Origin of the sequence: Pectobacterium carotovorum, from assembly GCF_033898505.1 — a bacterium.
Lineage (GTDB): Bacteria > Pseudomonadota > Gammaproteobacteria > Enterobacterales > Enterobacteriaceae > Pectobacterium > Pectobacterium carotovorum_J.
Window position 1 is genome coordinate 2075436 of record NZ_JAXAFK010000001.1, and the last position, 115343, is coordinate 2190778.

General features: G+C 50.8%; 110 protein-coding genes and 2 tRNA genes (1 of these 112 only partly in view). 41 read left to right on the plus strand and 71 right to left on the minus strand.

Going from position 1 to position 115343, the window contains the following annotated elements; translation table 11 throughout:
• Positions 1–209 precede the first annotated feature (209 nt).
• Genes R9X49_RS09180 through R9X49_RS09195 form a run of 4 tightly spaced genes read left to right on the plus strand, consistent with a single transcriptional unit; the run spans position 210 to position 3868 of the window.
• Positions 210–1262: a hemin-degrading factor gene (locus R9X49_RS09180; RefSeq protein ID WP_319848082.1), complete on the plus strand. Its 1053-nt coding sequence runs from the start codon at positions 210–212 to the stop codon at positions 1260–1262.
• The gene (locus R9X49_RS09185; RefSeq protein WP_319848083.1) at positions 1259–2077 is read left to right on the plus strand and encodes a hemin ABC transporter substrate-binding protein; all 819 of its coding nucleotides are present in this window, start codon (positions 1259–1261) and stop codon (positions 2075–2077) included. The genes R9X49_RS09180 and R9X49_RS09185 overlap by 4 nt, the downstream gene beginning before the upstream one ends.
• The gene (locus R9X49_RS09190; RefSeq protein ID WP_225084984.1) at positions 2074–3078 is read left to right on the plus strand and encodes a FecCD family ABC transporter permease; all 1005 of its coding nucleotides are present in this window, start codon (positions 2074–2076) and stop codon (positions 3076–3078) included. The genes R9X49_RS09185 and R9X49_RS09190 overlap by 4 nt, the downstream gene beginning before the upstream one ends.
• Positions 3071–3868: a heme ABC transporter ATP-binding protein gene (locus R9X49_RS09195; RefSeq protein WP_319848084.1), complete on the plus strand. Its 798-nt coding sequence runs from the start codon at positions 3071–3073 to the stop codon at positions 3866–3868. Before R9X49_RS09190 ends, R9X49_RS09195 begins: the two co-directional genes overlap by 8 nt.
• Before the next feature lie 19 nt (positions 3869–3887).
• Here R9X49_RS09195 and R9X49_RS09200 read toward each other — a convergent pair whose 3' ends face one another.
• From R9X49_RS09200 to R9X49_RS09240, 9 genes are all read right to left on the minus strand, one after another.
• Positions 3888–5339 carry a protein adenylyltransferase SelO gene (locus R9X49_RS09200; protein ID WP_319848085.1) on the minus strand — a complete coding sequence of 484 codons (1452 nt, stop codon included), beginning with the start codon at positions 5337–5339 and terminating at the stop codon, positions 3888–3890.
• A gap of 186 nt (positions 5340–5525) precedes the next feature.
• The gene (locus R9X49_RS09205) at positions 5526–6251 is read right to left on the minus strand and encodes an EAL domain-containing protein (protein WP_319848625.1); all 726 of its coding nucleotides are present in this window, start codon (positions 6249–6251) and stop codon (positions 5526–5528) included.
• A gap of 137 nt (positions 6252–6388) precedes the next feature.
• Entirely contained in the window at positions 6389–7405 is a 1017-nt protein-coding gene (locus tag R9X49_RS09210) for a lipoate--protein ligase A (RefSeq protein ID WP_319848086.1), read from the minus strand.
• Positions 7406–7446: 41 nt separating this feature from the next.
• On the minus strand, positions 7447–7923 hold the full coding sequence (locus tag R9X49_RS09215) for an NlpC/P60 family protein (RefSeq protein ID WP_220467019.1): 477 nt from the start codon (positions 7921–7923) through the stop codon (positions 7447–7449).
• A gap of 354 nt (positions 7924–8277) precedes the next feature.
• On the minus strand, positions 8278–9054 hold the full coding sequence (gene btuD, locus R9X49_RS09220) for a vitamin B12 ABC transporter ATP-binding protein BtuD (protein WP_319848087.1): 777 nt from the start codon (positions 9052–9054) through the stop codon (positions 8278–8280).
• A complete protein-coding gene (locus tag R9X49_RS09225; protein WP_319848088.1) occupies positions 9055–9606 on the minus strand; it encodes a glutathione peroxidase in 552 nt (183 codons plus the stop codon). It lies immediately after the preceding gene.
• 51 nt (positions 9607–9657) lie between these two features.
• Complete coding sequence (gene btuC, locus R9X49_RS09230; RefSeq protein ID WP_319848090.1) at positions 9658–10695, minus strand: vitamin B12 ABC transporter permease BtuC; 1038 nt, start codon at positions 10693–10695, stop codon at positions 9658–9660.
• A 135-nt stretch (positions 10696–10830) separates the two neighbouring features.
• Positions 10831–11595 carry a class I SAM-dependent methyltransferase gene (locus R9X49_RS09235; protein ID WP_319848091.1) on the minus strand — a complete coding sequence of 255 codons (765 nt, stop codon included), beginning with the start codon at positions 11593–11595 and terminating at the stop codon, positions 10831–10833.
• 11 nt (positions 11596–11606) lie between these two features.
• Positions 11607–11951, minus strand: coding sequence for a cupin domain-containing protein (locus R9X49_RS09240; protein WP_319848093.1), 345 nt, complete (start codon positions 11949–11951; stop codon positions 11607–11609).
• A gap of 116 nt (positions 11952–12067) precedes the next feature.
• Between R9X49_RS09240 and R9X49_RS09245 the strand changes: the two genes are divergently transcribed.
• Complete coding sequence (locus R9X49_RS09245; protein WP_319848094.1) at positions 12068–12784, plus strand: Crp/Fnr family transcriptional regulator; 717 nt, start codon at positions 12068–12070, stop codon at positions 12782–12784.
• Between the two features lie 445 nt (positions 12785–13229).
• Here the strand turns inward: R9X49_RS09245 and cobB are convergent, their stop codons facing one another.
• From cobB to lolC, 5 genes are all read right to left on the minus strand, one after another.
• Positions 13230–14060 (minus strand): Sir2 family NAD+-dependent deacetylase, encoded by an 831-nt coding sequence (gene cobB, locus R9X49_RS09250; RefSeq protein ID WP_319848096.1) that lies wholly within the window; start codon positions 14058–14060, stop codon positions 13230–13232.
• Between the two features lie 11 nt (positions 14061–14071).
• Complete coding sequence (gene nagK / locus R9X49_RS09255) at positions 14072–14986, minus strand: N-acetylglucosamine kinase (RefSeq protein WP_319848098.1); 915 nt, start codon at positions 14984–14986, stop codon at positions 14072–14074.
• Positions 14987–15070: 84 nt separating this feature from the next.
• Positions 15071–16318 (minus strand): lipoprotein-releasing ABC transporter permease subunit LolE, encoded by a 1248-nt coding sequence (gene lolE / locus R9X49_RS09260; protein WP_319848099.1) that lies wholly within the window; start codon positions 16316–16318, stop codon positions 15071–15073.
• Positions 16315–17022 carry a lipoprotein-releasing ABC transporter ATP-binding protein LolD gene (gene lolD, locus R9X49_RS09265; RefSeq protein ID WP_039504846.1) on the minus strand — a complete coding sequence of 236 codons (708 nt, stop codon included), beginning with the start codon at positions 17020–17022 and terminating at the stop codon, positions 16315–16317. The genes lolE and lolD overlap by 4 nt, the downstream gene beginning before the upstream one ends.
• Positions 17015–18217 (minus strand): lipoprotein-releasing ABC transporter permease subunit LolC, encoded by a 1203-nt coding sequence (lolC, locus tag R9X49_RS09270; protein WP_319848101.1) that lies wholly within the window; start codon positions 18215–18217, stop codon positions 17015–17017. Before lolC ends, lolD begins: the two co-directional genes overlap by 8 nt.
• 142 nt (positions 18218–18359) lie before the next feature.
• On the opposite strand from lolC, the gene mfd reads away from it, so the two are divergent.
• The 4 genes from mfd (at position 18360) to yegD (ending at position 25565) form a co-directional block, all read left to right on the plus strand.
• The gene (gene mfd, locus R9X49_RS09275) at positions 18360–21812 is read left to right on the plus strand and encodes a transcription-repair coupling factor (protein ID WP_319848103.1); all 3453 of its coding nucleotides are present in this window, start codon (positions 18360–18362) and stop codon (positions 21810–21812) included.
• 133 nt (positions 21813–21945) lie between these two features.
• A complete protein-coding gene (locus R9X49_RS09280; RefSeq protein ID WP_319848104.1) occupies positions 21946–23394 on the plus strand; it encodes an alkaline phosphatase in 1449 nt (482 codons plus the stop codon).
• A 203-nt stretch (positions 23395–23597) separates the two neighbouring features.
• The gene (locus tag R9X49_RS09285) at positions 23598–23978 is read left to right on the plus strand and encodes a hypothetical protein (protein WP_319848105.1); all 381 of its coding nucleotides are present in this window, start codon (positions 23598–23600) and stop codon (positions 23976–23978) included.
• Between the two features lie 234 nt (positions 23979–24212).
• Entirely contained in the window at positions 24213–25565 is a 1353-nt protein-coding gene (yegD, locus tag R9X49_RS09290) for a molecular chaperone (protein WP_319848626.1), read from the plus strand.
• Between the two features lie 57 nt (positions 25566–25622).
• Here the strand turns inward: yegD and R9X49_RS09295 are convergent, their stop codons facing one another.
• A complete protein-coding gene (locus R9X49_RS09295) occupies positions 25623–26219 on the minus strand; it encodes a TetR/AcrR family transcriptional regulator (RefSeq protein ID WP_319848106.1) in 597 nt (198 codons plus the stop codon).
• Between the two features lie 135 nt (positions 26220–26354).
• Between R9X49_RS09295 and R9X49_RS09300 the strand changes: the two genes are divergently transcribed.
• Together R9X49_RS09300 and R9X49_RS09305 are read left to right on the plus strand one after the other, a co-directional pair.
• Positions 26355–27563, plus strand: coding sequence for an MFS transporter (locus R9X49_RS09300; RefSeq protein ID WP_319848107.1), 1209 nt, complete (start codon positions 26355–26357; stop codon positions 27561–27563).
• A gap of 38 nt (positions 27564–27601) precedes the next feature.
• Positions 27602–28795, plus strand: a complete 1194-nt coding sequence (locus R9X49_RS09305) for an MFS transporter (RefSeq protein ID WP_319848108.1) — start codon at positions 27602–27604, stop codon at positions 28793–28795.
• 82 nt (positions 28796–28877) lie between these two features.
• On the opposite strand, the gene R9X49_RS09310 is transcribed toward R9X49_RS09305, so the two are convergent.
• From R9X49_RS09310 to yceD, 22 genes are all read right to left on the minus strand, one after another.
• Positions 28878–29417, minus strand: a complete 540-nt coding sequence (locus R9X49_RS09310; RefSeq protein WP_319848109.1) for a glycine zipper 2TM domain-containing protein — start codon at positions 29415–29417, stop codon at positions 28878–28880.
• A 481-nt stretch (positions 29418–29898) separates the two neighbouring features.
• Positions 29899–31203 (minus strand): NAD(P)/FAD-dependent oxidoreductase, encoded by a 1305-nt coding sequence (locus tag R9X49_RS09315; protein WP_319848110.1) that lies wholly within the window; start codon positions 31201–31203, stop codon positions 29899–29901.
• A 367-nt stretch (positions 31204–31570) separates the two neighbouring features.
• Positions 31571–32113: an alpha/beta hydrolase YcfP gene (ycfP, locus tag R9X49_RS09320; RefSeq protein ID WP_319848111.1), complete on the minus strand. Its 543-nt coding sequence runs from the start codon at positions 32111–32113 to the stop codon at positions 31571–31573.
• Positions 32114–32275: 162 nt separating this feature from the next.
• A complete protein-coding gene (gene nagZ / locus R9X49_RS09325) occupies positions 32276–33295 on the minus strand; it encodes a beta-N-acetylhexosaminidase (protein WP_319848112.1) in 1020 nt (339 codons plus the stop codon).
• 63 nt (positions 33296–33358) lie between these two features.
• Positions 33359–34252, minus strand: a complete 894-nt coding sequence (gene thiK / locus R9X49_RS09330) for a thiamine kinase (RefSeq protein WP_319848113.1) — start codon at positions 34250–34252, stop codon at positions 33359–33361.
• A complete protein-coding gene (lpoB, locus tag R9X49_RS09335; protein ID WP_205542789.1) occupies positions 34233–34814 on the minus strand; it encodes a penicillin-binding protein activator LpoB in 582 nt (193 codons plus the stop codon). Before lpoB ends, thiK begins: the two co-directional genes overlap by 20 nt.
• A gap of 21 nt (positions 34815–34835) precedes the next feature.
• Positions 34836–35216, minus strand: a complete 381-nt coding sequence (locus tag R9X49_RS09340) for a YcfL family protein (RefSeq protein ID WP_319848115.1) — start codon at positions 35214–35216, stop codon at positions 34836–34838.
• An 84-nt stretch (positions 35217–35300) separates the two neighbouring features.
• Positions 35301–35651 carry a purine nucleoside phosphoramidase gene (gene hinT / locus R9X49_RS09345; RefSeq protein ID WP_319848116.1) on the minus strand — a complete coding sequence of 117 codons (351 nt, stop codon included), beginning with the start codon at positions 35649–35651 and terminating at the stop codon, positions 35301–35303.
• Between the two features lie 223 nt (positions 35652–35874).
• Entirely contained in the window at positions 35875–37308 is a 1434-nt protein-coding gene (gene ptsG, locus R9X49_RS09350) for a PTS glucose transporter subunit IIBC (RefSeq protein WP_015840705.1), read from the minus strand.
• Between the two features lie 313 nt (positions 37309–37621).
• Positions 37622–38419 (minus strand): metal-dependent hydrolase, encoded by a 798-nt coding sequence (locus tag R9X49_RS09355; protein ID WP_319848117.1) that lies wholly within the window; start codon positions 38417–38419, stop codon positions 37622–37624.
• Positions 38420–38438: 19 nt separating this feature from the next.
• A complete protein-coding gene (holB, locus tag R9X49_RS09360; protein WP_319848119.1) occupies positions 38439–39449 on the minus strand; it encodes a DNA polymerase III subunit delta' in 1011 nt (336 codons plus the stop codon).
• Complete coding sequence (gene tmk, locus R9X49_RS09365; protein ID WP_319848121.1) at positions 39449–40108, minus strand: dTMP kinase; 660 nt, start codon at positions 40106–40108, stop codon at positions 39449–39451. The genes holB and tmk overlap by 1 nt, the downstream gene beginning before the upstream one ends.
• Positions 40098–41117, minus strand: a complete 1020-nt coding sequence (gene mltG, locus R9X49_RS09370) for an endolytic transglycosylase MltG (protein ID WP_319848123.1) — start codon at positions 41115–41117, stop codon at positions 40098–40100. Before mltG ends, tmk begins: the two co-directional genes overlap by 11 nt.
• A 14-nt stretch (positions 41118–41131) precedes the next feature.
• Positions 41132–41929, minus strand: a complete 798-nt coding sequence (gene pabC, locus R9X49_RS09375; RefSeq protein ID WP_319848125.1) for an aminodeoxychorismate lyase — start codon at positions 41927–41929, stop codon at positions 41132–41134.
• A gap of 128 nt (positions 41930–42057) precedes the next feature.
• The gene (fabF, locus tag R9X49_RS09380) at positions 42058–43299 is read right to left on the minus strand and encodes a beta-ketoacyl-ACP synthase II (protein ID WP_319848126.1); all 1242 of its coding nucleotides are present in this window, start codon (positions 43297–43299) and stop codon (positions 42058–42060) included.
• 81 nt (positions 43300–43380) lie between these two features.
• The gene (gene acpP / locus R9X49_RS09385; protein ID WP_005970506.1) at positions 43381–43617 is read right to left on the minus strand and encodes an acyl carrier protein; all 237 of its coding nucleotides are present in this window, start codon (positions 43615–43617) and stop codon (positions 43381–43383) included.
• 154 nt (positions 43618–43771) lie between these two features.
• Positions 43772–44506, minus strand: a complete 735-nt coding sequence (gene fabG / locus R9X49_RS09390) for a 3-oxoacyl-ACP reductase FabG (protein WP_319848128.1) — start codon at positions 44504–44506, stop codon at positions 43772–43774.
• Positions 44507–44520: 14 nt separating this feature from the next.
• Positions 44521–45450, minus strand: a complete 930-nt coding sequence (fabD, locus tag R9X49_RS09395; RefSeq protein ID WP_319848129.1) for an ACP S-malonyltransferase — start codon at positions 45448–45450, stop codon at positions 44521–44523.
• A gap of 17 nt (positions 45451–45467) precedes the next feature.
• The gene (locus tag R9X49_RS09400; protein WP_319848130.1) at positions 45468–46421 is read right to left on the minus strand and encodes a beta-ketoacyl-ACP synthase III; all 954 of its coding nucleotides are present in this window, start codon (positions 46419–46421) and stop codon (positions 45468–45470) included.
• Positions 46422–46427: 6 nt separating this feature from the next.
• Positions 46428–47474 (minus strand): phosphate acyltransferase PlsX, encoded by a 1047-nt coding sequence (gene plsX, locus R9X49_RS09405; RefSeq protein WP_319848131.1) that lies wholly within the window; start codon positions 47472–47474, stop codon positions 46428–46430.
• A gap of 29 nt (positions 47475–47503) precedes the next feature.
• Positions 47504–47674, minus strand: coding sequence for a 50S ribosomal protein L32 (gene rpmF, locus R9X49_RS09410; RefSeq protein WP_011093369.1), 171 nt, complete (start codon positions 47672–47674; stop codon positions 47504–47506).
• Between the two features lie 16 nt (positions 47675–47690).
• The gene (yceD, locus tag R9X49_RS09415) at positions 47691–48212 is read right to left on the minus strand and encodes a 23S rRNA accumulation protein YceD (protein ID WP_319848134.1); all 522 of its coding nucleotides are present in this window, start codon (positions 48210–48212) and stop codon (positions 47691–47693) included.
• Between the two features lie 140 nt (positions 48213–48352).
• Here yceD and R9X49_RS09420 point away from each other — a divergent pair, with 140 nt between their 5' ends.
• Positions 48353–48937 carry a nucleoside triphosphate pyrophosphatase gene (locus R9X49_RS09420; protein ID WP_319848135.1) on the plus strand — a complete coding sequence of 195 codons (585 nt, stop codon included), beginning with the start codon at positions 48353–48355 and terminating at the stop codon, positions 48935–48937.
• A 66-nt stretch (positions 48938–49003) separates the two neighbouring features.
• Here R9X49_RS09420 and rluC read toward each other — a convergent pair whose 3' ends face one another.
• Positions 49004–49960: a 23S rRNA pseudouridine(955/2504/2580) synthase RluC gene (gene rluC, locus R9X49_RS09425; protein ID WP_319848137.1), complete on the minus strand. Its 957-nt coding sequence runs from the start codon at positions 49958–49960 to the stop codon at positions 49004–49006.
• A gap of 593 nt (positions 49961–50553) precedes the next feature.
• Between rluC and rne the strand changes: the two genes are divergently transcribed.
• Positions 50554–53919: a ribonuclease E gene (gene rne, locus R9X49_RS09430; protein WP_319848138.1), complete on the plus strand. Its 3366-nt coding sequence runs from the start codon at positions 50554–50556 to the stop codon at positions 53917–53919.
• Between the two features lie 62 nt (positions 53920–53981).
• Here the strand turns inward: rne and R9X49_RS09435 are convergent, their stop codons facing one another.
• A complete protein-coding gene (locus R9X49_RS09435; protein ID WP_319848139.1) occupies positions 53982–54269 on the minus strand; it encodes a putative quinol monooxygenase in 288 nt (95 codons plus the stop codon).
• A gap of 184 nt (positions 54270–54453) precedes the next feature.
• Here R9X49_RS09435 and pyrC point away from each other — a divergent pair, with 184 nt between their 5' ends.
• The 6 genes from pyrC (at position 54454) to R9X49_RS09465 (ending at position 58282) form a co-directional block, all read left to right on the plus strand.
• Positions 54454–55497 carry a dihydroorotase gene (gene pyrC / locus R9X49_RS09440; protein WP_319848140.1) on the plus strand — a complete coding sequence of 348 codons (1044 nt, stop codon included), beginning with the start codon at positions 54454–54456 and terminating at the stop codon, positions 55495–55497.
• A gap of 106 nt (positions 55498–55603) precedes the next feature.
• The gene (gene dinI, locus R9X49_RS09445; protein ID WP_263057608.1) at positions 55604–55843 is read left to right on the plus strand and encodes a DNA damage-inducible protein I; all 240 of its coding nucleotides are present in this window, start codon (positions 55604–55606) and stop codon (positions 55841–55843) included.
• 88 nt (positions 55844–55931) lie between these two features.
• Entirely contained in the window at positions 55932–56189 is a 258-nt protein-coding gene (locus tag R9X49_RS09450; protein ID WP_319848142.1) for a hypothetical protein, read from the plus strand.
• Positions 56190–56427: 238 nt separating this feature from the next.
• The gene (bssS, locus tag R9X49_RS09455; RefSeq protein ID WP_005970542.1) at positions 56428–56682 is read left to right on the plus strand and encodes a biofilm formation regulator BssS; all 255 of its coding nucleotides are present in this window, start codon (positions 56428–56430) and stop codon (positions 56680–56682) included.
• A 440-nt stretch (positions 56683–57122) separates the two neighbouring features.
• Positions 57123–57677, plus strand: a complete 555-nt coding sequence (locus tag R9X49_RS09460; protein ID WP_010276123.1) for a cytochrome b — start codon at positions 57123–57125, stop codon at positions 57675–57677.
• A gap of 29 nt (positions 57678–57706) precedes the next feature.
• On the plus strand, positions 57707–58282 hold the full coding sequence (locus tag R9X49_RS09465; protein WP_161503050.1) for a YceI family protein: 576 nt from the start codon (positions 57707–57709) through the stop codon (positions 58280–58282).
• A gap of 76 nt (positions 58283–58358) precedes the next feature.
• On the opposite strand, the gene R9X49_RS09470 is transcribed toward R9X49_RS09465, so the two are convergent.
• Positions 58359–59426 (minus strand): rhodanese-related sulfurtransferase, encoded by a 1068-nt coding sequence (locus R9X49_RS09470; RefSeq protein ID WP_319848143.1) that lies wholly within the window; start codon positions 59424–59426, stop codon positions 58359–58361.
• 235 nt (positions 59427–59661) lie between these two features.
• Here R9X49_RS09470 and R9X49_RS09475 point away from each other — a divergent pair, with 235 nt between their 5' ends.
• A complete protein-coding gene (locus R9X49_RS09475) occupies positions 59662–60756 on the plus strand; it encodes an NADH:flavin oxidoreductase/NADH oxidase (RefSeq protein WP_319848145.1) in 1095 nt (364 codons plus the stop codon).
• A 258-nt stretch (positions 60757–61014) separates the two neighbouring features.
• Positions 61015–61935, plus strand: coding sequence for a Kdo(2)-lipid IV(A) acyltransferase (locus tag R9X49_RS09480; protein ID WP_319848146.1), 921 nt, complete (start codon positions 61015–61017; stop codon positions 61933–61935).
• Between the two features lie 114 nt (positions 61936–62049).
• Here the strand turns inward: R9X49_RS09480 and mdoH are convergent, their stop codons facing one another.
• Together mdoH and R9X49_RS09490 are read right to left on the minus strand one after the other, a co-directional pair.
• Positions 62050–64614 carry a glucans biosynthesis glucosyltransferase MdoH gene (gene mdoH / locus R9X49_RS09485; RefSeq protein ID WP_319848148.1) on the minus strand — a complete coding sequence of 855 codons (2565 nt, stop codon included), beginning with the start codon at positions 64612–64614 and terminating at the stop codon, positions 62050–62052.
• A complete protein-coding gene (locus tag R9X49_RS09490; RefSeq protein ID WP_319848628.1) occupies positions 64607–66109 on the minus strand; it encodes a glucan biosynthesis protein G in 1503 nt (500 codons plus the stop codon). The genes mdoH and R9X49_RS09490 overlap by 8 nt, the downstream gene beginning before the upstream one ends.
• A 442-nt stretch (positions 66110–66551) precedes the next feature.
• On the opposite strand from R9X49_RS09490, the gene R9X49_RS09495 reads away from it, so the two are divergent.
• Complete coding sequence (locus R9X49_RS09495; RefSeq protein ID WP_319848149.1) at positions 66552–67019, plus strand: DUF2946 domain-containing protein; 468 nt, start codon at positions 66552–66554, stop codon at positions 67017–67019.
• Positions 67020–67120: 101 nt separating this feature from the next.
• Entirely contained in the window at positions 67121–68644 is a 1524-nt protein-coding gene (locus R9X49_RS09500) for a PepSY-associated TM helix domain-containing protein (protein ID WP_319848151.1), read from the plus strand.
• Between the two features lie 131 nt (positions 68645–68775).
• Here R9X49_RS09500 and R9X49_RS09505 read toward each other — a convergent pair whose 3' ends face one another.
• The 3 genes from R9X49_RS09505 to R9X49_RS09515 all read right to left on the minus strand — a co-directional run bounded on the left by R9X49_RS09505 (position 68776) and on the right by R9X49_RS09515 (position 72035).
• Positions 68776–70440, minus strand: coding sequence for a methyl-accepting chemotaxis protein (locus R9X49_RS09505; RefSeq protein ID WP_319848152.1), 1665 nt, complete (start codon positions 70438–70440; stop codon positions 68776–68778).
• An 855-nt stretch (positions 70441–71295) separates the two neighbouring features.
• Complete coding sequence (locus R9X49_RS09510; protein WP_319848153.1) at positions 71296–71577, minus strand: hypothetical protein; 282 nt, start codon at positions 71575–71577, stop codon at positions 71296–71298.
• 158 nt (positions 71578–71735) lie between these two features.
• Positions 71736–72035 (minus strand): hypothetical protein, encoded by a 300-nt coding sequence (locus tag R9X49_RS09515; protein WP_413775880.1) that lies wholly within the window; start codon positions 72033–72035, stop codon positions 71736–71738.
• Positions 72036–72190: 155 nt separating this feature from the next.
• On the opposite strand from R9X49_RS09515, the gene R9X49_RS09520 reads away from it, so the two are divergent.
• Positions 72191–72376, plus strand: coding sequence for a GhoT/OrtT family toxin (locus tag R9X49_RS09520; protein ID WP_319848154.1), 186 nt, complete (start codon positions 72191–72193; stop codon positions 72374–72376).
• 82 nt (positions 72377–72458) lie between these two features.
• Entirely contained in the window at positions 72459–72965 is a 507-nt protein-coding gene (locus tag R9X49_RS09525) for a DUF523 domain-containing protein (protein WP_319848155.1), read from the plus strand.
• Positions 72966–73020: 55 nt separating this feature from the next.
• Here R9X49_RS09525 and R9X49_RS09530 read toward each other — a convergent pair whose 3' ends face one another.
• The 4 genes from R9X49_RS09530 to R9X49_RS09545 all read right to left on the minus strand — a co-directional run bounded on the left by R9X49_RS09530 (position 73021) and on the right by R9X49_RS09545 (position 75122).
• Positions 73021–73449, minus strand: coding sequence for a universal stress protein (locus R9X49_RS09530; RefSeq protein ID WP_319848156.1), 429 nt, complete (start codon positions 73447–73449; stop codon positions 73021–73023).
• 177 nt (positions 73450–73626) lie between these two features.
• Positions 73627–74082: a GNAT family N-acetyltransferase gene (locus tag R9X49_RS09535; protein ID WP_319848157.1), complete on the minus strand. Its 456-nt coding sequence runs from the start codon at positions 74080–74082 to the stop codon at positions 73627–73629.
• 4 nt (positions 74083–74086) lie between these two features.
• Positions 74087–74611 carry an isochorismatase family protein gene (locus R9X49_RS09540; protein ID WP_319848158.1) on the minus strand — a complete coding sequence of 175 codons (525 nt, stop codon included), beginning with the start codon at positions 74609–74611 and terminating at the stop codon, positions 74087–74089.
• Positions 74612–74699: 88 nt separating this feature from the next.
• Positions 74700–75122 (minus strand): NUDIX hydrolase, encoded by a 423-nt coding sequence (locus R9X49_RS09545; protein WP_319848159.1) that lies wholly within the window; start codon positions 75120–75122, stop codon positions 74700–74702.
• Between the two features lie 525 nt (positions 75123–75647).
• Between R9X49_RS09545 and R9X49_RS09550 the strand changes: the two genes are divergently transcribed.
• Complete coding sequence (locus R9X49_RS09550) at positions 75648–75902, plus strand: biofilm/acid-resistance regulator YmgB/AriR (protein WP_319848160.1); 255 nt, start codon at positions 75648–75650, stop codon at positions 75900–75902.
• A 383-nt stretch (positions 75903–76285) separates the two neighbouring features.
• Here R9X49_RS09550 and R9X49_RS09555 read toward each other — a convergent pair.
• Positions 76286–76373: transfer RNA gene (locus tag R9X49_RS09555), tRNA-Ser, on the minus strand.
• 287 nt (positions 76374–76660) lie between these two features.
• On the opposite strand from R9X49_RS09555, the gene yccA reads away from it, so the two are divergent.
• Together yccA and tusE are read left to right on the plus strand one after the other, a co-directional pair.
• A complete protein-coding gene (gene yccA, locus R9X49_RS09560; protein WP_319848161.1) occupies positions 76661–77320 on the plus strand; it encodes an FtsH protease modulator YccA in 660 nt (219 codons plus the stop codon).
• 109 nt (positions 77321–77429) lie between these two features.
• Positions 77430–77759 carry a sulfurtransferase TusE gene (gene tusE / locus R9X49_RS09565; RefSeq protein WP_319848162.1) on the plus strand — a complete coding sequence of 110 codons (330 nt, stop codon included), beginning with the start codon at positions 77430–77432 and terminating at the stop codon, positions 77757–77759.
• 12 nt (positions 77760–77771) lie between these two features.
• Here the strand turns inward: tusE and yccX are convergent, their stop codons facing one another.
• Complete coding sequence (gene yccX / locus R9X49_RS09570) at positions 77772–78050, minus strand: acylphosphatase (protein WP_319848163.1); 279 nt, start codon at positions 78048–78050, stop codon at positions 77772–77774.
• A 225-nt stretch (positions 78051–78275) separates the two neighbouring features.
• Between yccX and hspQ the strand changes: the two genes are divergently transcribed.
• A complete protein-coding gene (gene hspQ, locus R9X49_RS09575) occupies positions 78276–78584 on the plus strand; it encodes a heat shock protein HspQ (protein WP_015840746.1) in 309 nt (102 codons plus the stop codon).
• 77 nt (positions 78585–78661) lie between these two features.
• On the opposite strand, the gene R9X49_RS09580 is transcribed toward hspQ, so the two are convergent.
• On the minus strand, positions 78662–79075 hold the full coding sequence (locus R9X49_RS09580) for a CoA-binding protein (protein ID WP_319848164.1): 414 nt from the start codon (positions 79073–79075) through the stop codon (positions 78662–78664).
• Positions 79076–79268: 193 nt separating this feature from the next.
• Between R9X49_RS09580 and R9X49_RS09585 the strand changes: the two genes are divergently transcribed.
• Together R9X49_RS09585 and R9X49_RS09590 are read left to right on the plus strand one after the other, a co-directional pair.
• On the plus strand, positions 79269–79793 hold the full coding sequence (locus tag R9X49_RS09585) for a DUF2057 family protein (RefSeq protein ID WP_319848165.1): 525 nt from the start codon (positions 79269–79271) through the stop codon (positions 79791–79793).
• 137 nt (positions 79794–79930) lie between these two features.
• The gene (locus R9X49_RS09590) at positions 79931–80389 is read left to right on the plus strand and encodes a methylglyoxal synthase (protein WP_319848166.1); all 459 of its coding nucleotides are present in this window, start codon (positions 79931–79933) and stop codon (positions 80387–80389) included.
• A gap of 82 nt (positions 80390–80471) precedes the next feature.
• On the opposite strand, the gene helD is transcribed toward R9X49_RS09590, so the two are convergent.
• Positions 80472–82529: a DNA helicase IV gene (gene helD, locus R9X49_RS09595; RefSeq protein WP_319848167.1), complete on the minus strand. Its 2058-nt coding sequence runs from the start codon at positions 82527–82529 to the stop codon at positions 80472–80474.
• Between the two features lie 198 nt (positions 82530–82727).
• On the opposite strand from helD, the gene R9X49_RS09600 reads away from it, so the two are divergent.
• Both R9X49_RS09600 and yccS read left to right on the plus strand, forming a co-directional pair.
• A complete protein-coding gene (locus R9X49_RS09600; RefSeq protein ID WP_225085049.1) occupies positions 82728–83174 on the plus strand; it encodes a YccF domain-containing protein in 447 nt (148 codons plus the stop codon).
• 20 nt (positions 83175–83194) lie between these two features.
• Complete coding sequence (gene yccS / locus R9X49_RS09605; RefSeq protein ID WP_319848168.1) at positions 83195–85330, plus strand: YccS family putative transporter; 2136 nt, start codon at positions 83195–83197, stop codon at positions 85328–85330.
• Between the two features lie 16 nt (positions 85331–85346).
• On the opposite strand, the gene R9X49_RS09610 is transcribed toward yccS, so the two are convergent.
• Complete coding sequence (locus R9X49_RS09610) at positions 85347–85967, minus strand: TfoX/Sxy family DNA transformation protein (protein WP_319848169.1); 621 nt, start codon at positions 85965–85967, stop codon at positions 85347–85349.
• Between the two features lie 223 nt (positions 85968–86190).
• Here R9X49_RS09610 and sulA point away from each other — a divergent pair, with 223 nt between their 5' ends.
• Both sulA and ompA read left to right on the plus strand, forming a co-directional pair.
• The gene (gene sulA / locus R9X49_RS09615) at positions 86191–86697 is read left to right on the plus strand and encodes an SOS-induced cell division inhibitor SulA (protein ID WP_319848170.1); all 507 of its coding nucleotides are present in this window, start codon (positions 86191–86193) and stop codon (positions 86695–86697) included.
• Positions 86698–87059: 362 nt separating this feature from the next.
• The gene (gene ompA, locus R9X49_RS09620; protein ID WP_319848171.1) at positions 87060–88160 is read left to right on the plus strand and encodes a porin OmpA; all 1101 of its coding nucleotides are present in this window, start codon (positions 87060–87062) and stop codon (positions 88158–88160) included.
• Positions 88161–88305: 145 nt separating this feature from the next.
• Here the strand turns inward: ompA and matP are convergent, their stop codons facing one another.
• Positions 88306–88764 (minus strand): macrodomain Ter protein MatP, encoded by a 459-nt coding sequence (gene matP / locus R9X49_RS09625; protein WP_319848172.1) that lies wholly within the window; start codon positions 88762–88764, stop codon positions 88306–88308.
• Positions 88765–88941: 177 nt separating this feature from the next.
• Here matP and R9X49_RS09630 point away from each other — a divergent pair, with 177 nt between their 5' ends.
• Both R9X49_RS09630 and fabA read left to right on the plus strand, forming a co-directional pair.
• Positions 88942–90711 (plus strand): Lon protease family protein, encoded by a 1770-nt coding sequence (locus tag R9X49_RS09630; RefSeq protein WP_319848173.1) that lies wholly within the window; start codon positions 88942–88944, stop codon positions 90709–90711.
• 91 nt (positions 90712–90802) lie between these two features.
• Entirely contained in the window at positions 90803–91321 is a 519-nt protein-coding gene (fabA, locus tag R9X49_RS09635; protein ID WP_005970620.1) for a bifunctional 3-hydroxydecanoyl-ACP dehydratase/trans-2-decenoyl-ACP isomerase, read from the plus strand.
• A 94-nt stretch (positions 91322–91415) separates the two neighbouring features.
• Here fabA and R9X49_RS09640 read toward each other — a convergent pair whose 3' ends face one another.
• The 4 genes from R9X49_RS09640 to betI form a co-directional block, all read right to left on the minus strand.
• Entirely contained in the window at positions 91416–92069 is a 654-nt protein-coding gene (locus tag R9X49_RS09640; RefSeq protein WP_319848174.1) for a tellurite resistance TerB family protein, read from the minus strand.
• A gap of 146 nt (positions 92070–92215) precedes the next feature.
• On the minus strand, positions 92216–93895 hold the full coding sequence (betA, locus tag R9X49_RS09645) for a choline dehydrogenase (protein WP_319848175.1): 1680 nt from the start codon (positions 93893–93895) through the stop codon (positions 92216–92218).
• A gap of 19 nt (positions 93896–93914) precedes the next feature.
• Complete coding sequence (gene betB / locus R9X49_RS09650; protein WP_319848176.1) at positions 93915–95387, minus strand: betaine-aldehyde dehydrogenase; 1473 nt, start codon at positions 95385–95387, stop codon at positions 93915–93917.
• Positions 95388–95455: 68 nt separating this feature from the next.
• The gene (gene betI, locus R9X49_RS09655; RefSeq protein ID WP_319848177.1) at positions 95456–96043 is read right to left on the minus strand and encodes a transcriptional regulator BetI; all 588 of its coding nucleotides are present in this window, start codon (positions 96041–96043) and stop codon (positions 95456–95458) included.
• A gap of 351 nt (positions 96044–96394) precedes the next feature.
• On the opposite strand from betI, the gene R9X49_RS09660 reads away from it, so the two are divergent.
• The 3 genes from R9X49_RS09660 to R9X49_RS09670 all read left to right on the plus strand — a co-directional run bounded on the left by R9X49_RS09660 (position 96395) and on the right by R9X49_RS09670 (position 99593).
• Positions 96395–98428, plus strand: a complete 2034-nt coding sequence (locus tag R9X49_RS09660) for a choline transporter (RefSeq protein ID WP_319848178.1) — start codon at positions 96395–96397, stop codon at positions 98426–98428.
• Between the two features lie 215 nt (positions 98429–98643).
• On the plus strand, positions 98644–99282 hold the full coding sequence (locus R9X49_RS09665) for an RpiB/LacA/LacB family sugar-phosphate isomerase (RefSeq protein WP_271877441.1): 639 nt from the start codon (positions 98644–98646) through the stop codon (positions 99280–99282).
• Between the two features lie 221 nt (positions 99283–99503).
• A tRNA-Ser gene (locus R9X49_RS09670) sits at positions 99504–99593 on the plus strand.
• A gap of 86 nt (positions 99594–99679) precedes the next feature.
• Here the strand turns inward: R9X49_RS09670 and phoH are convergent.
• The 12 genes from phoH to R9X49_RS09730 form a co-directional block, all read right to left on the minus strand.
• Positions 99680–100468, minus strand: a complete 789-nt coding sequence (gene phoH, locus R9X49_RS09675; RefSeq protein WP_015840764.1) for a phosphate starvation-inducible protein PhoH — start codon at positions 100466–100468, stop codon at positions 99680–99682.
• 531 nt (positions 100469–100999) lie between these two features.
• Positions 101000–101515, minus strand: a complete 516-nt coding sequence (gene fliZ / locus R9X49_RS09680) for a flagella biosynthesis regulatory protein FliZ (protein ID WP_319848179.1) — start codon at positions 101513–101515, stop codon at positions 101000–101002.
• 201 nt (positions 101516–101716) lie between these two features.
• Positions 101717–102439: an RNA polymerase sigma factor FliA gene (locus R9X49_RS09685; RefSeq protein ID WP_015840766.1), complete on the minus strand. Its 723-nt coding sequence runs from the start codon at positions 102437–102439 to the stop codon at positions 101717–101719.
• Positions 102440–102946: 507 nt separating this feature from the next.
• Positions 102947–104368 carry a hypothetical protein gene (locus R9X49_RS09690; RefSeq protein WP_319848180.1) on the minus strand — a complete coding sequence of 474 codons (1422 nt, stop codon included), beginning with the start codon at positions 104366–104368 and terminating at the stop codon, positions 102947–102949.
• Positions 104369–104412: 44 nt separating this feature from the next.
• The gene (locus R9X49_RS09695; protein ID WP_319848181.1) at positions 104413–105153 is read right to left on the minus strand and encodes a class I SAM-dependent methyltransferase; all 741 of its coding nucleotides are present in this window, start codon (positions 105151–105153) and stop codon (positions 104413–104415) included.
• On the minus strand, positions 105150–105602 hold the full coding sequence (locus R9X49_RS09700) for a GNAT family N-acetyltransferase (protein WP_319848182.1): 453 nt from the start codon (positions 105600–105602) through the stop codon (positions 105150–105152). The genes R9X49_RS09695 and R9X49_RS09700 overlap by 4 nt, the downstream gene beginning before the upstream one ends.
• On the minus strand, positions 105590–106558 hold the full coding sequence (locus R9X49_RS09705; RefSeq protein ID WP_319848183.1) for a hypothetical protein: 969 nt from the start codon (positions 106556–106558) through the stop codon (positions 105590–105592). The genes R9X49_RS09700 and R9X49_RS09705 overlap by 13 nt, the downstream gene beginning before the upstream one ends.
• The gene (locus R9X49_RS09710; protein WP_319848184.1) at positions 106558–107517 is read right to left on the minus strand and encodes a glycosylase; all 960 of its coding nucleotides are present in this window, start codon (positions 107515–107517) and stop codon (positions 106558–106560) included. Before R9X49_RS09710 ends, R9X49_RS09705 begins: the two co-directional genes overlap by 1 nt.
• Positions 107518–107519: 2 nt before the next feature.
• Positions 107520–108221, minus strand: coding sequence for a WbqC family protein (locus R9X49_RS09715; protein ID WP_319848185.1), 702 nt, complete (start codon positions 108219–108221; stop codon positions 107520–107522).
• A gap of 124 nt (positions 108222–108345) precedes the next feature.
• Complete coding sequence (locus R9X49_RS09720; RefSeq protein ID WP_319848186.1) at positions 108346–109455, minus strand: DegT/DnrJ/EryC1/StrS family aminotransferase; 1110 nt, start codon at positions 109453–109455, stop codon at positions 108346–108348.
• A gap of 305 nt (positions 109456–109760) precedes the next feature.
• The gene (locus tag R9X49_RS09725) at positions 109761–113192 is read right to left on the minus strand and encodes a methyltransferase regulatory domain-containing protein (RefSeq protein ID WP_319848187.1); all 3432 of its coding nucleotides are present in this window, start codon (positions 113190–113192) and stop codon (positions 109761–109763) included.
• Positions 113193–113417: 225 nt separating this feature from the next.
• Positions 113418–114290 carry a flagellin gene (locus R9X49_RS09730; protein WP_319848188.1) on the minus strand — a complete coding sequence of 291 codons (873 nt, stop codon included), beginning with the start codon at positions 114288–114290 and terminating at the stop codon, positions 113418–113420.
• 270 nt (positions 114291–114560) lie between these two features.
• On the opposite strand from R9X49_RS09730, the gene fliD reads away from it, so the two are divergent.
• Positions 114561–115343: the 5' portion of a flagellar filament capping protein FliD gene (gene fliD, locus R9X49_RS09735; protein ID WP_319848189.1), read on the plus strand. The gene runs 642 nt beyond the window's last position; only the first 783 of its 1425 coding nucleotides appear in the window; it begins with the start codon at positions 114561–114563; its stop codon lies beyond the right edge, outside the window.

Genomic DNA, 115343 nt, shown 5'->3' on the forward strand with positions numbered 1-115343 from the left:
CGCTGGCACACTCACCTTCTCCGGTCGTGTGCCAGCCGTTTCCTCTTTCCTGACGCCTCTTCCACGCTCTCGCAGCACATAAATTCATCTACGATTCTTCTTATTCCACTTATTAAGAAAACTTCACTTGAGGTTGCGTTTTTGTTACATGAAAATGATTCTCATTCATTGCTATAATCAATACGACAACGATTAAGGGAACGAACGAGATGCAGACGTCTATTTACCAACAATACCTCCAGGCTAAAGTTGAACATCCGCGTAAATACGCTCGCGATCTGGCTGCGCTACTCGGCATCAGCGAAGCGGAACTAACTCACGCCCGTGTCGGACACGATGCGCTGCGCCTGCAGGGGGATGCTAAAGTCTGGTTAAGTGCGCTGGAGCAAGTTGGTAATACCAAGTCGATCACACGCAACGAGTACGCCGTGCATGAGCATACTGGCTATTATCAAAACCAGACGCTGGATGGGCATGCTGGTCTTATCCTCAATCCGCGCGGACTGGATCTGCGTTTGTTCCTCTCTCAGTGGGCCTCGGCTTTTGCGCTGCGTGAAAACACCGCACGCGGAGAGCGTCAGAGCATTCAATTCTTCGATCATCAGGGTGATGCCATTCTGAAGGTCTACACGACCGACACCACGGACATGGCCGCCTGGCAGCTATTTGTTGAGAAATTCACCAGCAGCGAAAACCCTGCGTTGGTGCTTCGTCCGGCAGGTAACGGCGCAGCGGCCGAACAGGCGATTACCCATAATCCTCAGTTTGAAGCGGAATGGCGTGCGATGACGGATGTGCATGATTTCTTCATCCTGCTCAAACGCTATAACCTGACGCGCCAGCAGGCGTTTAACTCGGTCGCTGACGATTTGGCTTACCGTGTAGACAACGATGCGCTGTCACAGATCCTGTTTGCTGCACGTGAAGATCAGAACGAAATCATGGTGTTTGTCGGTAACCGCGGCTGTGTGCAAATCTTCACCGGTACGCTCGAGCGCGTAGAACGCATGGAGCAGCACGCGGAATGGATTAACATCTTTAATAAAGACTTTACCCTGCATCTGATCGAAGGCGCGATCGCTGAAAGCTGGGTGACACGTAAGCCGACGGCTGACGGTATCGTGACCAGCCTCGAACTCTATGCCGCAGACGGCTCTCAAATTGCACAACTCTTCGGGCAACGTACCGAAGGGACTCCGGAACAACAGCAGTGGCGCGACCAAATCGATGCCCTGAAACCGCATAAGGATCTCGCCGCATGAAAAATTGGCTATTCCCTCTGCTATTGACACTCCCGCTGGGGGTGTCTGCTGCCGAACGTATCGTTTCTATCGGCGGCGACGTCACGGAAATCATCTATGCGCTAGGCGCAGAGAAAGACCTGGTTGCGCGTGATAGCACCAGCTTGCACCCGGAATCCGTGAAGAAACTGCCTGATGTCGGTTACATGCGTCACCTCAATGCCGAAGGTATTCTGGCGATGAAACCGTCTCTGGTCCTTGCCAGCGATTTGTCTCAACCTTCTCTCGTCTTACAGCAGGTTGCGGACAGCGGCACCAAAGTGGTTCACGTTTCCGCTCAGCCAGCGCTGGATGCGGTGCCGCAGAAAATTAGCGCCATCGCACAGGCGTTGGGTAAAGACACAGAAGGTAAAAAGCTGACGGAAACCTATCAGCAGCAGTTGGCGGCGGTCAAAACCGCACCATTGCCTGTCAAGGCGCTGTTTATTCTCAACCATGGTGGTATGAGTGCGATGGGCGCAGGCAAAAATACGCCGCCAGACACGATCATTCGCCACGCTGGGTTACAGAATGCCATGCAGAACGTTGAACGTTATCAGCAACTGTCTCAGGAAGGCGTCATTGCCAGCGCGCCAGATCTGATTCTGATATCCAGCCAGGGGCTGAAGACATTGGGCGGCGAAGCGCAAGTCTGGAAATTACCCGGTCTGGAACTGACGCCTGCGGGTAAACACAAGCGTCTGCTGGTCGTCGATGATATGGCAATGCTGGGCTTTACGCTCGAAACGCCAGCGTTGATGGCAACGCTGCGTCAGACAGCCGAAGCGATCAAATGACGTCACGGTTTCATCCGCGCACCTGGTTGATCGCGCTGTTGTTGCTCATGGCGGTACTGATGGTGGGTGCCGCCAACATGGGTGCGTTGACGTTGTCACTCAAGACGCTATGGCAGACGCCTTTTGACGATCCGCTCTGGCATATCTGGCTGAACATCCGCGTCCCCCGCGTGCTGCTGGCGATACTCGTCGGCGGCGCGCTGGCCTGTTCAGGCACGATTATGCAAGGACTGTTTCGCAATCCACTGGCCGATCCCAGCCTGCTTGGCATCAGCAGCGGCGCAGCGCTCTGCGTGGCACTCACTATCGTGCTGCCGCTCGGTCTTCCCCCTCTGCTGGCGCTTTACAGCCCGATGTTTGCCGCTTTCGCGGGTAGTCTGGCGATTACCGCGATCATTTTTATCCTCAGCCGCTCCGAACAGGGTGGATTAACGCGATTACTGCTGGCAGGTATCGCGCTCAATGCACTGTGCCTTGCGCTGATCGGCGTCTTAACCTACATCAGCACCGACCAACAATTGCGCCAGTTCTCGCTTTGGGGCATGGGCAGTCTCGGACAGGCTCAGTGGCCAATGCTGTTGGTTACCAGCACACTGGCGATTCCCGGCATGCTTGCCACGCTGTACTACGCGCGCCGTCTGAATGTATTGCAGTTGGGAGATGAAGAGGCGCATTACCTTGGCATCAACGTAAAGCGTACCAAATACGCGCTGCTGCTACTGAGTTCACTGCTGGTGGGTGTCGCGGTGGCGGTCAGCGGCGTGATCGGGTTTATCGGGCTCATTATCCCCCACCTGATGCGTTTGCATGTGGGTGCCGATCATCGTTGGCTCATTCCCGGTTCTATCCTCGGCGGTGCCTGTCTGCTGCTGTTTGCCGATACGCTGGCGCGCACGCTGCTTGCTCCAGCGGAAATGCCCGTCGGGCTGTTAAGTAGCCTGATTGGCGGGCCGTATTTCTTATGGCTGATCGTTCAGCATAAAGGACGTAGTAATGACTGACTCAGCGCTCGACCGGACGTTAGTCGCACGTCATCTACGCTTTCAGACCAATGGTCGCACTCTGACGGATGATGTTTCTCTGGAACTGCACTGTGGGGAAATCGTCGCGATTATCGGCCCTAACGGCGCGGGGAAGTCTACCCTGCTCCGTCTATTGACCGGTTATTTGACGCCCGATAACGGCGAATGCCTGTTAGCCGGACAGCCATTTTCGCACTGGCAGCCCGGCGCACTGGCAAAAACGCGTGCGGTGATGCGTCAACATAGCGGCATGGCGTTTGCGTTTAGCGTGCAGGATGTCGTCGCGATGGGGCGTTCACCGCACGGGCGCTACCCGAAAAATGATGATGTTATTCAGCAAGTCATGGCACAAACGGGCTGCCTGGAACTGGCGGCGCGCGACTATCGCCACCTTTCAGGCGGAGAGCAGCAACGCGTACAGCTCGCTCGCGTGCTGGCACAGCTGTGGCATCCAGAACCGACGCCAGGCTGGCTATTTCTCGATGAACCCACGTCGGCGCTGGATCTGTACCATCAACAACACCTCTTGCGGCTGCTCAAACAGCTTACCCGTGAGCAACCGTTAGCCGTGTGTTGTGTTCTGCACGACCTGAATCTGGCGGCGCTGTATGCCGATCGCATCCTGCTGTTACACGAAGGGAAGCTGGTCGCACAGGGTACGCCTGCGCAGGTGCTACAGGCAGAGACGTTGACCCGCTGGTATCGCGCCGACCTCAGCGTCGGTTCACACCCCGACTACACCATTCCGCAGGTTTATCTGCGGCAATAGCCATCATTCCTGCTCTGGCTTAGCTGGAGCAGGAAATCTCCAGATGTTTGCCCCACTCTGGCGGTAACGCCGCCAGATCGTTCTTATCCGGCTGTTCGTCAAACGGTCGGCACAGCGCCTGATGCAGACGTGTCAGCACGCTAATGTCATCATGTTCCGCCCGTTCAATCGCCATTTGCGCCAGATAATTACGCAAAATGTATTTTGGGTTCGTCGCGTTCATCAGTTGACGACGTTCCTCATCACTCTGTTCTTCCTGCATCAGCCTCTTGCGATAAGTCGCAAACCAGCTATCGAACGCGGCCCTGTCGATAAACTCATCACGGAGCGGCGCGCGTGATGCCTGTTTCTCACAGTCTGCCAGCAGACGAAATGTGCGGGTATAATCGCTGCCCTCTTGCTGCATCAGACGCAACAGCCCGACCAGCACGTCATTATCCTCCGCACTCGCGGTAAACAAGCCCAGCTTGGCGCGCATCAGCGTGCCATAATGCTGCATCAGCGCCGGTTCATAGCGGGCAAGCGCGCGCTCCAGCGTTTCCGTGTCCATCAGCCCCGACAGCGCCTGCGCCAGACGATGCAGATTCCACAGCCCTACGGCAGGCTGATTGTCAAACGCATAGCGCCCACGATGGTCGGAATGATTACAGATGAAATCAGGCTGATAGGCATCTAAAAAACCATAAGGGCCGTAGTCGATAGTAAGCCCCAGAATCGACATGTTATCCGTATTCATTACGCCGTGTGAAAATCCGACCGCCTGCCAATGCGTAATCAGCCGGGCGGTACGTTCGACCACATCGCCGAACCACAATTCATAGCGATGCTCATCGTTCTCCCACTGCGGCCAATGGCGAGCAATGACATACTCCACCAGTTGGCGTACCTTTCCCGGTTCACGGCGATAGTAGAAGTGTTCAAAGTGACCGAAGCGCACATGGCTTTCCGCCACGCGCAGCAGCATCGCGCCCTTTTCTTCCTGCTCACGCTGTACCGGATGCGTGCTGGTGACAATCGTCAACGCCCGCGTAGTGGGGATCCCCAGATGGTGCATCGCTTCCGAGGCCAGAAATTCGCGAATGACCGAACGCAGCACGGCACGACCGTCACCCATACGCGAATACGGCGTCAGCCCTGCGCCTTTCAGGTGCCAATCCATGCTGCGGCCATCCGGCAGCTGTTGTTCTCCCAGCAGGATGCCGCGCCCGTCACCCAGTTGGCCGGCCCACATGCCAAACTGATGGCCGCTATACACCTGCGCCAGCGGTGCCATCCCCGGCAGCAAACGCTCGCCGCTCCAGACGGCATCCTGTTCTGGCGCAAACCAGTCGGAAGACAGCCCGAGCTCCGCAGCCAATCCCTCGCTGTGATAAAGCAGGCGAGCGCCATGTAGCGGCGTAGGCTGTAGCGCGGTATAGAACTCCGGCAGTTGGTGAAAATAGTGATTTTTGAATAACGGTGTCTGCTGCATCCTGTCTCCCTAGTACCACCCTGTTCAGGTGAAGAGAGCCATACGCTCACCACACATCGACTAACGGGTATGCAGAAAGTGTAGAGGGATGGTAATGAAATTAACACGGAGGAAACGCAGGGGTATTATTTCCACGAGCGGTATTTAGAAGGTTCCGCCCCCCGAAAAGCGGTTGGACCGATTGAATTAGCCAATAAGTGCCGTGCGTTGCTCAAGCCCATCAAAATGTACGGCGGGCCACATTTGGCCCTGAACAGCATCAATGTTCAGCAGTCTCATTTTGTTCAGGATCGCCACGGTGTCGATCTCCTTAGCGACAATGCTGATGCCTGAATAGCTGTTTTTAATCGTCCTCAGCAACGGCTCCATCATCAGCGTATTTGCCGGACGCGATAACAGTTGCCCAATAAACTGGCGATCCAGCTTCACACCTTGCACCAGGCCATCATGCAAAGGTTTAAGCGTTGTCTTTCCAGAACCAAAATTATCCAGCCATAAAGGAAAGGCTTGGCTCAGATTCAGCAACGCGGCATTTTCTTTTCCCTGCGAGAGCTGTGGGAAAAACTCATTAATTTCCAGCAGGACAAAATCAAGGCGTTTGATTTCAGCGCGCAGCACGTCGGAGTTGATTAAAATGTCTGCTATTTCACGCCCCACTTTCAACACCAGTTGAATGTGGTTATCGAGAAACCATGCGGATTTTTCTTTGATAAAAAGCAGCTGTTCATGGACCAAATCCTGCTTCTGGCGTGGACTTAATTGCATGAGGAGAATATCGGCAGGCATGCTCAACTTGCCCGAAAGACCATTAAAATGGCTTATCATTTCGACAGCCAGCAGCGTTCCATCCAACCTGAATATCGGCCAAAAAACGTAGTCACTGGTGTAATCAACAGCAAGATGGATGCGCATGATCCTGTACTGCATAGCGATTCATAATAATCACATTACGTTATTATTATATGTGAATCTACAGCGCTTATCCGCATAACGCACGAAAGCGCCTTTCTGCTATGCAACAGGACGCATTTAGCAGCGAAATTCACGTTTTAGCGTAAACTCTGCTCCAGCCAGTCGGCCAGTTCCTGCAATTCGTTTTGCTGTTCGGGGAACCCGCTAATCAGCGCCTGACACGCAGCCGCCATATTTTCCGGGCGATACGCTGTTCCCTGTAATGCGGAAGCGAGTGCTTCTAACGGCGCGGGGTTCAGGCTATCGGTATAAATCTGTGCGCGGACAATCACGCCGCGTTCCACATCGAAATGTAATTCAACGCCGCCCCAAGTAAATCGGTTATCAAGTAAGTGCGAGAAATCCGGTGCCTGACCGAAATTCCATTCCCAGCTACTTTGGCGTGCAAACTGTTCGCTAAATCCCGGTAGGTCCGGATAAGCTGAAGGCGAGATGATTTCCGGTTCGCACTGTTCGCCGAAATAATCAAAGAAGGCCTGCGTCACCGCCTGGCAAATCACCTGATGATCGACAGAGGGCAGCAACTCCACCAGATTGGCAACGCGGGAACGCACCGACGTAATTCCTTTTGCCTGTAGCTTCTTAACATCCGGGTTCAAATAGTCCGCTAAACGACTGAGATCCGCATTTAGCAGCAGCGTGCCGTGATGAAAGCCGCGATCTTTGGTTTCGCGATAGGCAGAACCGGACACCTTGCGCACGCCGTCTGCGGTTTCCACCACCAGATCGTTACGACCCGAGGCGCTGGCCTTTAGCCCAAGAGCACTGAGTGCATCCAGCACGATCTGCGTTGAAACGCTTTTATCGTACTCCGGTTTGCCCGCCATGAAGGTAAAGCAGGTATTCCCGAGATCGTGAAAGACCGCCCCACCGCCGCTGCTGCGCCGTGCCAGCTTGATACCATCCTCTTCCATCCGCCGCGTATTGCACTCTTTCCACGGGTTCTGAGCGCGACCGATGACCACGGTTTCCGCATTGCGCCACAAAAATAGTACCCGCTGCGTGGTGGGCATCTGGCGAAAGATGCACTCCTCAACGGCCAGATTAAACCAGGGATCGTAAGAGCCAGAGATCAATAAACGCAGAGAGGACATAAGTGGATAGCTCCGTGCCGTCAACAAAAAAGGAAGGAGAATTAGATGCGGCGGGCCTGCCAGTACGCCCGTTTCCAGTACACGTTATCCAGTGACGAGCGGATTACGCCCTGACTGGTAGAGGCATGAATAAACTGGTCGTCTTTGTCATAAATGCCGACGTGCAACCCACTGCTGCCGCTGCCCGTTTTGAAAAAGACCAAATCGCCCGGTAACAGATTATCGCGGTCAACACGCTCGCCCAGTTCGGTTTGTTCTTCCGTCGTGCGCGGCAGCTGCATGCCAAACTTATCGCGAAATGTCAGGTAAACAAAGCCGGAGCAATCGACGCCGTTACGATCCAGCCCGCCATAGCGATAAGGCGTTCTATACCATTGCCCCAATTGATCGTTTAACTGCACCATCACCATGATCGAATCGCTCAGGCGCGCATTCGGCGGCGGATTATTATGCCGACTACTGCTACAGCCGACCAAAATCAGGCTGGCAAGGATCAAAGCATGTCGTAAACGTATCATCGCGATTACCATAAAACCGCCGAGGCCATAGGCTGACAGTGGCAGAGAAGAATGCCAAGTATATACTCTACATAATTCGAGTTTCAGGAAGGCGGCAAGCGAAGGAATCCCGATGAGCTTACATAAGTAAGTGATTCGGGTGAGTGAACGCAGCCAACGCACATGCAACTTGAAGTATGATGAGTATTGATTAATTTAGCGTTTAATCGGGGTCACTGGCAAGTAAAGGCGATTTTTCCTATTTTCTGACGACGTCATCCCCTCGCAACAGGAGTCAGGGGCCTGAATAATACTGGCCGTTTAAGCATGGATTGAGGGGACTATCCCGGTATCTCGATAGTTAAACGAGCGGCGCTAGGCGCTGCGAGTGATGATCCAGTTTCTGCCATCGACTACGTGCCGCTGAAACGCGACACCGAACACGGGGGACAGCACCTCCGGCAGCATGACCTCCGCCGTCTCGCCTTGTGCCACCAGTGCGCCTTCTGACAACAGCCACACGCGATCCGCATGGTGGGCGCTGTGGTTCAGATCGTGTGCGCAAACCACGACCGTGATGCCAAAACGGCAGAGTTCACTCAATAACGCATCCAGTGCCGCCTGCTGAGCCACATCGAGGCTATTGGTCGGTTCATCCAGCAGCAACAGACGCGCATGCGGATTGAGGGTCGGCCAAATCTGCAATAGCGCCGCCACCAGCCGAACGCGCTGCCACTCGCCTCCCGACAGCTGCGTAAGCGGGCGAGCCAGCTTGTCGGTTAACATCAGACGTTCCGCCAGAAAATGTACCACCTTTTCGACCGCGGACTCCTGAGCTAGCGGCGGCTGATGCAGTTGCCAGTACTGGAATACCGGCATCAGCGTCAGCGGAGGCTGTTGCTGTGCCAGATAGGCGCGTCGTACGGCTAAATCCGCTGCCGTATACTGCGACAGCGGCGTGTCAGCCAGATAGACTTCGCCTTCTCCTGCCAGCAAACCCGCCGCTCTTGCCAGCAACGTGCTCTTTCCGGCTCCGTTTGGGCCAATGATATGCAGCAACTCACCGCGACGACACTCCGCATTCGTCGGTGACAAACGCGGCACGACGCTCGCCTGCCGCAGCTGTAATACGGGGGAAGTCTGCTGCGTCAATTATTTTGCCAGCGCCTCTTCGATCGCTTTCACGATGGTGTCATGGTCAGGTGCCATATCTGGCGCAAAACGATCAATCACACGCCCTTCGCGATCCACCAGGAATTTTTCGAAATTCCACAGAATATCTTCCGGGTTTTTAGGCTTACGGCCTTTATTGACCAAACGCGCAAAAAAGTCACTTTTCCAGGTCCCGTTAGCTTCCGGCTGTTTGCGAATCAACAGCTGATACAGCGGATGACGGTTCTCGCCATTGACTTCAATCTTGCTGAACATCGGGAACTGAACGCCAAACGTCCCACGGCAGAATTCCTGAATCTCTTCTTCCGAGCCCGGTTCCTGTCCTGCAAATTCATTGGAGGGGAATCCCAGCACGACCAGACCTTTGTCGCGATAGGTCTCGTAGAGTTTTTCCAAAGCTTCATATTGCTTAGTCAGGCCGCATTGAGAGGCGACGTTAACGACTAAAGCCACCTGCCCTTTAAACGCCTCAAACGTTGTCGCTTTCCCGTCGATAGTGGTCAGCGGAATAGCATAGATTTCAGTGCTCATCGTTTTGCTCCCTTTAATGATCAATAAGAATGGATAAAACAAGACATATCGCTACAGCCGATTACGTAATAACAGCCAGATAAACCATGGCGATCCCAGCGTAGCGGTAACCACGCCTATCGGCAACTCGGCTGAACTCAGCGCAACGCGCGCGACCGTATCTGCCAGCAACAGAACACCGCCGCCAGCCAACGCACAGCCGCTCAATAAATAGCGCTGATCGGTCAACCCGCACAGCCGCAACATGTGTGGGATCACTAAGCCAATAAACGCGATGATGCCAGCCAGCGCCACGCTCAGCCCGACCTGTACGCCCATAACCAGCACGAGAATCGTACGCCAGCGATAGACCGGAATGCCCAACTGACGCGCCTGAATCTCACCCAGCGTCAATCCGTTCAGTACCGCGCCCTGACGACTCAGCCATAGCAACAGCGGCAAGAGCGCCAACATCAGCCAGCCGTGCCGCCAGTCAATGCCACTGAAACCGCCCATCATCCAGTACATCAGTTGGCGTAAGTCGAGGCTGGTACTGAAATAGACGGCCCAGGTCATCACCGCGCTACAAATAATCCCGAGCGCAATGCCGATGAGCAATAAACGGGTATTAGAAATATGACGACGGGCAAAATGGAGTAACAGAAAGGTAATCAGCAGCGCGCCAGCAATGGCGCTCAGGCTTAGCATCCAGACGGGCAGCAATCCCTGCCCCAGCAGTACCGTCAGCACTAAGGCCACGCCTGCGCCGTTGGCGACGCCCAGCAGCCCCGGTTCCGCCAGTGGGTTATCAAAGACAGCCTGCATCACGGTGCCTGACATCGCCAGACTCGCTCCCACCAGCATCACAGCCAGCGTTCTGGGCAAACGCAGTTGCCAGACAAAGAGCTGCTGAGCGTCATCCAGCCAGGCCGTCGGCCAAATCCAGCGCTCTCCGGCGCACAGACTGACGACCAGCGTAAGCGCGAGAAACGCCAACAGCAGTACCAGACTCCGACGATCGCGTCTGTACTGCTGTTGTTTTAGCTGGCTGTAGTGAGGCAACGGCGTCGCGTGCTTCAGCGGGATATCACCCGGCGATAATGGCTGCATTGTTCACCGTAACAAGGAATCCAGCGCGATAAAAAGCGCAGTTAAGATAACGTCCTGTCACGTATGTTAAACGATTTCGCCTGCCTTACACGCTTTTTCCTTGTTACCGCTACGCAGTCAAAAGGAATACAACCACTACTTCGTGCTACATACCGCAATATAGTTAAGCTGATTCCGATTGCGGCGGAAGGTATGGAACATGTTGAAGAACATGCCGCGGTTTTCTTTCTTCAGCGCATTTTTTACGATGCGTGCCGCGCCAGCCAGCCCTTCATCATAAATCAGCCCCTGTGGCGTCAGCAGCGTCATGGCACCGTTATCGTAGCTGACCTTGCTAAAACCACATTCCTGAAACAGCGTCACCCAGCGTTCACGCAGCATCGGCTGCGCATGCACGTTGATCGCTTTATGCATCTGTTCCACCGCCTGCAATGCGCCAGTATCCTTCTCGGAGAGCAGCATAATATCGTGGGTAATCAGGCGGCCACCCGGTTTCAGCACGCGATAATATTCGGCAATAATGCGGCTCTTGGCCTTGTCGGCATACATCGTCAGCATGGCTTCGTTAATCACTACGTCAAAGTGATTATCGGGAAACGGCAGCTCCAGCGCATTCGCCTGCATAATCGTGACCTGCGATGCCAGACCGTTTGCCGCGACATTTTCCTGCGCCTTCTGTAACGCGGCTTTATCCATATCCGCGCCAATAACCTGACAGCCAAACCGACGCGCAATTTCCATCGCCGTGGTGCCCATATTGCAGGCGACTTCTAATACTACGCTGTCCTGTCGGAACCCGGCCTGACTAAGCAGCCACTCGGTTGCCTTTCTGCCGCCGGGGCGCAAACGCTTTTTCCCCAGTCGGGCTAAAAATTTATGTCCAGCTTCATGATCGCTCATACTGTCACTCCTTAATTCGGTGTTTTCAGCGTCTTCAACATCGTCAGCAACATACGCGACGACTGCTGCGCATCAACGGCATGTGGGATATTCGCGGGCATACGCACCAGCGTGCCGGGCTGCGCGACGACAGGCTCGCCGCCGATCGTCAGCAATAATTCACCTTCAAGTACCATAACCAGTGCATCATAAGGCGCGCTGTGTTCGCTCAACCCCTGCCCCTGATCGAAGGCAAACAGCGTGACATTGCCGCCGTCGGTACGGGCCAATACGCGGCTGGCGATCCCCTGTTCAGTTGGGGTAATCAATTCATGGAGAACCAGCGCCTGTGCCGCTGGAAGGGTATTTTCTTTCATGGAAACTCTCCGCTATTCTCGATTCAGCGCGCCGTGATTTTGCTTGCCGAATCTATGCAAGTGATTATTATTTTCATTTACTAGCTTGATGGTAATACCAGCCTCTGGGAGGGCAAATGACATTTGTCAAAAAGGCGCTATCGCCCGATGAATACGGTGATGTGCTGTTTCAGCATGACTGGATGCGCGATGAACCCAGCGATGTGGTGTGCGAACTATTGGCAAAAAGCGAGCGTCTATTTTTCCAGCAGGATGACGTCCTGTTTCGCGAAGGCGACAAAATGCAGCACTGTTTGCTGGTTGAAACGGGAAAGTTGCAGGCTTTTCGTCATACCTATGGCGGCGATGAAAAGATTTTCGGTCAGTTTGAACGCGGAGAATTTGTCGCCATCGCGGCGGTGTTTATGGACCATGGCCGCTTCCCGATGAATATCCGCGCGCTGAGCGACGGCCACACGCTGATGATTCCACGGCAGGATATTCACCAGTTTTGTTTGCAACGCCCGGAACTGGCGCTGCGTTTGCTGAATTATCTAGGCAAGAAGCTCTACTCGACGATCAACCAAATCGACTGGCTGACGTCCAGCTCCGCGCCACAGCGTCTGGCTGATTACCTGCTGCGGCAACACCACATTCAGCAAACTCAGCAGTTGATATTACCGGTGAGCAGGGGGCAGCTTGCGACCTCATTAGGAATGCGCGGTGAAACATTGAGCCGATTGATGTCCGACTGGAAGCGGCAAGGCTACATTACCTATCGGGGCCATCAGGTGGAATTGTGCGATCTGGATTATCTGAAAGAGCTGGCAGCCGAGGCCAGACGGACATTCTGAGCGATCTAATCCTTTGTCGATTCAGGCATGGCAAGCGGATAGAACAACGGTAGTTATACTTTTTGACAATTGTCATTCCCTCACCATCGGATTATCAACTACGCTTAGCTTACATTGATGAGAATAACTCTCATTAACATAATTATCTCATTCATAGTTGTGATGAGATACCGTGAGGGTAACGCTATGCTGGGCTTTTTCCGACGAACCTTATCTCTTCATGGAACATCGTCACGCCATGACAGCCAACAGCCGCCACATCCGCAGGCGGATTCGCCAACAGAAACCGCTGCGCATACGCACTGTAGCGAGAGTGAATATTGTTTCTTTAACCACACCGCCATGTTGCCATTCGATCAGCTTGACGAGTGTTGCTGCGGTAACGATAGGAAAGAGAAAACGCCGTCCTCATACGATTCATGACGTTTTCACTTTTTGCTGATGTTTAAAACTTGATGCTTTGACCACGCGTCAGCCAGGCCGCGACGAACTCGGGCACGACGGTGCTGGCGGGACCATAAATTTTTTCATCAAACTGACTTTCTACCTGACTGGGTTCCAGATTCAGTTCCAGCGTGTAGGCACCGTGCGAATGGGCCTCATGGACAAAGCCAGCAGCGGGATACACATGTCCCGATGTGCCAATCGCAATAAAGTAATCTGCCTGCGACAGCGCATGGTAAATCTTGTCCATGTGCAGCGGCATTTCACCAAACCACACCACATGCGGGCGTAAAGGCGCGGGGAACTGACAGCAGTGGCAACGTTCGCCAACGGCAAGATCGTCCGTCCACTCAAAAATCTGCCCGCTTTGGCTACAGCGTATTTTCAGCAGTTCACCATGCATATGAATGACGCGCTGGCTACCAGCGCGTTCATGCAGGTTATCGATGTTTTGCGTAATCAGCAGGAAATTATCTTCCAGCATCGCTTCCAGATTCGCCAATGCCAGATGCGCGGCATTCGGCACAATTTCCGGCTGCTGTAGCTGACGGCGACGCGCGTTATAAAATGCCTGTACCAGCTCAGGATTACGCTGAAAACCTTCAGGCGTCGCGACATCTTCAACGCGATGTTCTTCCCACAGGCCATCGGCCGCACGAAAGGTACGAATGCCCGACTCTGCTGAAATGCCAGCGCCCGTCAGTACCACCACGCGCGGTTTTTTCACTTCGCTTGCTGCCAGATAATCACGATGGAAAATACGCGCACGAAGACGCTGTTGCCGCTGTCGCTTTCCCTTATGAAACCGCCCTAATCGTTGACGCGTATACATACGTTCTCCAGCTAGTTATCCATTAAGTGTAGCAACGCCGCGCCACGTACACCGCCCGCATCACCGTGACGCGCTTTCTCTATGCGTGGCAACTTCGCAATCGGTAAAAGCCGTGGAGGAAGACGCGTCGGCAGAATTTGATAAATTTCATCAAAATTCGACAGACCGCCGCCCAACACCAGCAGATGCGGATCGAACAGCGTCAGCAGGTTGCCCAGACAGGCAGCCAGCAAATCCATAAAACGATCGACAAACTCCAGCGCTTTTTCTTCGCCGCCACGATAGTGCCGGATAATCGTCACGGCAGGCAGGGCTTCGCCATACAAATGCTCGTACAGCCATTCAAAACCGCGACCGGAAATATAATTCTCGATACAGCCCAACTGACCACAGCCGCACTTCACGCGGGGAATATCCACGCCAATAATATCCAGCGCATCTGACGGCAGGCGGAGATGGCCGAACTCACCAGCAATGCCGTTACGTCCGTCCACTGGACGCCCGTTAATCACCAGTCCACCGCCCAGCCCCGTCCCAAGAATTAGGCCCAGAACGACAGGATAGGAACGAAATTCCGCATCCCAGGCTTCCGACAGTACAAAGCAGTTGGCATCGTTGTTGATACGAACATCTCGCTGCAAGCGCTGCGACAGATCCGTACGCAGTGGTTTTCCCATCGCCGCAGGCAAGTTGGCGGTAAACAGCGCGCCGTTATCACCTGTTTGTATTCCCGGTATACCAATACCGACCTTCCCCTGTACGCCGACCTGTGCGTCAGCCTCATGCACCAGATCAACCAGCGTGGCGAGCAGCTCATCGTAATGCATGCGCGGTGTCGGCACCCGCTTTTGCCACACCTTGTTCAACGCCGCGTCGAACACGCCCAGCTCAATTTTCGTGCCGCCCATGTCAAAACCGTAGTACATGACTGCTCCTTAGGGTGTGATCGCTTTCCCACACGATAGGGACTATCCCCGTCATATCTCAAGCCGCATGTGCGTTGGCTTGGCTTACTGTCCGCTCAGCACGCGGGCAGGGTCAATCCGGCTGGCGCGCCGTGCCGGATACCAGCTGGCAATCAGGCTCAACACCAGCGAGGTTCCCAGTACGATGACAACATCCATCAGATGCAGTTCCGACGGCAGGAAATCGATAAAATAGATGTCGCCGGACAGCAGTTTATGGCCGATGAGTGCCTCAATGCCGTGAATAATCGGCGTCAATTGCAAGGTCGCGATCACACCAATCACAGCGCCTATCACGCTACCCAGCAGCCCGGCCAATAACCCGTACCACACAAAGATAGCCCGGATGAGCCCGTCTGACGCACCCAGCGTACGCAGGACCGCGATATCGCTGCTTTTGTCTTTCACCGCCATCACCAACGTTGAAACAATATTAAAACAGGCCACGCCAATCACCAGGATCATCGCCAGATACATGATGGTTCTCACCATCTGGATGTCCCGATACATATAACCATAGGTACCAATCCAACTGCGAATAGTGACATAAGATTTCGTGGCTTCGCCCGCATCGCGCACCAGTTTATTGGCGGAGAACACATCGTTAGCCTTGATGGCGATCCCCGTTACGCTCTGCCCCATGTCCAGATACTGCTGAGCATCCGCCAACGGAATCAGCGCTAAGCCGTGATCGAGCTGGCCGCTAAGTTGTAAAATACCGCTAACGTGCAGCCGGATACGCTTCGGCTGCATCAGCTTCATTTCCGGATCACTATTCGGGATCATCACCGTAACCCAGTCGCCTTCCGCCACATTCAGCGCTTTTGCCACGCCTTGCCCAATGATGACCTGCTGTTCACCCGCGCGGAACCGCTGCCAGGCATTATTAAGCACATAGTTAGGCAGTGCGCTGAGGCGTGTTTCCTGCTGTGGATCGACGCCTTTTACCTGAATCGCCTGAAGTTTGGCACCGTTTTCCAGCAAACCAGTGAAATTGATGTAAGGTGCCGCGGCAGCAACACCGGGCACCTGTTCGATTTTAGGTAGGATGTCCTGCCAGTCATAAAAAGGCTGATTAACCGGGGCGATCTCGCCGTGCGGCACAACCGCGAGAATGCGGTTGTTCAGTTCGCGTTCAAAGCCATTCATCGCGCTCAGGCCAAGAATCAACACCGCCACGCCGAGGGCGATCCCCAACGTCGAAATGACCGAAATCAGCGAAACCATGCCGCCACGCCGACGGCCACGGCTAAATCGCAGGCCAATCAGCAACGAGAGCGGAGGAAATGTCATTGCCGCGCTCCCATCAGGGTCAGCTCCTGCTGCAACTGACCGTCGCGCATTTCCAGCTGGCGGTTCAGTCGGCTAGCCAGTTGCAGGTCGTGCGTCACGACCAGAAACGCGGTGCCCTGCCGGACATTAAGCTCTCCCAGCAGTTCGAAAATGGTATCCGCCGTGCGCTGATCGAGGTTACCGGTCGGTTCGTCCGCCAGCACCAGTGACGGGCTGTTAACCAGCGCTCTGGCAATGGCAACACGCTGCCGCTCGCCGCCGGACAGCTCCGACGAACGGTGGTGGCTGCGCGCCTCCAGCCCAACAGCCGCCAGCATTTCACGTGCTTTGTCCTGCGCCTGCGACGTTGGCACTTTGCCAATCAGCAGCGGCATCGCCACGTTTTCCAGCGCGGTGAAATCCGGTAGCAGATGGTGAAATTGATAAATAAAGCCCAGCTCGCGATTGCGTAAATCCGCTTTTGCCGCCGCTGAAAGCGTACTCAGCGGCTGGCCTTTAAAGATGACTTCGCCTGATGTCGGCGTATCCAACCCGCCCAGCACATGCAGCAGTGTACTTTTGCCAGAACCAGAGCTCCCGACGATCGCCATCATCTCCCCGCTGCTCATCTCAAAAGAGACATCGCGCAATACGTCGGTCGACAGCTTGCCGTCCTGATAGCGTTTGGACAGGTTATTACACTGCAATAACGGTAAATCACTCATAACGTAAAGCCTCAGCGGGTTGAACGGCGGCAGCGCGCCATGACGGGTAAAGTGTCGATAAGAGGGCAATCACCATCGCGGAAATGGCGATAGTCACCACCTGCGCGGGGTCAATATCCACCGGTAACGCAGCGCCATCCAGCAATACGCCCAGAATTGGCATCAGCGTATTCAGTTGGCTGGCCAATAGCGTCCCCAGCAGTGCCCCTAACAACGCGCCAATGACGCCAGCGCTGCCCCCCTGCACCATAAACACCGCCATAATCTGGCGTTGAGTCAACCCCTGCGTTTGCAGAATGGCGACTTCACCCTGTTTTTCCATCACCAGTAAACCCAGCGAGGTAATAATGTTGAAAGCGGCCACGGCCACGATCAGGCTGAGCAGCAGCCCCATCATGTTTTTCTCCATGCGTACGGCTTGAAACAGCTCGCCTTTACGTTCGCGCCAGTCTTTCCAGACCGTGCCTTCCGGCAGCGTTTGCGTGCTCAGCGTATCAACCGACAGCGGCTTTTCCAGCCATAAACGCCAGCCGGTAATGTGGTTCGCCGGGTAGCGCATCAAGCGAGAGGCATCCTGCTGGTTCACCAACAGCTGGTAGCTATCCACCTCGCTGTTCGCGGCAAAGGTGCCGGCAACGGTGAAGATACGCTGGCTGGGAATACGCCCCATCGGCGTCAGTTGGCTGGCGCTCGTCACCATCATGCGAATCTGATCGCCGGCTTTAACGCCCAGCTGTGCGGCCAGTGTATCGCCCAAAATGGCCTGATATTGACCAGATTTCAGCTGCTGCTGTTTGACATTAACCAGATAGCGCGACAGCGGCTCCTGCTCATCAGGATCGATCCCTAACATCACGCCGACGGCGACGCTACGGGCGCTTTGCAGCACCACATCGCCCGTCGTCAACGGCGCAATGCGCGTCACGCCTTCCAGCGAGTCTAAGGAGGAAGCAGGAATCAACGCCGGGTTCAGCGAACCTTGCGGCGTAGAGATGATCGCCTGGGGCATCACGCCCAGAATATTGCCTTCCAGTTCGCGTTCGAAGCCATTCATCACGGAAAGCACGGTGACCAGCGCCATCACGCCCAGCGTGATACCAATGGCGGATAACCAAGAGACAAACCGGCCGAAGCGGTCTGATGCGCGCCCACGCATGTAGCGCAGGCCAATAAATAAAGCGACAGGTTGATACATGAAATCCGTCTGGATAAGGTTGCCAAAGCAAAGTGATCAAGGATAATAAAGGGTAGTACTGCTTTATGGAACCCTAACACCCTCACTCTACGGCTTTTTCTTATTCCTGGCCGGATGCAGGGAGGCGAGACCCGATAATCAGATGATGCCTGAAAATTACCGTTATTCGCTGCCATCCAAAGCCGGTGAGCAGCGCCTGCTGGGCCAGTTAACCGGCGCTGCCTGCGCCGTTGAATGTGCAGAAATTATTGAACGCCACGCCGGGCTGGTGGTACTTATCGCCCCTGATATGCAAAATGCCCTGCGCTTACGCGATGAGATTCAGCAATTTACCGACCAGCACGTCACCACGTTGCCTGACTGGGAAACGCTGCCCTACGATAGTTTTTCTCCGCATCAGGAAATTATTTCGACCCGCCTTTCCACCCTTTACCAGCTTCCCAACATGACACGCGGCGTTCTAATTCTGCCGGTCAACACGCTGATGCAGCGCGTTTGTCCGCACAGTTTCCTGCACGGCCATGCGCTGGTGTTGAAAAAAGGCCAGCGCCTTTCGCGCGATAAGCTGCGTTCGCAGTTAGAGCAGGCGGGCTACCGCAGTGTCGATCAGGTCATGGAACATGGTGAATATGCCACGCGCGGCGCGCTGCTGGATCTGTTCCCGATGGGGAGCGAAGAGCCCTATCGTATCGATTTCTTTGACGACGAGATCGACAGCCTGCGTCTGTTCGATGTGGATACGCAGCGCACGCTGAATGAAGTGCCGCATATTAATCTGCTGCCAGCGCACGAGTTCCCGACGGATAAAACCGCCATCGAACTTTTTCGCAGCCAGTGGCGCGAACAGTTCGAGGTACGACGCGATGCCGAGCACATTTACCAGCAGGTCAGCAAAGGCGTCTGGCCCGCGGGAATCGAATACTGGCAGCCGTTATTCTTCAGTGAACCGCTGCCATCGCTGTTCAGCTACTTCCCGACCAACACGCTGATCGTCAACACCGGCAATATCGAACAGAGCGCCGAGCGCTTCTGGCAGGATATTCAGCAGCGTTTTGAAAGCCGCTGCGTCGATCCCATGCGCCCGCTGCTGCCGTCAGACTCACTCTGGTTACGGGTAGACGGTCTGTTCACGGAGCTGAAAGCGTGGCCGCGCGTGCAGTTGAGAACCGATACGCTGCCGGAAAAAGCCGCTAACGTGAATCTGGCCTATTTGCCGCTGCCGGAGCTGGCGATTCAGCATCAGCAAAAATCCCCGCTGGATGCGCTGCGCCGCTTTATCGAACAGTCCGACGGCCAGGTCATTTTCTCCGTTGAGAGCGAAGGCCGTCGCGAAACGCTGCAAGAGTTGCTGGCACGCATCAAACTGAACCCTACGCTCATCAGCACGCTGGAGCAGGCTCAGGAGCGTGGCACTTACCTGATCATCGGCGCCAGTGAGCACGGTTTTATCGATACGCTGCGCCAGCGCGCCTTAATCTGCGAAAGCGACCTGCTGGGTGAACGCGTTAGCCGTCGTCGTCAGGATAATCGCCGCACGATCAATACCGATACGCTGATCCGCAACCTGGCAGAGCTGCGACCGGGGCAGCCCGTTGTTCATCTCGAACATGGCGTTGGCCGCTATGCCGGGCTGACCACGCTGGAAGCGGGCGGCATCAAAGCCGAATACCTGATTTTGACCTATGCGGGTGAAGACAAACTGTACGTTCCCGTTTCCTCGCTGCATTTGATCAGCCGCTACGCGGGCGGTGCCGATGAGAATGCACCGCTGCATAAACTGGGTGGCGATGCGTGGTCGCGCGCGCGGCAAAAAGCGGCGGAAAGGGTGCGCGATGTCGCCGCCGAACTGCTGGATATTTATGCTCAGCGCGCGGCGAAAAGCGGTTTTGCCTTTAAGCATGACAAAACGCAGTATCAGCTTTTCTGCGAAAGTTTCCCCTTCGAGACCACGCCCGATCAGGCGCAGGCCATCAATGCCGTGCTGAGCGACATGTGCCAGCCGCTGGCGATGGATCGTCTGGTGTGTGGCGATGTCGGCTTTGGTAAAACTGAAGTGGCGATGCGCGCCGCGTTTTTGGCGGTCGAAAACCATAAGCAGGTTGCCGTACTGGTGCCGACGACGCTGTTGGCGCAGCAGCATTTTGACAACTTCCGCGATCGCTTTGCCAACTGGCCGGTGAAGATTGAAATGATCTCGCGCTTCCGTAGCGCCCGTGAGCAAACTCAGGTGCTGGAGGAAACACGGGAAGGCAAAGTCGATATACTGATTGGCACCCATAAGCTGTTGCAGAGCGACGTGCGCTGGCGCGACTTAGGGCTGCTGATTGTGGACGAAGAACACCGCTTCGGCGTGCGTCACAAAGAGCGCATCAAAGCGATGCGGGCGAATGTCGATATCCTGACGCTTACCGCCACGCCGATTCCACGCACGCTCAACATGGCGATGAGCGGGATGCGCGATCTGTCGATCATTGCTACGCCGCCAGCCCGTCGTTTGGCAGTGAAAACGTTCGTCCGCGAGTATGACAATCTGGTGGTGCGCGAAGCGATTCTGCGTGAAATTCTGCGCGGCGGACAGGTGTATTACCTCTATAACGACGTCGAAAATATCGAGAAAGCCACCCAGCGACTGGCAGAACTGGTGCCGGAAGCCCGCATCGCTATCGGCCACGGTCAGATGCGTGAACGCGAGCTGGAACGGGTCATGAACGACTTCCACCACCAGCGTTTTAACGTGCTGGTGTGTACCACGATCATCGAAACCGGGATCGACATCCCGAGCGCTAACACCATCATCATTGAGCGTGCCGACCATTTCGGCCTGGCACAGTTGCATCAGTTACGTGGTCGCGTGGGGCGTTCCCACCATCAGGCTTACGCCTATCTGCTGACGCCGAATCCTAAAGCAATGAGCACTGATGCGCAGAAGCGTCTGGAAGCGATCGCCTCACTGGAAGACCTCGGTGCCGGTTTTGCGCTGGCCACGCACGATCTGGAAATCCGTGGCGCAGGTGAACTGCTCGGGGACGATCAGAGCGGACAGATGACCAGCGTCGGTTTCTCGTTATATATGGAACTACTGGAAAGCGCCGTCGATGCCTTGAAAGCGGGCCGGGAGCCGTCGCTGGAAGATCTGATCAACAGCCAGACCGACGTCGAACTGCGTTTGCCTGCCCTGCTGCCCGATGATTTCATTCCCGACGTCAATACGCGTCTGTCGTTATATAAACGTATCGCCAGTGCGAAAAACACCGACGAGCTGGATGAACTGAAGGTCGAACTGATCGATCGTTTCGGTCTCCTTCCCGATGCAAGCCGCTATCTGTTGCAGATTGCCGCCCTGCGCCAGCAGGCACAAGCGCTGGGTATCCGCCGTATAGAAGGCAATGAGAAAGGAGGATTTATCGAATTCAGCGAGCAAAATCGCGTCGATCCGTCCCATCTTATCGGCCTGTTACAGCGCGATCCGGGCACCTATCGTCTTGACGGCCCAACCCGTCTGAAATTCATGAAGGATTTGAGCGATCGCCCGCAACGTATTGAGTTCATCGGTTCGCTGCTGGGGAACATGGCTCAACATACGCTGGCGGCCTGAGAATGGAGAAAGGGAATGGAATTGTTATGATATAACATAACTTTTTTATTGCTGTAACAAAACCGCCATGTGCACAACGTAGTGTGTCGGGGATCTTTCTGATTGTAATATTTCACTACAAAGGATTATCCCCATGCGTATGTCTCCCTCTGCCCTGCTGGTTTTTTCACTCAGTGTTCCACTGATGACTCAGGCTGTAGCGCAAAATGTCGCCCCGAATAAGGCAAAAAACGTCATCTTACTGATCTCTGACGGTGCTGGCATGAACACCTGGCATGCAGCCAGTTATTATCGCCACGGCGCTCTGGGCCACGAAGTCTACGATGACTTTGACATTAAGCTGTTTGCCTCCACTCACCCTCTCAACACGTCGAATGTACCGACCCACTCGCAAGACGGGGCGGTCACTTTCGACGCGGATAAGATCTGGGGTAAAGATAAAACGGACAGCGTTTTCAAAGGTAGTCTGGGAAATTACCCCGGCTATTTTTCTGGCTATGATTATCTGCGCGCCGACTACACCGATAGCGCTGCCGCTGCGACCGCACTGGCGTCAGGCCATAAAACCTATAACAACGCGATTAACTGGTCTAACGACAATCAAAAACTGAAACATATCGGCGAATACGTCGTGGAAAATGGCAAAGCACTGGGCGTAATCACGTCGGTACAGTGGAGCCATGCCACGCCAGCCGGTTTTCTCGCTCATAACGTCAGCCGCAACGACTATGCCGCGATTGGTAAAGAGATCGTCGAATCTGGTCTCGCAACAGTGGTAATGGGGTCAGGGCATCCGCTCTATGATGCCAACGGCAAACCAACGACGCCCCAAAATGACAAGGCCTATCGCTATGTTGGCGGTAAAGCCGAATGGGATCGTCTGGTTTCAGGCAAAACAGCTTACAAACATATTGAAACCAAAGCTGATTTCGTCACATTAGCCAACAACAAGCTGGATATGGGTAAAAAGACCAAGCTGCTGGGCACCGTACAAAACAACGCGACACTGCAATTCAACCGTGATGGCGTCGCAGCAGGCAATTTACTGACCAACCAGCCCGATCTCGCCACCATGACCAAAGGTGCGCTGAATCTGGTAGCGAAAAATCCTAACGGCTTCATGTTAATGGTCGAAGGCGGTGCGGTTGACTGGGCTGCCCATGCCAATAACCTGCCTCGTCTGGTTGAAGAACAAATCGACTTTAACCAGGCAGTAGAAGCCGTTACTGCCTGGGTCAACGAACACAGTTCATGGGATGAAACGCTGGTAATTGTCACCACCGATCACGGTAATGGGTTGCTACAAGGGCCAGACTCAAACACAGAGGCGTTCTCTGACATCGTGAACCAAGGAGCGGGTGCTCTTCCGCTGGTGCGCTGGCACACCGATACCCACACTCGCGAGCTGGTGCCGGTGTACGCCAAAGGCGCTGGTGCAGACTTCCTGACAACGGTTGCCAAGCCTAATCCAGGTCTGGCCACTTACCATGTGCCGGAAGAGAGCCAACAATTCGTCGATAACACCGATATCTTCCGCACGGTTGCGAGCGCATTCGGTATTGCCACGCCACAGGCCCAGTAACCCATCACACTACGCTGTGCAGGAATCATCCTCCTGCACAGCCGATGTTAACCCCAGCGAAGAGACCGTATTTATTCATGCCAATCTTATTTATGCTAGCCCAATGCCTCACACTATCTCGGCAGAGATGGAGGTTCTTCCTCCTGCTATGCTCAGCGCTGCTGTTCCCTACACTTACGGCTCAAGCCGCCGAAAAACCGACCGTGATGACAGCCAGCAATCAAGCCGAAGCACAGGTGATCCGCGCGGTTCGCCAAGAAGGCCAATTGAAAGTCGATGTGCGCTTTGAAACGATAGCGGAGACGTTCGGCGGCGAAATTATCTATGACAATTTGCCACCAGACGGCATAGATAACGCATTTTATCTCGAAGCCGAGGGGCAACGCTGGGCGCTTAGCCCTGCTGGGAAAGCGGCCATTCCTAACACACTGCGCCTCAATTTCAGCTATGATCGCAAGAAAAATCCCCGCGTCGGCAGTTGGCAAGGGCTCTTCGTTGCTCCCCCGGCGACAGTGAAGCATGTCACTCTCACGCTGCCGGGCTTGCCGCCTATTCCTGATATTCTCATTGTCGATCGCCAGTAGGCTCACTTTACGAAGGAAGCGTAATCCTACATGACGCGCCTCTGCGAAAGACAATCGGGCAGCCAACTGCCCAATTTTACTCACACATCGCCTCTCCCTTTACAAGCACCGTCGTAACGCAGTAAAGTCGCCAACCTTTTTATGGCCCGCCATCTCTGGCGGCGCCTTTCCGGGCCGTCGCCGGTGCGACGTTAAACGTTTTTCCTGGAAATTCTCATGGCATGGGGCACGACGATGTTTATCGGTTTTGACTACGGCACGGCGAACTGTTCCGTGGCAGTGATGGATTCAGGTACACCACGGCTCCTGTCGCTGGAAAATGGCTCGCCTTATCTTTCTTCCCTGCTGTGCGCGCCCGTGCGCGAAGCGGTTAGCGAGTGGTTATGGCGACACCATCAGGTCAACGCAGAGGGCGAGAGCGCGCTGCTGCTCAAGCGCGCCATCAGCTACAACCGCGAGGAAGACATTCGCGTGCAGCCCGATAGCGTGAAATTCGGGCGCGAGGCGTTACGCCACTATATGGATGACCCAGAAGAGACGTGGTTCGTTAAATCGCCGAAGTCCTTCCTCGGGGCTGTCGGCCTGAAAGCACAGCAGATTGCGCTGTTTGAAGATCTGGTTTGCGCCATGATGCTGCATATCCGCACGCAGGCAGAAAGCCAGCTTGACCAGCCTATTCGTCAGGCCGTGATCGGTCGCCCGATTAACTTCCAGAGTATCGGCGGCGAAGAAGCCAACCAGCAGGCGCAAGGAATCTTAGATCGTGCGGCACACCGCGCCGGATTTGAAGACGTCGTCTTTCAGTTTGAGCCCGTAGCCGCCGGGCTGGATTTCGAATCGACATTGACGAAAGAAACACGTGTGCTGGTCGTGGATATCGGCGGCGGAACCACCGACTGTTCCATGCTGCTGATGGGGCCAGAGTGGCATAAGCAGCACGAACGCACGCAAAGTCTGTTAGGACACAGCGGCTGCCGCGTTGGCGGTAACGATCTGGACATCATGCTGGCGTTCAAACAGCTGATGCCACTGCTTGGCATGAATAGCGAGACGGAAAAAGGCATCGCTCTGCCGATCATGACCTGGTGGAATGCCGTCGCGATTAACGATATTCCGGCGCAAAAAGAGTTTCATAGCACCGCCAGCCGCACGTTAATCAACGAAATGATCCGCGATGCGCGTCAGCCCGAGTTGGTAAAAAGACTGCTGACCGTGTGGCAACAGCGCCTGAGCTACCGTCTGATCCAACTGGCGGAAGAGAGCAAAATTGCGCTGTCCAACCAGTCGGAAACAGCAGCCGATTTACACTTTATCGAATCGGGTCTGGCAACGTGCATTCATGCGGATGAACTTAACGCCGCAATCGATAATCCGCTAAGTCGCATTCAGCAGCAGGTGACGCTGGCGTTAGAAACCAGTCAGACCCGTCCGGAAGTCATCTACCTGACCGGCGGTAGCGCACGTTCTCCCCTGCTGCGTCAGGCTATTCAGCAACTGCTTCCTGATATTCCTATTGCCAGCGGTAACGATTTTGGTTCCGTTACCGCCGGACTGGCGCGCTGGGCAGAGATTGTCTTTCGCCGCTAAGCGAAAGACGACGCGTAAGCCCGCGTCTCATCAGGCCGCCGTTTTGTTAGCGGCTGATCAATGACCGTGGGGCTTGACTAACAGCCCACGCAGCAGCAATTCCAGCGCGGCAACGCCTTGTGCCAGCCGCGCATTACCATCCTCTCCGTCCGCAATCCAGAACGCCGCTTCGGCCAGGCTGCCATAGATTAAGAATGCCAGCGCCTGCGGATCGGCTTCAGCCACTACGCCCTGCCGGATAAGGCTATCGATCAGCCGCTGCATCGACTCAACGCAATGGCGCTGTGAATCTGGCGAGGCACCGCCCAGTACAGCTCGAGCATCGCGCAGTACAATACGCTGAATCTCCGGCTCCAGCGCCATTTCCAGATAGGCGCGGCAGCGACGACGAAAACCGTCCCAGGCATCCTCGGCGGTGTCGGAAATGACTTGCAGTCGTTCATCCATCTCGGCATCGATCTGTTCCACCACTGCCGCCAACAATCCCTTTTTATCACCAAAGTGGTGATAAAGCGCCCCGCGGGTCAGGCTTGCCTGCGCGGTGAGATCGTCCATTGAGGTGTCAGCATAGCCGCGTTCGCTGAAGACCTTACGGGCGGTCGCCAGCAGCGTAGCGCGGGTTTCTTCCATTTCAGCACGGGTACGACGAACCATCGACACTCCTTTACATACAGTTCGTATGATTATTTACATTCACTCCGTATGAATATATGCTTTTATTCATACGCTTTGTATGTATTGTCGCTGTGCCGCGATGGCATGGCAAGCGGATTCACTTTGGAGAACGAGATGGTTAACCCGTATCGAGAACTTTTTGCGGCACCCGGCACTAAAGGCTTTGCGCTGGCTGGCCTATTGGCGCGAATGCCGTTGCCCATGACAGGCATCGGCATTATCACCCTGTTGTCGCAACTGCACGGCAGCTATGCGCTGGCGGGGGCAGTATCAGCCACCTTCGTACTGACCTACGCGCTGCTGTCACCGCAGATCTCCCGTCTGGTCGATCGCCACGGGCAAAGCCGCGTGCTGCCCATCGCCACCGCCGTCAGCGCAATCGGGATGCTGTTTCTGCTCGCCAGCACCTGGTGGCAAGCGCCTGACTGGCTCTTATTCATTGGCGCTTTGCTGGCCGGTTTCATGCCCAGCCTATCGGCGATGGTGCGAGCACGCTGGACGGCGATCTATCGGGGAGACCCCCATTTGCAGACGGCTTACTCGCTGGAAACCGTACTTGATGAAGTCACCTTTATCGCCGGGCCGCCGCTGGCTGTCGGGCTGTCCGTCGCGGTGTTTCCTCAGGCTGGCCTGCTGGCAGTCGCGCTCTTGCTAGTGATTGGCGTGTTTGCGCTGGTGACACAACGCAGCACCGAGCCATCGGTAGAAGCGCAGCACACCAATACCGATCGTTCCGGCTCAGTGTTTAAACAGGCAAACATACGCCTGCTGACACTGTTGATGATCGCGATGGGCATCATCGTGGGCACCGTGGATATCGTCAGCGTCGCCTTCGCCGCACAGCATGGTCAGCCAGCGGCGGCCAGCCTGGTCTTGTCGGCTTATGCCGTGGGTTCCTGTCTGGCCGGGCTGCTGTTCGGCGCTCTAAAGCTACGAACTGCCCTGCACCGCCTGCTGTTGCTGGGTGGGCTGGCAACGGCAATCACCACGCTGCCTCTGCTGATAGTTAGCAGCATTCCCACGCTGGCGTTGGCCGTACTGATCGCCGGGCTGTTCTTCGCCCCCACCATGATCGTGGCGATGTCACTAGTCGAACGTCTGGTGCCCGATCACCGTCTGACCGAAGGCATGACCTGGCTGCTGGCAGGACTGAATATCGGTGTGGCGCTAGGTGCGGCGGTATCGGGTCAGGTTGTCGATGGTGAGGGCGCACAAGCCGGATTCGCCGTTGCACTGTGCGCTGGCGCATTGGTTCTACTGGTCGCGCTGTGGGGCTATCTACGCCTGCGGGCAAATACCGCCTCTCTTCCCCATACCGCCTGACGATGGCATCACTTGCTTTCCCAGTTAAGGACTGAACTATGAGTACCTCTCCATCTATCCCGATAGTCACCGCTGCACAGCATCCCTGGCTGGCTGTCGCCGCCGTCGGCCTGGCGACCTTCTCTGTGGTCACAACAGAAATGCTGCCGGTCGGCCTGTTGAACCCGATTGCCGATATGTTGAATACTTCTACCGGAACCGCGGGTCTGATGATCTCACTGCCCGCCCTGCTGGCGGCATTGTTCGCCCCACTGGTGGTGATCGCATCCGGCCGCGTGGATAGACGCAGGATCCTATGCGGACTGCTAACGCTGCTGGCTATCGCCAACATCGCCTCGGCACTGGCACCGGATATAGGCTGGATGCTGGCTGCGCGTGTACTGGTTGGCTTTTGCATGGGCGGCATCTGGGCGATTGCCGGCGGTCTGGCTGCCCGACTGGTTCCCGAGCGCGCCATCGGACTGGCGACATCGATTATCTTTGGCGGCGTCGCGGCAGCATCCGTGCTCGGAGTGCCATTCGGTGCACTGATTGGCGAACTTATCGGTTGGCGCTGGGCTTTCGGCTGCATGGCTGTCTTGAGCGGGCTGGTGCTGATGCTCCACCTCGCCGTCATTCCTGCACTGCCCGTTACCCATTCAGTCACCGTGCACCAGTTCGCTGAGCAGCTAGCCAACCGTAAGCTGCAAATCGGGCTGATTATGACACTGTTACTGGTAGCCGGACACTTCATGGCCTTTACCTTCGTCCGGCCGCTGCTGCTATCAGTATCAGGATTCGATGCACGATGGATTGGCGCACTGCTGTTCGCCTATGGCATGGCAGGCATCGTTGGCAATTTTCTGGCGGGCCTCATCGCAGCACGGCGCACGGTGCTGGCCTTGGTGGCTATCGCGCTGGGGCTGCTGTTGACTCCGATTCTGTTCCTGACCATCGGTGGCTCACACATCGGCGGCGGCGTGGCCCTGCTGGCCTGGGGGCTGGCCTACGGCGGCGTGTCTGTCGGGCTGATGACATGGATGATGAAGGCTGCACCGCGCGCCGTGGAGATCGCCACCGCGCTGTATGTTGGCATTTTCAATGTTGGCATTGCGCTCGGGTCATGGATTGGTGGTCAGGTTGTGGATAGCGCTGGGCTACTCACGACGCTTTGGCTGGCGGGTGGATGTGCCGCAACCACCTTGCTGTTATCTCTGAGCATGGCGCAGGTCGGGAGCCGCACAATAGAGTAATGAAAAAACCGCGAGCACCTTCTTCAGGTAGCTCGCGGTTTTTAGAGATGGTGTCAGCGCAAAAACGTAGACGTAGGGTAAATCAACTCTGCTGATTTAGAATCAACTGACCGTTCCTGTCCACTGGAATTTGTGTGCCCGGATCGCGATCCATGCGGATTTTACCCTGCTGGTCGCCGATTTTATAGGTGACATCATAGCCCAGAACTTTTTGTGATTTGTCGTACACCGTCTGGCAACGCTGTTGCTGTGACGTATACGTATCATTTTCCTGCATGCCGCTTTGTACACGGTTACCCGCATAGCCACCGGCCAACGCGCCCGCTACCGTCGCGATATCTTTACCACGTCCACCACCAATTTGGTGACCCAAAACGCCACCGGCCACCGCCCCCAGAACCGAACCGGCGATCTGGTGTTCATCCTGTACCGGACGACGATGCGTCACGCTCACGTTACGGCACTCCTGACGAGGCGTTTTGACCGTTTCTTTAATTGGTGTTGCTGTTAGCACCTGTGCAAACTGAGGTTTAGAGGAAAATACATCCATACTCGCCACCGCCGCCACACCCAATGCAGCAGCCACACCAATACCTACACCCGCTAACATTGACTTGTTCACAGGATACCTCCCGAATCTATTCTCACGCATTCCCCATCTGCAATCCCGCCGTAAGATTTGCTTTACGCCAGCTCGCGTTTAACGCGATGAATCCGATGGTTCCTTCTGAATACCTGCATTCAGAATTTTCGACGTGCGTGCTACGCCATCTGTAAACAGTGGAAAGTCTGCACAATGTTTCACACTCTCGCAATAAGACTAATTAACCAAAAGTGTCAGATTCGTAACATAAAAGCGTCATTTGGGAATTATCTTAACTGGAATTGGTAATAGGACGATATTTTATACTGCTATATCAGTGGGGCAGTAAATAGTCAGTAGAGGAATAAATAGCGCCTCGGCTCAGAAATAAGGCGGCTTGTTGAATGTATGGATTGCTGGAAAAAAGAGACTGGATAAGAGTATAGGCAGTCAATGACAAAAAAATACGGACATGAAATCGCGTTCACGCCCGTATCAGAAAGGTGTCAGCCGCGGTGGATTAGTGCAGTTTCAGACGCGGGCGAATCACCCGGTTGATCCCACCGACCAGCATCATCAGGCCCGTTTTCACATAGCCATGCAGGGCAACCTGATGCATGCGATACAAGGAGATGTAAACGAAACGTGCAATCCGCCCTTCTACCATCACGGAGCCCCGCATCAGGTTCCCCATCAGGCTGCCAACCGTACTGAATTTAGACAGCGAAACCAGCGAACCGTGATCTTTATAGACGTAAGGTTTCAGCGTCTGTCCGTTCAGCAACGCGATGATATTGCTGTGGCAGCGTGATGCCATCTGGTGAGCCGCTTGCGCACGTGGTGGTACGAAGCCGCCGCCTTCCTGCGGACAGGAGGCACAGTCGCCGATGGCGAAAATGTTGGGATCGCGCGTCGTCTGTAACGTCGGTTCAACCACCAGTTGGTTAATCCGGTTCGTTTCCAGACCGGCAATCTCTTTCATCGCATCTGGTGCTTTGATGCCCGCGGCCCAAACCATCAGGTCGGCTTCGATAAATTCGCCGTCCTTCGTATTCAGACCGCCGCTTTCGGCGCTGGTCACCATGGTTTTCGTCAACACACGAACGCCAATATTGTTCAGTTCCTGATGTGCAGCCGCGGAAATACGCGGTGGCAGCGCAGGTAAAATACGTTCACCCGCTTCCACAAGCGTGACATTCAGCGTTTGGTTATCCAACCCGTCAAAACCGTAGCTGTGCAGTTGTTTCACCGCATTGTGCAGTTCCGCAGACAGTTCAACACCCGTCGCACCGCCGCCCACAATCGCGATATTCACCCGCTCTTTCTCGTCCTGATTCGCTGTGAATTTCAGGAACAAATTCAGCATTTCGTTATGGAAACGGCGGGCTTGTTTCGGGTTATCCAGGAAAATACAGTGATCTTTCACGCCCGGCGTACCGAAGTCATTTGAGGTACTGCCTAACGCCACCACCAGAATGTCATACGGGATACGACGCGCCGCAACCAGCACCTCGCCTTGCTCATCACACACTTCAGCCAGTTGAATCTGCTGCTGCTCACGATCGATATCCGTCAGCATGCCCAGTTGGAACTGGAAATAGTGATTACGGGCATGTGCCAGATAGCTCAGCGCATCCATATCGTCGTCCAGCGAGCCCGTCGCCACTTCATGCAGCAGCGGTTTCCACAGGTGGCTGTGGTTGCGATCCACCAGCGTGATCTCCGCTTTTTTCTTGCGTCCTAACTTGTGGCCCAAACTCGTGGCGAGTTCAAGTCCGCCAGCTCCCCCGCCGACAATGACAATTTTTTTGGTTGGTGATGTCAAAATGACCCCCTAAAATGTGAACCAATGGTTAATAAAGAGTAAAAAATAATATCCTTATATAACATAGGGTTCGCGTAAGTTAAGCCTGATATCTGCAGCAAGAATAGCACGCTAGGTTATTTGGTCATACCAAAATTGATATATATCAATTTATTTTGTCACCCAGGTTTTTACCAGGAAAATTCCATCTTTATTTCAGTGAATTAGCGGAGGTCTGTGTGAAGAGAAAATGCTGAATCGTGCGCAAATGCATCGCTATCCGCACTAAGGAAAGTAAATAAATCGCGTTATTCCTCCTGATCGCCCCCAAACGAAGGCATCAGAAGGAACGACTCGCGGCGATTAACACATCATCACGCAGACAGGCTTAACCCAGCGTTTTGAAGGCTTTGATCCGCTGTAAATGGGGGGAGATGCTTTTGAATTTATGCGTCTGAATATCGTCCCAGACGATCTCGTAATACGCTCCCAACATCTGCGCGCTGCGCTGGCTGTCGAGCATTTCATCATGACGGGAGAGCATCACCATGCAGCGATCGCGGTTCTTTTCACGAAAATTCGCCACGCACTTGGTAGCGATATCCACATACTCTTCCGGGCGATCGATTTTCCCGCCCATGTTTTCCTGTGGGAACAGGTTAGGATTGACGATGACTTGTCGTATGTCACACAGGAAACCGACCCGTTCTGCCCAGAAACCGCCCAACCCCACGCCGCAGATCAGCGGACGATCGTCATCAGACTGTTGAATCGTCTTATCCACCAGCTTTAACAGATGTTGCATATCATGACGCGGATGCAGCGTGCTGTAGCTAATCAGCCTTACATCTTCATCAATAAACTGAAGTTGCAGGACCTTTTCATGGTTACCGGGGCTAGTCGAGTCAAAACCGTGCAAATAGATAATCATCTTTCATCCTCACCACAGACTGGGTTGCCTATTTCTCGCCATTTTTATACCCGTCATACTTCAAGCTGCTTGTGCGTTGGCTTCCCTTACTCACCCCAGTCACTTACTGGTGTAAGCTCCTGGGGATTCGCGCAGTTGCCGCCTTCACGCAACTCGAATTATTTAGTGTATATGCGCCTGCCAGCGCTCGCTGAGCAATGTGAGCGCCTGATTAGCCTGCTTCCAACGTGGCGAATCCAGCAGTTCCCGACGAGAAAACGAACCCTGATGATATAAGCGCGTCAGTTGCTCCGCTTTGACCGGGGACAGGTTATCCAGCACGCTGATGGCTCCTTCACGATGATTGCAGACCAAAATCATGTCACATCCCGCCTGCAACGCCGCCTGCGCCCGTTCGGGGTAACTGCCCATCACCGCGGCACCTTCCATCGAAAGATCGTCAGAGAAAATAATGCCATCAAAGCCCAGCTCTTCACGCAGAATCGTTTTAAGCCAATAAGATGAGCCGCTAGCGGGGTGCGGATCGGCCTCCGTATAAATCACATGAGCAGGCATGATCGCATCCAGTTGCTGACGCTGGATCAGCGCTTTAAAAATTGACATGTCGTGGGCACGGATCTCCTCAATCGGACGCGGATCGCGCGGCGTTTCTTTATGTGAATCGGCGCTGACCGCACCGTGGCCGGGGAAGTGCTTACCCGTGACCTTCATACCCGCACTGTGCATGCCGCGAATAAAGCTCTGCGCTACCGCCAACGCCGTCTCTAGATTGGCATGAAACGAACGCTCGCCGATTGCCGCACTCTGGTGGCCGATATCCAGCACCGGCGCAAAGCTAATGTCGATATCCATCGCGATCATTTCTGCCGCCATCAACCAGCCGCCCTCTTCCGCCAGACGCAAGGCTTCTGGTTCGCTATTTAATGCTGCGAAGGCCTGCGCGGCAGGCAGGCGGGTAAATCCGTCGCGAAAACGCTGAACGCGCCCGCCTTCCTGATCCACAGACACCACAAGACGTTCGCGCGACGCCACGCGGATTTGACGCACCAGTTCACGTAACTGCGCCGCATCATGAAAATTACGGGTAAACAGAATAACGCCGCCAACCAGCGGGTGTTCCAACACTTCACGATCTTCCGCATCCAGCTCATAGCTGGCGACATCTAACATTACCGGGCCCACAAAAACCTCATTCTTTAGAGTGTACTGCTTAGTAAAATAACCACGACGACCAAAACCACACCGTCAGCCTGTCTGTAGCCGATAGCCTGATTGTAGCCGATGATAGAGTGCGGGAATGTCCGCTAAAAATTCAGGGTTCTTCGTTTGCTGCCAGCGAATCTCGAACCACATCAATACCAGATAATCGACCCAGGGGAACCACTGCACCATCTGTTGCTGAAGGCGGCTCACGGAAAGCCCTCGCCGATGCCGCTGGTAGCTCTGCAGAAAATGCGTTTGCGCCAGGCTTTCCATTTGGCTGGCCCGCACAATGAATGCCAGTTCAAAGGCAATATCGCCATCTGAGGCATATTCCCAGTCAATCAGCATCGTTCCTTGTGGCGTGATCAGCAGGTTTTCAGCATGCACATCCAGATGGAGAGGTGCCAGCGCTAAAGGCGTGGGCAATGCGGCACGCTGAAAATAATGGTGGGCGCGCAGCAGCGCGGGCGAACGACGGTGCGGATCCATCAGTTGCCAGTGTTGAGCGAATAGCATTTTGAGATCGAGGGGGTGGCCGCTACGCGGCAGGCGATGAAGCTGAGACAATACACGCGCTACTTCACCATTAGCCAGCATCATCAGGAACTCATCAGACGTGGCAATGCGTCCCGGCACCCATTCGACAATGAGCCAGCCGTCACGCCACAGCAGCGGCCGTGGCGCAAGCCCTATCGTAGACATTTGCCGCAGCAGAGCGAACTCTCGCTGGCGATCGACGCCCATCTTCCGCTCGGTTGGCGACTGTCGGCGCGCAAGCCATTCGATGCCCGGCCCGCGGATACGCCAGCTTTTACTACTCAACCCGCCAACCAGCTCAAAGCGAATATCCGCTATCTCCACGGCGGGGAAATGCTTCTGGATCACCGCCGTCAGCTGTTGCTGGATACCTGCCTGCTTAATGCTGAACGGCGCCATTACCGGACCACACAATTTCGCCGGTCTGCACCAGCATCAGTTGCATGTCGATCTGCGGCGATTTCACATCACCGCTGACGTCGCTGTACAGCACATACTGCGCGCTGACATAACGCGCCAGACCAATCGCCTTGCTGCGCGATCCTAGGCTGTCGTCAACCGACAGACCCAGCGTTTGTTTCGCGGCGGCCAACTGCTCACGCGGTACCAGCGTAAACGCCTTGCCTGAAGATAACGCGCTGTACAGCGCGCCTGTCGCTTTCGCGATCGGCAGGGAGCCGTTGGTGTTGTTTTTCACACTATCCACCAGCAGTATGCTGCCCGGCGTGACGCCATCGGCTTTCAGCATCTGCGCCACCAGCGGATTAATACTGGCTTCCCAGTTCAGCGTCTGGATTTTCGGCGGTTGCGGTACTGATTCCCCCGGCGGCGGCGTTGGCGTGGTCGGCACTTGCGGCTCAACGGGCTCAATAGTCGCAGGCGGTTCAGTCGGTTCCGGTGGACGGCTAGGGCACCCTGTTAGTACCAATGCCGCCAGTATCACCCCTAGGTACTTTTTCATATTCTCTCTCTCAGCACACCATTACAAAAACAGATGAAGACGGACCTGACGCGCAGTAGGACTGCTGCGCGTTGAAAAAACGGTCATTTCCGTCTGTGGCGGGATTTCAATGGACTGCACTTCTTCGAACGGCAGAACGTCCAGCCCGTTTTCATCATACCAATAGAAACGGTAATGCACGGTCACCGCGTGTGAAGCGTCGTTGCTGACGACGGAAGAAGCACGCAGCCGGCCATTTTCTGAATCCAGTGAAGGATTCCCCGCCGTAATGCCCGCAGACAGCACGGGAGCATCCAATACCAGCGTTTGCCGTTCATTAATGGTCAGTACCTTTGGTGCGCTACAGCCCGCTACCAGCCCGACCATCAAACACGCGGACAGAAAAAGCATCGGATTACGCATGATGTTCTCGCATAATGGTTTTCTCGCACGATAGTCTAACCATGACCAACGAACCTCGCTCTATAGAATCTGGTTCTATAAGATCTAGTTCGCCAGCAAAGGCCCTAATGCGCGGCCACCCAACAGATGCATGTGGATGTGATAAACCTCCTGCCCACCGTGTCGGTTGCAGTTAATGATCAAACGATAGCCGTCATCTGCAATACCTTCCTGCTGTGCAATCTTCGCCGCAACCGTCACCATACGTCCCAGTGCCGCCTCGTGCTCAGGCACCGTATCGTTAACGGTCGGGATCAAGACATTCGGGATAATCAGAATATGGGTTGGCGTGCGGGGAGCAATGTCACGGAAGGCGGTGACCAGTTCATCCTGATAGACGATATCGGCAGGGATTTCCCGACGGATGATTTTACTAAAAATGGTTTCTTCAGCCATGATTGATTTCCTTGTTAAAGCTGGCATTGAACGACGTCATGTAGGCAGTATGAGTGACATATTCCATTTCTTTCAACCTTCTTCGTCTATTTCTGGTGCGGTTGGTCAAAATACGACACCCAGAAAAATGATTGGCACGCTAGCCTTATAATGGAAAATGCGCGTTTGTTGCGACCATAAAAAAAGGGGCTTTCGCCCCTTTTTACCACTCCCCAACAACACATCAGTGGTTACGGATGTAGTCGTCCATATCGGTTTTCAGGTTGTCGGATTTAGTACCGAAAATGGCCTGAACGCCGGAACCTGCTACAACCACGCCCGCTGCGCCCAGTTTTTTCAGGCCAGCCTGATCAACTTTAGCCACATCACCTACGCTAACACGCAGACGGGTGATGCACGCATCCAGGTTAGTGATGTTTTCTTTACCACCAAACGCGCTAACCAGTGCAGCAGCCATTTCAGTGCTGTCCTGTGACGCTTGCTCGGAGGAGCTATCTTCACGGCCTGGCGTTTTCAAGTTCAGTTTCGCAATCAGAACACGGAAGATGGTGTAGTAAATCAGCGCATAGCACAGACCCACAATCGGGAACAGCCACAGGTTGCTACCGTTACCGCTCAGTACCACGAAGTCGATCAGACCGTGAGAGAAGCTCGTACCATCGCGCATACCCAGCAGGATACAGATTGGGAACGCCAGACCCGCCAGAATCGCATGGATCACATACAGGATCGGCGCAACAAACATGAATGAGAATTCAATCGGCTCAGTGATACCCGTCAGGAACGAGGTCAGCGCCGCAGAGATCATGATGCCGCCCACTTTCGCACGGTTTTCTGGCTTAGCTGAGTGCCAGATAGCAATCGCAGCAGCCGGCAGACCGTACATTTTAAACAGGAAGCCGCCGGACAGTTTACCCGCAGTCGGGTCACCAGCAATGTAACGAGGGATATCACCGTGGAAAACCTGACCCGCCGCATTGGTGAACTCACCAACCTGCATTTGGAAAGGTACGTTCCAGATATGGTGCAAACCAAACGGTACCAGAGAACGTTCAACGACCCCATAGATACCGAATGCCAACATCGGGTTCTCATTTGCTGCCCAATGTGAAAACGTTTGGATAGCGCTACCGACCGGTGGCCATATGAAAGACAACACCGCACCGGTAACAATCGCCGTCAGACCGGAAATAATCGGCACAAAACGTTTACCGGCAAAGAAGCCCAGATACTCAGGCAGTTGAATGCGGTAGAAGCGATTAAACATATACGCGGCAATCGCACCGGCAATGATCCCGCCCAGAACACCGGTATCCGCCAGGTGCTTCGCAGTAATCTCGGCAGCCGGTAGATTAAGAACCAGCGGCGCAATCGCAGCCATGGTTTTCACCATGATGCCATAAGCGACCACTGCCGCCAGTGCGGAAACACCGTCGTTATTGGTGAAGCCCAGAGCAACACCGATAGCAAAAATCAGCGGCATGTTGGCAAACACCGAGTCACCGGCCTGTGCCATGACGCTGGAGACAATTTCAGGCAACCAGCTAAAATTGGCCGAACCGACACCCAGCAGAATACCTGCAATAGGGAGTACGGATACGGGCAGCATTAGCGACTTACCTACTTTTTGCAGGTTTGCGAATGCATTCTTGAACATAATTGAGTGTGCTCCTGAGTAATAGTGCTTTTACTTCTGATACTTCATATATGCAAAGACGGGGAGGATGGCCTTTGCGAGTTGGGGTGTCTTAGCCCCCTTTAATTTTTACGCAGAGTAAAATAAATAGCGCCCACAATGTTTGATTGCTATCACGTTTCCACAAGCCAACAGGCTGAGATCGAACAGATATTGCACTTTTCTGTGATGTATCGCTGAAAAACACGTCCCCCTGAAGAGGAAAAACCTAATCAAGGGGATGATGAAGCGCTATTAATTACACGGATAAAAAAAACTCGGCTATTTTCAGCCACTATTGCGCAGCGGTCAACCGAGTCGGATCGATGTGAAACAGGCGGGAGAAGTTTTCTGTCGTGGCGGCCGCGAGGGTTTCCAGCGATGTGCCTTTCAGCACGGCAAGGTATTCCGCGACATCACGCACATACGCAGGCTGGTTTTCCTGACCTCGGAACGGGACAGGCGCGAGCCAAGGGGAATCCGTTTCAATCAGCATCCGATCCAGCGGCACATAACGTGCGACGTCACGCAGTTCCTCTGCATTACGGAACGTCACGATGCCAGAAAACGAGATGTAGAACCCCATATCCAGCAGCGCTTTTGCCGTCGCCAAATTTTCCGTAAAGCAGTGCAGAACACCGCTGCATTTCTCCGCCTGTTCCTCGCGCAGAATCGCCAACGTATCTTCACGGGCGGCACGGGTATGCACGATGACCGGTTTATTCAGGTCATTGCCAATACGAATATGTTCACGAAACGATTCTTGCTGCTGGGCTTTCGTCTCTTGCTGATAGAAATAATCCAGACCCGTTTCCCCCATCGCCACCACGCGGCTGGCGCTGGCTAACTCACGCAGCTCCGCATAGTCATAGGGGGCTTCCTGATTAAGCGGATGAACGCCGCAGGAAAACGCCACGTTATCGCGCTCGCCGATTAACTCTACCATGGCACGATAGCCAGGCAACGTAGTCGCCACCGCCAGCAGGAAGCCGACATCGCGACGTTTCGCTTTCTCCAGTACGTCGGAGACATCTTTATGCAATGACTGATAATCCAGACCGTCAAGATGACAGTGGGAATCCACTAACAACATGATATTTACTCGATAGTAATTAAATAGAAAAAGGGTGGCTGTCGCGCTTAACCGATGAAGCAAACGTGCGTTCCCCATCAAGCAGGCGTTCCGTCAGCAATAGCTCACGATTGACACCCGTGACGGTCAGCAATTTTTGTCGGCAGGCCAGCCACTGTTGCAGCTCATACTGCAAATGTGCGGCAGGCTCGCGCGCCAGACGCTCAACCAGTTCTATCTGATCCTGATTCACCCAATGCTCGCTCGCCCCCCGCTGCCATTTCATGGCATCCAACAGTAGCGCGGCCAGCCAGTGAATGCGGACATCTGCATCGTCATGATTCAGCGGCGAAATCATCGAAAGCTGATCCCGTGAAGTCAACGCGGCAGAAAATGCCTGACATAACCCAATACGCTGCTTCCACTGATCTGGCTGTAATAGCGCCTCGGCGGCTAGCGGCGCACCCGATTGCAATCTCAATGCCGTGCGCAATGCCTTGCTGTCATGACGATGGCGGGCATTCAGCCACAGCACGCTCTGCGTCTCACTCGGGACATCCAGATAGTGATACAGGCAGCGGCTGCGCAATGTTGCCAACAGCCGGGCCGGTTCACGGCAGCCAAATAAAAAGAAGGTATTCTGTGGCGGTTCTTCCAGCGTTTTCAGCAGTGCATTCGCAGCTGCTTCTGTCAGTTGCTCAGCGGCAGCCAGCCAGATCACTTTTGCGCCGCCTTGTCGAGAGTGTTGATACACTTTTTCCACGACATCACGCACCGGATCGACGCCCAGACTCTGCTTGCCTTTCTCCGGGCTTAACACATGCCAGTCTGGGTGTGTTCCCGCCGTCATCAGGTTGCAGGAATGGCACTGGCCGCAGCTTTTCATCCCATCAGGCCGCTGGCAAATCAGCCAACGGCTCAGCGCATAAATCAGCGATTCATCGCCCATGCCCGGCAACGCATGCAGTAACACCGCATGATGGCCCCTGCCCGCCTGATACTGACCGACGAGCTGCCGATAGGATGCATTCAGCCACGGATACCATTCCATCAGCACTGCTCCTGCGCGACAGGCGGTAAGCCTTGTTGCCGCAGCCACTGCTGTAGCGTTGCCTGAATATCCGCACTGACAGCGTCAATAGCTTGTGAAGCATCGATCGTCAGGATACTGTCGTCCTCCGCAGCCAGCTCCTGATAGCGGGCACGGGTACGTTCAAAGAAAGCCAGCGATTCCTGCTCAATTCGATCTAATTCGCCCCGCTGGCGCGCGCGCTGCAAACCAATAGCGGGCGGCAAATCAAGATAGAGCGTCAAGTCAGGACGAAAATCTCCCAGCACGGTATCGCGCAGTGAACGCAGCAGTTGCTGATCGATCCCACGTCCACCGCCCTGATAAGCCTGTGAAGAAAGATCGTGACGATCGCCAATAACCCATTGTCCGTTAGCCAACGCGGGCTTGATGACGTTATCCACCAGTTGAACTCTGGCAGCGTACAACATCAGGACTTCCGCTTTGTCGGTGACCTTCTCATCGGTCATACCTTGCTTGATAAGCTCACGTAGCTTCTCCGCCAGCGGCGTACCGCCAGGCTCTCGCGTGAACACTACCTCTTTCACGCCATGTGACCGCAGTGTTTCTACCACGATATTACGCGCGGTGGTCTTCCCCGCACCTTCCAACCCTTCAATGACGATAAATTTACTGTTCATCCCGTTCCTTTAACGCTGAGCGGTATACCCTCACAGCACGATTATGGTCTGCAAGGTTAGTGGTAAAACTGTGTCCGCCTTTTCCATCCGCCACAAAATACAAGTATGACGTTTTGGCTGGGTGTGCCGCCGCATCTAATGAGGCTTTTCCCGGCATCGCGATTGGCGTTGGCGGCAAGCCAGAAATAATATAGGTATTGTAAGGCGTCGGCGTGTCTAATGCTTTACGGGTTATCACGCCTTTATAGTCATCCCCCATGCCATAAATCACTGTGGGGTCGGTTTGCAAGCGCATGCCAAGCCGTAAGCGATTGATAAAAACGGAAGCAACCTGAGTACGTTCTTCATTGATGGCCGTTTCTTTTTCAATGATTGACGCCATCGTTAGCAATTCGTCTGGCGTCTTATACGGTAATCCGTCTTCGCGCCCTTTCCAGACCTCATCCACCGTTTTTTTCATGCGCTGATGCGCACGCTGCAACAGGGCGACATCACTCGTACCTGCCGTGTATGAATACGTATCAGGATAAAACCAGCCTTCCGGATTCGTCTTATCGTTGATTTCCAACTGAGTGGCAACGTCCTGTTCGGTTTTATCGGCCAGTGCATGCTTGATATAAGGTGCCTGTTGCAGCGTGACCAGCCACTCTTTCAAACGTGAGCCTTCAACAAAACGGATGGAAAATTGCGCTTCTTTGCCGCTGGACAATAATGCCAGCATCTCGCGGACGGTCATGCCCGAAGTAAAACGATACGTACCCGCTTTAAATTTTGCCAACTCAGGTTCGAGACGCAGCAACCAGGGAAAAAAGGCGCCATCAGTAATAATTTTCTGATCGAGCAGCAGTGTTTCCAGCCCTTCTCTTCCCGTGCCGGCCGGAAGCGTAAAAATCGTTTCCTTTTCGATAGCCAATGGAGAACCAGCAAAACGCTGCATTTTCTGCCACGCGACCAACAACATCAGAACAACGGCGGCGATAATCAGTAAACCAACTTTCTTTTTCTTCATAAATCAACCATCTACTAGCAGTCAAAACTCAGGAATTGATAAAGCTCTCGGGAGTGGTAACGCCAGACATGCGCCTGATTCACTGGGACTATCGGCATTAATGCATTACAGACCAGCACCTCATCCGCATCGGACAGTGTGGTCACAGGTTCACTGACGATCTGTAGCGCGAAATCAGTCTCTGCCAGCGAGGCGATGATATGCTGCCGAGCTACGCCATCCACACCAGACTGCGATACGTCCGGCGTATAGACGTGATTCCCTTTGCGCCAGAATAAATTAGCGGCACAGCATTCCACTAGCGCACCAGAAGTGTCAAGCACGAGGGTCTCATCGGCTGAAGTCTGGTCAAGATGCGCACGAATCAGCACTTGCTCAAGCCGATTCAGATGTTTTATGCCCGCCAACAGCGGGTTTTTAGCGAGCGCCACCGGGCTAAGATTCAGACTAATGCCCTGCTCACGCCAGTCGGCATAGTGCGCTGGATAGCCTACCTGCATGACGATTCGGGTTGGCTGCATACAGCCCTGAGGACTATAACCCCGCCCGCCAGCACCGCGCGTTAGCATCACTTTCACTACGCCGTCCGTCCGCCCCACTGCAGCCAGCTTCATTTCCGCAATCAGACTTTCCCAGTCAACCGTCGGAAATAACAAGCGTGTAGCAGCCTCTTGCAGGCGCGTGATATGTCGATCAAGCCAGACAACCTCGCCAGCGCTGATTCTGGCTGTCGTAAAACAGCCGTCGCCGTACTGCGTAGCCCGATCGAGCACCGAAAGCTGTTCCTGTAACTGGCCATTAATCCACAGCATAATAAGCTCCGCATCATTCATCATCGTCAGCTTGCCAGTAAAGCTGCGTTGCAGACAAGCAGGTGTATCTGATTTTATGCAGGCAAAAAAAAACCCGGAAACCGGGTTTTTTTAAGACGCTATCGCAATCAAACTTTACGGAAGATCAGAGAACCGTTGGTTCCGCCGAAGCCGAAAGAGTTGCACAATACATATTCCATATTGCTGACCTGACGCGCCTCATGCGGCACGAAATCCAGATCGCAGCCTTCATCTGGGTTATCCAGATTCAGCGTTGGCGGAACGGCTTGATCGCGCAGAGCAAGAATACTGAAGATAGACTCCACCGCGCCTGCCGCACCGAGCAAGTGACCCGTCATGGATTTTGTCGAGCTCACCAGCACATTGCTGGCGTTCTCACCAAATACGGATTTCACCGCCTGTGCTTCCGCTTTATCCCCCGCAGGCGTAGAGGTGCCATGCGCGTTGATATAGCCGATCTGGCTCGTTGATACACCCGCATCACGCAGGGCGTTTTCCATAGCCAGTGCTGCACCCGAACCGTTCTCTGGCGGAGACGTCATATGATACGCATCGCTGCTCATGCCAAATCCAACAACTTCTGCATAGATTTTCGCACCGCGCTTTTTCGCGTGTTCATACTCTTCCAGCACCATGATGCCAGCACCGTCACCCAGTACAAAACCATCACGATCTTTATCCCACGGACGGCTTGCCGCCTGAGGATCGTCATTGCGCGTAGACAACGCACGCGCAGCGCCGAATCCACCAACGCCTAATGGCGTACTGGCTTTTTCTGCGCCGCCGGCCAACATCACATCCGCATCGTTATAAGCAATGATACGAGCTGCCTGACCAATATTATGCACGCCAGACGTACAGGCCGTAGCAATAGAGATGCTCGGGCCACGCAGTCCGTACATGATAGTAAGATGTCCAGCCACCATATTGACGATGGTTGACGGCACGAAGAACGGACTGATTTTACGCGGGCCGCCGTTCACCAGCGCTGTGTGGTTCTCTTCAATAAGACCCAGACCGCCGATGCCGGAACCAATCGCCGCACCGATACGCGGCGCGTTCTCTTCCGTTACTTCCAAACCGGAATCCTGCATGGCCTGAACGCCAGCAGCAACACCGTATTGAATAAAGGCATCCATTTTGCGAGCTTCTTTACGCGAAATGAATTCCTCAGAATTAAAATCCTTTACTAAGCCAGCAAAACGCGTTGCATAGGCACTAGTATCGAAATGGTCGATCAGGCTGATACCACTCTGACCGGCAAGAAGAGCACTCCAGGTAGACTCAACTGTATTGCCGACAGGAGATAACATGCCCAGTCCGGTCACAACTACTCGACGCTTAGACACGCTTATCCTCCAGGGAGGGAAAAAAAGACACTGCGGGACAAAAAAACTTAGGCGGTCGAATGACCGCCTAGATATGTTCGCTTACTGCTGGTTAGCCTGAATGAAATCAATGGCTGCCTGAACAGTCGTGATTTTTTCAGCTTCTTCGTCTGGAATCTCAGTATCAAATTCTTCTTCCAGAGCCATTACCAGCTCAACAGTGTCAAGAGAATCAGCGCCGAGGTCATCAACGAAAGAAGCATTGTTTACGACTTCTTCCTGCTTAACACCAAGCTGTTCAACGATGATTTTCTTAACGCGTTCTTCGATAGTGCTCATACTCTTAAATTTCCTATCAAAACTCGCTTTCGCGATGGTTTTCGTAGTGTATAAAATGTTTGAAAAGATGCAACAAAATCTCGGCTGGTCGAACCACGATTTTGTGCTATTTTGCGGTTATCACCGCAAATAATGCAAATAGTTTTCGAGCTTTTTAGATCATATACATGCCGCCATTGACATGCAATGTTTCGCCAGTAATGTAAGCAGCTTCATCAGAGGCTAAAAATACAACAGCACTGGCGATTTCTTTAGCATCACCGAGTCGGTTAGCTGGAACCTGCGTCAAAATGCCTGCTCGCTGTTCTTCTGTCAATGCCTGAGTCATATCTGTTTCGATAAATCCAGGTGCGACGACGTTGACCGTAATACCACGAGAAGCCACTTCACGCGCGAGGGATTTGCTGAACCCAATCAGCCCCGCCTTCGCTGCCGCGTAGTTAGCTTGTCCTGCATTGCCCATCGTTCCCACAACGGAACCAATGGTAATGATACGGCCAAAACGTTTCTTCATCATGGCACGCATCACTGCTTTAGACATACGGAATACCGACGTCAAATTGGTATCCAGAATATCGTGCCATTCATCATCTTTCATACGCATCAGCAGGTTATCACGCGTGATACCCGCGTTATTGATAAGGATATCAACTTCCCCGAATTCCGCGCGAATTTCTGCCAATACGCTTTCTACTGATGCTGCATCAGCAACATTCAGCATATAACCTTTACCGTTCTCACCCAGCCAGCCGCTAATCGCTTCTGCACCTTTTTCGCTGGTTGCGGTACCAATGACTTTTGCCCCGCGGGCAACCAACGTCTCGGCGATGGCACGCCCTATACCACGGCTTGCACCGGTAACCAGTGCAATTTTCCCCTCAAAACTCATTGTCTTCTCCGTTCTTATTTCTCAATCGCCGCTGATAGAGAAGCAGGATCGTTCACCGCAGCTGCTGTCAGGGTATCGACGATTCGTTTGGTTAAGCCAGTCAATACTTTACCCGGCCCGACTTCTAACAGTGATTCAACGCCCTGAGAGGCCATAAACTCAACACAGTCTGTCCAGCGCACTGGGCAATAAAGCTGGCGTACCAGCGCATCGCGAATCGCTTCTGGTGTTGTTTCGATACTGGCATCAACATTATTGACAACCGGGATGACCGGAGCGTTAAACGTCACGGACTCCAGCGCAACAGCGAGTTTCTTCGCAGCTGGCTCCATCAACGCACAGTGTGACGGTACGCTGACAGGCAGCGGCAGTGCACGCTTCGCACCAGCTGCTTTACACGCTACACCAGCACGCTCAACGGCGTCCTTATTGCCCGCAATCACCACCTGACCCGGTGAGTTGAAGTTTACCGGAGAGACCACCTGCCCCTGCGCGGATTCTTCACACGCTTTGGCAATGGCGTCGTTATCAAGCCCGATAATGGCATACATCGCACCCGTTCCTTCCGGTACTGCTTCCTGCATCAGTTTGCCACGCAGTTCAACCAAACGGACAGCCTGTTGGAAATCCAGAACGCCAGCACAAACCAGTGCGGAATATTCACCAAGGCTATGACCAGACATCAGAGCAGGCGTTTTTCCTCCCTGCTGCTGCCAGACACGCCAGATAGCAACAGAAGCGGTCAGTAACGCAGGCTGCGTCTGCCAGGTCTTATTCAACTCTTCAGCCGGCCCTTGCTGAGTGAGCTGCCATAAGTCATAACCTAACGCTTCAGAAGCCTGAGCAAACGTTTCAGTGACGATGGCGTGTTCTGCCGCAAGTTCAGCCAACATACCTACCGTCTGCGATCCCTGACCGGGAAACACCATTGCAAATTGCGTCATATCACAATCCTGTTTAATTAAAAACGAACCAGCGCGGAGCCCCAGGTAAAACCGCCACCGAAGGCTTCAAGCAGCACCAGTTGCCCTGGTTTAATACGCCCATCGCGCACGGCTTCATCAAGCGCTGAAGGCACGGAGGCTGCGGAGGTATTACCATGACGATCCAGCGTCACAACCACCTTCTCCATCCCCATACCCAGCTTTTTCGCCGTGGCGCTGATGATTCGCAGGTTAGCCTGATGAGGCACCAGCCAGTCTAATTCACTTTTATCCAGTTGAGCCGCTTGCAGCGTTTCTTCAACGATATGTGCCAGTTCAGTCACGGCCACTTTAAAGACTTCGTTACCCGCCATCGTCAGGTAAGCAGGTGTATCCGCATGGTTACGATCCTGATGCGGCAGCGCCAGCAGTTCGCCATAGCGACCATCGGCATGCAGATGAGTAGAAAGAATACCCGGCTGCTCTGATGGCGTTAGCAGTACCGCGCCTGCACCATCACCGAATAAAATCAGCGTGCCGCGATCTTCGGGATCCAATGTCCGAGACAGCGTATCGGAACCGATCACCAGTGCGTATTTCACCGCACCATTTTTAATGTATTGATCGGCAACGCTCAGTGCATAGGTAAAACCGGCACAGGCAGCGGCCAGATCGAAGGCAATTGTATCTTTGATCCCTAACAGCTGCTGAATCTGGCAGGCAGAGCTCGGGAAAGCATGGCTTGATGATGTTGTAGCAACAATCAGAAGACCGACTTCAGAAGGATCGACATTTGCCATTTCCAGCGCTTTCTGCGCGGCACGGTATCCCATGGTCGCAACGTTCTCATCCGGCGCAGCAATTCGGCGCTCACGGATTCCAGTACGTGTGACGATCCATTCGTCCGTCGTTTCAACCATCTTTTCTAAATCAGCGTTCGTCCTGATTTGTTCAGGCAGGTAGCTGCCCGTTCCGATTATTTTTGTATACATGTACGCTTAGTCACTCTTGGGTAATACCGCTTCTAGACGGGCGGCAATCCGGTCGGGAAGCTGCCGCCGTACCGTCTGCATTGCCTGTTCAATAGCAACCGCAAACGCTCTCTGGTTTGCTGCACCATGGCTTTTGATTACAGTTCCCCGCAATCCTAGCAGGCATGCGCCATTATATTGATCGGGGTTCAAATGACCGAAGCGCTTTGATAAGCGCTTTTGTAACAAACGTCCCAGCCATTTCAACCACCAGGACCGTTTTTGTTTTTGCCCGGAGCCTGAGGCTGGCGATTTCAGCAGTGACAGGAACATCCTTACCACGCCTTCCACCGTTTTCAGTGTGACATTACCCACAAAGCCGTCACAGACCATCACATCCGTTTTCCCAGTCAGCAAATCGTTGCCTTCCAGATAACCGATATAATTTATTGATGGTGCCTCTTTTAGCTGTGCCGCTGCTTCACGGATAGTGCTCAGCCCTTTGCTTTCTTCTTCACCAATATTCAACAACGCGACCCGAGGGTTCTTCAGTTCCAGCACTTCTTCTGCCATCACTGACCCCATCACGGCAAATTGAACCAGCATCGTGCTATCGCAATCAACGTTCGCCCCCAGATCCAACACGACTGTCTTTCCGTGCTGCTGGTGAGGTAAAACCGATACCAATGCAGGTCGTTCAATACCGTCAAGTGGCTTAATCAGGAGCTTAGCCAGCCCCATAAGCGCACCCGTGTTGCCTGCGCTCACACAGGCCTGTGCCCTGCCGTCTTTAATCAACTCAAGTGCTATACGCATTGAGGTACCACGGCTCGCACGAATAGCCTGCGACGGCCTCGCATCACTAGCAATAACCGACTCCGCCGGAACAACTTCTAAGCGGGAAAGTAAATCAGAATCGACTTTGGCAAGTAATGGTGTAATCGCAGCAGGATCGCCGACTAATAACAAATTGAGAGCTGGATTAGAAGCCAGTGCCTGCAATGCAGCAGGCACTGTTACGCAGGGACCAAAATCCCCGCCCATCGCATCTAACGCCAGAGTTAGGCGTGTCAAGGTATTGCCTTGCAAATAATTCGCAAGAATTACTTAGCAATGACCTTGCGACCGCGGTAGTAACCATCCGCAGTGATGTGGTGACGCAGGTGAGTTTCGCCAGAAACTTTATCTACGGATACAGAAGAGGTAGTCAGCGCATCGTGTGAACGACGCATACCACGTTTGGAACGGCTAGGTTTGTTTTGTTGTACGGCCATGGACCTTACTCCTTAATTACTTACGCTTTAAACTGGCTAATACGGCAAACGGATTTGGTTTTTCCGCCTCTGCAGGCAGTTGACCAAACACCATGTCCGCTTCGGACACTTCACAGTGTTCAGAATCATGCACCGGGGCGATAGGCAACATCAGAATAATTTCATCTTCAATCATTGCCAGCAGATCGACTTCGCCAAACTCATCAACGCCGATCGGCTCATACGCTTCCGGTAACGCTTCGGCCTGCTCATCATTGACGACCGGGCTAAAACAGAATGTCGCATGGACCTGATGCTCAAACGGCTTTCCGCAACGTTGACACATCAGTGTGACCGTAACATCGGCGTTACCGTCAATCACTGCCAGACGCTGATTATCAATATTGAAAGATAAAGAGGCCTGAACATCACTATCCACACTCACCACTGATTCGGCAACACGCTCTACTTGTTCTGGCGAATAGATACCAACATAATCTAAACGCTTCTGAGCAGTGCGGACCGCATCAAGGGTTAAGGGTAATTTTACCTTTTGCATAGGGCGCGCATATTAACGTCGTAACGACATAGAGTCAAAGAAAAAGGCAGTGATGCACCACCTTTCACCAATATTCGCTTCCAGAGCGGCGCACAGTTTAAAATGCCTTTCATCATTACGCTACGGTTTATCAAAAAATTATGCAGCAGATCGTTCTTGCCTCAACCTCACCGTATCGCCGGGCCTTATTGGAAAAGCTGGCGATCCCCTTTATTTGCGCGTCGCCAGACATCGATGAAACCCCGCATCCAGGTGAAAGCGCCGTCGATCTTGTGATCCGACTTGCCGAGAGCAAAGCCCGAGCGTTGGCTGCGCACTACCCCAATCACCTGATTATCGGCTCCGATCAGGTTTGCGTTCTGGGGAATGCCATTACGGGGAAACCACATAATAAGGATAATGCAACACGACAGTTAAAGCTCGCCAGCGGGAAATGCGTTTCCTTTTTTACCGGTTTAGCGCTTTTCAATAGTGCGACTCAGGAAATACAGAGCATCGCAGAGCCATTTGACGTGCATTTTAGAACGCTAACGGAAACGGAAATTGACGGCTATCTGGAGAAGGAGCAGCCGTGGAACTGCGCGGGCAGCTTCAAAAGCGAAGGGCTGGGCATTGCCCTTTTTGAGCGATTATCCGGGCGCGATCCTAATACGCTCATTGGGTTGCCGCTGATCGCGCTGATTCAGATGCTACAGAAGGAAGGCGTTAATCCTTTGACAGCGTAATACAAATCGGGATAGCACGATGGCGCGCTATCCCGACGGATAAAAGCGTATAGGTTGTAGGCGTCGTTATGCTTTTGTCTTGCGCAACGCCTGAAGACAGCGACGCAGTCCGCTATCCAACGGCGCTTCAATTCTCATCGTCTCGCCGGTATTTGGGTGCTCAAAACGCAGCGCCTGCGCATGCAGGAACAGACGTTTTAAACCGGTGTTCACCAGTTGTTCATCGAATTCACGATCGCCATAACGGTCGTCAAATGCTATCGGATGCCCGGCATACTGAGTATGCACACGAATTTGATGCGTACGTCCGGTGACGGGACTTGCTCTCACCAGAGTCGCATGCTCAAAACGCTCTTCCACCTTAAAGCGCGTTTCCGATGGCTTACCTTCGCTGTTAACTCGCACAACGCGCTCACCGCTTTGCAGAATGTTTTTCAACAGCGGCGCCTGAACAACCTTACAGTGGGACTGCCATTGTCCGCGAACCAGCGCCAGGTAATCTTTTTGCATGCCTTTTAGCCGCAGCTGTTCATGCAGAGAACGCAAAGCCGAGCGTTTTTTTGCTACTAGCAAAACGCCTGACGTATCGCGATCGAGGCGGTGTACCAGCTCCAGAAAGCGCGCTTCCGGGCGTAAAGCACGCAGCCCTTCAATCACGCCGAAGCTCAGACCGCTTCCGCCATGCACGGCGGTACCCGAGGGCTTATTCAGCACCAGCAGGTAATCATCTTCGTAAATAATGCACTCGGCCAACGCCGCCACTTTACCAAGACTCGCAGAAACAGGCGTTTCATCACGTTCTGCCTGTCGAATAGGCGGAATACGAATTACATCGCCGTCGAGCAATTTATACTCAGGCTTGACCCGTTTCTTATTTATCCTTACCTCGCCTTTACGCAAGATACGGTAAACCATGCTTTTAGGCACACCCTTTAAGTGGGTATGCAAAAAGTTATCGACGCGCTGCCCCGCTTCATCTGCGGAGATCGTCACAAATTGTACTGAAGGATTATCTGTTTTCATGATGCGCGATTCTAAATAGAGCAACCCGATAGCGCCACTTCTTTTTCTGTGCTTAACTGTGTGTCTGACTTATGAAGATATTGTTGCACTATCGGGTAAGTAACGGGTGAATTGCGTTGTAGCATCAAACCCTGCCCGTTTTGGTGATAACGACAGAACTATCTTTATACAGACAGGCAAAGTCACCTTGCTATAACGGTATCAGCAGTGGAATAATGCTTTTGCGTTTCCCACGCGGATTTCCGATAAAACAAGGGGAAATTGCGGAATTATTAAATTTGCCTGATGACGCACACACGCAGCAATGGCGTAAGACGTAATGCGGAATCAAGCAGTTAGCGGGCTGCGGATTGCAGCTTGGCCGGCAAATGGAATCAGATCTGGCGACATTATTCAGAAGCTGTTCCCTCAGTAAATGCGCTGTTTTCCATCAGGAAACACAGGCTACCGAAACATGCGTCTCTATGCAGGCGACAACCGGGAGGTTGACGTCCCTGCGATAAGCCACGAGGCCATCGGTTCACTCCGGTCATGCGGTTCTTTTGTCCGCAGCTCTATCAATAATGCAAGTAAAAATAACGAGTAAGTTGAAGATGAAAAGAATGTTAATTAACGCAACTCAGCAGGAAGAGTTGCGTGTTGCCTTGGTTGATGGTCAACGGCTGTATGATTTGGATATCGAAAGTCCGGGTCATGAGCAGAAGAAAGCAAATATCTACAAAGGTAAAATCACTCGTATCGAACCCAGTCTTGAAGCGGCTTTTGTTGATTACGGCGCAGAAAGACATGGTTTCCTCCCTCTTAAAGAAATCGCCCGCGAATACTTCCCCAGCAACTATGCTTCCCATGGTCGTCCTAACATTAAAGACGTGTTACGTGAAGGTCAGGAAGTCATTGTTCAGGTAGACAAAGAAGAACGTGGCAACAAAGGCGCAGCGCTGACCACCTTTATCAGCCTGGCGGGTAGCTATCTGGTCTTAATGCCGAATAACCCGCGCGCCGGTGGAATTTCCCGCCGCATCGAAGGCGACGATCGCACTGAGCTCAAAGAAGCGCTGGGTTCGCTGCAACTGCCTGATGGTATGGGGCTCATTGTTCGCACCGCGGGTGTGGGCAAATCCGCTGAGGCCCTGCAATGGGATTTGGCTTTCCGTCTGAAACACTGGGACGCGATCAAAAAAGCCGCTGAAGGCCGCCCTGCACCGTTCCTGATCCATCAGGAAAGTAACGTGATTGTCCGCGCTTTCCGTGACTATCTGCGCCCGGACATTGGCGAAATTCTGATTGATAACCCCAAAATTCTCGATCTGGCGAAAGAACATATTTCTGCGCTGGGTCGTCCTGATTTCAGCAGCAAAATCAAACTGTACAGTGGTGAAATCCCGCTTTTCAGCCACTATCAGATTGAATCGCAGATCGAATCGGCTTTCCAGCGTGAGGTTCGCCTGCCGTCCGGCGGCTCTATCGTTATCGATACCACCGAAGCGCTGACGGCGATTGATATCAACTCCGCCCGTGCAACCCGCGGTGGTGATATTGAAGAAACAGCCTTTAATACCAACCTTGAAGCCGCAGACGAAATTGCTCGCCAATTGCGCCTGCGTGACCTCGGTGGTCTGATCGTTATCGACTTCATCGATATGACTCCGGTTCGCCACCAGCGCGAAGTGGAAAACCGCCTGCGTGATTCCGTACGTCAGGATCGCGCACGTATTCAGATTGGCCGCATTTCCCGCTTCGGCCTGCTGGAAATGTCGCGTCAGCGCCTGAGTCCGTCACTGGGTGAATCCAGCCATCACGTCTGCCCACGCTGTAGCGGTACAGGTACGATTCGTGACAATGAGTCACTTTCTCTGTCTATTCTTCGCCTGATTGAAGAAGAAGCGCTGAAAGAAAACACCAAAGAAGTCCACGCGATTGTTCCAGTCCAGATTGCTTCTTATCTGCTGAACGAGAAGCGTGATGCCGTTAACGCCATTGAGAAACGTCAAGGCGGCGTGCGCGCGGTCATCGTGCCACACGACGGCATGCAAACGCCGCACTACTCCGTTGTTCGCGTCCGTAAAGGCGAAGAAAAACCAACGCTCAGCTATCTGCTGCCTCAGCGTTTGGAAACGGAAACACAGCAACAGCAAGACGAACAGACGATTGAGCGTAAACAGCCAGAGCAACCTGCTTTAGCGACGTTTACCATGGCAGAAATGCCTGCGGAAACCGCACCATCGGTAACCAAAGCGGCACCTGCTGCAGCGAAACCTGCGGAAGTCGCTCAACCAGGCCTCATCAGCCGTTTCTTCAGCGCCTTAAAAAGCGCCTTTGCTTCTGAACCCGCAGTAAAAGCGGCGGATAGCGTTGACGAGAAGAAGGCCGAAGAAGAGAAATCTGCTGAAGGTCAGCGTTCTGAGCGCCGTAATTCACGCCGTCAGGGTAATAATCGCCGCGATCGTGGTTCTCGTGACAATCGTGACAATCGTGACAATCGTGACAATCGTGACAATCGTGACAATCGTGAACAGCGTGATGAGCAGCGCCGTAATAAGCGACAGAACGAGGAAGTGGTTGCGGAAAACGCGGAGAAAACCAGTTCAGAAGAGCAGCCGCGTCGTGAGCCGCGTGCTGAGCGCCAGCGTCGTCGTCAGGACGAGCGCCGTCAGGCTTCTAATGAAGCAAAAGTTCAGCCAGCGGTTGATGATTCCGATGACAACGCAGCCGAACAGGATAAACCGACTCAGGTTATGCCGCGTCGCCAACGCCGCCAACTGACGCAGAAAGTACGCGTTCAGTCCGATGCTCAGCCGGATACCCTCTCCGATAGCACAGCACCTGCCGCTGTTCCATCTGAGCAGGCTCAATCTTACGTCAAGCCAAACGATGCTGCGGTAGACAATAACGAGATCGATAACGAGCAAAACGACGCAAATCGTGCCAACGCCGAGAATGGCGGTATGCCACGTCGTTCACGTCGCTCGCCGCGTCATCTGCGCGTCAGCGGTCAACGTCGTCGTCGCTATCGTGATGAGCGTTACCCGTCTCAGTCTCCGATGCAGTTGGAATTTGCCGCCGCATCACCGGAAATGGCATCAGGAAAAGTGTGGATCAGCTATCCTCTTGCACAGACACAGCAGGCTGAAGGCCAACCGCAGGACGAAAACGTTGCAGCGATTGAAACACCGCTGTTACCTGCCGTCGTTGAAGCCGCAGTGACTACACCGACCGATACAGCGGAATCCAACGCAGTGGAAAACGTGGCGATTGCTGAAGCCGTCACTCAGGAAGACGCTGTTGTAACCGCAACAGCGCAATCTGCCGATGTGATTCAGGATAGCAATGTCGCAAATGTCGAGGTGAGTGCCGCAGACGAAGAAATCGTCGTCGAGCCCGTTACCGAGAACACCGCTATTGACGATGCTATCGCTGCGGTTGCCGTCAGTGCCGTAGAGGAAGCACCAACTGCTGATACTGCTCTGGCTGCTGAAGACGCACAGATCGTTGAACCTGTTGCTGCTGAAAGCACAGTAGCTGAAACTGTCGTGACTGACGATGTCGCTACGGAAGCCGTTGCAGAAGACAAGCAGGCGGATAGTATCGCTGATGCAACCGAGACAGCAGATGTGGCAGAACCTGTTTCTACTCCGGCGGTTTCCGCAGTACAGGAAACCAGCGCGCCACAGAGCGTTCAGGATGAATCGGTAAACGCCACCAGCGCACAGCCGATTGTGGAAGAATCTGTATCGAGCGTGACAAAAGCAGTAAACGTTGCTGAGCAACCTCGCTATAAGTTCCATGCAACAGCGCCAATGACTAAAGCACCGGCGCCGGCATACCACGCGGAACCTGCCCGACACAGTGATTGGGTTCGTCCTGCCTATCCGTTCTCTGGAAAAGGTTCAGCAGGCGGTCATGCCGCAGTTAATCAGTCAACTGCGCCAGCAACCAAACCTACACCAGTCAGCGAGTAATTCTGACTTCTATAGACAAACACCCGCCAATTGGCGGGTGTTTTTTTATGTACAAACTGTTGTTAGCCTAAAAAACTCAATAGCTTGATATCTACACTGTCCGTTTTACCATCCAGTTCAGTCAACAAATTCTGGAAGTGCTCGCTCTGCTCATGTGATGTCAAAGCCTCTCGATCTTTCCAGCGTTCGAAGAACACAAACGAACCGGCTTTATCTACGACTTCATGCAGATCGTACTGCACATTACCCGCTTCCTGTCGGCTAGGTGCCACCACGCGTTTTAGCGTTGCGGTGACGTCTGCAATGAACTCTGCTTTTGCCTGAATGGTGGCGACAATACGAATTTCCATATACATCCCTTATTTATCAATGAAAAGATAGTGCTATCAGATGCCAATCCAAGGTTAATTTCAAGCATTCATCAACAAACGGATGCATTCGAATGGCTTTACGCTTATCCTTATCCCCCGCCGTATCAGTCCCAAAACCAACCGAAAGACGATGTTTTTCTACTGACCGCCGGAGCGCAATTCCATGACCGCACAGCCCACTATTCTTAAAATCCGTCGCCCTGACGATTGGCACATTCACCTGCGTGACGATCGGATGCTGGAAACCGTTCTCCCCTATACCAGCCGTTTCTTTGGCCGTGCGATTGTTATGCCTAACCTGACGCCGCCGATTACCAGCGTGGCCAGCGCTATCGCGTATCGTCAACGTATTTTAGCCGCGGTTCCGCAGGGCGATAATTTTCATCCGCTGATGACGTGCTATCTGACCGATGCGCTTGATGCCAATGAAATCGTGAATGGCTTTGAGCAAGGCGTTTTTACCGCTGCCAAATTATACCCGGCCAACGCCACAACGAACTCCAGCCATGGGGTTACCAGCATCGCCAATATCTCCGGTATTCTGGAGAAAATGCAAAAAATGGGTATGCCGCTGCTCATCCACGGCGAAGTTACCGATGCTGCCGTTGATATTTTCGATCGGGAAGCACGCTTCATCGAAACGGTGCTGGAGCCATTGCGCCGACAGTTTCCTGAGCTGAAGGTCGTCCTTGAGCACATTACGACAAAAGAAGCCGCGCAGTATGTTGTTGAAGGTAATGATTATCTCGCTGCAACCATTACACCGCAGCACCTGATGTTTAACCGCAACCATATGCTGGTTGGCGGCGTTCGCCCCCACCTGTATTGCCTGCCTATCTTAAAACGCAATACGCATCAGCAGGCGCTACGTGAAGCGGTAGCCAGCGGCTGTGACCGTCTTTTCCTCGGCACTGACTCAGCACCCCACGCAAAGCACAGAAAAGAGTCCAGCTGTGGCTGCGCCGGCGTGTTCAATGCCCAGGCGGCATTAAGTACATACGCCACTGTTTTCGAAGAAATGAACGCACTTGATAAACTCGAAGCATTCTGCTCGCTGAACGGCCCACGTTTTTATGGTCTGCCAGTGAACGACAGTTGGATTGAGCTTTACCGTGAAACGGTCACATTCCCAGAAGAGATCTCTCTTGGCGACGAGTCGCTAATCCCCTTCCTGGCTGGACAAAGCCTTAACTGGTCAGTCCGTTAATCGACAAGCCCATCCGCATTATGTCGATGGGCTAAATTTTATTGCGCGTCTTGTTCTCCACTTGCAATAACTGTATAAATAAACAGTTTAAAATTTGGAGGTCACCATGCGCGTAGAAATCACTCTTGCAAAAACAACGCCTTTACCCGCCGGTGCGATTGAAGCACTCAGGCACGAGCTGGAAAAGCGTATTCACAAAATTTACCCCGATACGCCTATTCAGGTTCGTTATGCATCCGCAAATAACCTGACGGTCATGGGTGCAGGCAAAGATGACAAAGATCGTATCTCCGAAATCTTGCAGGAAACGTGGGAAAGCGCCGACGACTGGTTTACGGCAGAGTAATCTAAAGCTTGAAAGATAACGAAGATATAGGCTGTAATGGCAGTTTAAAGCGGCATTTCGCCATGTGCTATGACCGAGGGTATCTGTTATGACGGTAGAAAAACCAGAAGAGGCAATGACATTCGGGGAACTGCTGGAGCTGATTGGCGAGCAACAACGCAAGCTCGATGCTCTGGAACTCGCCTTTTCGTCTCTGGCATTCTGCCTCGATGAGAAAGCGAACACACTGATGGTTCATAATCTGACGCTCGAATCTCAAAATGAGAATCGAGATCCAGCGATGAAAAAATACCTTGCCCGACTTGCTGCCGCATTAGAGAAAAACGCGGGATCTGGCGTGGAATAATGTTCTGCCGCTCCTGCTAACCACACCTTCGGGATGAAAGCCTATTCGTCCCGATATTTTATCTGACGTATCGCTTACCCTTCCCATACCGCCTGTGTAATATTTTTTACGAAAAACTGAAAATATTTCCCATAAATTAAATAAGCAGCAGTATACTGATAATGCTCATTTAAAAATAATGAGCCACCTGAAGCCTCGTTAGTCACTCATGTTAGTAACTAGTCAATAAGGGGTATTTATGGATAGAAAAAATGAAGTTATTCAGACACATCCTCTTGTAGGTTGGGACATCAGCACCGTTGACAGTTATGACGCCATGATGATCCGTTTACACTACTTATCCACCTCGGATCAAGCACCAGATGAAGCACATGTAGACCGGACGCTTTGGCTAACGACCGATGTTGCACGGCAGCTGATACACATACTCGAAGCCGGTATTGCAAAAATCGAATCAACAGACTGTGACGTCAGTGATTATCGAAAACATTAGTAATTGATAACGTTATTAATATTATATTCAATACCCATCAGTTTTGCTTAAAATAACAACACCGCCAATAAGGCGGTGTTGTTATTTTAGGGCTATTCTCATTTCTTTTATATCCATCAATAAATTAATTCCTGCTCGCCTGCCTTTATACTAATAATCACCTACTGCATCATTATTCAACTAATAGAGTCTCTTTGCAGCACGGCTCATTTATTCCTCTGCCATCTTTATTCATTCTCACCTGAAGACAGATATCAGAAATATCTATTTCTATTAAAGAACTTCCATAACCAAACTGAATAAATTATGAATTTAAATTCAAAAAAACTGCTCATGTTTATGATAATGTTACAATCTGAAAGTTTATATTGATTTTATGTTTCTTCCTGTTAAATTTTCGCCGGATTGACATGTTACCGATCTGATAAGGAGCTATCACCATGCTTTGGCGTAATACCTCTTCTCGTTATGGCCATATCAGCATTCTTTTGCACTGGATTGCAGCGTTAACCGTTTATGGCATGTTTGCTTTAGGCCTATGGATGGTCACATTAGGGTACTACAATATTTGGTATCACCGTGCCCCAGAAATCCATAAGGCAATTGGCGTACTGTTCTTCGCCATCTTAATTTTTCGCGTGGTGTGGCGTTTTATTTCTCCCCCTCCTCCACCGTTAAAAAGCTACTCCACATTGACCCGCGTCAGCGCGACGCTGGCTCATATTGCGCTTTATGTCATTCTTTTCGCCATTCTTATTAGTGGATATCTCATTTCCACTGCCGAAGGGCATTCCATCTCAGTTTTTGGCTGGTTTTCTGTTCCGGCCATTGTCAGCGGCTTGACGGATCAGGCCGATATAGCAGGCGACGTGCATCTTTATCTTGCATGGGCGGTGGTTGCCTTATCAGCGCTGCACGGTTTAGCCGCATTAAAACACCACTTTATAGATGGTGATAACACGTTGAAACGGATGTTGGGTCGCAACGTTCCTTAACTTTCTGGATTTATGGAGAAATACCAATGCTGAAGAAAACACTACTGAGCCTGACCGCAGTATCCATGCTTGCCTCTGCCGGTTCTGCACTGGCAGCAGAGTACAAGTTCGATAAAGAAGGCCAGCACGCGTTTATTGAATTCCGCATTAAACACCTCGGTTACAGCTGGCTTTACGGCAGCTTTAACGACTTCGATGGCGCCTTTACCTTTGATGAGAAAAACCCATCAGCGGATAAAGTGAATGTCACTATAAACACCAACAGCGTTGACACTAACCACGCTGAGCGTGACAAGCACCTTCGCAGCGCAGAATTTTTAAACGTTACCAAGCATCCGCAGGCAACGTTTACGTCCACTGAAGTGAAGAAAGACGGCGAAGATTACGATATTACCGGCAACCTGACCTTAAATGGCGTCACCAAGCCTGTTAAGCTCGATGCCAAACTCATCGGTCAGGGCGATGACCCGTGGGGTAACTATCGTGCAGGATTTCAAGCCGAAGGCACTATCAAGCTGAAGGACTTCAACATTACGACCGATTTAGGTCCAGCTTCGCAGGATGTAGAACTGATTATTGCCGTTGAAGGCGTTCGCCAGAAATAAGGCGACACCACGCATTGACAGCAAAAAGCCCTTTCCTTTGGAAAGGGCTTTTTCATATTACGCGATTAGCCGCTAATTATTCGGCCTTGTCTTTCGCGACGGGAGCCGGAATGTGCAACGTTGACTGCAATAATCCTTTGGATTTATTGAAGATCTTCATTCCATTTTCACGCCCGCTGCGTATCGCTCTTTGCGCTTCCAGCGGCAGCTTCATTTCATCCTGACACTGCGTGCTACAGCAGCCTTCGTATTTTGCGGCGCAGGCAGGACACTGGATAAACAGAAGATGGCACCCTTCATTACGGCAGTTAGTGTGGCTATCACACGACGCCCCACACTGATGGCAATGCGCAATGACGTCATCGGAAATGCGTTCTCCCATTCGTTCATCAAACACGAAATTCTTGCCGATAAACTTCAGCGGTAGCCCCTGAGCTTTAGCCTGGCGTGTATATTCAATAATACCGCCCTCGACGTGATACACGTTCTTAAAGCCGTGGTGCAACATGTAGGCGCTCGCCTTCTCGCAGCGAATACCGCCCGTGCAGTACATGACAATATTTTTGTCGCGCGCTTCATCCAGCATTTCAACCGCCATCGGCAGCTGCTCACGAAACGTATCTGACGGCACTTCCAGCGCATTCTCGAAGTGCCCGACTTCATATTCGTAATGGTTACGCATATCGACGAACACGGTGTCAGGATCGTCAGCCATCGCATTAACCTGATCGGCTTTCAGATATTGCCCGACATTCGCTGGGTTAAATGTCGGATCGTCAATCCCATCAGCGACAATCCGTTCACGTACTTTCATACGCAATACCCAGAACGATTTCCCGTCATCTTCCAGAGCGATATTTAAGCGAATCTGATCGAGCGCCGGGTGCGCACTGAACAATACCGCCTTAAAGGCCTCGAACTGATTATTGGGCACGCTGATTTGTGCGTTAATCCCCTCAGTCGCAATATAAATGCGACCGAAGACCTTACATTGCTCAAGCTGAATATACAGACTATCGCGAAAGGCTTTTGGATCATCAATGGTGAAATATTTATAGAAGGAAACTGTGGTACGCGGCTCGGTTTCCGCAAGCATACGCGCCTTCAGTTCCTCATTAGAAATCCGGTTATGTAACACTGGCATGGTGTACGTTCCTGTCTTCATTGAGGTTAGCGTGTGACGTTCATCATCGAGCCATTGCTCGACATATTGAATCGCCCGGCATCATACCTGATAGCGTTGAGGCTGTCAGGGCATGAAATGAATAGCGCGACGCCAAAGAGTGATCTACCGTAAATCTATGACCTTACCGTAACCCCATGACCTCTGGGATTCATTTTTGCTTTCATGAAGTATCATCATCGAAGGATCTGTCATTATGAGTCAGCTTTTCTCCCCCGTATCTCTTGGTAAACTCGAACTGCCCAACCGAATCATCATCGCCCCCATGTGTCAGTATTCGGCTGAGGACGGCAAGGCGACAGCCTGGCATACGATGCATTTAGGTAACCTGTCACATTCCGGGGCGGGACTGCTTATCATCGAAGCTACTGCCGTTTCGCCAGAAGGCCGGATTTCCCCACGCGACCTTGGCTTGTGGGATAACGCGACAGAACAGGCCCTTGCTGGTGCAGTTAACGCGGTCAAAACTTATTCTGCCATGCCGCTCGGCATACAACTGGGGCACGCAGGTCGCAAAGCCTCAACGGGCGTTCCGTGGAGCGGACGAGCATTTTTGCGTCCGGAGCAGGGAGGCTGGCAGACTATTGCACCATCCGCTCTCCCTTACAACGCCAGCGATGCAGCACCGCTGGCTATGTCAGAACAGCAGATCCGCACGTTAATTGGTTCGTTCGTTGACTCTGCTAAACGCGCGGATCGTCTGGGCTTTGACCTGATAGAAATTCACGCCGCTCACGGCTATCTGCTGCACCAGTTCCTTTCACCGCTGACAAATCATCGCACGGATAACTATGGAGGATCGCTTCAGAACCGGATGCGTCTGGTCGTTGAGATTTACCGCGCAATACGCGATGTTTTCCCTGCGCATAAAGCCGTTGGCGTGCGCATTTCTGCGACAGATGGCGTTGAGGGCGGTTGGGATCTGGAGCAGTCTGTACAGCTTAGTAAAGTGCTGCACGAATTAGGCTGTGATTTCATCCACGTATCCAGTGGCGGTCTGTCGCCGTTGCAACAAATCCATCCTGCGCCTAATTATCAGGTACCGTATGCGCAGCGGATTAAACAAGAGGTTGGCATCACCACCATCGCCGTTGGGCTGATAACCGAACCGGAGCAGGCAGAAGCGATCGTCGCAACCGGCGAAGCAGATGCTATCGGGCTGGCTCGCGCCATCCTCTTCGATCCCCGTTGGCCATGGCATGCGGCTGCCAGACTAGGCGCGCAGGTATCTGCACCCGCACAGTACTGGCGTAGTGAACCACGCTACGCCAGAGGCATTTTCAAGCAATAGCGGTAAATACGCTGTGTCAGGCGATCCTATCTGGGTCGCCACGTCTCTACCTCGCCACGCGTCATGCCACCAAAGGTTAAAACTCATTCGCTGAAAATGATACGATTACGGCCGTTTTTTGCATAAAAATCAGTCAATAACGCGGTGGTGATTTGTGTTATTGGCAAAGCGCCGCAATAATCTATCTTGCAGTTAACCATTAACTCTTTTTTTAACGGTTCGCGTGCTGATCCGCACCAAAATATTGATACTGAGGCCATGACACAAATCCCTTCTTTTAATCGTTCATTGCTACATCCGCGCTACTGGCTCACCTGGGTGGGCATCGGCATCCTTTACCTTATCGTGTTGCTTCCCTATCCCGTTCTGTATCGTATCGGGATCGCGCTTGGCCATTTAGCTATGCGCCTGTTGCCAAAACGCGTCAACGTTGCCGCCCGTAACCTTGAACTGTGTTTCCCCGAAATGCCTCTGGCTGAGCGTGAAGCATTAGTCAGAAAAAATTTTGAATCTGTCGGCATGGGTGTGATTGAAACCGGTATGGCCTGGTTTTGGCCAAACTGGCGTATCGAGCGCTGGTTTACGGTGACCGGCCTTGAACATATTCGCCCTGTATTGGAAAAGCAACAAGGCGTGCTGCTCATTGGTCTGCATTTCCTGACGCTGGAATTGGGTGCTCGCATCTTTGGCATACACAATCCGGGGATCGGGGTGTACCGCCCGAATGATAACAAGCTGATTGACTGGCTACAGACGTGGGGAAGAATGCGGTCCAATAAATCCATGCTGGATCGTAAAGATCTCAAAGGGATGATCCGCGCACTCAAGCAGGGAGAGATCATCTGGTATGCGCCCGATCATGATTACGGCCCACAAAGCAGCGTATTCGCCCCTCTGTTTGCCGTAGATAAAGCGGCAACAACCCGCGGTAGCTATATGCTGATAAAGGCCGCACGCCCTGCCGTCGTTCCTTTTGTTCCACGTCGTCTGCCTGACGGAAAAGGCTATGAGCTGCTGATCCAACCTGCGGAACAGGATGCACCTGTAGATAACGAAACCGCGACTGCCGTTTGGATGAACAACGTCGTTGAACAGAATATTCTGCTCGCACGGGACCAATATATGTGGCTGCACCGCCGTTTCAAAACCCGCCCAGAAGGTGAACCGTCCCTTTATTAACGAACGCCTTTCTGTACCGGTTGCTCATTGCAGGAACTGCGGTACCTTGTGACAGACGAAAAAAAAGCAACGGCGATTAATCGCCGTTGCTTTATCTTTCACGCCAACGCGACGTTAGCTTTTGATATGAGGTGCGGGAAGTTTCTGGTAAGACTCAACCCACGCAGCATACGCTTCCGGTTTTTGCCACACATGGTAGTGCAAACGCGATATCGTCACAGGATCGCTAAGCAGTGCCAGACGCTGATTATTGCTCACCTCTTCCGGCTTGCGACTCAAGGCCTCACGCACATTCTTCTCACGCACGTCCTCAATCGCTCGACTGAAGCGATGGCGCGCCGTCGCCATTGCGCTGGCAAGGGCATTAACTGACGGATCGAAGACGGCCTGTATAAACCCGCTATCCAGTCTACGCTGATGGTTCAGTCGGCAATATTCATCGGTTGCGACCAGTTCACGCGGCGGATTGAACTCTTCCGGTATCATCAGCAGCTTGGCACGTTTACAGCCCAGCCCCAATGACGCGCGGCTTGAGTAAACCGAAACAAACGGCGACAAAATCAGCGAGAAGACAATTGGAGCCAGCCACCACAGGAAGCGCAGATCCAACCATGCCATACCAATCGCCCAGACCAGCCCCAGAATCAACTGGGAACCATGGCGCACAAACGCTTCGCTCCACGGAGTTGCATCGTCGTCACGCTGCGGAGAATTCCACTGCACCGACCAGCCGAGAAACGCACTAACAACAAACACCGTGTGGAACAGCATACGAACCGGTGCCAGCAGGACCGAGAACAGCATTTCCAGCAGCAATGAAAGAAATACTCGGAAAGCGCCACCGTACTCTTTTGCGCCTTTCGCCCACACCAGAATCACGCTCAACAGTTTTGGCAAGAACAGCAAGACCAACGTCGTCGAGAACAGTGCGATAGCCAATTCTGGCCGCCACTGTGGCCAGACGGGGAACAGCTGCCGGGGCTGCAGGAAGTACTGGGGTTCCATAAGCGTATGCACAACCTGCAACGCCGTAGAGAGCATCAGGAACATAAACCACAGCGGTGCCGACAGATAAGACATTACACCGGTAAGGAAAACAGCGCGGTGAACCGGATGCATACCTTTGACCAGGAACAAACGGAAGTTCATCAGGTTGCCATGGCACCAGCGGCGGTCACGTTTCAACTCATCCAGCAGGTTAGGCGGCAGCTCTTCATAACTTCCCGGCAGATCGTAGGCGATCCACACGCCCCATCCTGCACGGCGCATCAGCGCCGCTTCGACGAAGTCGTGAGAAAGAATCGCACCAGCGAACGACCCTTCACCCGGCAGCGGTGCCAAAGCACAGTGCTCGATGAACGGCTTCACGCGGATAATCGCGTTATGTCCCCAGTAATGTGACTCACCCAGTTGCCAGAAGTGCAGGCCAGCGGTGAACAGCGGGCCGTAAACACGCGTCGCAAACTGCTGACAGCGCGCATACAGCGTATCCATGCCTGACGCTTTCGGCGAGGACTGGATGATACCAGCGTTCGGGTTCGCTTCCATCAGCCTGACCAAAGACGTCAAGCATTCACCGCTCATGACGCTATCGGCATCCAGAATGACCATGTAGCTGTACTGGTTGCCCCAGCGGCGGCAGAAATCATCGATATTGCCGCTTTTACGTTTAACGCGGCGACGGCGACGGCGATAGAAAATGCGCCCTGCTCCGCCGACATCACGGCACAGCTCCATCCAGGCTTTTTGCTCTGCCACGCAGATATCGGGATCGTTACTGTCACTCAGGACGTAAATATCAAAATGCTCAAGATTGCCCGTCGCTTCTACTGATTCATACGTCGCACGCAGTCCCGCAAACACGCGTTCTACGTCTTCGTTACAAATCGGCATGATTAACGCCGTGCGGTGCTCTGGATTCAGCGGTTCATTACCCACCGTCGTGGAAGAGATGCTGTATTTATCTCGACCAATCAGCAGTTGCAGGAACCCCATTAATGCGGTCCAGAACCCAGCAGACACCCAGCAGAACAACACCGCAAACAGAACCAGTATGCCGCTTTGCAGCACATAAGGAAGCAGCTGCATTAGCGAGCGCGTCCACGGTTGACCCGCCATTTCAAACGGATCGATGAGCGCCCATCCCTGATAAGGCAGGATGGTTTTCATGTACCAGGTTGCGATCGCGGTCTGGAACAGCGTTAACGCCAGCAGAATATAGCGGCGGATTGTTCCCACCAGACGCCAGCGGTTTTCGGAAATTTTCTCTTCCGGGCTGTAATGAGGGCGAGGTGGCACAGTACGGCCCAACAGGCTTTCCCACCAGCGAACCAACGGATTCGTCCGCCAGACGTCCGGGAACATAGAAGCGCGGGTAATAACAGGCATTGCTTTTAATGCCGTCCGCCCTTCTCTGTCAGTGCCGAGTTGCTTACCGTTGTCCAGGCCATCTTCCCAGGCCATTTCAAGACGTGCCTGCACGGAATGCAGCGCAACATCGTCTTCGGCCTGAACATTAACCTGATGACTTTCAGACTGGCTATTTTCAGATAAGGTCTGATGCAAAACGGCCTGATCGTTCCAGGCCGCTTGCGGTAATTTTTCGCGAAGAACCTCTGCCTGCTCGGCAGGCAGAGGTAGTTTCTCAATATAATCGAGAGAAGAAGTTGACTTATTCATTAGCAGGCAGCTGATTGCTCCAGGTTTCAGTCAATGTCGTCTCGCCATTAACCAACGCAGCTCTCATTTCAGTCGGCTGTTTCGCATCTTTCACACGCAACCGCAGCGTCAGACGCCAGCCATGAGTGACCGGGTTATAGCGAACATTATTTTCTACAATCTCGCCGTTGTCGCCAATGCTGACCTGAGATGCGACCGGCGTGCTCTCATCCAGCTCTTTTAAATTCGGTCCAACAAAATCCACAATGTAAGCGATCGTGCCGTCAGGCTGGCGGATCAGGTTAGATTGTTTAACATCACCGGCAGAGCGGCGAGTCTGTTGAACATAGGCAATGTTCGGGGAATGCAGTTGATCTTCGTCGCGCGTAAAGTGCAGACGATATTTAATATCCAGCGGTTTGCCCGTTTCTGGCAACACATCAGGCGTCCAGAAGGCAACGATGTTGTCGTTGGTTTCATCCGCGGTAGGGATTTCAACCAGCTCAACTTTTCCTTTACCCCACTCGCCTTTCGGTTCAACCCAGCCGCTTGGACGCAGATCGTAACGATCGTCAAGATCTTCGTAGGCAGCAAAATCACGACCGCGTTGCAGCAGACCAAACCCTTTCGGATTTTCTACCGCGTAGGTGCTCACGGACAGGTGCTTAGGATTATTCAGCGGACGCCAAATCCATTCGCCATTACCAGCATGAATTGACAGACCGTTAGAGTCATTGAGCGCTGGGCGGTAGTTCAGCGTCGGAGACGGCTGGTTCGGCCCAAACAGATACATACTGGTCAGCGGAGCGATACCCAGCTTGCCCACTTTATCGCGCAGGAAGACTTTAGCCTGAACGTCTACGACGCTGTCACGCCCTGGATAAACGGTAAACCGGTAAGCTCCTGCGGCACGTGGAGAATCCAACAGCGCATAAATCACCAGGTGTTTATCATTTGGTTTTGGACGTTCAATCCAGAACTCACGGAAACGCGGGAACTCTTCACCAGAAGGCAACGCCGTATCGATCGCCAAACCACGCGCAGATAAGCCATAAATCTGGCCTTTACCTACCACACGGAAATAGCTGGCACCCAGCATACTGACAATTTCATCGTTCTTATCGGCTTTATTGATCGGATAGAGAACTTTAAAACCTGCAAAGCCGAGATTTTTAACCGTTTCAGGATCGTGGTTGACGGAACCAAAATCAAAATACTCAGGAGAGTATTTAATCTCATCAACCGTTGTCGCCGTCACTTCATTAATTTTCACCGGGGTATCGAAATACATGCCCTGATGGTAAAACTGGAGTTTGAAAGGCGTCTGTACATTATTCCAGTATGATTTGTCGTTATTGAAACGAATTTGCTGGTAGTCCGCAAATTTCATATCACGGAATTGCGCAGGAAGATTACTTTTCGGCGCTTCAAAACCTTTTCCAGCCAGCTTTTCAGCCTGCTGTGCCACATCATCAATAGAGAATGCCCAAGCTGGCACTGCGCTTACAGACAGCATAACGGCGGCGGACAGCCAGCGAAGGCTAGCAACCCGCTGTTTAAACCCAAATTTATTATCCAGCACAGCTCCCCCTGTTCGTGTGCTTCAATCAACTAAAATCCATATTAATGGATAAGTTAGCTTTCCGACAACTTGATAAAGATATTGTTCATCATAATAGGTCAGCGTTTAAACAACGAGAACGCTAAAGCATGATAAACCGGGTTGTAAAAGTGGAAAACAGCCACGGACTATAGCGAATATCGACCGGTGCGTGCGTAGGATTATTCCGTTTACGCCCGTGCAATCTTCTGGCTCGCCACCGATCGGCACGGGAACGAATATTGGTATCGGTTCACATGTTGCCTAAAGTCTATCGGTATAAACATTTGTGTAACAATGCAGGGACAAGTAAAGTACACTCCCTGACTGAACCCGGTATTGTTGAATTAAGACTGCTATGCTTTTGTCCGCGCTACGACGGCGAAGTTTCCCAGCCTGGGTCGGCATCTTCGCTATTTTGACCATCTTCGTTGCTCCAGTGATTTCACAAACACGGGTGCTTCACGAGCGTGAGCATCGCGTTCATGAACATGGACATCATGAAGATGAGCGCCATGACAATAGTGCAACAGCGCACACCAGCCACAGCGGCAGTCTAGCGGAGCAACCGCATACCGGACACGCGATGTCCGGGCACCACGCAACGCCATCACACCATTCTCCTTCATCGCCGTCGATGATGATGGATCATGCCGCTTGCGGTTACTGCGTACTCTTTTCGTATACGCCAGCGCTATTCGCAGCAGGATCTCTCAACCCCATACTGACCGCGTCTTTATCTGAAGCGCTGGTTATTCATTTTATCTCCCGTATTGTCCTTCCCGAACGTTACGCTTCCCCAGTAGTGCGCGCCCCACCTTTCTGAATCTGCATCATCATGCTCATGTGCATTTATAACGCATCGCGCTATACCCTTTCAGGTGTGGCGTTTGATCATTTTTTTGCTAAATGATTTCAGAGGGTTTTATGTCACACCCTAATCAGGCATCAGCCACTGCTGCTGCCTCCGGTACGCGCTCAGCCGGGGAAACCGCGTCGGCTCAACACGTGATAGACAACGTATCGCCACGTGCCGCGATCGTAGCGCTGTTCATCCGGCTGCATTTCTATATCGGTATTTTTGTCGGTCCTTTTATTTTTATCGCAGCCCTGACAGGAACGCTGTATGTCCTGACGCCGCAGATTGAAAATCGGCTGTATTCACACCAGTTGTTTACCGAAAGTCAGGGCACGCCGCATTCGCTGGCTGAACAAATTCGTGCCGCACAGGCGGGGCTCACTCACCACCAGGATGCAAAATTACTGGCAATACGCCCTGCACCTGCCGCCGGAGAAACCACCCGCGTGATGTTTGCCTTACCGGAACTCGGGCCATCGGAAAGTCGCGCCGTTTTCATCGATCCCGTTTCGCTGGAAAATCGCGGCAGTGAGATTGTTTACGGCACCAGCGGCATCCTGCCATTCCGTACCTGGCTTGATTACCTGCACCGCGGGCTATTGTTAGGCGATGTCGGGCGCAATTACAGCGAGCTGGCGGCATCCTGGCTGTGGGTTGCGGCGCTAGGCGGTATAGTCATCTGGTGGTCCACCCGCCATCTGTCGTCAGCGTCCAAACGGCGGAAATTGAAAAATAGCCAGACAACGGCAGCGAGGACGCAGCGCCTGCGTCACTGGCATGCCACGATGGGGCTAAGCCTGGTGCTTGGCTTGCTCTTTTTCTCCGCGACGGGGTTAACCTGGTCACAGTGGGCAGGAAGCAACATTTCTGTCGCCCGCACCGCGCTAGGATGGCAAACCCCATCGGTGAAAACTCAGTTGCCTGCCCCCATGTCTCATCACGACATGATGCACGGTCACGATATGGCGATGGCTACGGATGAGCACGCAGAACACCATGCGTCAATGCCGATGGGAAATGTCGACGCTTCTTCACCCGCGTTATTTGACGAGGTGCTGGCCGCTGCACGTCATGCCGGGACTGATGCCAATAAAATCGAAATTCGTCCCGCCACTCAACCGCACCGCGCCTGGACCGTCAGTGAGATCGACCGCGCCTGGCCAACGCAGGTTGATGCCGTGTCGGTAAATCCTGATACGCTGGAGATTGTAGACAAAACTGATTTCAGCACCTTCCCACTGGCCGCCAAGCTCACTCGTTGGGGCGTGGATGCGCATATGGGCGTGCTATTCGGGTTGCCAAACCAGCTTATACTCGCGGCGTTTGGGCTTGGGCTCTGTGCGATGATCGTGTGGGGCTATCGGATGTGGTGGATACGCCGTCCAAAATCTCGTCATGGCGCGAATCCGGTCAACACGCTGACAGCGGCATTGTTAGCAGTTCCTGTCTTTCAGCGTGTGCTTATTGCGCTTATCACGCTGCTACTGGCGGTGAGTTTACCAGTCATGGGGATCAGCCTGCTCGTCTTCCTGCTGATTGATACGGTTCGGTGGTATAGGACTCATCCCAAGCAGACTATTGTCAAAAGCTGATTGCTAAACTGGCATCATCGTTCAAAACGGCAATAAAAAACCGCCATTGTGCGACACAATTTGTTTGTGCAACACCATTTGTTTGTGCAACACCATGGCGGTCAATCAGCAATACAGGTTAACGGCAGACGTTAGAACGTAGTCCAGTCTGCTAACTCACCTTTGGCGGCGGTTTTTTCTGCACGGCTATTTTTAGGTGCAGCCAGCGCTGGCGTTTCTGTTTTTCTATTTAACGCCGCACTTTTGTACGATGAGCCAAGATTGAATACGCTGACCGTACGCGCGAGGCTATTTGCCTGATCCTGCAAAGAGAGCGCGGCAGCGGCGGATTCTTCAACCAGCGCGGCGTTTTGCTGGGTTGTCGTATCAATCTGTCCAACAGCCAGGTTTATCTGGTTGATGCCATCGCTTTGCTCACGGCTAGCCTGCGCAATTTCGCTGATGATTCCCGTAACGCCCTGCACATTCGTCACCAGCGAGTTCATCGTCACGCCAGTTTCTTCTACCAGACCCATGCCATCCTGCACTTTCTTGAACGAGTCATCGATCAACTCTTTGATTTCTTTTGCCGCCGTAGCGCTTCGCTGAGCCAGTGCGCGAACCTCACTGGCGACAACGGCAAATCCTCTGCCCTGTTCACCGGCACGCGCCGCTTCAACGGCCGCATTCAGCGCCAGAATGTTAGTTTGGAATGCAATGCCATCAATCACGCCGATAATTTCCGCCATACGCTGTGACGAATCACGGATACCGCGCATTTCCTGCGTTACCGTTTCCATCATGGCACCGCTTTTCTTCACTGTTTCAGACGCGCTGGCCGCAAGATCTGTCGCCTGCGTCGTATTATCGGCAGTATTTCTGATCGTCGACGTCAGCTGTTCCATCGATGACGCCGTTTCTTCCAGCGAGCTTGCCTGCTCTTCCGTTCTGGCAGATAAATCCTGATTCCCTGCTGCAATTTGCGATGCGGCGCTGGAGATCGTTTCTGCACCATCACGCACCTGGCTGACAATCTGCCGTAGGCTGCTGTTCATATTGTGCAAGGCGGATAACAGCTGACCGGTTTCATCTTTACGATCGGTATAAATCTCAGAGGTCAGATCGCCTTTCGCGACATTTTCGGCAACACCCAGCGCTTCCTGTAGCGGCTGGGTTACGCTGCGGGTAATCAGTGAGGCAATAATCAACCCAGCCAGTGCACTGATGATAATGATCGTGGCGAGAACCATCAGCGCGTTTTTATAGCTTTCTCCCACCGCTTGCGCGGAGGATGACATCTTATCATCCTGTATATCGATGAATTCGTTGACCTTGCTGGTGTATTTTGCCTGAGTAACACGCGTGACGTTGAAGTATTCTTCGGCAGCGGCTTCCGTGTTCCCTGCCGAGATCAGTGAAGAGAGTTTGTTCGCTGAACCAAGGAAATCGCGTCGAATGTCGCCAATATCACGCAGTACCGCAACAGATTTATCGTCATTGACGGACTGGTTCAGATACTCCATGAGTTCAGATATTTTCCCTGAACGCTCTTTGTTCAGCGCCAACTGTTTATTGATTTCACTTTCTGATTTAAGCAATAGCAACAGTTGCTGATTATTGAGGTAGCCATTCAGCTCATCAATTAACTTATTACTTTTGACGGTCAGTGGATAATTTTGCGAAACAATCTCATCCATCTTTTCGTGAAAGTCACTTAATTTTGAAATAGCAACGCTGCCGATTACCAAAAGCATCAATACCAGAAAAGAAAACCCTGCCCCTAATCGATATCCTATACGCCAGTTGGATAAACTCATTAACATCTCCTTAATTAATTTTCTCTATCCGTATAAAAATATGTAATTAAAAAATTAATATTTATTCAATAAATACAGATAGCTCCAATACTCTTTTTCATAACAAAAAATACACATCTCTGGACAGATCATTTATATGCCCTGGTGAGAAACATAAACAATATGTAGGTAAACATGCTTATCAAACCATATTCATGGTGGCACGGTCGAATTGGTCTAACCAGATACGGCGCGCGATACCAGACCTCTACACATGCTGGCAGTCGAAAAAACGTCATCCTTTACACCTCATCTTTCACCGCATTTTCCCGTACCATGAAATGACTTGTTACATTCCCCTATCGCGTTAAACTCAGGAGAATTACCGTCACTAAAATTATGGTTTAATAGCAGCGGCAAGAAACAAATACACAGCAGAACAAATTTTCCTGACGCCGAAGGCGGTATCGGCCTTTTGTAGATAATCTTTATATTTTCTAACTTATGGTATTAATATCTATTTAATCGATCATTTTTTTACAATCTATCTATTTATAAGATATGTGATTTTTAGGTGAAATGAATATGGTATTCAGGATGTAACAATAAACCAGAAAATAAATAATAACAATTTGTTATATATTTAAATAAATACTGTCTGTGTTTATATTATATCGCGAATGGGAAGTAGAAATAGAGGGGAATTAGATAAATGACGTGCTATAGCGCGCTTCCAGTCACTTTCCGCGTTCGATACAAGCAGTGTGCCTTTGGGCAAAAAAACTCACCCAGACGCATTTTCATCAACGCGCCTGGGTGATTTAATTTTGCTATTTATTTTTTGAATCAATCAAATATTCAGAGCCACATCCAGCATTACTTTTTCTTGGAAGTCGCTTTGGATTTACCTTTCAACAATTCCCGGACTTTCTTTAGCTCTTTCTGCGTCAACGGCGCTTCTGCACCGACTTCTTCGGTGCCCTGACTGTCCACCAACTCAGAAGATAGCTCAGAGGCCTGATGGCTTTCATCAAAGCTCCTCAGTAACCGAGCGCTGACTTCTGCACTGATAGAGACTTCGTTTTCCAGGGCAGCCGCTTTGATTTTTTCTTTCAGCTCTGAGGAAATTTTCAGGGACAGGCTAGATATCTCACTCATTTTATTACCTTTCTCATGGGGTAAAATAGTAAGCTATGACAGCCAGCCAGCAATGTCCATACTGAAATAAAAATTTAATATTTCTGTCACAAAAATAACGTAATTAATTTCTTAGTAAAGATATTATTATTTCGCTATTTTTATTTCCCTGCTGGGTATTACGTATTCCCGTTTCTCATTCTCCATTCATCAATCATTTTCCGGGTCACTTCATCTTTGTAACAGATCGGCGAATACCCCCCTGCCCGACTCCATGCGCTACGTTTACCGCACTTGCTGCCATTACGCGCTGAATTATAAGGACAAGGACAATTACCGGAATAAGAAGAAATTGATTCCTGAATGATCCGTTCTTTGATCTGTTCATCAGAAATCCGGGTGGGTTTCGCCATACTAGGCGTAGAAAAAGAAAGCAGAGCCACAGCACACACCATCACAACAGACAGCGTCGTTTTCATACCGAAGGTCTCATTTTAGCCAGAGGATAATAACTGTAGTACAAAATACGCACCGCAGAACGCGGCCTTCCAGCTACCCATTATGGGTTAAAAAATTGATCATAAAATATTAACAACATAAAATGCAGGCGCTCCGAGGATAAAAGGAAACAAACGTGCCACATCACTCCCTATGGGAACTCATTAAACTTACCTACACGATCGGTTTTATCATCGCCTTGGTCGTGACTTTCTTATTAAGTAAAGATAAATCCCTGTTCATCCGATTCTTTGCCTCACTAATTATCGGCTTAACCTGGCCGCTGAGCTTTCCTGTTGTCCTGCTGTTCTCCATTTTTTGAAGCGCCGCTTCTCTTCCGATAACCTGTATGCTGAATCAGCACAGGAGCACCTATTCGCGCCTTTTAGAGAGATTGTCCCACAATGAGTAACATTCTGATCAGCGCCTGTCTGTCTGGCTTTCCCGTCCGCTATAACGGCACCGAAAAGAAATCGGTTGGCGACTATCTTGCCCAGTGGCGCCAGCAGGCAAGATTGATTACGTTTTGCCCGGAGCTGGCGGCGGGTTTCCCAACCCCCAGGCCTTCAGCGGAAATTATCCCGGCCTCTGGCAGCACTTCAGTCATCACCGCGGGTGCCAAGGTTGTCGAAGCAACCGGCGGCGATGTGACCGAACGTTATATTCTGGGTGCCTGGCTAGCACTACACATGGCGCAACACCATAACTGCCGCTTCGCGCTCCTCACGGAAGGGAGTCCATCTTGCGGCAGCCGCATTATATACAGTGGACGCTTTGATGGTTCACAAACAGCAGGAAGCGGCGTTACTGCAGAGCTACTGCGTCGCCACGGTATCGAAGTATTTTCCGATCGTGAGATCGAGCAGTTAATTGAACGTGTTGAATACTGCGATCGCCACGCTGATGCGTAGCACCGCAACTGCCTCATCGCCAAATAACAATGCGGCAGTTGCGTTATGCTAAAAACTAACGAACAACTAATACGGACATTTTCGCATGGCGAACGATGGCTGCGGCATTTGAGCCAAGCAGATAGGTTTTCACATCTGGCCGCCGCGAACCGATTACGATCAAATCCGCATTCATCTCCTCCGCCAGCGCTAACACTTCGTCTCTGGCCGAACCAAAACTGACGCTGCATGACAAACGCGATGCTGGCAGATCGATCGCTTTCATCAGTGATTTGAGTTTGTCATTCGCTTTCACTACCGCCTCATTCTCAAACTCTTTTATGCCAAAAGAGTACGCAGATAAGAACGCCGATGCATCCGGGAGGGAATGAAAGAGGTGTATTGCAGCACCTGACATTTTGGCCAACCTGACTGCATGCGTAATCGCGTGTTTGGTGAGTTCATCTTGTTCTATATCTACTGGCACCAGGATGCTCGTGTACATAATCACCTCTCCCCTGCGTGGATAACTGATTACCTGTCAGTATGTAAGAAGCGTAGTCTGCTCAACGTCAGCAGAATATGATCCCGTTCACTTTTACACATGTTGCCCGTTATTTTTAACCAGTCAGAGGCGGTTAGCTCACCACCAGCGTTTCTTTAAAGTGACCGTGACTTTCCTTTAAAGCGATCGCGAATAGATACGTGACGATTCCCCCCAAGGGTGATAGCCCATTCCAGTAAAGTGGAAATCATGCCGTTCATAAAAACCGAGCAGTTCGGTGCATAAATGCAGCGTAGAAAAACCAGCACGGCGGGTTTCCTGAGCAAGGTGTTCAATCAATTGCCCCGCATACCCATTACCACGATGATTCTCTTCAACATAAAGGGCACACAGCCAGGGATAGAGATCCATACGGCTGATGAAATCATTGGTAATTAATCCGGCACCACCAATAATATTCCCGTCCTTTTCCAGCAAATACCAATCAGGCAATGGATTTTCGGCACCAATGCAGTGGTTGATGCAGTCTTCGTAAAGCATCAGCGTCTCGTCGGATGCCCAGTGACGTTGGAAATAATGAATCGCCCTTTCTTTGTATTCAGGACGATGTCTGACAGAAATAATATTCAGCATAGGACTAGCGACTCATCTTCCATGAAGCAACGATGTGCTCCGTTGTTTCTACCGTAATCGTGTTGCCTGGAATAATAAAATTCCGCCACACGTCGTTGTAATGTGCGATTAATTGTTCTGCCTTCAGTTCGCCGCGATTGGCTGTCGTGTGCGCATCGGCGGCGATCGTCAACGCATAGCCTCGACTGGCCGCATTTTTAATAGTTGCATCAACGCAATAATCCGTCGCACATCCGCAAATCGTAAGGTGGTCAACCCCCAGCTCCGCCAACACATCGGCTAACGGCGTACGGTAGAATGCATCGCACGCCGTTTTGGTGATGGACAAACATCCCTCTGGCTGGTTCAACTCAGGTAATAACTGCCACCCCTCGCTGCCTGACAACATGCCCTCTTCTTCATGCTGGATGAAAATCGTCCGATCTGCTGCGCCTGAAAGCTGGTTTATCAATGCGACCGTCTGCGCCTGCCGCGCTCTTGGCGTTGCAAACACCGCATTTTGCATATCAATGACCATCAAAACCTGCATCTTTTTTCCTTATGTTGGCACTTAACATCGGCACGCATTATCATCACGAAGGTAACAACCTGTCATCACTCAGCCAGGCTGACTCGGGCTAGATCATCTCCACTATACCATCAGGATAAAACTTAATTTCCCCTGAACGCAGTCGCTCAATATCAAACCAGCGGGTGACGATCGGCACGCCGTTTGTCTCGATACCATGGATAATATCCTGCTGGTAAAGCGACTCATCCTGAAAGCGAGCCTCATAAACAAAGACAATCTCATGCCCAGGTTTGCCATTGTAGGAGAAAATATTCTCTGAAACACCCAGCAGCGAAAAGTCCTTGGTTGCTGCACTAATTTCCTCCTGAACTTCCCTCTCCGCTGCCGCCTGTGACAATTCGCCAAAATCGACACCACCACCGAGCGGCAACACATAATGCTCATCTTTTACAGGGTCATACCCTTCTGCTAACAGAATCTTGCCATTGTTTCGGAAAAGACAAACTGCTTTTGCTCTGATCTTTTGCATGCCAACGCTCCAGGTAAACTACGGCACTCTTTTGATAAAAAGACGTTTTTGATAAAAAGACATTTTCTGACAAACGCACATTTTTTGACAAAATGACATTGATTGATAAAAGGCATGTAACACAGAAAAATGTCATCTTTTTATACAGATAAAAATCTTATAGGACGTAATCAAAATGCATTAATAGTCTTTATGTTCAGTGAATGTTTTTCTCTGCCTCCTTTCCTCCCGTCATGTTTAACTTATTGAAGTCATGCGTCTCACATAATTATTTCAGACATAACATTGGTGAGGAACGATAAATTCATATTTATCCACCTGACCATTGATCGGCGTCATCCTTTCGCGTTCAAAAGCACCGCTGGGTCACGCCGTGTTTATTTAGCTTGTCGACTGGTTTTATGCGTATGATCGACTAAAGTTAACTAACCATTTATTCATGTCTGGCGGGCAGCGCATTCGTGCTGTCTGGCAAGACGTGTATTAGTCACGTCAGAAAACGCACAAGGCAAGGGAGGAAAAGCAATGCATCCAGAGGTGTCCCCAAACGAGCTACCAGCATCTGGTGACCTCGGCCTTGATTCTCAGGTCAGCGATATGGAAATACTCGGTAACATTGTGGACGAAATCATTCAATCCGGTCATTCGGTCAGTAACAAGGCCATCATCGCTAAATTAATTCACAAGATTGAAACAGAGGCTAATGCCGCTTTTCAGGATAAATATCGAGCATTGCTGGAACTGGTTGTTTATAAAACTCAGGACGATTTCCTGATTTAATGTAAGATCAAGGTGCTATTCTATCGCTTCCCGATAACGTTTATGCTTTATCGGCCAGAATTTTATTTCATATGTACAACCAGCTATGGATATGTCCGCAATAAATAGCATAGATATTTATGTTGTTATTATTCCTGACCAACAGCTATTGATTTATTAATAACGAAGAGCGCGATACCTATTTATTTTACCAATCGTTAATATTCATTTCTGAATGAATTGTAAGGGAAAATGCGTATCGCAGCGTCGCTACACGTTCACACTGGTTCAATATGAATGTCGTTACGGACAATAGCCGCATCAGCGATGCAAGGTAAAAACACTTGTTGATTTGGATAGCGGAAACGAAAACGGGCTAGCCTAAGCTAACCCGTTGAATTTTTTGGCGGAGGAGTAGAGATTCGAACTCTAGAACACTTTCGCGTCGCCGGTTTTCAAGACCGGTGCCTTCAACCACTCGGCCACTCCTCCGCAATGACGCGAACTATAAACAGTGTGTGAGATCTTGTAAAGCATCACAGCGCTCAATCGCCTGAAAAATAGCCTAACGCAGCGCAATTGGACGTAAAAACGTCACGTGGCAGTAAAATAGCGCAACTTATCTCCAGCACCTTACAAATTGCAGAACAAAACACGAGCACAGGCCCGGAGGATGGAAAATTTGCAGCGTAAAGAAGGGTAAACCACCTTTAATAACGTCCTGCAACTATTTACTCTTTGACATTGGATAATAGCACCCTGAAGAGAGAGTCGCTGATATGGATCGTATTGTTGTTTCTTCTAGCCGAGAAAGCTCGCTACTCAGCACGCACAAAGTGCTGCGCAACACCTATTTCCTGCTGTCGCTGACGCTGGGCTTTTCCGCCGTTACCGCAACGGCAAGTACCGTACTTAACCTACCTGCCCCTGGCTTGATTCTGATGCTGGTTGGGTTTTATGGCCTGATGTTCCTGACGCACAAGCTGGCAAACAGCCCTGCCGGTATTCTGGCTGCGTTCGCCCTGACCGGATTTATGGGTTATACGCTGGGCCCGATTTTAAACTCTCTGATTTCCTCCGGCGCAGGCGACATTGTCATGCTGGCGCTGGGCGGCACGGCACTGGTGTTCTTCTGCTGTTCAGCCTATGTCTTAACGACACGTAAGGATATGTCCTTCCTGTCAGGCATGATGATGGCAGGGTTCGTGGTTCTGATTGTTGCCGTCATCGCCAACCTGTTCTTGCAGATTCCGGCATTACACTTGGCGATCAGCGCCCTGTTTATTCTGTTCTCTGCGGGTGCCATCCTGTGGGAAACCAGCAACATCATCCACGGTGGCGAAACCAACTACATCCGGGCGACGGTTAGCCTGTATGTCGCGATATACAATATCTTCGTTAGCCTGTTGAGCATTCTGGGCATCATGCGTAACGACTAAGTTTCGTTTATCGCCACACCGAGAAAGCCCCTGTTGGGGCTTTTTTTATTCCGGCGCAGACAGAAAAATTTGTTAAACTGCGGGCAGATCTATTGCAGGCGGAGAGAAGATGTTGGAGTTTGAAGGGCGCACAATCGCAACAGACGCGCAAGGTTATCTAATGGATAGCACCGAGTGGAATGAAGCGTTGGCTCACGTGTTAGCAGAACAGGAAGACATCGCGCTGACTGAACCACATTGGGAAGTCGTCCGGTTTGTGCGGAATTTTTATCAGGAATTTAATACGTCGCCCGCTATACGCATGCTGGTTAAAGCGATGGCGCAAAAGTATGGTGAAGAGAAAGGAAATAGCCGCTACCTGTATAAACTGTTCCCAAAAGGACCAGCAAAGCAGGCAACTAAAATTGCGGGCTTGCCCAAACCGGTAAAATGCATCTAGCTTCACCCAGTTTCAATAGCGGATCGTAAAACCTTCATAGTCCGTCTTACCATGTGGCTCAATAAGCACCTTATCCACCCTGGCGCTTCGTGGGCCCCCTTGCTTCAGCCAGTCAATCAACGCCTCTACCGCATGAGGTTCGCCGTTTGCCACCACTTCCACGCTGCCATCATCGCAATTGCGCGCATACCCATTGAGCCCCAGTCTCCTGGCCTGATGCTGCGTGCTGTAGCGAAACCCGACTCCCTGAACCACGCCATAGATATAGGCGACAGTCGCTATCTTTGCCATCTTCTTCCCCCTTTTCCACGCCAAGAGGCTAAACAACATTTCATTAGCAGGGCTGTATCTTCTAAAAATTTACACCATACTGTTAATAATGTGTTCAACCAGTGATTCATCAACGAACACATCGCTTGAAAAACGCTGTACGCGAAAAGGCGTTATCAGATGCGGTTGTCCTCCTCCACGTCATCCGCAGCGAGTAGAAAGTGTAATCTATTTCCAGGGGGTTATATGATCATCTGTAAATTTGGCATCGGACAACAGATTCGTCATAAGCTACTGGGGTTTCCAGGGGTCGTTATCGATATCGATCCCGAATACTCATTAGAAACGCCCACTTGGGAAGAAATTAGCGGTAATGACACGCCGCGTTCCGAACCGTGGTATCACGTTGTGATGGAAGATGACGAAGGCCAACCGATACACACTTATCTGGCAGAAGCGCAGTTGATGAAGGAAGAGCTTTCTGAACACGAACATCCTTCACTCAACGAATTGGCCGAGGTCATTCAGCGCCGCGCGCCACAGCTGCGCCATTAGCTTTTCCCGAAGGCAGACATTGGCGATGTTGTGATACTCAACATCGCCCGACATCAGTGACTTATTTACCCAAGCTCTTATTTACCCAGACCCAGCCGTGGGATTTCAATTTTCGGACAACGATCCATTACGACTTTCAGCCCGGCATCATGAGCCAAAATTGCCGCTTGCTCATTAATGACGCCGATCTGTAGCCATAGAACGTTAGCGCCAATGGCGATTGCCTCTTTGGCGATCTCATAAGCCGCTTCCGGCTGGCGAAAGACATCGACCATATCAACCGGTTTAGGAATATCCACCAAGTTGGCGTACGCTTTTTGGCCCAGAAGCGTCTGCCCGGCCAGTTTGGAGCTAACGGGAATAACGTCATACCCCTGCTCAAGCAAATACGCCATCACACCATAACTCGGGCGGGACGGATTATCACTAGCCCCCACGAGTGCAATGGTTTTTACCGTTTTCAGTACAGATTCAATATCACTGTCATTCATGCTATTCAGCCTCTCTTGCGTGATTCATTACAGTGTATCGCACATTCTACGAATAGCAGAAAATGGCTTAAAAGCCCGCCGTCTGTATCGTGTAGAACGAAAAATGCCATAACAGCCTGTTTCAAATTGAAACCTTTGACACATTCAGACAATTCCTCAACAATACCCGGATTACGTGCCATTTGGGAAAATTATGAAATTCGGCTTCATCACTGTCTGCCTTTTTATTGCAGGTTTCAGTGCCTCAGCAATTGCGGCAACAACGTTGAAATTAGATCAGAAAATTGATCTCCTTATGGTTGACGGGCAGAGAATGTCAGGCTCGTTGCTAAAAGGTGCCGATAGCCTCGAACTTGGCAGTGGACAACACCAGATTCTGTTCAAAGTTGTCGATACCATCGATGCCCAAACCGGTGCGCCAGTCACCTATTTTCCGTCCACGTTTATTGCGGCGTTTAACACGGAAAAAGTGGCATCGGTGTCGTTTAAACTACCGCCGTTGCACACCCTTGAAGATCGCAAGAATTTCACTGCCCAGCCTCAATATCAATTGCTTGATGAAAAAAATCAGGCAATCCCCGTGCGTACCGATGCGCTTGTCATCGCTGACAATGAGCTACTCGATATAGAACGAAAAATGTCGGAGTACAATGCGGCGGCGAAAGGGGCTTCGGTTGCAGGCTTTACGACCGCGCTGAATGAATCCGTAACCTGGTGATTTTACGCGCAGTTGCATCAGATTTTTGATACCCGTTCGCCTTTTCCTGCTTTTATCGCTTTGCACCGAAACAGCGTTTCCGTAATCTGTCTGTACCCTAGCGTCAGCTTTACTACACCAGATTGAAGGACGTAACCATGGAGTTCACCACCCGTACCATCGCCGCGCAAAAACATATTGCGCTGGTAGCACACGACCACTGTAAACAATCCCTGCTGGATTGGGTTGGTACGAATAAAGAACAGCTCAAAGAGCACACGCTTTACGCCACCGGAACCACCGGGAACCTGATTCAGTTAAATACGGGGCTGCCCGTAAAAAGCATGCTGAGCGGGCCAATGGGGGGGGATCAACAGGTTGGCGCCCTCATTTCCGAAGGAAAAATCGATTTGATGATCTTCTTTTGGGATCCACTTAACGCCGTACCACACGATCCTGATGTAAAAGCACTGCTGCGACTGGCTACCGTTTGGAACATTCCCGTCGCCACCAACCGTGCAACAGCGGATTTCCTGGTCAACTCTGCGCTATTTAAAGAACCCGTACAGATAACCATCCCTGATTATCAGCGCTATCTGCAAGACCGCCTGAAATAGTAGCCGCGCATCACCAGACCAGCGGCGTGCCACACCGTCGACGCTGGTCTCTGCTGCACCACTTCCCTACTTTCGCTTTTCCTTATCCCGGCTTACGCTGCGTCGGCACGCCTAAGCGATGAAGATGTCCAATAAACACCGATGGATTCGCCACATCCTGTAGCAACCAGACGCGATGTTTCGCTCTCGTCAACGCCACATACAGTAAGCGACGCTCTTCCGCATCGGGGAAATCTTCCGGTTCAGGTAACAGCACTGCCTCAATCACAGATTCCCTTGCCGGCGCCGGGAAGCCGTCTTTCCCCTCATGCATACCCACGATGATGACATATTCCGCCTGCTGCCCTTTGCTGGCATGCACGGTCATGAAATCAATATGCAAATTCGGCCATTTGGTCGCGGCCTTATCCAAAATAGCAGGACGTAAATGATGGTAGCGGGCAAGCACAAGAATGCGCTCATCCGCTTTCACAAAACCGCTCAGTTTATCCAAAAGTGGCTCAAGCTGATCCTGAGGCAGGATCGTCACCGCTTTTTTATCTCCCTTACTCAGGCTATTAAGCGGTTTCTTCAGCTGATACGGATTTTGCTGTATGAACGTGTTGGCGATTTCACCAATGCGCTCATTAAAACGATAGGTGGTATCCAGCGCGCACTGCTCACCTACGCCAAAATGCTCTTCAAAGCCCGTCGTCAACGTCAGTTCAGCACCGCTAAAGCGGTAAATTGCCTGCCAGTCATCCCCTACGGCAAAAAGACAGGTACGACTATTCTGTCGACGCAGTGCTGCCAGCAGGTTCGCACGCTGTGGCGAAATATCCTGGAATTCGTCCACCAGAATGTGTTTCCAGGGGCTAACAAAACGCCCCTTATCTAGCAGGTTTACAGCCTGATGGATGAGGCCGGAGAAATCGACCGCGTTTTCATCCTTAAGTGCCTTTTTCCAGGCTTTCAACAATGGCGCCATCAGGCGAACACGCTGCTGAAATTCGGTCCGAATGGATTCTGGCGCCTGCTCAACCATGTCGCTCTGGCTGCCGCCGTGCATACGCATCAACCCTAGCCAGCGCTCCAGTCGCCCCGCCAGCCGCCCCGCCAGCTTCGGGTCATTCCAGAAGTCGCCTTCTGGCACATCCCACTCCAGCTCTTCTGTTAACCAGCGCCGCCACCCGTTAGCCTGTGTTTTTTTCTCGGCACACTGCTGCTGCCAGTGAGAAATCAGCAGTTCTCGACGCTGTTTCTCATCACTTTCCAACTGGCTTATCATCGGTGCTTTGCGGCTAGCCTGCTGAATGATGTGCAATGCCAGCGCATGGAACGTCTTGGCCTGAATTTCGTCCGTATGGAGCCGTTCCTGAATGCGCTCGTTCATCTCTTCTGCCGCTTTACGACCAAACGCCAGTAGCAAAATTTGATCGGGTGTGGCCTCCTGCCGATGCATTAACCACGCCGCTCGGGCCACCAGCACTGAGGTTTTCCCGCTGCCTGCCCCTGCCAGCACCAGTACGCCCTCTTCGCCATTTATGACAGCCTTACTCTGCGACACGTTTAATGGCGAACTCTCCACCGTTTCAAAGAAAGGCTGTTCTGCTGCCAACGTGCGCTCCATCCATGCCTGATTCACCGCTGTGCGCATCTCATCGCCCTGCTCAAGCCAGCGTAGGCAGTCGCGGTAGTTATCACGGCAGTTATCAAAGGTTTCCAAGCGAGAAACAGGCAGGGGAAGCGCCGCCAGAGAATCGCGGATAGCATTCTGCAATGTTGACAGCGCCTGTCGGCTAAACCATTTATCCTGCTGCGTTAGTGCTTGAATACTGTCCGTTTGGCGCTGCAAAACCTCAGCGCTGACCAGACTCATCTCCTCGCTCCAATCAAGCCAGGATTTAAGCAGATGGCGGTAAAAAGCCTGCGTTTCCTGCCACTCTGTTCCGTGCAAGCGCACGACTTTCCCGGCTGGCAATTCAAATTCCAGCTCTCCCCACACCAGCCCTCTTTTACAGTGAATAGCCAGCAGTTGGTTAAAGGGGATCAGGTATTGATGTTTATCGCCACTCACTTCGACACCGGCATTCAGTAACCGCACCCGGTTGTAAGGATGCTGGGCCAGATGTTTACCTAACGAGGTAGATTTCAGTTCCATGATGTTCGCGCCATGACTATGTGAGAGGTTATTCGTCCATTTTTTGTCGTTTATCTGTTCCCTAGTTTACCCGTTATCGGACTTCACGCTCTAGCCTTAAAAACAGGTTAGGATATCCTGATGCTTAATGTGATAATTCTTTTACCATCAGCGAGTTTGGTTACTTTATCGGGTTACCTTACACGTACAGGAGAGACTATGCGTACTGTGTTGAATATCCTTAACTTCGTATTAGGTGGTTTTTTCACCACACTAGCCTGGCTTCTGGCGACAGTCGTCAGCGTGCTGCTGATTTTTACCTTACCGCTAACACGTTCATGTTGGGAAATCACCAAGCTGTCGCTCTTGCCTTATGGCAATGAGGCCATCCATGTTGATGAGCTACGCCCGGATGAAAAGAGCACTATTCTCAACGCCGGCGGTTCTCTGCTTAATATCTTCTGGTTTATTTTCTTTGGCTGGTGGCTTTGCCTGTCGCATATCATTACAGGTATCGCGCAGTGTATTACGATCATTGGCATTCCTGTTGGCATCGCCAATTTTAAAATTGCTGCCATCGCGCTGTGGCCAGTAGGGCGTCGCGTGGTTTCCGTCGAACTTGCACAGGCTGCGCGGGAAAACAATGCCCGCCGCCACTTTCGCTAACGGCATCTAAGGATATTACGTTGCTCACCTTTGCCCCGGGAATTCGCCGCTATGTGTACAACAGCAGTTGGCTGTACACCATTCGTATCCTCATTGCGCTCAGTGGTGCGGCGGCAGTTCCCTGGTGGCTCGGTCAGCCAACATCGACCATTCCCGTCACGCTTGGCGTCGTCGCGGCCGCCCTCACTGATCTTGACGATCGCCTCACCGGACGTCTGCGTAATCTGTTCATTACGCTGGCCTGTTTTTTTGTCGCGTCCGTCTCGATCGAACTGCTTTTTCCCTATCCCTGGCTGTTCGGGATTGGTCTGGCGGTATCGACCTGCGGCTTTATTCTGCTCGGCGCATTAGGGCAGCGCTATGCGACAATCGCATTCGGCGCACTGCTGATCGCGATTTACACCATGCTGGGAATCTCTCTTTATGACAACTGGTATCAGCAGCCCATCATGCTGCTGATCGGCGCATCGTGGTACAACCTGCTTACGCTGTTCGGTCATCTGATCTTCCCAATTCGCCCGTTGCAGGACAACCTCGCGCAGTGTTATCAACAGTTGGCTCGCTATCTGGATGCAAAAGCCAACCTATTCGATCCCGATATTGAAGAAGAAACCGACAAGCCCTTGATTGATGTCGCGATGGCAAACAGCCAGTTGGTTGCGATACTCAACCAGACCAAATCCTCGCTGTTAACACGTCTGCGCGGCGATCGCGGACAGCGCGGGACGCGTCAAACGCTGCATTACTATTTTGTCGCTCAGGATATTCACGAACGGGCCAGTTCGTCGCATGTTTACTATCCGCAACTGCGTGAAAAGCTGCGCTATAGCGACGTCTTATTCCGCTTTCAACGCCTGCTGAGCATGCAGGCCAAAGCCTGTCAGCAGTTGTCGCAATCCATTCTGCTACAGCAAAAATATCAGCATGACAGCCGCCTTGAGCGAGCTTTCGTGCATCTTGAATCCGCTATTGCGCGCATCGCGGCTAATAACATGGCAGACGCTGCGCAAATCAAAGCGCTCACTTATTTATTAAATAATCTACGCGCGATTGATGCCCAGTTGGCGACGATCGAATCCGAACAGGCTATTGAGCAAGAAAATAACCCGGAAAACACGCTGGCAGATGACAAAATCACGGGCTGGAGCGACATCCGCTTGCGCATTAGCCGTCATCTGACGCCCCAGTCGGCGCTGTTCCGTCATGCTATTCGAATGTCCGTACTGCTGTGTAGCGGCTACGCGTTGATTCAGGTTACCGGGATGCAGCACGGTTACTGGATTCTACTGACCAGCCTATTTGTTTGTCAGCCCAACTATAACGCCACCCGACGACGGCTGACGTTGAGGATTATTGGGACCTTGACCGGTATTTTACTCGGCTTGCCAGTCTTATATTTCGTTCCGTCGCTGGAAGGACAGCTCACGCTAATCGTCATTAGCGGCGTACTGTTTTTCGCCTTTCGCAACGTACAGTACGCACACGCGACCATGTTTATTACGCTGCTTGTCCTGCTCTGTTTCAATCTGTTGGGCGAAGGTTTTGAAGTCGCGGTGCCACGTATTATCGATACCTTGCTGGGGTGTGCCATCGCATGGGCCGCGGTAAGCTTTATCTGGCCGGACTGGCGCTTTCGCGGCCTGCCAACCGTTATCAATAAGACATTGGACGCCAATTGCCGTTATCTTGATGCGATTATGGTGCAATATCATCAGGGGAAAGATAATAGCCTGCCTTATCGCATTGCCCGCCGAGATGCGCATAACTGCGATGCAGAACTGGCGTCCGTCGTATCGAATATGTCTTCAGAACCCCACACGACCCGAAACAAGTTAGACAGCGCATTTCGCTTCATGTGTCTGAATCATACGTTGTTAAGCTACATTTCAACGCTCGGTGCACACCGCGGGAAAATTACCTCATCGGAAACGCTGCAGTTGCTGGATGATGCCGTTTGCCATGTTGATGACGCGCTACACTGTAGCGAAGAGGAAAGTTTGCGAATCAATCAGGGATTGAAAACTATTACCACCAGCATTCAATCCCTTTCACCCGAGTCAGACAGTAAAGAATCATTAATTATTCAGCAAATCGGCCTGCTGCTCGGTCTCTTGCCTGAACTCGTACAGCTAAAAAATGACATAATTACACAGTGAAAATAGCGCGCATTTCTTAGTGTTTTGATCCTTTGGAGACCGCATTGTTCTTATACCATTCCAACAATTCATTGCGGATACCACGAGGAAGTGCCGCCTGATGCGTGCCGCAAATGGCGCCGGCAAGCGCCAATAGCACGTTGACACTCAGATTAGCGCGAACCTTTCGCAATTCGAGATAGCTATTCTTCGCGCCATAATGCTGTAATTCATCAATATTTCTTATCCCCGCTTTCCACAACAGGCGTTCAATATCATGGTTGAGATTCGGGAGATCCTTTAGCCGTCCGTTGGTGCTTCTGACGGCTTTATCATACTGCGCACCAACCAACGCCAAACGGGCAAAATACAGGAGCTGCACAGGTTCTTGCCATAATGCTTCATCAACAAGAAAATAATTCAACGGAACTGGCATACCGCGTTTGGTATAAATCAGATGAGGCATATCACGCTGCTGAAAATATTTTTCATCCTTCTTACTGGCGCGAAGATAAAGCTCCCCTTCCGACACCAGTCCAAAAATCGTTTTATTTGCTGCGATGCTGTAGCCACCAAATTGGGAACGTGAAGTGATGTCCCCCAAAGATGAAAAAGAATGCTGAGATTGCAAAATCCTTTTTTTGCATAAATGCTTCATTGCCATAATCCTTAGTATTGAAATGATCTCTTCCTGAACAATTAAAAATATCTGTAGCAGGAACAAATAATTAAACACAGCCCCGATGCGGCTTCAAACAGTAAATGTGTTTACTGTCTCTTGCATAAGGAATATGCGAAGCGCTTTCAAAAAATCAGGTTGATTTTCACGCACACAGCAGATACTGTATGTTCATACAGTAATACTATGGGTAGAACTCATTATGCGTACGCAATCAATCAGCTCTCACAACGTTCAGTCGTCATCGTTTTCTGCAAGTCAGCATGCTGCGGGAACCTCGAGCAGCGCGGGCGGAATTATCAGCGAAATCGTGTACAACGCCGATCAGCCCATAGTCACACACCTGTTATTACCGCTCTTACAGCAGTTAGGTACGCAATCCCGTTGGTTGCTATGGCTTTCTCCTCAGCAAAAATTGAGCCGTCCCTGGGTACAGCAATCTGGGTTACCGCTGGATAAAATGGTGCAACTTCACCATATCAATCCGCTGTTTACGGTTGATGCCATGGAGAGGGCCCTGCTGACAGGAAACTACAGCGCGGTGTTGTGCTGGTTACCACATGAATTAACAGAAGAAGAGAAGGTTCGGCTACGCCACGCCGCACAGGCAGGAAATACATACGGCTTTATTATGCGGCCAGAAAGTACTGGCGGTGACGCCTATAGACTATTTCCCAGCCTTAAAATTCATTCGACATTGTATCATTAAGTAAATTAAGAATTTTCTCAGCCCTGTCTGGTTATGTGCTATACAGATCGCCGCAGAGCGGTATTCTGCGGGCTTTTTGGGTATATTTAATACAGCTAAAAGGCGTAAGATCTGTCAAAAGCATCTACTATTTGTTAGCAAGTATGTATGAATCGTGCGGTTTTCTTATGACGCAAATCACATCATACTTGTAACTTTCTCATCACGTTGTAGACTTTAACTCGCTGGAGTTGCTCTTTTATAACGTCAGTTGACTGACAGTGAGTCATAAATAAGGGCAAAGTCTCCAACCAAAGGATTTTAACCAAAGGTTTATTAGCCCATCAGGTTAATTACCGATTTGGATGATAATGAGGCGTAAAATGAAAAAAACAGCTATCGCAGTTGCAGTGGCACTGGCTAGCTTCGCGACCGTCGCGCAAGCAGCTCCTAAAGACAATACCTGGTACACCGGTGGTAAACTGGGTGTGTCTCAATTCCACGATACTGGTTTCTACGGAAATGGTTACACCGGTGTCAACAACAACCCAATCAAAAGCAAGTTAGGCGCTGGTGCATTTGTTGGTTATCAAGCCAACCCGTACCTGGGTTTTGAACTGGGCTACGACTGGCTGGGCCGCATGAAGTATGCTGGTTCTACTGCTAGTGCAGCAGACAGCGCGAGCTTCAAAGCACAGGGCATCCAACTGGCTGCTAAACTGAGCTACCCAGTTCTGCCGGATCTGGACGTTTATACTCGTCTGGGCGGTATGGTATGGCGCGCAGACAGCCATGCAGCTACCTCTGTAAACACCGGTACAAGAGCTGACATCAGCAACGACGACACTGGCGTTTCTCCGCTGGCTGCGATCGGTGTTGAATACGCTATCGACAAAAACTGGGCTACTCGTGTTGACTACCAGTGGGTAAGCAACATTGGTGATGCTGGTACCGTTGGTGCCCGTCCAGACAACATGCTGATGAGCGTTGGCCTGTCTTACCGTTTCGGCCAGGATGACCGTGTAGCACCAGTTGTTGCTCCGGCTCCAACTCCAGCTCCGGCTCCAGTTGTTGAAACCAAGCGTTTCACGCTGAAATCTGACGTCCTGTTCAACTTCAACAAAGCAACGCTGAAAGCAGAAGGCCAGCAATCACTGGATCAACTGTACACTCAACTGAGCTCTCTGGATCCGAAAGACGGTTCTGTTGTTGTTCTGGGCTTCACTGACCGTTTAGGTTCAGAGCAATACAACCAAGCCCTGTCTGAAAAACGTGCACAGAGCGTCGTGGATTACCTGGTTTCTAAAGGCATCCCTGCGAACAAAATCTCTGCTCGTGGCCTGGGTAAATCTCAACCTGTTACCGGTTCTACCTGTGACAACGTGAAACCTCGTGCTGCGCTGATCGACTGCCTGGCACCAGATCGTCGCGTAGAGATCGAAGTTAAAGGCATCAAAGACGTTGTAACTCAGCCTCAGGCTTAAGTTATTAACGAAAAAAACCTCGCTCCGGCGAGGTTTTTTTATGTCCGACATCTTTCTTCGCTACCCTAACCGTTGCTGCGCAACGTTGAAAAACGCTCCCTGCGTTTTTATGCCTGCTTATCGGCAAGACAAATGACAAGCCCAGTCACATCTCGTCGTTATTCAGAATGGCTTTGAGATCCTGCTTGAGCAACGACATCTGGCTGGCGTATTTCTCTTTATGCTCAGCATCTTCGATTAGCTGCACAATCGTTTCTGACAAGGTCACTCCGCGTCTTTGAGCCAGAGCCGCAAGACGCTGCCAGACCAAATATTCCAGATCGATCGATTTCTTGCGCGTATGTTGGTGTTCTGCATTGAAATGACGTTTACGCCGTGCGCGGATCGTCTGCTTCATCCGATTTTCTAAGGTGGGATTCATGCATTGCGCAATCCACTCCAGCACTTTCACCGGCTGGTTTTCCATTTTAAGCAATGCCTGTACCGCTTCGTCCGCGGCACTTTGCTCCAGAAAGCGCGTGATCTCTTCTCCCTCCCGATATTTTTTCACCAGATACTTCCATTTCCACCCGCACTCAAGATTTTCTAGTTGTTGATATTTCATATTAAATTCTTCAGTGACCGCGTAACGTTACTTTCAGCATAACAGTTTTCCCTGATGTTGACCGCTTTCTGGCGGTTTTTTGACAGTTTTTAAGACAATCAGCCAAACGCCGTTCGGGCTTCAGTCTGTTAAAGATGACGGAGAGATGACTCTCCTTATGCGCACTCGACATTATTCTTGTATAATCACGCTTTTCCATTAGACGATTACATTGATACTTTGACCAGTAACCGACTCTCATGGCAGCATTTACTGCCCAATAATACGCCTTATCAAACGCTATTCACTCAGGCAGCTCAGCTTGCTCCTGCTGAATTCTCCGCTATTCAGTCGCGTCTGGCAGACAGCCTGACGCTCTTTTGCCACCCTCGATCTCCTTCCCGCTTTATGCTGTTGAAAGCGCAGGAAAACGATGAATATATGGCATTGATCGCCCGTGCGCTAAGCGCAATCAGGCCAGACTCCGGGGCGATACATGGCAGTAAATATATCATTGAGGGTCGTCACATCCGGGTCGAGCCAGCCACACAGCCTGCGGATAATTTTGCCGCACAGCAGTCCTGTGGCTACCAGGAATGGATCGAACCTGAACAGCTCTTCGGCTGTGTGCGCAGTTTTCACGATGAAATCACGCTGCATCCAGGACTGATTCATCAGGTTAATTGCGGTACGCTGATCCTGTCGGCCAGAGCACTGTTGGCTCAGCCCTTAATGTGGCTGCGTCTGAAGCAGATTATGGCTGAGGGGCTCTATCGTTGGTTGTCACCAGATGAGCGCAAGCCACTGCCCGTTGATGTGCCACCGATGCCGCTTGATATTCGCCTGATTATTCTCGGTGACCGCGAGAGTCTGGCTGATATTCATGATATGGAGCCGGAATTAGGCGAGCACGCGATTTACGGCGAATTTGAAGCGCAATTACAGTTGATTGAAACGGATGACATGGCACGCTGGTGCGCCTACATCAATGCACTATGCAGCGAGAATCAACTGCCGCTACTGGACGCCGATGCCTGGCCAGCCTTAGTAAACGTCGCAGTACGCTACAGCGGCGATCAGGGCAATTTGCCATTATGCCCACGCTGGTTAATCAGCCAGTTAAAATATGCTTCGCTGTATGCCAGAGATGGTCAGATCACTGAGCAGGCGCTGGTTGATGCCGTTGCCGCTCGCCAATGGCGTGAAGGCTACCTTCGTGAGCGCATGCAGGATGAAATCGAATTAGGCCAGATTCTGATCGAAACGGAAGGCGAAGTCGTCGGCCAGGTTAACGGCCTGTCCGTACTCGAATTCCCTGGCTACCCTGTTGCCTTTGGCGAACCAGCGCGTATCAGCTGTGTCGTTCACGCTGGCGACGGTGAATTCACCGACGTCGAGCGCAAAGCCGAACTGGCTGGCAATTTGCACGCGAAGGGCATGATGATCATGCAGGCATTCCTGATTACGGAGCTGGAGCTCGATCAACAGCTTCCCTTCTCCGCTTCCATGGTCTTCGAGCAATCATACAGCGAAGTTGACGGTGACAGTGCCTCTCTGGCAGAGCTGTGTGCGTTAGTCAGCGCCCTCTCCTTGCGACCAATCAATCAGCAGTTCGCCGTGACGGGTTCCGTCGATCAGTTTGGTCGCGTGCAGCCAATTGGCGGCGTAAATGAGAAGATCGAGGGTTTCTTTGAGGTCTGCCAGCGTCGCGGATTGACGGGAACACAGGGCGTGATTTTACCTGTGGCTAACCTGCGTCATCTCTGTTTACAGGAAGATGTCGTTGAAGCCGTACGCGAAGGGAAATTCCATCTTTTCCCAGTAGAAACTGCGCCAGAAGCGTTGTCATTATTGACCAACTTCGCGTATGACGATGAGCAGCAGCCAAACCTGCTGACCGCGATTCGTGAGCGAATTGGACAACTTGCACCGCAGGAACGCAGACGTTTCCCTTGGTTTTTCCGTTAAACCAACTGGTTCAACCAGACGCAACAGACTTGCCCAGCGTACAGGTGTACGCTAACCTGCGTGCTTCATTAAAATAAGGCTTACAGAGACCATGGTAGATAAACGCGAATCCTATACAAAAGAAGACCTCCTTGCCTCCAGTCGTGGTGAGCTGTTTGGCCCGCAAGGCCCTCAGTTACCCGCCCCTAACATGCTCATGATGGACCGCGTCGTTAAGATGACAGAAGACGGCGGTAAGTATGGCAAAGGCTATGTGGAAGCCGAATTGGATATCACGCCTGACCTGTGGTTCTTCGGTTGCCATTTCATCGGCGATCCAGTGATGCCAGGTTGCCTTGGTCTGGATGCTATGTGGCAGCTCGTTGGCTTCTATCTGGGCTGGTTAGGTGGCGAAGGTAAAGGCCGCGCACTCGGCGTGGGTGAAGTCAAATTCACCGGACAAGTGCTGCCGACGGCGAAGAAAGTGACTTATCGCATTCACTTCAAACGTGTGATCAATCGCCGTTTGGTGATGGGTATTGCTGATGGCGAAGTACTGGTTGACGGTCAGCAAATCTATACCGCTGACGAACTGAAAGTGGGCCTGTTCAAAGACACCAGCTCTTTCTAAGCATCAGATAGCACTGCGGGCGAAAAATTTTTCGCCCGCGTTATCCATTTATCTCTTCGACACTATCTTACCCCAGCGTAACCCACTCGCCCTATCATGACGGGCTTTTCAGCTCGTTGGTGATCGACTGCCGTACATCTTGCGGTATCTTCAATTCGGTCGCTAACGCATCCAGATAGCTTTTCTCCATGAAGTGATCGACGTCAATGACCGCACAGCTCAGGAAGTAGATCTCAAGCGCCTCTTCCTCATTCTTCACGTCTTTAGCCAGCAGAACCGGGTCAAGCGGTTGCTCTATCGCTTCCTGCACCCAGCGGTGTGCTTCACTGCCCAGTTGCAGTTGCTGAATGTTCTCATCAATACGCTGTTTTTCTGTAGTATCAATGTGGCCGTCACTTTTAGCAGCAAAAACCAGAGCCTGAATCAGACGACGGGCGCGAATAGTGTCGGCTGAGGACTGGGAACCAAACTGCGGATCGTCCTGATGTGTGTCGCGAACGCGTTTCTTGTACTGGTTCCACAGCACCACGCCCGCCGCGGCACTGCCGCCAATGATCAACGCATTTTTACCCAATGAGCCTATGATCTTCCGAGTGGATTTATTCGACAACAAGACGCCAGCCAAACCGCCTAGCGCAGCGGGTTTCAGCATGTCGCCCAAATTGCCGTTTTTACCCCCTTGATGATGATTTCCCTGCTTGCTACCGGAGTTTAATAAGCCCTGAATCTGTTGCAGCCAATTATTCATTTTCATTCCTCAAGGAAAAGTGACATCACTGATGGTGTTATCACCCATAGTAATGGTGCGGAAGGCGTTTGTTTGTCAGATTGTGTATAGCAATGAAAAGTATGAACCGTCCTTTCTGGACGGTTCATCTGGCGATGCGGGGAACGTTACGAGGCTGGTTTCAGCGGTGCTTTTCTGACCGGAGTATTTCCCGACACATAGTAACGCGCTTTGCTGCGCGGCAGCGGCTGGCGCCGACGGATTCGGTCGGCAATCTTCTCGGCAATCATGATGGTTGTCGCGTTCAGGTTACCGGTAATAATCTGCGGCATAATGGAGGCATCCACCACGCGCAGCCCTTCCATGCCGTGAACCCGACCTTGCCCATCAACCACCGCCATCTCGTCCTCTCCCATCTTACAGGAACAGGAGGGATGGAATGCCGTCTCAGCGTGGGTACGGATAAATTCATCCAGTTCCTCATCGGTCTGCACCTCCAACCCAGGACTGATTTCTCGACCACGGTATTTATCCAGCGCAGGTTGCGCCATGATTTCACGCGTAATGCGGATTGCATCGCGAAATTCCTGCCAGTCCTGTTCTGTCGACATATAGTTGAACAGGATACTGGGGTGCTCACGGGCATCTTTGGAACGCACCTGCACGCGCCCCCGGCTAAGTGAACGCATAGAGCCAACATGCGCCTGAAACCCGTGCTCTTTTACCGCGTTACTGCCGTTGTAGTTAATCGCAACAGGGAGAAAATGGTATTGAATGTTCGGCCAGGCGAATTCATCGCGGCTGCGAATAAATCCACCAGCTTCAAACTGGTTGCTGGCACCAATGCCTGTGCCGTTGAACAGCCATTCCGCCCCGATTTTCGGCTGATTAAACCACTGCAGCGCTGGATACAACGACACCGGTTCTTTGCAGGCGTATTGCAAATACATTTCCAGGTGATCCTGTAAATTCTCGCCGACGCCGGGCAACTCGTGCACCACGGGAATATCGAGCCCCTGAAGCAACGCTTTCGGCCCCACGCCGGAGCGTTGCAGGATCTGCGGCGAGGCGATCGCTCCCGCACATAGCAGCACTTCACGACGTGCCTTCGCCGTCTGCGCATTTTCGCCCTTAAAGTAAGCGACACCGACGGCACGTTTTCCGTCAAAGAGAATTCTGTCGGTTAAAGCATGCGTCACGATGGTCAGATTTTTACGACCTTTCGCTTGATCCAGATAGCCTCGGGCAGTACTGGCGCGACGCCCCTTCGGCGTAACGGTCCTGTCCATCGGCCCAAACCCTTCCTGCTGATAGCCATTAAGATCGTCCGTACGCGGATAACCGGCCTGTACGCCCGCTTCAACCATAGCGTGAAACAGTTCGTTGTTTCCCATCTTCGGCGTGGTCACCGATACAGGGCCCGTCGCGCCATGATAGTCATTCGATCCCACATCCCGCGTTTCCGCTTTGCGGAAATACGGCAGACAGTCAAGGTAACTCCAGTCTTCCAGGCCGGGCATCGTCGCCCAGTTATCAAAATCCATCGCATTGCCACGGATGTAGCACATGCCGTTAATCAACGATGAGCCCCCCAACCCTTTGCCACGACCGCATTCCATACGGCGATTATTCATGTGAGGTTCTGGGTCAGTCTCATACGCCCAGTTATAACGCTTACCCTGTAGTGGGAAAGCTAATGCCGCGGGCATTTGCGTGCGAAAATCCAACCGATAGTCCGGGCCACCAGCTTCAAGCAGCAGCACGCTTACGTCGCTTTCTTCTGTTAAACGCGTTGCCAGCACATTGCCAGCAGAACCCGCTCCGATAATGATGTAATCATATTCCATTAGGCTTTCTCCCCTTCGTTTAAAATACCGAGCGGAATTCACCCAGTTCAACCTGTACAGACTTAATTTGCGTATAGTGTTCCAATGTTGTTATGCCGTTTTCACGTCCGACACCCGAATGTTTGTAGCCGCCCACAGGCATTTCAGCCGGGGATTCACCCCAGGTATTGATCCAGCAAATCCCGGCTTCAAGCTGATGAATAACCCGGTGTGCCCGATTCAGATCGCAGGTCACGATGCCAGCCGCCAGCCCATACTCGCTATCATTGGCGCGGTGGATAACCTCATCCTCATCCTGATACGTCAGAATGCTCATGACCGGGCCAAAGATTTCTTCCCGCACAATCTTCATATCGTCCCGGCAGTCTGTGAACACCGTCGGGGCAACGTATGCGCCTTGTGCATATTTCTCGTCAGTCATCGGTTCGCCACCCACCAGCACGCGAGCGCCTTCGCGTTTTCCACTTTCGATGTAACGCAATACGGATTCTTTGTGCGGGAAGCTAACCAGTGGACCAAAATTTACCTGTTCGTCAGTCGGGTCACCAATACGGATGCGCTGAACGCGAGCCAGAATTTTTTCCTCAAACTGCGCCTGCAATGCCTGTGGAACGAAGACGCGCGTACCGTTGGTGCACACCTGACCTGAGCTGAAGAAATTCGCCATCATGGCGATATCCGCTGCTTTATCCAGATCTGCATCAGCAAAAATGATCAGCGGCGATTTCCCACCCAGCTCCATCGTAACGTCTTTCAGCGTCGAGCCAGCGGCATTGGCCATTACCGTTTTCCCGCTGGCGATCCCTCCGGTGAAAGAGACTTTGGCAATCCCCGGATGCGTGGTCAGCGCCTGACCAACGGATTGTCCCGTTCCCGTCAGCACATTGAATACGCCCGCCGGTAACCCAGCCTCGGTATAGATTTCTGCCAGCTTCAGCGCGGTAAGCGACGTGACTTCACTGGGCTTGAAGATCATCGCGTTGCCAGCCGCCAGCGCAGGGGCCGATTTCCACAATGCGATCTGAATGGGGTAGTTCCAGGCACCGATGCCAGCGACCACCCCAAGCGGTTCTCGGCGGGTATAGACGAACGAGGTATCACGCAGGGGAATCTGCTGCCCTTCAAGCATGGGAATCAACCCCGCGTAATATTCCAGAACATCCGCACCGGTCACGATATCGACGGTGCGCGTTTCTGAGAGCGGCTTGCCGGTATCGTGCGTTTCAAGCAATGCGAGTTCATCATTGCGCTCACGCAGGATATCCACGGTACGGCGTAAAATACGCGAGCGCTCCATCGCTGTCATGGCCGCCCATATCTTCTGCCCTGCGGTTGCTGCGCTGACCGCCCGGTCAACGTCAGCGGCAGTGGCTGACTGAAGCTGGGCGATGATGTCGCCATTCGCGGGGTTTATCGCATCAAACGTATCGTCACCTGTGCTATCGACATATGTGCCGTTGATATAAAGCTGTTGTAAACCGTAGCGAGACATAAATTCTCCTGTCTGATGGCTGCCCGGACACGCATTCCGGGCAGAAAAGGCAAAATGATAAGGAAGGGTTACGCGCGAGTGAGCTGCTGCTCGATATAGTCATAGGCAATGCTCAGCGCTTCTTCGCGGTTGAAGGCGTCATGACTTAGCGCACCGCGCAGCCACAGTCCATCGATCAGACCTGCCAACCCTTTTGCCGCAAGACGTGCGTTGCCTTTCGACAAACAACGGCTAAATTCGACACACAGGTTGGAGTAAAGCCGCCGATCGTTAACCTGCTGTAGCCGATGGAGCATAGGGGAATGCAGGCTACTGGCCCAGAACGCCAGCCAGGTTTTCATCGCCGCGCTATTCGTCTGGCTATCATCAAAGTTTCCCTGAACAATCGCCCGCAAACGTGCACGAGGTGTGTTTTCCGTCAGGCCCAGCAATCTTGATTTCACTGCCAGCCCCAGATGACTGATCAGGTAGCGCATCGTCGCTTCCAGTAAGCCATTTTTATCGCGGAAGTAATGGCTGATGATCCCGTTCGACACTCCCGCACGTCGGGCAATCTGTACGATCGAGGCGTCGTGCATCCCCACATCGTTAATCGCTGCCAGCGTCGCGTCGATGAGCTGTTGTCGTCTGATAGGCTGCATTCCGACTTTAGGCACTGCACTTCCCCTTCATTATCTTCCCTTCATTTTGCGTGATGAATCACGGTAAACGACGGTGATTCATGATCCGATTTGTCCCATTAAACTTTTTTTTGATTGAACGTTCAATAAAAAATGAATATCTTTTATTGCTGAAAGGTTAAAAATCTGTATCAATTATCATGAAAAATGGTGTGAGTTCAGACGATAACTCCACCTTTAAAAGAATAATTTCTTTTTTGTTCTGACGATCTTCTTCAACGGAAAGCGTACTCAGCGGATGTCCTGCGCCCCATTCTTGGTATGCGCTAAGCACACTTCGTGGAGAGAGGAATCAGAGTATCTGTTCACGTAACGCAAGGGATAACCATGCCAGCATCAGAAACGACCACCCAACAGGATCGCCTGAATCCTGTCGTGTTCTACACATCAGCGGGACTCATCCTGACATTCTCGCTGATGACCATGTTGTTTAACAAAGAAGCAAATGCCTGGATTACCCACGCACTCAACTGGGTTTCCGCTACCTTTGGTTGGTACTATCTGCTCGCCGCCACGCTCTACATCGTTTTCGTTATCTTCATCGCCTCCTCTCGCTTTGGTTCGATCAAGCTCGGGCCGGAGCAGTCGAAACCTGAATTTAGCTTGATGAGTTGGGCAGCAATGCTGTTCGCGGCAGGGATCGGCATCGATTTAATGTTCTTTTCCGTCGCGGAACCCATTACGCAATATATGATGCCGCCGGAAGGACAAGGCCAAACGATGGAGGCGGCACGGCAGGCTATGGTCTGGACGCTGTTTCACTACGGGCTAACGGGTTGGTCAATGTACGCGCTGATGGGTATCGCTTTGGGCTACTTCAGCTACCGGTATAATTTGCCGCTGACAATTCGCTCTGCCCTGTATCCCATTTTTGGTAAACGCATCAATGGCCCGATTGGACACAGTGTTGATATCGCCGCCGTACTCGGAACCATCTTCGGTATCGCAACCACGCTGGGTATCGGCGTCGTTCAGCTTAATTACGGGCTGAAAGTCCTGTTCCAGATCCCAGAGAATCTCACCGTTCAGGCCTCGCTCATCCTGCTTTCCGTGATCATGGCGACAGTTTCCGTGACGTCTGGGGTCAATCGCGGCATTCGCTTCCTCTCCGAGCTTAACGTCTTGCTCGCGCTGGGTTTGATTCTCTTTCTGCTCTTCTGGGGCGATACCGAGTTTCTGCTAAACGCGCTGGTGCTGAACGTCGGGGATTACATCAACCGCTTTACGGGCATGACGCTTAACAGCTTTGCCTTTGCTCGCCCGACAGAATGGATGAATAGCTGGACGCTGTTCTTCTGGGCCTGGTGGGTCGCATGGGCACCGTTTGTCGGGCTGTTTCTGGCACGCATCTCACGCGGCAGAACGATTCGGCAGTTCGTTGTCGGCACGCTGATCATTCCGTTTGTCTTTACCCTGCTGTGGCTCTCCATTTTTGGCAACAGCGCACTTTATCAGGTAATCCACGGTAATCTGGACTTTGCGACCGAAGTCATGCAGCACCCGGAGCGTGGGTTCTACAGCCTGCTGGCACAGTATCCTGGTTTCAGCCTGAGCGCCTCTGTCGCGACCATTACCGGCCTGCTGTTTTATGTCACCTCTGCTGACTCCGGTTCATTGGTACTGGGTAACTTTACTTCTCGTCTTGGCGACATCAACAATGATGCGCCAAACTGGCTGCGGGTTTTCTGGTCAGTTGCGATTGGTCTGCTGACGCTGGGTATGTTGATGACAAACGGCGTGTCAGCATTACAGAACACCACTGTCATCATGGGATTGCCGTTTAGCTTTGTGATGTTCTTTATTATGGCGGGGTTATATAAATCACTGCGGGTAGAGGATTACCGTAAAGCCAGCTCCTTACAAACCTCGGCGCCAATGCCAATATCGGGTGACGATCGCTTGAACTGGAAACAACGCATCTCACGCGTCATGAATTTCCCCGGCACAACGCATACACAGAAAATGCTGGATAACGTCTGTAAAGCCGCCATGGAGGATGTCGCGCGTGAACTGCGCCTGCGCGGCGCCAACGTTGAAGTCAACGAATTGCCGCCTGTCGAAGATGAGCGCCTGAACCATCTCGAACTGCTGGTGGATTTGGGTGATGAACAGAATTTCCTTTACCAAATCTGGCCACAGCGCTATAGCGTCCCGGCGTTTACCTACCGGGCCCGCTCGGGGAAATCAGATTATTACCGCCTCGAAACCTTCCTGTTGGAAGGAAGTCAGGGAAATGACCTGATGGACTACAGTAAAGAGCAGGTGATTAACGACATTTTGGATCAGTACGAACGCCACCTGAATTTTCTTCATCTTAATCGAGAAGCTCCGGGTAATACACTGACCTTCCCGGATGCATAACCCTTCCCTATGGCGCTGAAATACAGCGCCATTTTTCAATGTGTTATGCCTTTATTATCCCTGTTCCGTTCATCGTGTTTTTCCTGAATCTATGGGCTATGCCGCATTCTTTGCTTCCACGATTTGCGCTTTATTTTTGAAACGGTATACTGCACACATCAAATTGAAATACAGTTTTAAAAAATGTATTTGTCCGTCACAGAAAAGGAACGAACATGAAAATTGCACTGATTAACGAGAACAGCCAGGCTGCCAAAAACGCCATCATCGCCGAGTCTCTGACCAAAGCGGTTGCACCGTTGGGCCACACTGTACACAACTACGGCCAATATGCTGTTGAAGATGCAGCGCAACTGACTTACATCCAGAACGGTATTCTGGCCGCTATCCTGCTGAACTCCGGCGCGGCTGATTTCGTTGTGACCGGCTGCGGTACTGGCCAGGGCGCGATGCTGGCTTGTAACTCTTTCCCAGGCGTAATCTGCGGTCTGGTTGTTGACCCATCTGATGCTTACCTGTTCTCTCAGATCAACAACGGTAACGCCGTATCCGTTCCTTACGCTAAAGGCTTTGGCTGGGGCGCTGAACTGAACCTGGAAAACCTGTTTACCCAGCTGTTCAAAGAAGAAGGCGGCAGAGGCTATCCAAGCGATCGCGTTGTTCCTCAACAACGTAACAAGAAAATCCTGGATGCCGTAAAAGAAGTAACCTACAACGACCTGATCACCATTCTGAAAGGTCTCGATCAGGATCTGGTTAAAGGCGCCGTTGCTGGTCCTAAATTCCAGGAATACTTCTTCGCTAACAGCAAAGACGAAGCACTGACCAGCTACATCAAAACGCTGCTGGCGTAATCGTCCACTCGCTGACAAACAAACCACAGGCCCATTGCGGTCTGTGGTTTTTTTATGCCGATTCCCCCACCCTTTCTGCCTACATTTTAACGGCACCGTTACGCGGCCTATCCGTTACCGTTCAATGCTTAGCCAGACGCATCGTTAGCGCTAAATACTGCTTGACCGGAGCTAAGCGACTCCCTATAGTAGCGCCCCGTTGCCCCTTGTAGGCAACCCCCGGTGAGGTGTCCGAGAGGCTGAAGGAGCACGCCTGGAAAGTGTGTATACGTGAAAACGTATCAAGGGTTCGAATCCCTTCCTCACCGCCATATAAAAGAAAACGCCCCTGACTTACGTCAGGGGCGTTTTTTTATGCTAATAGCACAGGCATTTTCATCCCTGTACCACGCAAGCATCAACCATAAGCATGGAGCGTACGCTGGCACAGCGCCGAGCGCACACAGTCCTCTTTACCGAAAGAGACCACGCCAATCATGTCATCCTCAACAAAGCGCTCCAGTGCGTCGCGCAGGCCGGATTTCACCCCAGCAGGCAAGTCGCACTGCGTCACATCACCATTGACGATAACCGTGACGTTCTCGCCCAAACGCGTCAGGAACATTTTCATTTGGTTCACCGTCACGTTTTGCGCCTCATCCAGAATCACAACCGCATTTTCAAATGTCCGCCCGCGCATATACGCAAAAGGCGCAATTTCAACTTTGGCGATTTCCGGCCGCAAACAATACTGCATGAAAGAGGCCCCCAGCCGACGCAAAAGTATGTCGTAAACCGGGCGGAAATAAGGCGCAAACTTCTCCGCAATATCTCCGGGTAAAAAGCCAAGATCCTCGTCGGCCTGTAATACCGGCCGCGTAACAATAATACGCTCAACCTCTTTATGGATTAGTGCCTCCGCCGCTTTCGCAGCGCTCAGATACGTTTTACCGCAGCCAGCTTCACCTGTGGCAAAAATCAACTGTTTGTTTTCTATCGCAGACAAGTAATGTTCCTGGGCAGCCGTACGAGCTTGAATAACGGAATTATCGCGATTCTCACGCGCCATTCCGATTGCTTCAATCCCGCCCATCTGTACCAGAGAAGTGACCGATTCTTCCTCACGCTGACGATGGCTACGCGACTCACGACGAATAACGCGTTTTGCTTCACGACGAGCTTTGATCACTGCTTTTTGTCTTCCCATAGTGGCACCTTACAGTTTGTTTCACTTACCGCACTGTTCTACAGCGCGTGACGTTTAACTCACTAACGAGGTTAGGCTTCCTTATTAAGCCAATAGCGGACAGAAAATACACATGATTCATCCACGAACAGAGTGAAAAACGAACAACGTGCTCATGGATAGAAAGAGAAAATACACGGAGAGTTTGGGTAACAAGAGAATGGCGTAGCGTTGAAAATAAGTGGGAGGAACATCCCTCGCATCGGCGAGTCAGCAGCGTAGAATCTTGACATCGACTACAAAGTCCAAAAAAGGACATTACCATTCGCGTTCCTCACTGTGACAACGACTATTCCACTGAATAATGATTGATCGCATCGTAGAACTACTACTAACCATTGCCTAAAAATTAGTGCCGAATGATTTCAGTAGTATGACAGTGCAATAATTTGCTCCTGGAATGCAAGCATTTTTTACACTGTCATAACATTTACGTATAGTCAGTATCCCATGGTTTGGCAATGTCAGCCTGAGAACGACGCATTATGTACGTCAGAAATGCCGCTGCCAGTCCAGATATTGATCGTATTTTCGTAAGGCACTGCGGTAAATATTTTGCTCAATATCGGGAAGGTAATCACATACGCGCTGCTGTACCCCATCGCGGTGCCGGGAAAAGGTTTCTGTGGGATAGTTATTGGCAGCCAGCAGTTCATCCAACCGCCGCAGACGAATGACATACTCGCGCATCGTGCTATGGCGAACTTCAGTCTGCTCGATCAGATACTGTGTGAAGGCTTTAATATCGAAATAGCTAGCAGTCGTATTGCATAATATTTCGCTACAAAAGCGGCAAAGTGGGATTAATTCCTGTTGCAGACTGGACCATATTTCGTCATCGATAAGCCTGTCGATGCTGCCAATCGATTTTTTATTGATAAGCTGATTGCGAAATACCAGTGAAACGCGGTCGAGCTCTTTATCACACTGGGAACAGTTGGTCTGTCTGTGTTTGAAGTCTTTCAGATAACGGCTTAGCAGCTGTTTCTTCCGAATTGATGGGTGCATGAATCCATTCCATGACGATATATAACTTCAATGTGAAGCAATAGCACCTTCATTACGCCAGAAATGCTGGAGTGCTAAAAACAGGTAGCATTAATCATTTAAATACTGATGAAAAACGTTCATCAATATTCAAACGTTGCAATGATCCCGTGCTTCAGAGACTGAAGATATATTTGATAACAGTATTCCTACGCAGCGCAATTAAACATCGTTCATTAATTTCACGCGCAGGCGCTTTATCGCCTGGCTATGCAACTGACTGACTCTCGACTCCCCGACTTCGAGAACGGCACCGATCTCTTTCAGGTTCAACTCTTCCTGATAGTAAAGCGTCAATACCAATTTCTCACGCTCTGGCAGGCTTTCAATCGCGTCCATTACACGATGGCGCAAATTGCCTTCCATCAGTTGATGCAACGGATTCGCATCTTCATTGCCTTCCAGTAGAGCCTCTGCGCTGTCACCATGTTCTTCACGCCATTCATCGTAAGAAAAAAGCTGGCTGTTGTTCGTATCCAGCAATATCTGACGATAATCCTCAAGCGTGATATTCAGGGCCTGCGCAACCTCCTGCTCCGTTGGAGTACGACCGAGCTGTTGTTCAGCCTGCTGCATTGCTTGTGCCACTTCCCGCGCATTACGCCGTACACTGCGTGGAGCCCAATCACGACTGCGTAATTCATCCAACATCGAACCGCGGATTCGTTGAACGGCATAGGTAGTAAACGCCGTACCTTGCAACGAATCATAGCGCTCGACTGCGCTGAGCAAACCGATACCGCCAGCCTGTAGCAGATCGTCAAGCTCAACACTCGCGGGGAGACGAACCTGTAAACGCAAGGCTTCATGGCGCACTAGTGGAACATAGCGCTTCCAGAGGGAATTCTTATCCATTGTGCCTTCGGCGGTATACAAATCGCTCACAGTGACAAATACCTACGATGATAATGTTATCGACACTATTATGCTTTTAGGTAGGGTAGCCAATCGTCTGAATAGCGTCAAAAAAGAAGGGTTATTCCTGCCATGTATGACAGGATTGAGTAAAGAGTCTGCGGAGAGAAACCCAAATGTCAGGCACATAGGGTGCAATACGACAACGAATTTGTGATGTATCTCTCTTCCGAAGGGAGGTGATTCTAACGCAGACCTCTGGCAGAGGAAAGGAAGTTTTATAGGCAGATAGACCATTTTGTGGTCAGGCGGAGTGCAATGATTACGAATTTTACCTGGTAATTTGCAGTATCGTCTCGCAAATACCCTAGCGGCATCGATGAAAAAATAGCATCAAAAACAACGTTAGACGGATCTGATGGATGACGAACAGCTGGACGTCTATGTGCAGGGTTATGCCATCCCTTTTTATTGGTCTATTCCAGAAATGGCATGGAGTTTCTAATGCTTGATTATTGTTATATAGAACGCGTGTTTTTAATGGCTAACGGTATATTTATCAATAAGATATTTTTTATATGAAGAATATTTCCCTTCAATATTTTTCATCGTGGTTACTACCCACATAAATGAGTAGTCGGTATGACTAATGTCACAAACAAATGATGAGTTAATCCTGAAAACAGCATTTTTATCTTTTACATAATCAAGAGCGGCAGAAAGCGCAACCTGATCTAAAAACCATACATGATTGTTGTTGACTAAATTAACATGAATAAATGACGACACTCTGTCAATATACTTTCTTGACTCTTCCCCGCCACCCAGATAAACAAAACCTGCCGATGCATTTTCCCAAAAAGGAGCATTTTCAGTAGTCGTCAAAATCAAGTCAAATGCTTGTGTTTGAATTGATGACAACCAATCTTTTCTTAACAAGCAATCAGCGTCTAAAATTAGCAAAGGGGTATCTAATGCACTTAAAGCATAATTAGCTAAAATAAACCGCCTTGATGCATAATCGACACTCATGTTTGAAGATTGAGACAAACTCTCCGCTGTACAAGAAATATTCAACTCAGGAAGCTGTTCGTTTTTTCTTCTAATATCAGCAGATGTTCCCTCATCAACATTATAAACATGAATATGGACATTAAAATTATATTTATTTGTTTCATAAATTGAATACAATGCTGGTACAGCGTGCTCATAATAATATTTAACATCGCAAGCTATTATGATGGTTGTCTTTTTATTCTGATGATTTTTCCTTATAACCCAATCATAGTCATCATTAGAAATAGAATGGGCATCGTCGTCTAAAAGAGAAGAAAAATCAATAAAAGAATCTGGATATCCACCAAGTTTATAAATTGAACAAACCACCATTAATAATGTCATTAAATCTTCACCGATCAAATACTGATTAGATGTCATCTCTTTTATTAAAGGTAATGCAAGTTCATAATCTTCTTCAATAACACAGATCATTAACAGTATTCTGAACGCTGCCGGAGAGTTCTTTAATGACGAGAAATTGTTATTTATTAAATTAACCGATGATTCAATATCACCAATTCTAAATAAAATTTGAATTACTACTACAAGGTATTCTATATTAGGGTTTAATTTTAATATATCTATTAATGAATTTCGAATACCGATAACATACTCATCAGGCAGCTTTTTCTGGTATCCACTCCATTTTTCATCAAAAGCCATATTAGCCTGGGCCATCGTCACAAGTAGTTGTTTTAACGCTTTATCTTTATCGGATGACAACTCACTATCATGTAAATCCAACTCTCTGGCAACAAATAACACATCGCAATTAAATTCTTTAACCACACTGTCAATGATTCTCAGAGGAATATTACCCGTCTCACCAATCTCAATATCTCGTGTAAACACATCCCGATAAAATTGATGCATAGCTTTGGCATGAGCATAACTTTGCATAACAAACGTCCCTGTCCATTAGTTATATAATAATTAAAAGCCGATTATTTTCTTTCACACAATAAAAATATACTTGAGCAAAGATCAGGGTATTGTTGACCAAGCTGATAGCAACCTTCTAAATATTCATTTGTTATGATATCGGTTTGCAATAATTTGTCCCACTGAAAATTCGCTAACGCTTTAAAGAATATACCTGAACGGTAGGCAACGTGTAATCCAGCAAGGCTTGCGTCGCGCTCAAGTGTGTCCAGGGCATACGTGCAACGATGTCCATGCTCAAATTCTGCTTCAGTCACCGCCGAATTATGGGAAATAATCCCCATTTTTACGGCTATCTGGCGGGAAGCAGCATTAGCATTAGGGCAAACGAGGAATAAACGTCCACCTTCAGCTAACCATTCATCATTAATACGCTTAAGCAGAGCAATAGGATCATCAATATGCTCAAGCACATGTGTCAATACAATATTATCGTAACGACGAGGTAACTGAACATCTTCAAAGCGTGAATGAATATAAGTTATTCCGTCTTTTAACCGACCCTGAGCATGTGAAATAGCTTCTGCGGAAGCTTCAACGCATGTGATATCGTTAAAATGTTCCTGTAACCGTGAAGTAAAATCGCCTTTGAAGCTCCCTAGTTCCAATAAATTTCCCGGACGAAAGAAAGGGGTAAATGCGCGAACCATAAAAGGATGCATCACATCAAAGTCGAAATTATAGGCGTATTTATGGCCTGCTGTATCCTTAATTTCCTGATCATAATTTCTGTTGATTGTCATGTTTTTGTCTCACAATGTCGGATCATTTGCAGGATATTGCCGCTAATTCCTGACTGAATAAAAGCGTGTTTTAGATAAAAGTATCTGGCAACCTGATTACTTTCTTCAACTTCCAAACGTATTTCTATCGCACCTAGCGTTTGCATTTTCGCTATACATTGTTCCAACAGAATACCGCCGGAACCCATGCCTTGAGCTTCCACTAACACAGAAACATTAGTAATAAATGCAATCCTTGTTTGTTCATTAAAATATGAAGCAACAAGGCCGACCAAACGTTCGTCTCTCCATCCTTCAATGCAATGAGCAAGGCGAGCTATTTTATCGGCATAGGCCGCTATTTCGACCCGGTGCTCCAGCGAACGGACAAATGCATCATCACAAGCACGCAGATGCGATGCGATGTCCTCCGCGGTGGCGCTATTCTGACGTATAATCATTCGCTGCATGCGGTCAACTCAGCCAAGCCGAAGCCTTCTTTTCCGAATGCGTTGCCGTTATAGAGCAAGTATACCTTCTCATCACATTGGAAAAGGTGCGGATAACACTGCATCTCGCTATCCCATTCCCCAGGTTCCGAAATGGCGGGCACCTGAGAATCATCTCTATGCCATGTCATAAGATCGTCTGACCAGGCATAACCAAGACGATACCCACGCCCGGCGCCGGAGCGGAAATCAAAGCACTCGCGATAACAAAAAATCATGTGATATCGATTGCCCACTTTGATCACTGTAGGCAACGCCTGGCATTCATCATCACCAAGCCGATCGGCAATGATCGGCTTACTCTCTCGCACCCAGTCGATGCCATCGTCAGAAACAGCATGTGCAATTTTATAAACGCGGTCTGGTGGAGAATCAGACTGCTGCTTTTTCCAACCTACGCCGTAGATGTACCACATATGAAAGCGCCCTTCGATATGCAGAACAAAAGCATCCCCGACCAAATAAGGTTCGTGTAAGGAGGAAGACATCACAGGACCTGTCGCATGTCGCTGAAATGTATTGCCGCCATCATGGCTAATCGCCAAGCCTATCGAGGTATCCACGGAAACAGAGACCCGGCGATTCCACCCAGTAGTCCAAGCCATCACCGCATCACTGTGCTGCAAGACATTGAAGGGGAAAATGCCGTGTTCATCAAACGCGCCTAATTCTGCGTGAGCAATAACAGGTTCCGCGCTAACCTTCAGAATTTCCTGTAGATTTTTATCCATATCGACATAGGAAACTCGGCTGATGAATTTATTATTTTTCTCATCTCTTTCGCGAGTAGAAAAATATATACGAATAAAGTCATCAAATACTAAGGCCTGAGGGGATTGGGCATACCCCGCCCCACCGATCAAAGGTGGATGCGCCTGAGGTGAATAGATTAGCCCATGTTTACGCCATGTCAGCATCAGCGTAATTCTCCTTCTAACTGTGCCAAACCAAAGCCATAGCGCCCAACCTGATCGCCTAAATATGCCATATAGACCTTACCATCAAGTTCGAACACATGGGGATAGCTGATCATTTCCGAATCCCATCCTGTTTCAGACACATCAATTCCTGCCTTTTCATCATCGCGATGCCAGTCAACGAGATCGGAGCTCCATGCATATCCAATACGATACCCATGCTTTTTCCCTCGATAATGTTCGCTGTAACGGTAGCAGAAAAACATATGATACTTGCCGTTAGCATAAAACACATCGGGACTCGCCTGCGCTTCATCTTCTTCAATTCGGCTGCTTATCAAATCTTTATTTAGCTTCCGCCAATTTATGCCATCACTCGATACCGCCATGCGGATTTTGTAAACAGGCTCTGCTCGCCCATCAACCCGTTTCCATCTACGACCTGCAATGTAGAATAGTTGCCATTCGCCATTAAAACGGCGAATTTTCGGTCCACTCATGACAAAGGGTTCTTCAGGGGAATAGCTAATGATCGGCCCAGGTCCGGCTTTGCGGAATACATCACCATCATCACTCGTAGCCATGCCGATGGCGACATTGAAAGGTACTGACTCACACCGAGTCCACCCGGCGTAATAGGCACGGAAAATATTTTCATCACGAACAACGGACACCGGGTAGGTACCAAATTCGTCAAACTCACCGGATTGCCCTAATGGCAAAATCGGAGTTTCGGAAACACGTAATACATTGAAAAGGTTATGACGATCCAGATCAACCCAGGCCGAATAACTTACATACATGCCCTGCTCATCAGCAGGCGGACGACAAGAGAAGTAAACACGGACAAAATCATCAAAAATCAGCGTTGCAGGCGCCTGTGCAAACTCTTTAAGCCAGGGACGGTCATTAACGTCTTGCGGGGTAAATACTTTACCTAACTTTTTCCACTGAAACATATTTATATCAACTCATATTCAGTAGTAATAAGGCGCAGTACCTCATCACTAGAATTAAACATCATGACATCAATGATTGATAGCCAGGCCACAAAAGGTTCATCGAATTGTTTATAAATAATACTATTTGGCTGGATAAAGTTCAGAGTCATTCCATGTAATGCAAAGGCTTCTTGGGAATAAAGAGAAATGCCACCTGGTGGGTTACTGTACGCTTTCGCGCCGAGGGCGTTCCCGAATGCGAGCACTTTGTCTTGAGATTTTAGCGAGTGATCGATGCTGATAGAAGACGATATTTTTATATCACATGCCAATCCAAGGTATTCTTTAATGCTTTTCAACGAGAAAAATATATAGTTAAATAAATTATCATCCCGGTAATTTATTATACTTTCCAATAGAGGAAAAACATCTTTAAAATAAGGAGCGCGACGATAAGCACCACATATCTTATTGATTAAATCCTCTCTATTAAATGTCTCTGACAGCACCCTATCTTTAACATCTAAAAAATCGGAGTCTTTCTTTAAGGGTAAGCTAAACGTGCTATCCTTTCCATTTAACAAAATGCGGTTTCGATTTATCCATCCTTTTTTAGTATATTTTATATTATCATAAACCACAAAAACATCTACCTCGGCCATCAACTGGAAATAGCCAATGTAAGGAAGGAAATAAGGTTGCATTACCGCATACTTTATCAACTCGCTCTCCTGATACTGCTAAAAACGCCTACCAACATAGATAAAAATCGTAAATTAAAAATCATAATTTATTGAGATTTATAATTTACCGTTATCTTTTTCAACCAAGACATCAACCTTCGCTTTACGCACAATCAGAAATACACTTAACGACATCTAATATATTTTCATCTGACAAATCAGGATAGATAGGAAGACAGAGTACATTATCAGCGATATGCGTTGCCGTTGGAAGGCCACCTTCTTTAGCTGAGTCCAATCCTCGATACATTGGAAAGGTGCTAATTAGCGGATAGAAGTATCGGCGGGCATATATGTTTCTTTCTCTCATTATATTGTAAACTTCGTCTCTTTTTTTAGGGAAATTATCAGAGAAGAAAATAGGAAAATAAGCATAATTCCAGGTCACATTATCTGGAATGCTCACAACATTAATTCCTGAGATGTCTTTTAAAAGTTCACAATATCTTAAATAAATATCTCTGCGTTGATTCAATGCTGAATCAATATGCTTCAATTGAAGCAAGCCAAATGCGGCCTGAACTTCATTCATTTTCGCATTAATACCAGGAGCGACGACAGTTACTTCATCAACGAAGCCGAAATTCTTAAGATAATCAATTCGCTTTTTCGTTTTTTCATCTTGAGAAATAATCGCACCACCTTCGATAGTGCTAAAAACTTTCGTCGCATGAAAACTGAGAATAGAAAGGTCGCCATGATTTAATATGCTGACATCATTCTTTTTAACACCAAAAGCATGAGCCGCATCGTAAATCACTTTTAGACCATAGATATCAGCTATATTTTGAATACGCTCAACATCCGCAGGAAGCCCATAACAGTGTACAGGTAGAATTGCAGACGTTGCTGGCGTAATAGCCTGTTCTAATTTAGAAGGATCAAGATTGCATGTTACTGGATCAATATCAACAAAGACGGGTTTTAACCCATTCCACAGTAGTGTATGCGATGTCGCCACAAATGAGTAAGGTGTAGTAATGACCTCACCAGTGATACGTAACGTTTGCAAAGCAGTTAATAACGCCAGCGTGCCATTGGAAAATAAACTAAGGTATGGAACGCCAAGATAATCAGCCAGCGCTTGCTCTAAACGCTGATGGAATGTCCCATTATTAGTCAACCACTTATTTTCCCATATTTCTTCAAGATAAGGAGTAAACTCATCCAAAGGCGGCAATAACGGGCTTGTTACATACACTGGTTTTTTCATTTCACCATCTTCCGCTCATAGATTATTCGCAATCAACGCTACCGCCCTTGACTCGCAGCTATCAAAGCGCTGAAAACTTACCCATTTTGATGACATAAAAAGAAAATGCTCAGATTTGGTACCTCTGAGTAAAAATATTAATGCCGCATTCTCTTTCTATAATATCCGCAGCCGACCTCTACTTACTTAGTCGGCAGTACGTTGAAAATTGCCTTTTATAGATAATGGCATCAGCATCAATGCCATTATCTCGCTCATATCGATCGGTCAGCCTGATGACGTTCATCCATGATGACCGATCATTTTCATGGCACCAGTGAGTGACCTATCGCATAACTCTTAGGCGGCTCACCAGCACAGTAAGCTTTCCACACCACTCTTAGCGCCTGTTCGAAATAGGTGGCAGCGGTCACATCATCAGCCCCGACGTCATGTTCCATTTTCTTGCGTAAACTGTGGCGAATTTGATTCAGTTCATCCAACCGGTTATTCCAGGAAATGGCCTTGTCGATATAGTCCGCTTCTGAATCTGCAATAAACTCATTCAAACCAGCCTGACCAAGGTTTACAACCCCTTGGCGAGCAGCATAAGTTTCACCAGCCAGCGTCAAAGTCGGCACGCCCATCCACAAAGCGTAGTTCGTCGTGGTTCCCCCGGTATAGGGGAACGTATCCAGCAGCACATCGATTTCCTGGTGCATAGCCAGATAACGCATTATGTTGACACGTTCGCGGAAAATCAGCTGCTCAGGTTGAACACCCTGTGACTCTAATTTTTTACGTATATGTTCTCTCGCCTGCTGGCTAGGCAACGCACCAATAATCATCTTGCTGGTTGGTAACTGAACGAGGATTTTGCCCCATGCCGATAATACCGTATCGTTAATCTTAGTTGGTCTGTTGAAGCTGGCGAACGTGAGGTAGCCGTTTTTCAACGCAGGAAGATCGTTAACATCAGGGCCATTAACCACTGGTTCAAATTGTCGGTCAAATAGGACGTACAGCAATTTTTCAGTAAATTGATGGGCTAAAACCTCTGGGTATGGAGCATGGTTCATAACCAGATAGTAATCCATTGCCTTTAATCCCGTCGTTCCCGGATAGCCAATCCAGCTAATCTGGATCGGTGCAGGCTTCATAGCAAACATTGCCAGGCGGTTATCGCCAGTATGACCGGAAAGATCAAAAAGAATATCGATCTCATCCCGTTTAATTAATTCAAATAATTCAGTATCGCTACAGTTCGTTACGTTACGCCATGCCGTTGAGCTTTTTTCCAGCGCACGAGTGACATCATCGTAATGATGTGATGTAGAATAGGCATAAAGAGAAAAATGCTGCTGATCGATGTCATTCCATACGGGCGATAAGAATTTGCTGACTGGGTGTGAATATAAATCGCCAGAAACAAAGCCAATACGTAGCACTCTATCGGGATCTTTATTCTGTAGATAACGCACTGGAGCAAGCGTACCATTACGTTTTTCTACCACTTCACCATATAACAAATGTTCAGCAAAAATCTCTGAAGCAGGAATTTTGGCATTATGTAGTAAAGCAAACAGGAGGTTGCTGTATAAATTTAAATCTTCAGGAGCATTACAGACAGCCCGACGATAATACTCAATTGCGCTTTCGACATCAGATTTTTTATCCAACACCATTGCCATGGCATTTAATATGGCCGCATCATTAGGCAGAAGTTTTATTGCTTTTTCTATACAGACTTCTGCACCAGACATATTTTCAAACTTTAAATAAACAAGCGCCACCACATTCCAGGCAACAGCAATATTTCCATCACAGCGAATAATTCTATAGGCTAGGTTAATCGCTTCCCAGTAATGATATGTGTTATGTAATAAACTGGCCAACTCGCTGTAGACTAACCATGCATTACTATGCATAGAAATGACTTTTGCTAAAGAGAATATCGCCGCATCTTTGTCGCCGGTGACAAAATTGATTCTCTCCAGTGTGATCCAATTTTGTAGATTGTTCGGTTGTTTTACCGTCAACTCTTCAGCCAAAGAGCGTGCTTCACCGTATTTCTGTTCTTGTAACAAGTCATATAATTGACGTTTAACTTTCGCATCAATAGGATCGTTAACGAATTCTTTTCTACTTTTTTCGACTTTTATTACATCGCTAGCTTTGAACAGACCACCGCCGCTTGCATTGCTGGAATACATAATCAACGGGCTTATATTATGTATGACCTCGGTAACATCCTTCGCCAGTTCCAAACGTTTTTGAAAATAACGCTGCCATGCCAGAGCGCTGCCAATCATAAAACCTTTATGATGCAATTCATCCAACAGCGCTGATGAGCCTTCGTTCTGCTCATCTAATAAGTCCATTGGGTTCTTTAACCCTTGAGTCTCTGGTAGTAAAGTAAAAGTTTCATACCAGTAGTTAAATGCTGGATAATCACCCACACAATTCGGTAATACTCGCAGCGTACTGAGTTCGCTTTTACGATAAGCACACTCACCGACACAGAAATGAATGCTCGATAACCCTTGTTTTAACAAAGCATAAAGGGATTCACGCACATTTTTTTCATGTTCGTGTTTATCATTTTCTTTCTCAGGAAAGTGAGTATTAAATATAAGTTGCTTAAAAGAAACACTCGCTGGCCACGCATTACCTAAAACATCCAGAATTTGTTGGGTAAGTTCGTGATCGGTCGATATCTGTATTCCAGCATTAGTCACATAAGCGTTGGATGCCAACCCTTTATTCAACATGACACGACGGAAACTCCCGGCCCAGGAAAGTTTATCCAGCCGGGAAATATCAATTTCCGATTCCAACTTTTCCGCCCGCTCAGCTGCAACCAGCAGACTAAACCGATGTTTGCGCCCAACGTTAAAATCCAGATACTGCTGTTTCAATACTTTATTGCCGGTCGGACAGATTGTGCGCAGTAAGTTATCTACCCGCTCACCATAGTGAGAGGCAATCTCAGTGTGAGGCTCAATTTCGCCAACATAAGCCAAGCCTTCTTGCGCAACCAGTGCATTAAAGTCGAGCAGATAGCAGGGTTGATTCAGGCCTTGTAGATAGTTGAGCGCTAGCGACACGTCGCCCAGCTGTTCAGCTTCTTCAACCAGGGCCGAAATCGCTGCTCTCTGAGGATTGTCTGCAGACATGCCCAGTGATAAATAGCTCAACATGGCTCTGGCACTGGCTTGCTGTTGTTCCGGTGTTTCTGCCAGACTAGCGTGCAGATTTAAAGCATCCTGCAGAATTTCCTCTGTCTTCCCGCCGGGATAGGTCGAATAGGAAAAACACACCACGCCTTTTGCACTTAAATGGCGGTGACAATATGCCAACAACGCCGAGCGCGCTTCGCCGCTGACCAGCCCGAAAACACCATGGACAATAATATAATCAAATTTGCCGAGATTGCTGTCCAAAAGCGATGCCAAATCCATTGCCTGAAGTTGCAGATTGGTTAACCCATATTGCTGTACCCACATCTGCCCTTGTGCAATTTTTTCCTCATCAAGATCGATACCAATAGCCTGCGCCTGCGGATAGGCAGTAGCAAATGGCAGCAGGTTCGCACCACTCACGCACCCCAGTTCCAGTACCCGTGCTCTATCAGGGTCCGCTGCCACAATGCCATGCAAGTATGCTACTGCCTGCAAATGCGTCGGTGAGGTATAAGGCAAAGGACAGCGATCGGCAGCGCTCGTTGTTGGATGGCTGGCAGCAGTATCTAAAGTCATCAGAAGGGAAAACCTTTCATGAGAGGAAAGAGAAATTACTACTATCGTATCAACTATTAAGATACGCAATCTTATAAATAGAGGGAAATATTAGGCGTATAACACACGTTAGGGAAGCGTGATATTGCTTCACAACAGCATAATGCGTGGAGCATTCACCATAAAAAAAACCAGCCCCGAAAGGCTGGCTTTATATATAAGCTACAGTGTTTGTCTGGCTGAAAATTAACGCAGCAGAGACAGAACAGTCTGTGGAACCTGGTTTGCCTGAGACAGTACAGAAGTACCAGCCTGTTGCAGAATCTGACCACGGCTCATGTTTGATACTTCGGTCGCGTAATCAGCGTCTTCAATACGGCTACGAGCAGAAGACAGGTTGTTAATAGAGTTGTTCAGGTTAGTAATGGTAGATGTGAAACGGTTCTGAATCGCACCCAGGTTACTACGAGCAGTGTCAACAGCAGACAGTGCAGTATCCAGAGAGGTGATCAGTGCCTGAGCAGCTGAGTTAGCAGAACTACCGGTAGCAACAGCACCCAGAGAAGTGATTTTAGCAGCAACATCGCTCATTGAACCACTACCGCCAGTGGTGGCGTTGATCAGTGCAGCGCTGTCGATGGTAATAGTTTCAGTTGTACCAGTGTTAGCACCAACCTGAATGATGATACCGGCGCTTGCAGAACCGTCCAGCAGTTTAGTACCGTTGAAAGAAGCACTCTGCGCAACGCGGTTGATTTCGTCGATACGCTGAGTCATTTCCTTAACGATAGAATCACGGTCAGTTTTGCCGTTAGGATCGTTCGCTGCTTGAGTTGCCAGTTCACGGATACGCTGCAAGTTGTTGTTGATTTCGCTCAGGTTGCTTTCAGCAGTCTGAGTCATTGAGATACCGTCGTTGGCGTTACGAGCAGCTTGGGTCATACCCTTAATCTGAGCGGTCATACGGTTAGCGATCGCTTGGCCAGCTGCGTCATCTTTTGCGCTGTTGATACGCAGACCAGAAGACAGACGCTCGATAGCGGTACCCAGAGCAGACTGAGATTTGTTCAGGTTGTTCTGAGTAGTCAGAGACATGATGTTAGTATTAATAACTGCCATAATAGCGTTCCTTAATCAGTGGTTATCAGTTTCGGGTTAGACCCACGGGTTCATCCCCGTCGCTAACATTTATCGGAACGCTTTTCAGAAGCTTTAATTTTTTTTTAGCCTAAATTCATTTTTATTGCTCAGAGGGCGATTCTGACCTCCCCCCCTCTCCCACGATATTATCAGTCATAAAGAGGGGGTGTTCTTTACTGCTAAACTTATTCTCTATTCTGCCGATAATGGCTTCATAGCTCATCGCACTCCGAATAAAAGGATTCTATCATGGCAAGCGTTTCTTCATTAGGTGTAGGTTCAGGACTGGGTTTGAACGATTTGCTCACGCAGCTTAGAACCGCAGAGAATCAAAAACTTGTACCGATTACAACCCAACAGTCGAGCTTCAAGGCTCAACTAAGCGGTATCAGTGCCCTGAAAAGTGCGCTTGATAAACTCAAAACAGCGAATGATGCTTTAGCGATCTCTGAATCTTTCGGTATTGTTAAAGGTTCAATTGATGGCATCACATCAACCAAAGTGTCCAGCACAAACAAAGCATTCTCTACCACTACCGATAGTAAAGCGGTAGCGGGCACCTACAGCATTGAAGTGAAACAGTTGGCTCAAGCACATTCAATCATGTCAACGGCCAAGACCAGCGCCACTGAGCCCTTGAGTGCAACAGACACGAAACTCGTTATTGCTCAAGATAATGGTAAATTCACTAAAGTCGGTAGTGATTATCTAAAATATCTGGAAATAGATATTAAAGCGGGTGAAACATCATTAAACGATGTCCGTGATGCGATCAACAAAGTTAATGGCACGGTGACGGCAAGCGTTGTCAAAGCGAAAGATAATGAGTACTACCTGATGCTGACCGCCAAAAACAGCGGCACGGAGAGTAAAATCTCCATCGGGGGAGACGATACGAGCGTTTTCAACGGTACTCCAAGAGAAAACGTTGCAGCCAAAAACGCGCAAATCACGGCAAACGGCATTGATATTGAAAGACAAAGCAACGCCATTTCTGATGCTTTTGAAGGCGTCACGATCAATCTTCTAGCC

What these genes read in the sequence shown, in the direction of transcription:
- R9X49_RS09180 (WP_319848082.1), top strand. Translation starts at nt 210, where the DNA reads ATGCAGACGTCTATTTACCAACAATACCTCCAGGCTAAAGTTGAACAT.
- R9X49_RS09185 (WP_319848083.1), top strand. Translation starts at nt 1,259, where the DNA reads ATGAAAAATTGGCTATTCCCTCTGCTATTGACACTCCCGCTGGGGGTG.
- R9X49_RS09190 (WP_225084984.1), top strand. Translation starts at nt 2,074, where the DNA reads ATGACGTCACGGTTTCATCCGCGCACCTGGTTGATCGCGCTGTTGTTG.
- R9X49_RS09195 (WP_319848084.1), top strand. Translation starts at nt 3,071, where the DNA reads ATGACTGACTCAGCGCTCGACCGGACGTTAGTCGCACGTCATCTACGC.
- R9X49_RS09200 (WP_319848085.1), bottom strand. Translation starts at nt 5,339, where the DNA reads ATGCAGCAGACACCGTTATTCAAAAATCACTATTTTCACCAACTGCCG.
- R9X49_RS09205 (WP_319848625.1), bottom strand. Translation starts at nt 6,251, where the DNA reads ATGCGCATCCATCTTGCTGTTGATTACACCAGTGACTACGTTTTTTGG.
- R9X49_RS09210 (WP_319848086.1), bottom strand. Translation starts at nt 7,405, where the DNA reads ATGTCCTCTCTGCGTTTATTGATCTCTGGCTCTTACGATCCCTGGTTT.
- R9X49_RS09215 (WP_220467019.1), bottom strand. Translation starts at nt 7,923, where the DNA reads ATGATACGTTTACGACATGCTTTGATCCTTGCCAGCCTGATTTTGGTC.
- R9X49_RS09225 (WP_319848088.1), bottom strand. Translation starts at nt 9,606, where the DNA reads ATGAGCACTGAAATCTATGCTATTCCGCTGACCACTATCGACGGGAAA.
- btuC (WP_319848090.1), bottom strand. Translation starts at nt 10,695, where the DNA reads ATGCAGCCATTATCGCCGGGTGATATCCCGCTGAAGCACGCGACGCCG.
- R9X49_RS09235 (WP_319848091.1), bottom strand. Translation starts at nt 11,595, where the DNA reads ATGAGCGATCATGAAGCTGGACATAAATTTTTAGCCCGACTGGGGAAA.
- R9X49_RS09240 (WP_319848093.1), bottom strand. Translation starts at nt 11,951, where the DNA reads ATGAAAGAAAATACCCTTCCAGCGGCACAGGCGCTGGTTCTCCATGAA.
- R9X49_RS09245 (WP_319848094.1), top strand. Translation starts at nt 12,068, where the DNA reads ATGACATTTGTCAAAAAGGCGCTATCGCCCGATGAATACGGTGATGTG.
- cobB (WP_319848096.1), bottom strand. Translation starts at nt 14,060, where the DNA reads ATGTATACGCGTCAACGATTAGGGCGGTTTCATAAGGGAAAGCGACAG.
- nagK (WP_319848098.1), bottom strand. Translation starts at nt 14,986, where the DNA reads ATGTACTACGGTTTTGACATGGGCGGCACGAAAATTGAGCTGGGCGTG.
- lolE (WP_319848099.1), bottom strand. Translation starts at nt 16,318, where the DNA reads ATGACATTTCCTCCGCTCTCGTTGCTGATTGGCCTGCGATTTAGCCGT.
- lolD (WP_039504846.1), bottom strand. Translation starts at nt 17,022, where the DNA reads ATGAGTGATTTACCGTTATTGCAGTGTAATAACCTGTCCAAACGCTAT.
- lolC (WP_319848101.1), bottom strand. Translation starts at nt 18,217, where the DNA reads ATGTATCAACCTGTCGCTTTATTTATTGGCCTGCGCTACATGCGTGGG.
- mfd (WP_319848103.1), top strand. Translation starts at nt 18,360, where the DNA reads ATGATGCCTGAAAATTACCGTTATTCGCTGCCATCCAAAGCCGGTGAG.
- R9X49_RS09280 (WP_319848104.1), top strand. Translation starts at nt 21,946, where the DNA reads ATGCGTATGTCTCCCTCTGCCCTGCTGGTTTTTTCACTCAGTGTTCCA.
- yegD (WP_319848626.1), top strand. Translation starts at nt 24,213, where the DNA reads ATGTTTATCGGTTTTGACTACGGCACGGCGAACTGTTCCGTGGCAGTG.
- R9X49_RS09295 (WP_319848106.1), bottom strand. Translation starts at nt 26,219, where the DNA reads ATGGTTCGTCGTACCCGTGCTGAAATGGAAGAAACCCGCGCTACGCTG.
- R9X49_RS09300 (WP_319848107.1), top strand. Translation starts at nt 26,355, where the DNA reads ATGGTTAACCCGTATCGAGAACTTTTTGCGGCACCCGGCACTAAAGGC.
- R9X49_RS09305 (WP_319848108.1), top strand. Translation starts at nt 27,602, where the DNA reads ATGAGTACCTCTCCATCTATCCCGATAGTCACCGCTGCACAGCATCCC.
- ycfP (WP_319848111.1), bottom strand. Translation starts at nt 32,113, where the DNA reads ATGATTATCTATTTGCACGGTTTTGACTCGACTAGCCCCGGTAACCAT.
- thiK (WP_319848113.1), bottom strand. Translation starts at nt 34,252, where the DNA reads ATGGCGCCGTTCAGCATTAAGCAGGCAGGTATCCAGCAACAGCTGACG.
- lpoB (WP_205542789.1), bottom strand. Translation starts at nt 34,814, where the DNA reads ATGAAAAAGTACCTAGGGGTGATACTGGCGGCATTGGTACTAACAGGG.
- R9X49_RS09340 (WP_319848115.1), bottom strand. Translation starts at nt 35,216, where the DNA reads ATGCGTAATCCGATGCTTTTTCTGTCCGCGTGTTTGATGGTCGGGCTG.
- hinT (WP_319848116.1), bottom strand. Translation starts at nt 35,651, where the DNA reads ATGGCTGAAGAAACCATTTTTAGTAAAATCATCCGTCGGGAAATCCCT.
- ptsG (WP_015840705.1), bottom strand. Translation starts at nt 37,308, where the DNA reads ATGTTCAAGAATGCATTCGCAAACCTGCAAAAAGTAGGTAAGTCGCTA.
- R9X49_RS09355 (WP_319848117.1), bottom strand. Translation starts at nt 38,419, where the DNA reads ATGTTGTTAGTGGATTCCCACTGTCATCTTGACGGTCTGGATTATCAG.
- holB (WP_319848119.1), bottom strand. Translation starts at nt 39,449, where the DNA reads ATGGAATGGTATCCGTGGCTGAATGCATCCTATCGGCAGCTCGTCGGT.
- tmk (WP_319848121.1), bottom strand. Translation starts at nt 40,108, where the DNA reads ATGAACAGTAAATTTATCGTCATTGAAGGGTTGGAAGGTGCGGGGAAG.
- mltG (WP_319848123.1), bottom strand. Translation starts at nt 41,117, where the DNA reads ATGAAGAAAAAGAAAGTTGGTTTACTGATTATCGCCGCCGTTGTTCTG.
- pabC (WP_319848125.1), bottom strand. Translation starts at nt 41,929, where the DNA reads ATGCTGTGGATTAATGGCCAGTTACAGGAACAGCTTTCGGTGCTCGAT.
- acpP (WP_005970506.1), bottom strand. Translation starts at nt 43,617, where the DNA reads ATGAGCACTATCGAAGAACGCGTTAAGAAAATCATCGTTGAACAGCTT.
- fabG (WP_319848128.1), bottom strand. Translation starts at nt 44,506, where the DNA reads ATGAGTTTTGAGGGGAAAATTGCACTGGTTACCGGTGCAAGCCGTGGT.
- fabD (WP_319848129.1), bottom strand. Translation starts at nt 45,450, where the DNA reads ATGACGCAATTTGCAATGGTGTTTCCCGGTCAGGGATCGCAGACGGTA.
- R9X49_RS09400 (WP_319848130.1), bottom strand. Translation starts at nt 46,421, where the DNA reads ATGTATACAAAAATAATCGGAACGGGCAGCTACCTGCCTGAACAAATC.
- rpmF (WP_011093369.1), bottom strand. Translation starts at nt 47,674, where the DNA reads ATGGCCGTACAACAAAACAAACCTAGCCGTTCCAAACGTGGTATGCGT.
- yceD (WP_319848134.1), bottom strand. Translation starts at nt 48,212, where the DNA reads ATGCAAAAGGTAAAATTACCCTTAACCCTTGATGCGGTCCGCACTGCT.
- R9X49_RS09420 (WP_319848135.1), top strand. Translation starts at nt 48,353, where the DNA reads ATGCAGCAGATCGTTCTTGCCTCAACCTCACCGTATCGCCGGGCCTTA.
- rluC (WP_319848137.1), bottom strand. Translation starts at nt 49,960, where the DNA reads ATGAAAACAGATAATCCTTCAGTACAATTTGTGACGATCTCCGCAGAT.
- rne (WP_319848138.1), top strand. Translation starts at nt 50,554, where the DNA reads ATGAAAAGAATGTTAATTAACGCAACTCAGCAGGAAGAGTTGCGTGTT.
- R9X49_RS09435 (WP_319848139.1), bottom strand. Translation starts at nt 54,269, where the DNA reads ATGGAAATTCGTATTGTCGCCACCATTCAGGCAAAAGCAGAGTTCATT.
- pyrC (WP_319848140.1), top strand. Translation starts at nt 54,454, where the DNA reads ATGACCGCACAGCCCACTATTCTTAAAATCCGTCGCCCTGACGATTGG.
- dinI (WP_263057608.1), top strand. Translation starts at nt 55,604, where the DNA reads ATGCGCGTAGAAATCACTCTTGCAAAAACAACGCCTTTACCCGCCGGT.
- R9X49_RS09450 (WP_319848142.1), top strand. Translation starts at nt 55,932, where the DNA reads ATGACGGTAGAAAAACCAGAAGAGGCAATGACATTCGGGGAACTGCTG.
- bssS (WP_005970542.1), top strand. Translation starts at nt 56,428, where the DNA reads ATGGATAGAAAAAATGAAGTTATTCAGACACATCCTCTTGTAGGTTGG.
- R9X49_RS09460 (WP_010276123.1), top strand. Translation starts at nt 57,123, where the DNA reads ATGCTTTGGCGTAATACCTCTTCTCGTTATGGCCATATCAGCATTCTT.
- R9X49_RS09470 (WP_319848143.1), bottom strand. Translation starts at nt 59,426, where the DNA reads ATGCCAGTGTTACATAACCGGATTTCTAATGAGGAACTGAAGGCGCGT.
- R9X49_RS09475 (WP_319848145.1), top strand. Translation starts at nt 59,662, where the DNA reads ATGAGTCAGCTTTTCTCCCCCGTATCTCTTGGTAAACTCGAACTGCCC.
- R9X49_RS09480 (WP_319848146.1), top strand. Translation starts at nt 61,015, where the DNA reads ATGACACAAATCCCTTCTTTTAATCGTTCATTGCTACATCCGCGCTAC.
- mdoH (WP_319848148.1), bottom strand. Translation starts at nt 64,614, where the DNA reads ATGAATAAGTCAACTTCTTCTCTCGATTATATTGAGAAACTACCTCTG.
- R9X49_RS09490 (WP_319848628.1), bottom strand. Translation starts at nt 66,109, where the DNA reads ATGCTGTCTGTAAGCGCAGTGCCAGCTTGGGCATTCTCTATTGATGAT.
- R9X49_RS09495 (WP_319848149.1), top strand. Translation starts at nt 66,552, where the DNA reads ATGCTTTTGTCCGCGCTACGACGGCGAAGTTTCCCAGCCTGGGTCGGC.
- R9X49_RS09500 (WP_319848151.1), top strand. Translation starts at nt 67,121, where the DNA reads ATGTCACACCCTAATCAGGCATCAGCCACTGCTGCTGCCTCCGGTACG.
- R9X49_RS09505 (WP_319848152.1), bottom strand. Translation starts at nt 70,440, where the DNA reads ATGAGTTTATCCAACTGGCGTATAGGATATCGATTAGGGGCAGGGTTT.
- R9X49_RS09510 (WP_319848153.1), bottom strand. Translation starts at nt 71,577, where the DNA reads ATGAGTGAGATATCTAGCCTGTCCCTGAAAATTTCCTCAGAGCTGAAA.
- R9X49_RS09515 (WP_413775880.1), bottom strand. Translation starts at nt 72,035, where the DNA reads ATGAAAACGACGCTGTCTGTTGTGATGGTGTGTGCTGTGGCTCTGCTT.
- R9X49_RS09525 (WP_319848155.1), top strand. Translation starts at nt 72,459, where the DNA reads ATGAGTAACATTCTGATCAGCGCCTGTCTGTCTGGCTTTCCCGTCCGC.
- R9X49_RS09530 (WP_319848156.1), bottom strand. Translation starts at nt 73,449, where the DNA reads ATGTACACGAGCATCCTGGTGCCAGTAGATATAGAACAAGATGAACTC.
- R9X49_RS09535 (WP_319848157.1), bottom strand. Translation starts at nt 74,082, where the DNA reads ATGCTGAATATTATTTCTGTCAGACATCGTCCTGAATACAAAGAAAGG.
- R9X49_RS09540 (WP_319848158.1), bottom strand. Translation starts at nt 74,611, where the DNA reads ATGCAGGTTTTGATGGTCATTGATATGCAAAATGCGGTGTTTGCAACG.
- R9X49_RS09545 (WP_319848159.1), bottom strand. Translation starts at nt 75,122, where the DNA reads ATGCAAAAGATCAGAGCAAAAGCAGTTTGTCTTTTCCGAAACAATGGC.
- R9X49_RS09550 (WP_319848160.1), top strand. Translation starts at nt 75,648, where the DNA reads ATGCATCCAGAGGTGTCCCCAAACGAGCTACCAGCATCTGGTGACCTC.
- yccA (WP_319848161.1), top strand. Translation starts at nt 76,661, where the DNA reads ATGGATCGTATTGTTGTTTCTTCTAGCCGAGAAAGCTCGCTACTCAGC.
- tusE (WP_319848162.1), top strand. Translation starts at nt 77,430, where the DNA reads ATGTTGGAGTTTGAAGGGCGCACAATCGCAACAGACGCGCAAGGTTAT.
- yccX (WP_319848163.1), bottom strand. Translation starts at nt 78,050, where the DNA reads ATGGCAAAGATAGCGACTGTCGCCTATATCTATGGCGTGGTTCAGGGA.
- hspQ (WP_015840746.1), top strand. Translation starts at nt 78,276, where the DNA reads ATGATCATCTGTAAATTTGGCATCGGACAACAGATTCGTCATAAGCTA.
- R9X49_RS09580 (WP_319848164.1), bottom strand. Translation starts at nt 79,075, where the DNA reads ATGAATGACAGTGATATTGAATCTGTACTGAAAACGGTAAAAACCATT.
- R9X49_RS09585 (WP_319848165.1), top strand. Translation starts at nt 79,269, where the DNA reads ATGAAATTCGGCTTCATCACTGTCTGCCTTTTTATTGCAGGTTTCAGT.
- R9X49_RS09590 (WP_319848166.1), top strand. Translation starts at nt 79,931, where the DNA reads ATGGAGTTCACCACCCGTACCATCGCCGCGCAAAAACATATTGCGCTG.
- helD (WP_319848167.1), bottom strand. Translation starts at nt 82,529, where the DNA reads ATGGAACTGAAATCTACCTCGTTAGGTAAACATCTGGCCCAGCATCCT.
- R9X49_RS09600 (WP_225085049.1), top strand. Translation starts at nt 82,728, where the DNA reads ATGCGTACTGTGTTGAATATCCTTAACTTCGTATTAGGTGGTTTTTTC.
- R9X49_RS09610 (WP_319848169.1), bottom strand. Translation starts at nt 85,967, where the DNA reads ATGAAGCATTTATGCAAAAAAAGGATTTTGCAATCTCAGCATTCTTTT.
- sulA (WP_319848170.1), top strand. Translation starts at nt 86,191, where the DNA reads ATGCGTACGCAATCAATCAGCTCTCACAACGTTCAGTCGTCATCGTTT.
- ompA (WP_319848171.1), top strand. Translation starts at nt 87,060, where the DNA reads ATGAAAAAAACAGCTATCGCAGTTGCAGTGGCACTGGCTAGCTTCGCG.
- matP (WP_319848172.1), bottom strand. Translation starts at nt 88,764, where the DNA reads ATGAAATATCAACAACTAGAAAATCTTGAGTGCGGGTGGAAATGGAAG.
- fabA (WP_005970620.1), top strand. Translation starts at nt 90,803, where the DNA reads ATGGTAGATAAACGCGAATCCTATACAAAAGAAGACCTCCTTGCCTCC.
- R9X49_RS09640 (WP_319848174.1), bottom strand. Translation starts at nt 92,069, where the DNA reads ATGAATAATTGGCTGCAACAGATTCAGGGCTTATTAAACTCCGGTAGC.
- betA (WP_319848175.1), bottom strand. Translation starts at nt 93,895, where the DNA reads ATGGAATATGATTACATCATTATCGGAGCGGGTTCTGCTGGCAATGTG.
- betB (WP_319848176.1), bottom strand. Translation starts at nt 95,387, where the DNA reads ATGTCTCGCTACGGTTTACAACAGCTTTATATCAACGGCACATATGTC.
- R9X49_RS09660 (WP_319848178.1), top strand. Translation starts at nt 96,395, where the DNA reads ATGCCAGCATCAGAAACGACCACCCAACAGGATCGCCTGAATCCTGTC.
- R9X49_RS09665 (WP_271877441.1), top strand. Translation starts at nt 98,644, where the DNA reads ATGAAAATTGCACTGATTAACGAGAACAGCCAGGCTGCCAAAAACGCC.
- phoH (WP_015840764.1), bottom strand. Translation starts at nt 100,468, where the DNA reads ATGGGAAGACAAAAAGCAGTGATCAAAGCTCGTCGTGAAGCAAAACGC.
- fliZ (WP_319848179.1), bottom strand. Translation starts at nt 101,515, where the DNA reads ATGCACCCATCAATTCGGAAGAAACAGCTGCTAAGCCGTTATCTGAAA.
- R9X49_RS09690 (WP_319848180.1), bottom strand. Translation starts at nt 104,368, where the DNA reads ATGCAAAGTTATGCTCATGCCAAAGCTATGCATCAATTTTATCGGGAT.
- R9X49_RS09695 (WP_319848181.1), bottom strand. Translation starts at nt 105,153, where the DNA reads ATGACAATCAACAGAAATTATGATCAGGAAATTAAGGATACAGCAGGC.
- R9X49_RS09700 (WP_319848182.1), bottom strand. Translation starts at nt 105,602, where the DNA reads ATGCAGCGAATGATTATACGTCAGAATAGCGCCACCGCGGAGGACATC.
- R9X49_RS09705 (WP_319848183.1), bottom strand. Translation starts at nt 106,558, where the DNA reads ATGCTGACATGGCGTAAACATGGGCTAATCTATTCACCTCAGGCGCAT.
- R9X49_RS09710 (WP_319848184.1), bottom strand. Translation starts at nt 107,517, where the DNA reads ATGTTTCAGTGGAAAAAGTTAGGTAAAGTATTTACCCCGCAAGACGTT.
- R9X49_RS09720 (WP_319848186.1), bottom strand. Translation starts at nt 109,455, where the DNA reads ATGAAAAAACCAGTGTATGTAACAAGCCCGTTATTGCCGCCTTTGGAT.
- R9X49_RS09725 (WP_319848187.1), bottom strand. Translation starts at nt 113,192, where the DNA reads ATGACTTTAGATACTGCTGCCAGCCATCCAACAACGAGCGCTGCCGAT.
- R9X49_RS09730 (WP_319848188.1), bottom strand. Translation starts at nt 114,290, where the DNA reads ATGGCAGTTATTAATACTAACATCATGTCTCTGACTACTCAGAACAAC.